Genomic DNA, 111385 nt, shown 5'->3' with positions numbered 1-111385 from the left:
AAAACAGACACAACCAACACCCCCGGGAAAACGGGACATGCCAGCTGCACAAAATTTGAAACCAGCTGTAAAAACCAGACCACACCACGGGGTGGCGGACCTGGTCAATTCAACCAATTCAATACAATAAATTGGTATCAACAAACTTGGCACACTATTGAGTTCTCAAACAACAGACACATTCAAAGTATTCACAGAAACAATTCAAAGTAATTGAATTCTTTTGTTTCAGCTTTTCTTCGCTGCGATATTTCAAGCTTATTTCATTCATATCCACTTTGCAAATCCGGATTTTCATCCAAATTTCATTCAGTGGATCGAATGAACCCACCAAAATGTGAAGCAAATTATTCATTTCTGCACAGGGGCTCCAGGGGAACCGAAAGCGCTAGAAGAATTGCTTCTCATATTTTTGTTGGGGTGGCCGCCACTCATCGGTGGCGACTCAAAAAATAATACACGCTCCCCCCCCAACCTTGCAAGTGGATCGGGGAGGAGCGTGCGGATGTCACAGCAGTCCGGCCGGTGGTCGGACTAGAGCGCGGATACTTCCACGGTTGCCAGGTTCTTCTTGCCCCGGCGCAACAGCAGGTAGCGGCCGAGCAAGAGCTGGGCCGGGTCGATAACAGCATCCGGATCAGCCACCTTGGCGTTGTTGACATAGGCCCCGCCCTCCCCCACTGTGCGGCGGGCGGCTGACTTGCTCTCCGACAGACCGGTCGCCACCAGCAGGTCCACGATGCCCAGGCCGGCGGCGTCGACCGTGGCGGACGGCAATTCCGCGGTGGCCGCCCGAAGCGTGGCCTCGTCCAGGGCACCGAGGTCGCCGTTGCCGAAAACTGCGGCCGACGCTGCGATGACTTTCTCCGTGGCCTCCACGCCGTGGACGAGGGAGGTCACTTCGTAGGCCAGCTTCCGCTGGCCCTCCCGGGCAAAGGGCCGCTCGGCAACGGCTGCTTCCAGGGCCTCGATCTCGGCGCGGCTCAGGAAGGTGAACACCTTCAGGCGTGCCGCAACGTCGCTGTCCGCCGTGTTGAGCCAGAACTGGTAGAACGCGAACGGGCTGCACATCTCCGGATCAAGCCAGATGGCGTTGCCCTCGCTCTTGCCGAACTTGGTGCCGTCGGAGTTGGTGATCAGGGGCGTCCCCAGAGCGTGGACATGCTCGCCCTCGACCTTGCGGATGAGATCGGTGCCGCTGGTGAGATTGCCCCACTGATCCGAACCGCCGGTCTGCAAGACACAGCCGTAATCCCGGAACAGCTGAAGGTAGTCCATACCCTGAAGGATCTGGTAGCTGAACTCCGTGTAGCTGATCCCCTCATCGGAGTTGAGGCGGTTGGCAACAATGTCCTTCTTGATCATGGTGCCGACCCGGAAGTGCTTGCCGATCCCGCGCAGGAAATCGATGGCGCTCAGCGGCGCCGTCCAGTCCAGGTTGTTGACCATCCGGGCAGCGTTCTCCCCCTCGAAGCTGAGGAAACGCTGGACCTGATCCTGCAGTTTACCTACCCATTCGGCGACGGTCTCAGGAGTGTTCAGCACCCGCTCAGCGGTCTGCCGCGGATCACCAATCAGGCCCGTGGAGCCTCCGACGAGGCCGAGGGGCTTGTGCCCCGCCAACTGGATCCGGCGCATGAGCAGCAACTGGACCAGGTTTCCCAGATGCAGGCTCGGTGCCGTCGGATCGAAGCCGCAATAGTACGTCGCGGGATCGCCGGCGAGAAGTTTTTCAAGCTCCGCCTCATCCGTGGAGACGTGGACCAGGCCGCGCCATTTCAACTCCTGCCAGACATTGGCGAAGCTGGGGTCATTCTGCTGGGAACGGAGATCATTTAGCTGGGACACGCAATCAAAGGTAGCAGGATCAAGGCACCCCCAGCGCGTGTGACCGTCAGCCACCCGCCGCCGGACCGCGGGCTGCGGGTCCTACTCTTCGATCCCGGCGGGCACAACGGCGGCGGCGATGAGCCGCAGCCGCTGGGTGGGACGGGTCATGGCCACATACAGGTCGCCGACGCGCCCGTGTTCATGGTTCAGCATCGCGGACGGCTCCAGCACCACGACGCCGTCGAACTCCAGGCCCTTGGCCTCCCGAGGACTGATCACCACGATGTCCTGCACGTAGCTGCCGGCATCCGTCCCGACGCGGCGGCCGTAGACAGCGCGCAGCGCGGCAGTCGCCTGCGGAAGGAGCTCGCCGTCGGCAATGACGGCCAGCAGGCCGCCCTCCAGCGCGTCGAGCTCCTCCGGCAGAACCTCCACGAGCTTGCTGATGATCTGGCCCGGCTCGACCCGGTCGATCAGCGGCGCCCAGCGCCCCTCACGGACCGCCTTCGGCGCGGAGACGACCAGCCCCGCCGCGTTGGCCATCCGGGCTGCAGCTTCGGCGATCTGCGAAGGGGTCCGGTAGTTGACAGTGAGTTCCTCAAGCTGCCACCGGTCGCCGAACATGGGCGCCAGGGCGCCCTGCCAGGAATTGGCGCCTGCCACGGAGCTTGTCTGGGCAATGTCGCCCACGATGGTAAAGGATTTCAGCGGGCAGCGGCGGACCAGCAGCCGCCACTGCATCGGCGACAACTCCTGGGCCTCGTCCACGACGATGTGCCCGAACGCCCAGCTCCGGTCAGTCGTGGCGCGCTCGGCGGCGGTCAGCCTGGACTCGCGTTCCTGGTTCTGGTCCACGAGTTCTTCGGCGGAGATCAGGACGTCCACGCCGGCGGTTTCCATGTTGACCAGCGTCTGCTTGGCGTTGGCAAGATCGCGGGCCCGGTCGTGCTCCTGCTGGGCCAGTCCCCGGCCGGCGGCGGCGTCGAGTTCGCCGAGGAGCTCGGCGGCCTCGTCCAGCAGCGGCACGTCCGCTTCGGTCCACGGAGCATCGGCGGGACGAAGCAGCAGTTCACGTTCGGCCGGCGTGAGCCCCGGGGTGCAGGCTGCAAGGATCGCCGGCTTGCTGAGGAGTTCACCAATGAGCTTCTCCGGCGTCATCGGCATCCAGCACAGGTTGAGGGCGATGCGGACATCGCGGGCGGAGCGGACATCCTCGGCAAGATAGGAGCGGTCGGCGTTGTTGCCGAGGCTGCCGGCTTCGACAAGTTCGGTCATCTGCTCGGTCAGTTCGCGCAGCAGCATCTTCACGAACGAGACCCGGGCCTCGTTGTGCGGCTTGCCGGTGGAACGGGCCCGGTCCCTGGCGCGGCGGACCTGCCGGGGAGTGAGCAGCAGTTTGCGCCCGTCGACTTCGAGGATGCGGTTTTCCGCCGGAATGCGCTGACGGTTGGCCACGGCGTTCGCCACGACCTCGGCCATAGCCAGCCGGCCCTTGATGGCCGCAACGTCGGATTCGGGCTCCGCGACCGCATGGATGCCCGGCATCAGGCGGCCAACGCTCGCCATCACAACGCCGGTTTCGCCGAGCGATGGCAGGACCCGCTCGATGTACTTCATGAACGACGACGACGGTCCCACCAGCAGGACGCCGGCGGTCTTGAGCCGGTCGCGGTGGGTGTAGAGCAGGTAGGCGGCGCGGTGCAGCGCGACGGCGGTTTTGCCGGTGCCCGGACCGCCCTGGACCACGAGGGCACCCGAGATCGAGGAGCGGATGATCCGGTCCTGCTCGGACTGGATGGTCCCGACGATGTCGGACATCCGTCCGGTCCGCTTGGAATTCAGGGCGGCCAGCAGGGCACCCTCGCCTTGGAGGGAGTCGCTGTCGGCGAGCAGGTCGGCGTCGAGCACGTCATCCTCGATGGCCTTGACCTCGCGGCCCTGCAGGATCAGGTGGCGGCGGCGGCGCACACCCTGCCGGTCAAACGCGGTGGCCTGGTAGAAGTGGCCGGCTTCGGGCGCGCGCCAGTCCAGCATGAGTCGCTGGAGGTCGTCAGTGGTCAGGCCGATGCGGCCGATGTACTGGGCTTCCCCGGAGTCGAGGTCGAGGCGGCCGAACACCAGCCGGTCGTCGACGGCGTCGAGCTGCGCCAGGCGGTCCTCGTACAGCGCCGCGAACGCGTCCCGCTCGGAGACGTTCTGCATGGTACCCACCGCACCGGCACGCCGTACCTGAGCCAGCTGGGCGCGCTTTTCCGCCCGCAGCTCATCCAGCCGGGCGTAAAGTCCGGCCACATAATCGCGTTCATGGGCCAAATCAGCGTCGTGCATTGAGCGTTCCCCTATCGAAAAAGACAGACCAACCATTCTACAGCCATTCCCGTCTTCCCATCAGCACATGTCTGTTTTTTGCAGGCATTCTACCGACGGGCGGAGAATCGTCCACAGTGCCCTGTGGCCCCCGCCCGCCTCCCGGCACCCTCTGCGGGCCACAGGCGGGGCTGGAGCCGGGGGCTACAGGCGCAGCAGCGAGCTGACCCGGTGGCCCTGCAGCGCCGAGCGGCCAGCAAGGTCGCCGAGTTCCAGGACCACACCCACCCCGGCCACCGCCACGCCGCAGCGTTCGAACAGCCGCACCGCGGCGCCGAGTGTGCCGCCGGTAGCGAGGACGTCGTCAAGGATCAGGACCCGGCTGCCGGGTGCGAGGTCGGTGGTGTGCAGTTCCAGCGTGGCGTTGCCGTACTCGAGGGCGTAGTCCTCCGAGACGACTTCACGCGGCAGCTTACCGGCCTTGCGGACGGTGATGACGCCGGTGCCGGTGGCGTACGCCGCTGCGGCAGCCAGCAGGAAGCCGCGGGCCTCCACACCGGCGACGGCGTCGAACTGGCCCTGGAACGGCTCCACCAGGGCATGCACAACAGCCTTCAGCGCCGCGCCGTCGGCGAAAACGGGGGTCAGGTCCTGGAAGACGATGCCGGGCTTGGGGTAGTCGGGGATGGTGGCGCACAGGCTGGTGATCAGTTCATCCACCGGCATGGCGGTCTCAGCTATGGTCATCGTGTTCTGGTGCTGCTCGCTTTGATTCACCCGTCAACCTTACTGGCCCCGTCGGGCAGGGCGGGCGGAGACCGCAGGAGGTCGTTCGCGAAACCGTAGCGGACGACGTCGAGCGCCTTGCGCAGCGCCCGCTCCGCCTCGAACCTTTGGACCGCCGCCGCGCTCACGCGGTCGTGGTCCATCGCCCAGGCGGAACGGTGGAACCGGTCGGCGTCGCCGTGCAGGAGCCGTCCGTAGAGAACGTCCTCGAACAGGTCACGTCCGTCATTCGTCGCGGGTCCCGGATCCGGATGCTGCCGGCCCTGCACCATCTCGGCGGTGAACAGGGCAGCCACTTCATCGGCCCAGTCGGCGAGCTTGCGGTCCGCCTTGTAGTTGCAGGCGCGGAGGGCCCGCACCACCAGCTTGAGGGACACGTGTTCGTCCCGGACGATGAACTTGCGCAGCAGCGCGGCCCGGTAGAGCTCCACCCAATGCCGGCGCTCCCGCTCGAGGTAATCCGTCGGCACCGGGCCGTCCTCAGCGGTGAACAGTTCGACCATACGGAAGTAGTCGGCGGCCAGTTTCTCAAAGATCTCGAGCCTTTCGAGCTCGCTGCGTGGTTTCCCGCGCTTGCCCTCACCCATGGCTCGTTTTCCTTCCCCCCGCTGTCCCGCTGTCCCGCTGCCCCGGGAACCACGTCCCCACGTCCCCACGTCCCCACGTCCCCACGATCTTGGCCTGTCAGGACGGGCGCCGCTTCGCTGCTTTGTACCGGGACACTGTCGGGTCGTCGCTGAGCCAGAAGCGCCAGGGGTAGTCGTGGGTGCCTCCGTCGCCGGAAACACCGACGCGGGGTCCCGAGCTGACGTCCCTCGGCGGTCCGGCCGGCAGCTCCAGCCGGAACGGGGTCCCGAGGGCGTCCCGGCCGCTGTCCGCCGTCGTGATCCCGAGCGCTGTCGCCAGCCGTGCCGGGCCGCTTGCCAGGTCCTTGGGGGATTTCGACGTCGGCCGGCGAAGCACCGCCAGCTCCTCCCCGGCCACGATTTCGCCGGCCCGCAGCAGCACAGCCGAGGCGGTGCCTTCCGGGCCGCACACAATGTTGGCGCAGTGGTGCAGCCCGTACGTGAAGTAGACGTACAGATGCCCGGCGGGGCCGAACATCGGGGCATTGCGGGCGGTGGGGCCACGAAAGGTGTGCGAGCCGGGATCCGGGTGCAGCGAGTCGTGCGGACCGAGGTACGCCTCCACCTCGGTGATCCGCACCGAAACCAGGCCGTCGGGCCCAGCATGCGTCAGCACCGCCCCGAGCAGCAGCGGCGCCACCCGCCGCGCGTCGGCGGACAGCAGCTCCCGCAGTCCGCCGGCGGGGAGCCCGCCGGCCGGCCGTTCGGCGGCGGAGTGCCCGGCACCGGGCAGTCCATGGCCGGTCACAGAGACTGGAGGCATCAAACCCATGCTCCGACCTTAACAAAGAACCGCCCCCTCCCCCGCCACGGCCGTGTCCGATTTCCGCTAGCAGCAGCCCCGGGAAGCTGGCAGGATGAACCCATGGACTTCTGGCAGCGCTACCGGGCAATCGACGCCCGGGACACCCGGTTCGACGGGCAGTTCTACACCGCTGTCCGCACCACGGGCATCTACTGCCGGCCCTCCTGCCCGGCCCGGACCCCGAAAGCGGGGAATGTCACCTTCTACGAGACCTCGGCCGCCGCGCACGACGCAGGCTACCGGGCCTGCAAACGCTGCCTGCCGGAAGCCGTCCCCGGCACCCCGGCCTGGAACCTGCGCTCCGACATCGCCGGCCGGGCGATGCGGCTCATCAACGACGGTGTGATCAACCGCGACGGCGTGGAGGGGCTCGCAGCCCGGCTGGGCTACTCCTCGCGTCAGCTGAACCGGATCCTGAGCCACGAGCTCGGCGCGGGACCGCTGTCATTGGCGAGGGCCAGCCGGGCCCAGACGGCCCGCACCCTGCTCGTCTCCACAACCATGAAGGTGGCCGACATTGCCTTCGCCGCCGGCTTCAGCAGCGTGCGCCAGTTCAACGAGACCATCGGCGAAGTCTTCGCGATGACCCCCTCGGCGCTGCGGGCCACCGCCCGGCACCCCCGGTCGCCTGCTTCGACCGCGGTGTCGTCCACGGCGCTGACCCTAAACCTGCCATACCGCGAGCCGTTCGATCCGGGGGTGTTTGGTTTCCTCGCAGTCCGCGCCATCCCGGGCATCGAGGAGGGATCCGCCACCTCCTACGCCCGGACGCTGCGGCTCGCGCACGGCGATGCACGGTTCCGGGTGGACTACGACGCCGGAGCCCCGGGCCGTCCGCTGGTGCTGACCATCGGCGCCGTCGACCTGCGGGACCTGCCCTCCCTGCTGAGCCGGGTCCGCCGGCTGCTGGATCTCGACGCCGACCCGGTCGCCATCGACAGTGCACTGGGTTCCGATCCGCGGCTTTCCGCCAGCATCGCCGCCACACCCGGCATCAGGATGCCGGGGGCGGTGGATCCGCAGGAGCTGCTGATCCGGGCGATGATCGGCCAGCAGATCACCGTCGCCGCGGCCCGGACCGCCCTGGTCCAACTGTCCGCGGCCGGGAGTCCTAGCCTTGTTCCGGCGGACGGGCTGGACCGGCTGTTCCCCACTGCGGCGCAGATCGCGGAGAGCGGTCTCGGACTGCTCCGCGGCCCGCAGCGCCGCATCGACTCGGTCCGGGGTGCTGCCGCCGCAATGGCCTCCGGCAAACTCGATTTCGGCTATGGCGACGACCTGCCGGGACTGGAGTCCAAACTCTTGCCACTCTCCGGCGTCGGGCCATGGACGGTGGGCTACGTCGCGATGCGGGTGATCGGCGCCCCGGATGTGTTCCTGGCCAACGACGCGGCTGTGCGGAACGGCATCCGCTCGCTCGCTCCGTCCAACGGCGCCGCCGCAGGGTTCCCTGAAACGCACCTGAGTCCTGGAACCCGTCCGAGTCCTGACTTCCGGGAACTCAGTCCCTGGCGCTCGTACGCCACCATGCACCTGTGGCGCGCGGCCGCGGCCGCCCAGGCCGCGGCACGCAAACCATCCCCGGCTCCGGCTCCGGCACTGGCCCCAACGCAGACAACACCGCATGCCCCCAAGAAAGCGAATCGATGAAAGCCCAGTTGTTGACCATGTCCACCCCGGACGGTCCGTTCACCATCATTGCCAGCGACGGCGCCGTGCTGTCCTCCGGCTGGACCGCCGTTCCCGGCGAGCTGACCGGGCAGATCCACGCGGACCTGTTGCCGGGCGGTTTCGAGACCGTCAGTGGGCTCGGCGCCATTTCCGACGCCGTGGAGGAGTTCTACGCCGGCCGTCCCGACGCGGCCATGGCGGTGCCGGTGCTGCAGAAATCCGGTCCCTTCCGCGGCCATGCCTGGGACATGCTCCGGACCGTCGCACCGGGACACCCCGTGACCTACACCGAGTACGCGGAGCTCGCCGGGAATGTCAGGGCGGTCCGCGCCGCGGCCAGCGCCTGCGCGTTCAACGCGGCCGCGCTGTTCGTCCCCTGCCACCGGGTGATCCGCACCGACGGCAGCCTGGGCGGTTTCCGCTGGGGGCTGGCCATCAAGGAAAGCCTGCTGGACCGGGAGCGCCAGCTGGCCGGGCCCCGGTGAACGCCGAAGTCTGACCTCGCGCCCATGCTCCGTCAAAACACGGGCGCGAAGTCTGGCCTCGGCGGGCTGTGCCGGGGCTGTGCCGGGGGCGTGGCGGGGCGTGTGGCAGCCTGACTAACCGGTTTGCCGCTGGCCGTAGCGGTGCCGGATGTGCCGACGGTCTTGGCGGGCCTGCCAGAACTCGATCTCCCGCGGCCGGATGGCGTAGAGCTGCCAGTCCGGGTTGTCGCTGCCGTCGGCGCCGGGCCGGGCGTGCCAGTCCGCCGCGGACGCCGCAGCGGAGAGTTCCACCACGCCGCCGGCGACGCGGACCTGCCGGCCCTGCTGCTGCCAGTAGAAGTTCAGGGCAGCCTGCGGATTCGCGGCGAGTTCCCGGCCCTTCCGCGAGGCGCGGGACGTGGCGAAGTGCCAGCCGTCGTCGTCGATGTCCTTCAGGATCAGCATCCGGGACGAGGGCCGCCCGAGCCCGTCCGCCGTGGCCAGGCTGCAGGCGTTGGGCTGCGGCACCCCGGCGTCCAGCGCCTCGTCGAGCCACTGCCGGAACAATTCCGCCGGGTCCGCGGGCGCACCGGCCGGGTCGAAGTCCGGGAGCAGCTCGGGGAAGTCCGGCAGGGCACGCAGCAATTGGCGCAAGGATTCGCTCATCCGCCCACCTTAACGAAGAAAGTCCCGGCCGTCCCGACCACGCGGGTGGGACGGCCTGGACTTCCGCCGGCGCCTACTGCCCGGCGTACCCGCGGACGGCGGCGAGCTCGGCCTCGAGGGCCAGCAGCTGGCGCTCGACGGCGGCCGGTGCCGTGCCGCCTTGGGAGTTCCGGCTGTTCAGCGAGCCTTCGGTGCTGAGGACCGTGCGGACCTCGGGCGTCAGGTGCTCGGAGATGGCGGCGTATTCCTCGTCCGTGAGGTCCCAGAGTTCCACGCCGCGGCTTTCGGCCTGCTTGACCGCCGCACCGGAGAGTTCATGCGCCTCGCGGAACGGAACGCCCTGGCGGACCAGCCATTCGGCGATGTCCGTGGCCAGCGCGAAGCCCTGCGGGGCGAGCGATTCCATCCGTTCGGTGTTGAAGGTCAGGGTCGCGATCATGCCGGAGACTGCCGGGAGCAGGACCTCCAGCGTGTCGGCGGCGTCGAAGACCGGTTCCTTGTCCTCCTGCAGGTCGCGGTTGTACGCGAGCGGCAGGCCCTTCAGGGTGGCCAGCAGCCCGGTCAGGTTGCCGATCAGCCGGCCGGCCTTGCCGCGTGCCAGTTCGGCCACGTCGGGGTTCTTCTTCTGCGGCATGATCGAGGAGCCGGTGGAGTAGGAATCGTGCAGGGTCACGAAGGAGAACTCCTTGGTGGCCCACAGGATGACCTCCTCGGAAACCCGGGACAGGTCCACGCCGATCATGGCCGTGATCCACGCGAACTCGGCGAAGACGTCGCGGGAGGCGGTGCCGTCGATCGAGTTGTGCGTGGCGGAGAAGAAGCCCAGGTCCGCGGCCACGGCCTCCGGGTCCAGTCCCAGCGAGGAGCCGGCGAGGGCGCCGGAGCCGTAGGGCGAGACGCCGGCGCGCTTGTCCCAGTCCTGGAACCGCTGCACATCGCGCAGCAGTGCCCAGGCGTGGGCCAGCAGGTGGTGGCTGAGCAGCACCGGCTGGGCGTGCTGGAGGTGCGTGCGGCCCGGCATGGCCACGCCCTGGTGGGCCTTGGCCTGATCCACCAGCGCATCGATTGTGGCGAGCACGCCGCGGGCGATGATCCGGGCGTGGTCGCGCAGGAACATCCGCCCCAGCGTGGCCACCTGGTCGTTGCGGGAACGGCCGGCGCGGAGCTTGCCGCCGAGCTGGGTGCCGGCGCGCTCGATCAGCCCGCGTTCCAGCGATCCGTGCACGTCCTCATCGGACTCCGCGGGCAGGTACGCGCCGGAGGCAACGTCCTCGTCCAGCCGGGCCAGGGCGGCAAGCATGCCCTCGAGTTCGGCGTCGTCCAGCAGCCCGGCCTTGTGCAGCACGCGGGCGTGCGCCTGGGATCCGGCGATGTCGTAGCGGGCCAGCCGCCAGTCAAAGTGCGTGGACTTGCTCAGCGCGGCGAGGGCGTCGGCGGGGCCGCCGGCGAACCGGCCGCCCCACAGCGCGCCCGTGTTCGTTTTTTGCTCAGCCACCGGGCTACTGTCCTGCGACGCGGATGTCGCGGCCGGAGGCAACCTTGGCGGACATGCCCCACAGCTCGATGAAACCGCGGGCCATCGACTGGTCGAAGGTGTCGCCGGTGTCGTAGGTGGCGAGGTCGAAGTCGTAGAGCGAGGTGTCCGAGCGGCGTCCGTTGACGATCGCCTGGCCGCCGTGCAGCACCATGCGGATGTCGCCGGTGACGTAGCGCTGGGTGTCCTCGATGAAGGCGTCGAGGGAGCGCTTGAGCGGGGAGAACCACTGTCCGTCGTAGACCAGCTCGGACCAGCGCTGGCCGACCGTGGCCTTGAAGCGGGCCTGCTCGCGTTCGACCGTGATGTCCTCGAGGTGCTTGTGCGCGGTGATCAGCGCCATCGCCCCCGGTGCCTCGTAGATTTCGCGGGACTTGATGCCGACGAGGCGGTCCTCGACGACGTCGATCCGGCCGACGCCCTGGGCGCCGGCGCGGCGGTTCAGTTCCTTGATGGCCTGCAGCGGGGTGACCTTGACGCCGTCGATCGCGACCGGGATGCCGGCTTCGAAGGAGATGGTGACCTCATCCGGGGCCGGCGGGAATTCCGGCGTGGCGGTGTAGTCGTAGATGTCCTTGGTGGGGGCATTCCAGATGTCCTCGAGGTAGCCGGTTTCGACGGCGCGGCCCCAGACGTTCTGGTCGATCGAGTAGGGGTTCTTCTTGGTGGTCTCGATCGGCAGTCCCTTTTCCTCGGCGAAGGCGATGGCCTTGTCGCGGGTCAGGGCGAGGTCGCGGACCGGTGCGATGCACTTGAGGTCCGGCCCGAGGGTCTGGATGCCTACTTCGAAGCGGACCTGGTCGTTGCCCTTGCCGGTGCAGCCGTGGGCGACGGTGGTGGCGCCGAATTCGCGGGCGGCCTTGACCAGGTGCTTGACGATCACCGGGCGGGAGATCGCGGAAACCAGCGGGTAGTGGCCCTGGTAGAGGGCGTTCGCCTTCAGGGTGGGCATGCAGTACTCGTTGGCGAACTCGTCGCTCGCGTCGGCCACGTAGGCCTCGACGGCGCCGCAGCCCAGGGCGCGCTGCCGGATCGTCTCCAGCGACTCGCCGCCTTGTCCGACGTCGACCGCCACGGCGATGACCTCGGCGCCGGTGGCTTCACCAATCCAGCCGATGGCTACGGAAGTATCCAGGCCACCGGAGTAGGCCAGCACAATACGCTCAGTCACGGAAATGCTCCTTAGTTGTTAGGGAAATAGCGGGAGTTGTTCGGGAAATAGCGGGGTCAAGCTTGTCTACTGAAAGCCTGTCACATCCCTGTGGCGGGCCCAATTTTCAAAAAATCCTGCGGGTGTCAGCCGGTGCCGGCTTCCTCGGCGAGCTGCAGGAAGCGGGCGGCCACCTCTGCGCCGCCCAGCGGGTCACGGGTGACCAGCAGCACGGTGTCGTCCCCGGCGATGCTGCCCAGGATCGAGGGCATCACCGAGTGGTCGATCGCCAGGGCCAGGAAGTTGGCCGCGCCCGGCGGCGTCCGCAGCACCACAATGTTCGCGGACGCTTCGGCGGTCACCAGCAGTTCCGCGCAGAGCCGGGCCAGCCGGGCGTCGAGGATCTCCTGGGTGACGCCGCTTTTGGCCGCGCGTTCCCCGCCCTCCCCCGGTACCGCATAGACGAGGACGCCTTCCTTGCCGCGGACCCGCACAGCGCCCAGCTCCACCAGGTCCCGGGACAGCGTGGCCTGGGTGACCTGGACGCCGTCGTCCGCGAGCAGCGCCGCGAGTTCGGCCTGCGAGCGGACAGATTCGCCGGTCAGGATTGCGGTGATCCGCGCCTGCCGGGCCCTCTTGGTCGCCGGGCTGGCCCCCGGGGAGGCGGGCGGGACGGACACTATCCGAGAGCCTTCGGTGTCAGCGCCCGGTTCGGCGCCAGCCCTTCGACCACGGCGAGGCCGGAGCGGTGCATCAGCCAGGCCATCAGGGCTTTCTGGGCGTGCAGCCGGTTTTCGGCCTCGTCCCAGACGATGGACTGCGGGCCGTCGATCACGGCCGCGGCGATCTCGTAGCCGCGGTAGGCGGGCAGACAGTGCAGCACGACGGCGTCCGGCGCCGCGAGCTTCATCGCCGCTTCGTTGACGGCGTAGTCGCGGAACAGCTGCAGCCGGGCTTCCTTCTCGTCCTCCTGCCCCATGGACACCCAGGTGTCGGTGGCGACAACGTCGGCTCCGAGCAGCGCTTCGGCCGGGTCGATGGTGACGAGCACCGAGCCGCCGGTCTCCGCCGCGCGGTCCTCGGCCGCCGCGACGATGGCGGCGGACGGCAGGTAGCCGTCGGGGCCGGCGATGCGGACGTGCATGCCTGCGCTGACGCCGGCCAGCAGGTAGGAGTTGGCCATGTTGTTGGCGGAGTCTCCGAGGTAGGCCATAGTGAGGCCCTTGAGGTTGCCCTTGTGCTCCTTGATGGTGAGCAGGTCGGCGAGCAGCTGGCAGGGGTGGTAGTCATCGCACAGTGCGTTGATGACCGGCACGCGGGAGTTTCCGGCCATGGCGACGAGCCCGGAGTGGGCTCCGGTGCGCCACACGATGGTGGAGACCATCCGTTCCAGGACCTTGGCGGTGTCCTCGACGGATTCCTTGTGGCCGATCTGCGCCTCGCCGGGGTTGATGATGAGTGCGTTGCCGCCCATGTCGGCCACGCCGGTGGCGAACGAGACCCGGGTCCGGGTGGAGGTCTTGTCGAAGATCACGGCGACCGTCTTGCGCCCGCTGCCGTCCGCGGCGAAGGGCTGCACGCTGTAGGGGGCGGCCTTCATCCGGACGGCGAGGTCCAGGACCTCGGCCTGCTCGGCCGGGCTGAGGTCCGTGTCCTTGAGGAAGTGGCGGGCCCGGCTGGTCGAAGTCACGGTCGGATTCTTGGTCGCGGTCACTGGGCGTCCTTTGCGGTCTGGAGGAGGGCGGGCAGTGCCGCGAGGAAGCGGTCAGCCTGTTCGGTGCTGAGGATCAGCGGCGGGGCGAGGCGGATCGTGTGCGGGCCGGGGCTGTTGACGATGAAGCCCGCGTCGAGGCCGGCGGTCACGACGGCCGGGGCGATGTCGGCGTCGAGGTCGAAGCCGATCAGGAGGCCCTCGCCGCGGACGTCGGTGACGCCGTCGATGGTGGCGAGGCCGGCCCGCAGCTGCTCCCCCACCGTCCGGACGTGGTCCAGCAGCTGCTGGTTCTCGAGGACGTGCAGGGTGGCCAGTGCTGCGGCGGTGGCGACCGGGTTCCCGCCGAACGTCGTCCCGTGCTGGCCGGCGGTCAGCAGGGCGGACGTTTCCGGGCCGAAAGTGACGAGGGCGCCGATCGGGAAGCCGCCGCCGAGGCCCTTGGCGAGGGTCACGGCGTCGGGCACGATTCCTGCGTCCTCGCTCGCGAGCCACTTGCCGGTGCGGCCGATCCCGGTCTGCACCTCGTCCAGGATCAGCAGCGCGCCGGCGGCGCTGGTGGCCTCCCGGGCGGCCTTGAGGTAGCCGGCGGGCAGCGGGCGGACGCCGGCCTCGCCCTGGATCGGCTCGAGGAAGACGGCGGCAACCGTCTCGTCCACCGCGGCGCGCAGGGCGTCAATGTCGCCAAACGGGATATGTTCGACGCCGCCGGGCAGCGGGGCGAAGGGCGCCCGGTAAGCCTCCTTCGCGGTGAGCGCCAGGGCGCCCATGGTGCGGCCGTGGAAGGCACCCTCAAGCGCGATGATTTTGGTGCGGGGCTTCTCCGGGCTGTCCGGGCTGGCGCTACTGGCCGGGGCTGAGGCGTCCGGGCCGGCGCCCTCCGGGGCGCCGCCGGTGTTGCGCCGCGCCAGCTTGAAGGCGGCCTCGACGGCTTCGGTGCCGGAGTTGGCGAAGAACACCTTGGAACCGGCCGGGGCCCGGGTGATGTCCAGGAGTTTTTCGGCCAGCGCGATCTGGGTGGGGCTGGTGAAGAAGTTGGAGACGTGCCCCAGGGTGGCGAGCTGGCTGGAGATCACCGAGGTGACGAAGGGGTGCGCGTGGCCGAGGGCGTTGACCGCAATTCCGCCCAGCAGGTCCAGGTATTCCTTGCCGTCGGCGTCCCAGACGAGGCAGCCTGAGCCGCGGACCAGGACCCGCTGCGGGGTGCCGAAGACGCCCAGCAGAGAGGAGGAGTAGCGGGACAGCCACTGCGCGCCGGAGGCATGGGAATGGACGAGTTCCGCCACCGGGGAGGGCTCAAGGTCCGTGGGTGTTTCGATCTGGGTCATTTGCTTTCCTCGTCCGGGACAACCTGCGTGCCGATGCCCGCTGTCGTGAAGGTTTCCAGCAGCATCGAGTGCGGCAGCCTGCCGTCCACGATGTGCGCGCGTTCGACGCCGCCCTCGACGGCCTTGAGGCAGGCTTCCATCTTTGGGATCATGCCGGACTCCAGGCGCGGCAGCAGCTCGCGCAGTTCCGACGCGGTGAGCGAGGAGATCAGCGAGGAGCGGTCCGGCCAATTGGCGAAGAGTCCCTCGACGTCGGTGAGGATCACCAGTTTGGAGGCGCCGAGGGCTTCGGCCAGGGCCGCGGCGGCGGTGTCGGCGTTGACGTTGAGCACCTGGCCGGTGGTCTGGGCCTGCCTGGAGCCCGGGTCGCCGCTGCCGTCGTCGAAGATCTCCGGCGCCACGGTGGAGATCACCGGGATCCGCCCGGCGGCGACGATGTCCAGGATTCCCTCCGGGTTCACTCCGATCACTTCACCGACGAGGCCGAGGTCCACCTCCTCGCCGTCGACGACGGTGCCGGTGCGGACCGCGCGGAGCAGCCCGCCGTCCTCGCCGGACATCCCGACGGCGTACGGGCCGTGCGAGTTGATCAGGCCGACGAGCTCGCGGCCGACCTGGCCGGTGAGGACCATCCGGACCACGTCCATGGCCTCGGGCGTGGTGACCCGCAGGCCTCCCTTGAATTCCGATTCGATGCCCAGCCGGCTGAGCATGGCATTGATCTGCGGCCCGCCGCCGTGCACCACAACGGGGTGGATGCCGACGTGGTGCAGGAAGACGACGTCCTCGGCGAAGGCGCGGCGGAGCTCGTCATTGACCATGGCGTTGCCGCCGTACTTGATCACCATCGTGGTGCCGGCGAAGCGCTGGATCCAGGGCAGTGCCTCGATCAGGGTGCCGGCCTTGCTCTGGGCATCGGCCATGGAGGTGGTCTCGCGCGTCTGGGTGTTCATGCTGTTCGTCCCTCCGGGAACTGCCTAGCTGGAGTAGGCGCTGTTTTCGTGGACGTAGTCGGTGGTGAGGTCGTTGGTCAGGATCGTGGCCTCGGCCTCCCCGGCCCGGAGGTCGATCTCGACCAGGACCTCGCGGGGTTCCAGGTCCACAAGGCTGCGGTCATCGCCGATGCTGCCGTTGCGGCAGATCTGCACGCCGTTCATGGACACGTTGAGCTGGTCGGGCTCAAACACCGCGTCGGTGGTGCCGACGGCGGAGAGCACACGGCCCCAGTTTGGGTCCTTGCCGAAGATCGCGGTCTTAAAGAGGTTGGAGCGGGCGACGGCCCGGCTGACCACCTCGGCGTCCTTTTCGCTGGCGGCGCGGAAGGTGCGGATGGCGATGTCGTGGCTGGCGCCTTCGGCGTCGCCGATCAGCTTGCGGGCCAGCTCCGCACAGACCTGCGTCAGGCCGCGGCCGAACTCGACGGCGGAGGGCACCGCGCCGGACGCCGCGGAGGCCAGCAGCACCACGGTGTCGTTGGTGGACATGCAGCCGTCCGAGTCCGCCCGGTCAAAGGTGACCCGGGTGGCGTCGCGGAGCACGACGTCGAGCATCTCCGGCTGGACGTCCGCGTCCGTGGTGAGGACCACCAGCATGGTGGCGAGCCCGGGGGCGAGCATGCCGGCGCCCTTGGCCATGCCGCCGATGGTGAATTCCTTGCCGGCGGCATCGGCACCGGTGAAGACCGCCTGCTTGGACACCGAGTCCGTAGTCATGATCGCGGTGGCGGCATCGGATCCGCCGTCAGCGCTGAGCGCTGCCGTGGCGGCGCCGATTCCGGCGAGGATCTTCTCCATCGGGAGCTGCTCGCCAATCAGGCCGGTGGAGCAGACGACGACGTCGGTGGCGGAGACGCCCAGCGCCGCGGCGGTCTTCTCGGCGGTGCTGTGCGTGTTCTGAAACCCCTGCGGGCCGGTGCAGGCGTTGGCTCCGCCGGAATTGAGGATCACGGCGTCGACGCGGCCGTCCTTGACGACCTCGCGGGACCAGTGCACCGGCGCTGCGGCGACCCGGTTGGAGGTGAACACGGCCGCGGCGGACTTGGCGGGTCCGTCGTTGACGACGAGGGCAAGGTCCGGGTTGCCGGAGGTCTTCAGGCCGGCCGTGACGCCGGCGGCGCGGAATCCCTGGGGGGCGGTGATGCTCATGGTGCGACTCCCTGCAGTTCGAGGCCGGCGGTTTCCGCCAGGCCGAGGGCGATGTTCATGGACTGCACGGCCCCGCCGGCGGTCCCCTTGGTCAGGTTGTCGATGGCACAGGTGACAATCACGCGGCTGGTGTGCGCGTCCAGTGCCAGCTGCATCACGGCGTGGTTGGACCCCTGCACGGACTTGGTGGAGGGCCAGCGGCCTTCCGGCAGCAGGTGGACGAAAGGCTCGTCGTCGTAGGCCTCGGTCCAGGCGTGGCGGAGCTCCTCCTCGGTGACGCCGGGCCGGATTTTCGCCGTGGCCGTGGTGAGGATGCCCCGGCTCATGGGGGCCAGCGTGGGAGTAAAGGACACGGTGACCGGAGCGTTCAGGGCCTTGGAGAGCCCCTGTTCGATCTCCGGGGTATGCCGGTGCCCGCCGCCCACACCGTACGGGCTCATCGATCCCATCACCTCGGCGCCGATCAGGTTGACCTTCGCGGCCTTGCCGGCCCCGGAGGTGCCGGAGGCGGAGACGATGACGACGTCGTCCGCCTGCAGCAGGTGGTTGCTGAAGCCGGGAGTGAGGGCCAGCAGGGCCGACGTCGGGTAGCAGCCCGGGACGGCGATCCGTTTGGCGCCGCGGAGCGCGTCGCGCTGGCCGGGAAGCTCCGGGAGTCCGTAGGGCCAGGTGCCGGCATGCGGCGACCCGTAGAACTTCTCCCAGGCCGCTGGATCCTCCAGGCGGTGGTCGGCCCCGGCGTCGATCACGACGGTGCCCGCCGGCAGCTGCGCCGCGATCGCCGCGGAGGCACCATGCGGCAGGGCCAGGAACACAACGTCGTGCCCGGACAGGTTCTCCACCGTGGTGTCTTCGAGAATGCGGCTGGCCAGACCGTGGAGATGAGGCTGCAATTCGCCTAGTCTGGAACCGGCGTTGCTGTGCGCCGTGATGGCGCCGATGGTGACATCGGGGTGGCCGGCGAGGAGCCGCAGCACCTCGCCGCCGGCATAACCGCTTGCGCCGGAGACGGCAACAGAAATAGTCATAGCTAGGACTATACAGCAAGAGTATGCATAGATGCCGATATTTATGCATCCATTGCCGCGTGCCCGCCCCTGCGGCAACGGCCGCGGTACCGTACGGCCGGGGGGACGTAGTGATGAAGGCATTTTTCGACAGATTGCCACTGTGGGCGCTGATCACGTCGCGGGTCCTGGCGGTGCTGACACTGCCCATTGCGCTGATCGCGGCGGTTGCCGCGGTCAGCGCCTTCGTTTTCAGCTGGGGACTGGACCATGACATCTTCTACATGCGCACCGAAGCCACGCTGATAAGCTTCATCCCGCTAATTTTCGTGGTGATCGTTTCACTTTTCATTCGATGGTTTGGATCCCGAAAAGTTGCGGCCCGCTTGATGGGCTTTTCTTTGGCAGCGCTTGTCCTTTTTGTAGGTACGGCCGCAACCTTCGAGACAATCAATACCAGGCCTATCGTTGCCGCAGCCGGCACCTTCAAAGAACTTCCGGGGCTGACCCGCGAAGTTGGCACCAATGGCGACCGGTTTTCTGCTGCCCCCGGATTCGTGCCATGTGTCGACATCATGGGCGACGGATGCCCGAATATCAGGCGCACGTGGACTGCGCCCGAGGATAAAGAGTTCACTGTTGCCGATTTGCAGAACGTGCTGGATGCCAGCGGCTGGTCGGAGGTAAAAATACAAACAGGCGAATGCGATCTGACCGGCACTAACGGTGGACGGTATCCGTCCTGTGTGGCCGAGGGCCTGGTTGGCGGCTACAAGGCAACTGTCCGAATCCTGAAAATACACAAGTGGGAATTGAGAATGTACCTACGCCCTCCAAGCAACGTCAGATAGTTGCACTCCAGCAGGAACGGCTGATTTTCCATGCTCCGGTAAGGAGCGATTTTCCGCCTTCCGGCAAGGGGCCCGGGCGGCCGGGTGGGGAAGCTGGCGTAATCCCGCGGGGCGTATGCTTGGTTAAGGGTGATCCAGACCGTGCTGTCCGAGTGTCGGATGCAGCGTTGCCCGCAACAGTCTCGAGGCACTCGCTCCATGACCCTGACCACCGCCACCCCGGAGCGACCGAAATCGCGCGTCCGCCAGCCCAACGCCGTCGTCCTGAGCTACTCGGAACTCCTGAAGACCGTCAAGGCCGCGGGCCTGCTCGAACGGCGCGTGGGTTTCTACGTCACCGTGTTTTCCGTTCTGGTCCTGCTGATGACCGCCACCTGGTTCGGTTTCGCGCTGATCGGTGACAGCTGGTTCCAGCTCCTCATCGCGGCGGCTATCGGCATCCTCTGCACCCAGCTGAGCTTCCTGGCCCACGAGGCCGGGCACCGGCAGATCTTTGCCTCCCGCCGCGCCAATGACTGGGCAGCACGGCTCCTGGCCACCTCGGTCGCCGGGATCAGCTACTCCTGGTGGGAGCAGAAGCACGGTGCGCACCACAACCACCCGAACGTCATTTCCAAGGACCCCGACATCGCCACGGGCGCCATCGCGTTCTATCCCGAAGCGGCGGCGACCCGGCAGGGACGCTTTTCCTACCTGACCCGCAAACAGGGCTGGCTTTTCTTCCCGCTGCTGTTCCTTGTGGGCCTGGGCCTGCAGATCGACTCGATCAAGTTCATCTTCCAGCGGGCCAAGGTCACGCACCGCTGGGTTGAAATCCCGATCCTCGTGGCCCGCCTCAGCGTGCTCCCGGTCCTCGCCTTCACCTTCCTGCCCTGGGGCATGGCGCTGGCGTTCATCGCCGTCCAGCTCGCGGTGTTCGGCTTCTACATGGGGGCCTCGTTCGCCCCGAACCACAAGGGCATGCCGGTCCTGCCGGCCGACAGCCGTGTGGACTTCTTCAGCCGCCAGGTCCTGACGTCCCGGAACATCTCCGGCGGCCGCTTTATGGACATCCTGCTCGGCGGCCTCAACCGCCAGGCCGAGCACCACCTGTTCCCGGACATGGCCCGCCCCCAGCTCGACAAGGCCGCAGTGATCGTCCGGGAGTTCTGCGCGAAGCACCAGGTGCCGTACACGGAGACCACGCTGCTGCAGTCCTATGGCATCATCGTCCGCTACCTCAACGACGTCGGCCTCTCCGCCGGACGCCATTTCGAGTGCCCGATGGCCACGGTGACCCGCCGCTACTAAGCGGCAGTTCGATAAAGCGCTGTTTGACCCGGAGTGACGGCCGGATACCGGCCGTCACTTCGTCGTTGCCGCCGGGTGTCCCTAGGATGGGTGCAGGATCAGGGCCGGGACGTTTCAGCCCGGGCAGGTCAGGCCAGGCAATTCAGAAGCCGCAATTCAGACCACGCAAGGAGCCACATGATGCATGCAATCGTCGCCCGCGAGTCCGGGGGCCCGGAAGTCCTCACGCTGGCCGAGGTGGAACGCCCGGTTCCGGGGCCGGGCCAGCTGCTGGTCAAGGTCGCCGCCGTCGGCGTGAACTTCATCGACACCTACAAGCGCAGCGGCAGCTACAAGGTGCATTACCCCTTCACGCCGGGCTCCGAGGCCTCGGGCACCGTGGAGGAACTGGGCGAGGGCGTCACCGGGTTCTCGCCGGGCGACCGGGTGGCCACCGCCGAGGGCATCAACTGCTACGCCGGCTACGCCCTGATCGACGAGGACAAGGCACTGCCGGTCCCCCGCGGCGTGGACATCTTCACGGCCGCGGCCCTGCCGCTGCAGGGCATCACGGCGCACTACCTGATCAATTCCTCGTTCAAGGTGGAGCCCGGCCACACCGTCCTGCTGCACGCCGGAGCCGGCGGCGTGGGCCTGCTGCTGATCCAGCTGCTCAAGGCCAAGGGCGCCCGCGTCATCACCACCGTCTCCACCGATGACAAGAAGCAGCTGGCCCGCGAGGCCGGCGCCGACCATGTGCTGCGCTACGACGGCTTCGCCGCCAAGGTGCGGGAACTGACCGACGGGACCGGCGCGGACGTGGTGTACGACGGCGTCGGGAAGGACACCTTCGACGGCTCGCTCGCTGCCCTGCGCATCCGCGGCACGCTGGTGCTCTTCGGCGCCGCCTCCGGACCGGTGCCGCCGATCGATCCGCAGCGGCTCAACGCCGGCGGCTCGCTATACCTGACCCGCCCGACGATCGCCCACTTCGTGCTGAATGCCCGGGAACGCCGCTGGCGCTCGGACGAGCTCTTCGCCGCGGTGTCCGCTGGTACCCTGACGGTCCGGATTGGCGCCCGCTACGACCTGGCGGAAGCTGCCCAGGCCCACGATGACCTGGAGCAGCGGCGCACCACCGGCAAGGTGATCCTGGTCCCATAACCTCCCCGGCACCCCCGGGAACACAGTGTGCGAACGGTCCGACGGCCGCCAAATGTGAACGCCAGACGACCCCGGACACCCTCCGTTCATCTACGCCCGAGAAGATGCCCCCGTGACTGAGCAACCGCAGCAACCGCAAGAAGCCGACTTTCCGCAGGGAACCGCCACCGTCAAGCCCGTTTTCGGGGCGCAGCTTCCGGGCTCGCTGGCCGCACCGCCGGAGCGGACCCTGGTTGACATCCTGCAGGAAACCGCCGAGCGCTTCCCGGATGCCTCAGCCCTGGACGACGGCCACGAGTCGCTCAGTTACGCCCAGCTCATCACCGCTGTCCGGGCCAGGGCGCTGGAGCTGCACCGGGCCGGTATGGGAGCCGGAGACAAGATCGGGGTGCGGATACCCTCCGGCACCAACCTGCTCTACGTCTCGATCCTGGCCATCCTGATGGTCGGCGCGGCGTACGTCCCGGTCGACGCGGACGACCCGGAAGAGCGGGCCCGACTCGTCTTCGGCGAGGCCCGGGTTGCCGGGATCTTGAGCGGAACCGGGGAAATGGTGACCGAGGGCGAGCGGGCCCGCCCGTTCCCCGACCCCCGGCCGGCCGGCCTCGACGACGACGCCTGGGTCATCTTCACGTCCGGCTCCACCGGGACCCCCAAAGGCGTCGCGGTGCAACACCGTTCCGCGGCGGCCTTCGTCGACGCCGAGGCCCGGATCTTCCTGCAGGGCGATCCGATCGGTCCGCAGGACCGCGTGCTGGCTGGTCTCTCGGTGGCCTTCGACGCGTCCTGCGAGGAAATGTGGCTTGCCTGGCGGCACGGCGCCTGCCTCGTCCCGGCACCCCGGGCCCTGGTCCGGACCGGCATGGACCTCGGCCCGTGGCTGATCAGCCACGGCATCACAGTCGTTTCCACGGTCCCCACCCTTGCGGCACTCTGGCCGGTGGAGTCGCTGGAGAGCGTCCGCCTGCTGATCTTCGGCGGCGAAGCGTGTCCGCCGGAGCTCACCGAGCGGCTCGCGGTCGAAGGCCGCGAGGTCTGGAACACCTATGGGCCCACCGAGGCGACGGTCGTCGCCTGCGCGGCCCCGCTGGGCGGTCCGGGTCCGATTCGGATCGGCCTGCCGCTGGACGGCTGGGACCTCGCCGTCGTGGACGCCAATTCCCTGCCGGTCGGGGAGGGGGAGGTCGGCGAACTGATCATCGGCGGCGTCGGCCTGGCCCGTTACCTGGACCCGGCCAAGGACGCCGAGAAATATGCCCCCATGCCGTCGCTGGGCTGGGCACGCGCCTACCGCTCCGGCGACCTGGTCCGCTACGAAGCCGAGGGACTGATCTTCCAGGGCCGCGCCGACGAACAGGTCAAGCTCGGCGGCCGACGGATCGAGCTGGGCGAGATCGACGCCGCCCTGCAGGCGCTTCCGGATGTCGCCGGCGCGGCCGCGACGGTACAGACGACGGCGGCCGGCAACCAGATCCTGGTCGGCTATCTCGCCCCTGCCGGCGGCCGGGAGATCGACCTGGCGGCCGCACGGGAGCTGCTGGGCGCCAGCCTCCCGGCCCCGCTGATCCCGCTGCTGACCCTGGTCGAGTCGCTGCCCACCAAGACCAGCGGCAAGGTGGACCGGCACGCGCTGCCCTGGCCACTGGCCGGGGCCGGGGCGGCCGACACCGAAGCGGCCCCGCTGAACCTCCCGGACGACGCAGCCTGGATCGTCGAGCAGTGGAGTGCGGTGCTCGGAAGTGCAGTGTCCGGCCTCGACGCCGATTTCTTCGCCTACGGGGGCGGCTCGCTCGCCGCCGCGCAGCTCGTCTCAGCACTGCGGGTGCGCTACCCCACCATCACGGTGGCTGACATTTACGCCACGCCCCGGATCGGGGCGCTCATCGACACCGCCCGCCAGTCGCTGCCCGAGGGCGGCGCCGGGCCGGCCCCGGAGCGCACGGTCCGGCGCACCGCACGCAAATCCCAGGTCTTCCAGACCCTGATGGGCGTTCCGCTGCACATCCTGGTCGGCATGCGCTGGCTGACCTACCTGATGGCGGCGAACAATCTGCTCGCCTCCTTCGCCGGCTTCACCGCAGCGCCCACCGTGTCCTGGTGGTGGGTCGGTGTCTCCTGGCTTGTTTTCGTCAGTCCGGCGGGCCGGATGCTGATCTCCATTGCCGCGGCCAGGATCCTGCTCCGCAAGGTCGTGCCGGGCACGTACCCGCGGTCCGGCCGGGTGCACCTGCGCCTGTGGCTGGCGGAGCAGATCCAGGACCTCGCCGGCGCCGTCAGCCTGGCCAGTGCCCCCTGGGTGCCCTATTACGCGCGGGCCCTCGGGGTCAAGATCGGCAGCAACGTCCAGCTCCACTCGCTGCCGCCCGTCACCGGCCTGCTCTCGCTTGGCACCGGCTGCAACGTCGAGCCCGAGGTCGATTTGTCCGGCTGGTGGATCGACGGCGACATCGTCCATATCGGTGCCATCCGGATCGGGCCCGGCGCAACGGTCGGTGCCCGCAGCACGCTGATGCCCGGCGCCACGATCGGCGCCGGAGCCCGGGTGGAACCGGGCTCGGCCGTGCTGGGCAAGGTCAAGTCCGGGCAACTTGTCGCCGGGTCCCCCGCCGAGCGGCGGGGCAAGGCCAAACACTCCTGGCCGGACACTCCCCCGGAGCATCCGCTGATCGGCCGGCTCTGGTTTGCCGGCTTCGCCGCCGCCTCGGCCGTCCTGGCCCTGATTCCCTATTTCTCCGCCTTTGCCGCGGCCCTCGTCGTCTTTGGCTTCATCCGGGGCAACTCATCGCTGGGCGCCGCGCTGCCGCAGCTGGTGCTGTCCCTTCCGCTGGCCGCCCTGGTCTGGCTCCTCACCAACCTCGTGCTGATCCTGCTGACCACCCGTCTCCTCGGCGTGGGGCTGGCCGAAGGGTATTACCGGGTGCGCAGCAGGATCGGCTGGCAGGTCTGGGCCACCGAACGGGTCCTGGACCTGGCCCGTGACCTGCTGTTCCCGATTTACGCCAGCCTCTTCACACCGGTCTGGCTGCGCCTGCTGGGGGCCAGGATCGGCAGGAACGTGGAGGCCTCGACGGTTCTGCTGATCCCCAAGATGACCACGGTGGGCGAAGGCGCGTTCCTCGCCGATGACACGATGGTGGCGTCCTACGAGCTCGACGGCGGCTGGTTGCGGATCGCCCCCGCCAAGATCGGCAAACGCTCCTTCCTGGGGAACTCCGGGATGACGGCGGCGGGCCGGAATGTGCCCAAGAACTCCCTCGTGGCAGTGCTTTCGGCCACTCCGGCGAAGGCGAAGGCCGGGACGTCCTGGCTGGGCAGCCCGCCGGTCCGGCTCCGGCGCACCGCCATCGCCTCCGATGACACGAGGACGTACGAGCCACCGCTGAAGCTCAGGATCGCCCGGGCCCTGTGGGAGCTGTGCCGCTTTGTCCCCGTCGTGGCAACGGTCGCCATCGCCGCCGGCGTCTTCCTCGCCTTCGACTGGCTCGCCGCTGTCTTCAATTACGGCATCGCGGCCGTCCTCGGCGGAGTGGTGATCCTGCTGGCCGGGGCCGTGGCAGCGGGCAGCGCTGTCGTGGCGAAATGGCTGCTGGTGGGGCGCATCCGCCCGGGCGAGCATCCGCTCTGGAGCTCGTTCATCTGGCGGAACGAGGTCGTGGATACCTTCATCGAAATGGTCAGCGCCCCCTGGTTCGCACGGGCGGCCACCGGCACCCCTGCCCTGGTTTGGTGGCTCCGGGCCCTGGGCGCCAGGATCGGGGCCGGCACCTGGTGCGAAAGCTACTGGCTGCCCGAAGCGGACCTCGTGACGCTGGGCCGGAACTCCACGGTCAACCGTGGCTGCGTGGTGCAGACCCATCTCTTCCACGACCGGGTCATGAGCATCGACACTGTTACGCTCGATGACGGGGCAACGATGGGACCGCACGGAGTCATCCTCCCGCAGGCCCGGATCGGCACGGGCGGCACGGTGGGCCCGGCATCCCTGGTGATGCGCGGTGAAACGGTGCCGGCCGCGACCTACTGGATGGGCAATCCGGTGAGCCCCTGGGACGGGCCTGCGGTGCCTGCCGCCAAACTGAAGTAGCCCCTGCCCGACCGCACCTGCAATCCCGAAGGTCCCCGTTGATGAGTTCCACCCCTCTCACGTCCACTGCCGCGTCCGGCACCGGAAGCGGCCTGCCCGCGGACGACGCGGCCGGCTCCCCTGATCCGTACCTGCCCGGTCACGGCACCGATGCCTACCGTGTCACCCGCTATGAACTTGAGCTCGATTACAAGCTCAGCAGCAACCGGCTGACCGGGCGGGCCGTGGTGCACGCCGTCACGCAACGGCCGACGTCGGCCCTGGTCCTGGACCTGGCCGGACTCCGCGCCACCAAAATCCAGCTCAGCGGGAGGCGGGTGCGCAGGTTCAGCCAGCGGGCCGACCAGCTCGTTATCGTTCCTGATGCCGCGCTGCTGCCGGGGGAGGAATTCACCCTGGACATCCGCTACGAGGGCAACCCCTCCCCCCGCCGCGGGCTGTGGGGCGAAGTGGGCTGGGAGGAACTCACCGACGGCGTGCTCGTCGCGGGCCAGCCAAACGGCGCACCGTCCTGGTTCCCCTGCAATGACCACTCGCAGGACAAGGCAAGCTACCGGATCTCCGTGACCACGGATGCCAATTACCGGGCCGTGTGCAACGGAATCCTGATCGGGCGCACCAGCCGGTCCAGCCGGGAAACCTGGGTCTACGAGCAGTCAGAGCCGATGGCACCGTACCTGGCCACCGTTCAGATCGGCCGCTACGAGCTCCTGGCCCTCAATCCGGTGCGCCCGGCGGCGCAGGTACCGCAGCACGCGGCCGTTCCGGCCGCCCTGGCGGACAAGGCCCGTGAGGGACTGGCGAGGCAGCCCGAGATGATGCGCACCTTCATCGATTGCTTCGGCCCGTATCCTTTCGCCGAGTACACCGTCGTGGTGGCGGAGGACGAACTGGAGATCCCGTTGGAGGCGCAAAGCCTGTCGATCTTCGGCCCCAACCACTTGGAGCAGGACTGGGAGTCCCAGCGCCTGATCGCCCATGAGTTGTCGCACCAGTGGTTCGGGAACTCGCTCACGGCGGCCTCCTGGAAAGACATCTGGCTGCATGAAGGTTTTGCCTGCTATGCCGAGTGGATCTGGTCCGAAGAGGCCGGCGTCATGCCGGTGGCCCGACGGGCCGCCGCCGCCTGGCGGAAGCTCAGCACCGGCAGGCAGGACCTGCTGATCGGCGACCCGGGGCCGGAACTGATGTTCGATGACCGGGTCTACAAGCGCGGGGCGTTGGCACTTCATGCCCTGCGCCTGCGCTGCGGCGACCTGGCGTTCTTCTCACTTCTGCACGAATGGGCGGGCCAGAACCGCCATGGCTCCGTCTCCACACCGCAGTTCATTCTCGCCGCGGACCATGCGACCGGCCTCGACACCGAGGCTCTCCTGCACCCGTGGCTGTACGAGGAGGCCCTGCCGCCGCTGCCGTCCGGCAGCTAGGCAGGTCATCCGAACGGTCTTCTCAAGGTCCTGAGGAGCCGGCACCGCCCACGGCTGCAACTCCCGGGCTATCGTGGTGCCATGCCGAGCAAATTAGCTGTCATTGCCATCGACGCGATCCGGCCACGGGTGGTCGCCGACTTCTGGTGCGCCGCCCTCGGCTGGCAAGTCGTCGAAGCGGACAGCGGTGTCATCAGCATCGCGCCGCACGATAAGACCTTGCCGTCCATCGATGTGATCGCGGTGCCCGAGGGCAAAACCGTCAAGAACCGGCTGCACTTTGACCTCCGGGCCGACGGCGTGTCCACTTCAGAGGAGCTCCAGCGCCTGCTCGCCCTCGGCGCGCGGCGAACAAACGTGGGGCAGGGGCCGGACGTCAGCTGGGTGGTACTGGCTGATCCTGAGGGCAACGAGTTCTGCCTGCTGTCCCGCTCCGTCCGGGAAGTCGAAGATCAGGAACGAGAAGGTCAGCTCGGCGCGGCTCCAGCGTTCACCTCGGGAGATTCCCTGCAGCCGACTTCGGAAAAGTGACTGGGAGCTCCTGGCAGCGAACGCTCCCAGCCTGATTGCGTCTGCTACTTCCCGTCCAGGACGGCCAGTGCCGCGGCGAAGCCTTCGGGCAGGCCGAGGGCAGCGGTGTCCAGCTCAACAAGGACGGTGCCATCGGCGGGCTCTGGGAAGCCCTCGATCGAACCCGGGTCCACCCGCAGTCCGGTGCCTCGGGCCTTGAGTAGGGCTTCCTTGCGCGCCCACACGGCTGTCCGCCAGCGGTCCGCCCGGTCCGGTGGCAGCGCTAAGAGAAGCTGCCGTTCCGCCGGGGTGAGGACGACGTCGTCGAAGCCGGGAAACCCGACGCCGGACCTGTGCTCCAGGTCGATGCCAACAGTCTCCCCCGATCCACGGGCGCCGGCGGCCAGCAGGGCCCAGCCGCGGCTGCGGGAAAGGCTCAGGCTGAGGCGGCCGGCGCTGGGACCGCGGCCGCGGGAAGGGCTCAAGCTGAGGCTGTGGCCGGCGCCCGGGCCCCCAGGATCTTTGCGCGGCCGGTATCCGGGCCGGCCGTGGTCCAGTCCTGGACCCGTGCCGCAGTCCGGGCAGGAATAGTCGGCAGTCAGCTCACCGGGGCGCACACCCAGGAGCTCCGCGGCGAAACCCCGCAGCGCGATCCGCCCGGCCACAAACTCCCGCCGGGTTTTCGGATCCCTAATGCCGGCGGCACGCGCCCGCTCGGCGGGACCGAGGAACGCCTCAGCGTCCGGTCCGACGTCGGCAAGACGAACGGACCGGACGGTGATTCCGGAAACGGCGAGGGTGACTCTGTTCCCCATCTGCTTTAGCGTTGGACTGCTCCGAAGCGCTCGTGGGCGACGGCCACGGCGGCCTCGCGGGCCGCGGATGCTTCGTCAGCGGTGAGCGTGCGGTCGGCGGCACGGAAACGCAGGCTGAAGGCCAGCGACTTCTTGCCCTCCTCGATGCCCTTGCCCGCGTAGACGTCGAAGAGCGTGACGTCCTCAAGCAGCTCGCCGGCTCCTTCGCGCAGGGCGGCAAGCACGTCTTCCGCCGGGACCTCCTGCGGAACCACCAGGGCAACGTCCTGGCTGGCCACCGGATAGGTGGAGATGTGCCGGGCGACAATGACGTCCGCCGCGGCCTCGAAGAGGGCGTCCGCGTTGAACTCGAGTGCCACGGACCGGGCCGGCATGTCGTGCGCGTCCAGCAGCTTCGGGTGCAGCTCGCCGGCGTAGCCGACGACTTCGCCGGTGCGGAGCGACAACTGCGCGGTCCGCCCGGGGTGGAAGGCCTGGTGCCGACCCTGGCTGATCACGATCTCGACGCCGAGGACGTCACCAGCGATCCTGGTGATGTCCAGGGCGTCGGCCCAGTCCCACGCCCGGGGCGTGTGGCCGGCGGCCGCCGGTGAGTCATGCCCGGTCAGCACGGCGGCGACGTACAGCGGCTGGTCCGGGACGCCGTCGTACAGGCCGTCGAGAACCTCATCGCTGGGCTTGGCGCCGAGCGGCGGGATCGAAGCAGTGCCGAGGGTGTCGCCCGGCAGGAACACGAGACCTGCCTCGAACAGGGCCAGGTCGCGGAAGCCGCGGGAGTGGTTGCGCTTGGCGACCTCGATCAGGCCCGGCAGGATCGAGGTGCGCAGGTAGCCGTGTTCCTCGCTGATCGGGTTGGCCAGCTTGAGGGCCTTGCGCGCGGAGCCCTCCGCGGGCACACCGAAGGTGTCGTTGGCGGCCTTGGAGACGAACGGATACGCCAGGACCTCGGTAAGGCCGGAGGCCGCCAGCGCCTGGACGAGGCGCCGGCGCTGCTGCTGGACGCGGGTCAGCCCGCGGCCCGGGGGCGCCACCGGCAGGGTCGCCGGAATCTGGTCATAGCCGACCAGCCGCGCGATCTCCTCGGTGAGGTCCTCCTTGGTTTCCAGGTCGTTCCGCCAGCTCGGAGGGGTCACGGTGTACCCGCCGTCGTGCTTCACCACGACGGCGCCCAGGTCCTCGAGCGAGGTGAGGATCTGCTCCTCGGTGAACTCGATGCCGATCCGTTCCGCGGCAAACGTCGCGGGCAGCTCGACGGTGACAGCGTCCGGCGCGGTCCCGACGTCGGTCCCCGCCGCATCGGCGGTGCCCCCGGCGAGTTGGACCAGGAGGTCAACGACGCGCTGGGCGGCGACGCCGGCCACCTGCCAGTCAACGCCGCGTTCAAAGCGTTTGGAGGCTTCGGAGGGCAGCTTGTGGCGGCGGCGGGAGCGCCCGATGGACACCTCGTCGAAGTGCGCCGCCTCCACGAGGACGTTTGTGGTGGAACGGGAGACCTCGGTGGCGGCGCCGCCCATCACGCCGGCGATGCCGATCGCGCCGGAACCGTCGGTGATGAGGAGGTCCTCGACGTCGAGTGCGCGTTCCTTGGCGTCCAGGGTGGTGATCTTTTCCCCGGCCACCGCACGGCGGACCACGATGTCGCCGGACAGCGTGTCCAGGTCGTAGCTGTGGGTGGGCTGGCCGAGTTCGAGCATGACGTAGTTCGAAATGTCCACCGGCAGCGAGATCGAGCGGATGCCGGCGAGCCGCAGCCGGGCGGTCATCCACTGCGGTGTCGGCTTCGTGGCGTCGACCCCGCGGACGGTGCGGGCCACGAAGCGGTCGCAGCCGGGCTTGCCGTAGATCGGGGCGTCGTCGTTGAGTTTGATGCCGTAGCCGCCGGACAGTGCCGCGGGTGTCTGAACCCTGGAGGCCGGGTCGGTGAAGGATGTGCCGGTGGCGTGGGCGTACTCACGGGCCACACCGCGGATCGAGAAGGCATAGCCGCGGTCCGGGGTGACGTTGATTTCGGCGGCCTGGTCGTAGAGACCCAGCAGTTCCATGGCGTCGGTGCCGATTTCCGGGTCGAGCCCGATCCGGGACAGCACCAGGATGCCGTCGTGGTCCTCACCGATGCCGAGCTCACGCACGGACGCGATCATCCCGGCGGACAGGTGGCCGTAGGTCTTCCGCGCGGAGATGTGGAAGTCACCGGGCAGCACGGCGCCCGGAAGCGTGACCACCACCTTGTCGCCTTCCACGAAGTTGTGGGCGCCGCAGATGATGCCCTGCACACCGGAGGGGTCGATGCCCTCGCCGGTGAGGCTCTGCTGCTGTCCTTCGGGGACAACCCGGACCTGGCACCAGTTGATGGTTTTGCCGTTGGTCTGGGGTTCCTTGACGATGCTCAGGACCTGGCCCACCACGATGGGGCCCTGCAGGGTGTCGGTCGGCCGGTGCACGGCTTCTTCTTCAAAACCGACCTTGACCAGGTCGGCCATCACGTCTTCGGCCGTCGCTCCGGCCGGTACCTGCGCGAATTCACGCAGCCAGGAAAGTGGGATACGCATGGTTAGATCTCCATCCCGAAGTGCTCGCTGAAACGTACATCGCCTTCGATCATGTCGCGCATGTCGCCGACCTCGTTGCGGAACATGAGCGCACGCTCGATGCCCATGCCGAAGGCAAAACCTGAATAGATGTCCGGATCGATGCCCGCGGCGCGGAGCACGTTGGGATTGATCATTCCGCAGCCGCCCCATTCGATCCAGCGCGGGCCGCCCTTGGCGCCCGGGTGCCAGATGTCCAGCTCCGCGGAGGGCTCGGTGAACGGGAAATAGTTCGGACGCAGCCGGACGGACGCCTCGTCGCCGAACATCTGCCGGGTGAAGTGCTCCAGGGTGCCCAGGAGGTCCGCCATGCTGAGCTTCCTGTCGATGGCCAGGCCCTCGAACTGGTGGAACACCGGGGTGTGCGTGGCGTCGAGCTCATCGGTGCGGAACACCTTGCCCGGGCACAGCACGTAGATGGGCAGTTCGCGTTCCAGCATGGACCGGACCTGCACCGGCGAGGTGTGGGTGCGCATCACGAGGTGGGCCTCGGGCGGCTCCACGAAGAAGGTGTCCTGCATTTCGCGGGCCGGGTGGTCCGGCTTGAAGTTCAAAGCGTCGAAATTGAACCACTCGGACTCGACCTCGGGGCCTTCGGCGATCTCCCAGCCCATGCCGACGAAGATGTCCGCAACGCGGTCCTGCAGCGTGGAGAGCGGGTGGCGTGCACCGGCACGACGGCGGCGCGGGGCCGCCGTGACGTCGACGGTCTCCTCGACCAGGATGCGGGCGTCGTTCTCGGCTTCGAGCTCGGCCGTGCGGTCCGCGAGCGCCTTGTTGACGCGTCCGCGGGAGGAGCCCATGAGCTTTCCGGCGGCGGCCTTCTGGTCCTTCGGCAGCCCGCCGATCCCACGGTTGGCGAGGCTCAGCGCGGACTTCTCGCCGGTGTGCGCGAGGCGTGCGGCTTTGAGTTCATCGAGCGTGGAGGCAGCGGCAATGGCGGCAACGGCCTGGTCTACGGCGGCGGTGATGGCGGCTTCATCCAGGGGATTCGGGACGCCGGCGCCCGGCAAAGTTTCAGTCATCTACTGTTCTTAGCTACGAGTCGGTTTATGCCAACGGGCACGGGACCAACAGGTGCAGGGACCCGCGCGTTGACAAAGGGCAGGGCTCGCCAAAAAAAGCTGCGGCGGGCACTCCCCTTCAGTCTAGTTGACCCCGCTCAGGTGCCCGAACGTGACGGTGCTCCCCGGGCCCTGCTACGTATCCCGCAGCCGGGTCCCCGGCTAGCATGGCGTTATGACGCCGGGACAAAGGCTGCGGCAGTTCGCCAATGTACTGAATGCGACCACTCCACTGGGGTTGTTGCTGGCCGGTTGCGCCCGCACGCCTGTCCGCCGCGGGCCCCGGGGCCTGCTGATCGCCACCGGGTACCGCTGGCGGCTGCCTTTCGCCGGCGCCTTTACGGTCGGCAATGTGGTGCTGTTCCGCGCCGCTCCCGAGGAAGCCCTGGCCAACCCGGGGCTGCTGCGGCACGAGGAGCGCCACAGCACCCAGTACGCCTGGTGCCTGGGCCTGCCCTTCCTGCCGCTGTACTTCCTCGCGGCAGGCTTGTCCCTGGCCCGGACCGGCAACCCCGGCTCGCGCAATGTCTTCGAACGGCAGGCCGGCCTGCGCGCGGGCGGCTATCCGGAGCCGAAGCGGGCACCCAAGCCCCGGATTCCAACGGCGGATGTCCCTGCCGGATCCAGAAAACCCGGATCCAGACACCGGACGGCCCCGACGACCCCAGAACGGAACGAGGCGTAAGAATGACCGACAGCCCCAGGAGCATTTCAGTCACCGGATCCGGCAGCGCGGAAGCTGTACCTGATCTGCTGACCCTCTCGATCGGCGTCGAGTGCCGCCAGGAGGACGTCGGTGCTGCCTACGGCGAGGCGGGTCGCGTCTCCGCGGCCATCACGTCGGAACTCCGCCATTACGGCGTGGCGAATCCGGATATCACGACGACGGGACTCAATGTCCGCGCCGAGGTGAACTGGCAGGAGGGCCGCGGCCAGGTCGTCTCGGGCTACCTGGCCTCGAGCGTGCTGAGCGTCCGGCTCAGGGAACTGGGCAAATCCTCGGAGGTCATCGCCGCCGCGGTCGCAGCCGGCGGCAACGCTGTCCGGCTGAACGGGCTGGAACTTGGTTTCGCCGATCCCGCCGCCGTTACGGCGCGTGCCCGCGAGGCCGCCTGGCAGGACGCCCTCACTACGGCCGGGCACTTCGCGTCCCTCGCCGGAGCCGCACTGGGCAAGGTTGTTTCCCTCACGCAGCAGACCGGGTACCCGGCACCGATCCCGGTGGCGAAAATGCAGCGGGCCGCCGCGGTGGAGTCGCTCACCGTGGAGGCGGGCGAATCCAGCGTCAGCGCCACGGTGAATGTGGTGTGGGAACTGCTCGGCTGAGGCGCCCCAGCCACCAGAAATAGGCGCCGGCAGGCTCGGGGGCGGCAGCACCCGGGGCCGGCAGGCTCGGGGGCGGCAGCACCCTGGGCCGGCAGGCTCGGGCCGGCAGCACCCGGGACCGCTAGTGCGTGGCTCCGGCGGCGAACTTCAGGTCCGCCGTCGTCGCCAGGGCGCTCCGGACGACGACGGCGAGCGCCTGCGCCAGCTGTTCCAGCGGCAGCGCCGGATCCGTGCTCCCCGGCGGCAGCTGTGCCGGCACGTACGGAACGTGGACAAACCCTCCCCGCGTTCCGGGCCTAAGCCGCAGAGCGTGCATCAGACCGTAAAAGACGTGGTTGCAGACGTACGTGCCTGCGGTCTGGGATACCTCGGCGGGGATCCCCGCCGCCAGGAGCGCCGCGAGCGCCGCCTTCACCGGAAGAGTGCTGAAGTACGCGGCCGGTCCCCCGGCGACCACCGCCTGGTCCACGGGCACGCTGCCCGCATTATCCGGGATCCGCGCATCATCGCAGTTGATCGCGATCCGTTCCAGCGAAACCCGGGAACGTCCGCCGGCCTGGCCGGCACAGACCACTAGCTCCGGGCGGTGCTCCTCCAGCGCCGCTTCCAGCACGCGAATCGCTCCCCCAAAGACGCAGGGCAGCTCCACGGCCCGAGCGTCGATTCCCTCGGTCCGGAGCCGGGCCGCCGCTTCCCGCGCTGCCGACCACGACGGGTTGATGCTTTCGCCGCCGAAGGGCTCGAAACCTGTCAGGAGAATCATCGCCCCAGCCTACAAGGCGGTCCGCCGTGGGGTCGGCCGGCGGTGCCTGAGAATGCAAGACGGCGGCCAAATCCACCCTTTCGAAAAGACTCCTGGAGATACTGACGTCAGCGCGTCAATAGGGCGCAGACCCCAAGTTCCTAAGGAGTCCCGGCATGAGCTATCTCTTCAATTCGAGCGCCGGTTTTCCGAATGCCCTGATGCTTTTGGAAACCGAAGACAATCCGGAGGTCCCGGACATCGACGGGGTGGCCAATGTTTGGCAGTCCAGCAGCATGCTGGCCCTTGCCGTTCAACACGACGCCGAAGGTGACGTTGAAATCAAGATCACCTTCGACACCCCAAGTCCCGACTTTGTGCTGCTCTTCGAGGGCACGCTCGCCACTGAGCGACGTCTTGTGGAGATCCGTACCGTGTATCTGGACCGCATCACCGGCATCAGAACTCTCACCAGGGAACTACCAGTCCGAATCTGGCGTGATGATCCACGGCAGCCCGAACACGTCCTGATCCAGTGCCTGGACATCGTGGAAATGGCGTGCGATTAGGCAAGGCCCCTCCGTCAGAGACTGTGGGCTCCGGCTGGACGTCCTTATGCTGTGGCCCCTACTCACTCCCTTAGGTTCGTTCGTCAGTAACCACAACACCAGGCAGCGCAAGGGACAGCTGAGGGCGGCAACGGGACGACGCGAGCAGAGTCGGGCCACCTGAGCAGGCGTGCTGCCGGGACCTCATGGTTTTCCTCTGGGGCACCGTCCTTTCTGTGAGGCACGTCCAGCGACTTGCCCCCAAGGGTCCTTGACTTAAACTAGAACATATATTCGAATAGGTCCATGAGATGGGACGCACAAGCACTGAAACCGGTGCCCGGAGGCACTGCCCTCGTGGACAAGGCCAGCGGGCGCAACGCCTCGGGTGGCACACCAGTTGCTACTGGTACCGGTGGGGCGGGGAGCGCATCCCCGGCGGTCCCTTCTACCGATCCCCTGCTCCCTTTGATCGGGCTGGTGCGTTCCGTGACCACGCCCGAGTTCGCCGGGGTCACCTTCCATGAGGTCACCGCCAAATCGGTGCTCAACAAAGTGGTCGCCGGTTCACGGATGCCTTTTGAATGGACCATCAACCCCTACCGCGGCTGCAGCCACGCCTGCGTCTACTGTTTCGCCCGGAAAAGCCACACCTACCTCGATTTCGACGCCGGGCTGGATTTTGACAGCCAGGTGGTCGTCAAGATCAACGCCGCCGAGGTCCTGCGCCGGGAAGTGGCCAAGCCCTCCTGGGGGCGGCAGCACGTGGCCCTGGGCACCAACACGGATCCCTACCAGCGGGCCGAGGGCCGCTACCAGCTCATGCCGGGCATCATTGGGGCCCTGGCGGATTCGGGCACTCCCCTGTCGATCCTGACCAAGGGCACGCTGCTGGCCCGGGACATCCCGCTCCTGAAGCATGCCGCGGCCCAGGTGCCCGTGGGCGTCGGCATCTCGCTGGCGATGACGGACGAGCACCTCTCCGAGGCCGTCGAGCCGGGGACACCCGGTCCCCGGGCGCGCCTGGAGTTGATCAGCCGGCTTCGGGAGGCGGGGCTGCCGTGCGGGGTGATGGCCATGCCCATCCTGCCCTGGCTCTCGGACAGCGACGAGGCCCTGGATTCCCTGTTCGGCTCCCTGGCCGCGGCGGGCGCCACCGGCGTCACCGCCGGAGCCCTCTACCTCAAGCCCGGAACCCGCGAATGGTTCATGCAGTGGATCGCCCGGGAGCATCCCCAGCTCGCCGGAAAGTACCGGCGGCTGTACGGCACCGGCTCCTACGCCTCCAAGGAGTACCGGACCTGGCTCTCCGGACGCATCCGGTACTTCAAAGCCCGGCACGGCTTCTCCGGCTCGCAGGGATTCAGCCACCGCGACCTCAACGACGATCCGGGCAGCACTGATCCGCGGGAGGAGGAAGCGCAGTACCCGGCCGGAAGCATCCCCGACACGGCGGCACTCCCGTCCGGCACGCGGGCGGCAACAGAGGCGGCGCAGCCCACCCTCTTCTAGCGGGACCGCTGGAGGGTTTCTTGGCAGGACCTTTCCAAGGCCTTCTTGAGACGCCGATTAGAACGCTTTGCGGGCCGCGGGCCGACTGTTAGAGCGCCTTCACGGCGCCCAGGACGCGGGTGAGGGAGTCCTTCGCGTCACCAAACAGGAGCGTGGTCTTCGGATCAAACAGCAGCTCGTTCTCGATCCCGGCGAAACCGGGCCGCATCGAGCGTTTCAGGAACACCACCTGCCCGGCCTGGGCCACCTCCAGGATCGGCATCCCGTAGATCGGCGCCCCGGGGGTGGACTTGGCTGCGGGATTCACGACGTCATTGGCGCCCACGATGAGCGCCACGTCGGTGTTGGGGAACTCCGGGTTGGCTTCCTCCAGCTCCTTCAACGCCTCATACGGAACGTTGGCTTCCGCGAGGAGCACGTTCATGTGGCCTGGCATCCGTCCGGCCACCGGGTGGATGGCAAAGACCACCTCGACGCCGCGGGCCGCCAGCGCAATGGCGAGCTCCGCGATGGTGTGCTGGCCCTGGGCCACGGCAAGCCCGTAGCCGGGGACGATCACCACCCGCTGGGCATAGCCGAGTTGGACGGCGACGTCCTCCGGCGAGGAGGAGCGTACGGGCCGGTCGCTCTGCACGGTGGATCCCGCCGTCGAGCCGCCCCGGAAAGCGCCGAACATAATTCCTGTCACGCCGCGGCCCATAGCGGACGCCATCACCTTGGTCAGGATGGTACCGCTGGCCCCAACCAGCGTGCCGGCAACCAGCAGGAGCACATTGCCCAGCACAATGCCTGACGCGGCGACCGCGAGCCCCGTGAAAGCGTTGAGCAGGGAAATCACAATCGGCACGTCGGCCCCGCCGACGGGAAGGACCAGCAGAAGTCCTGCCACCAGGCCCAACACCAGCAGCGCCACCGCCCAGCCGACCGAACCGGTGATGACAACGAGGCCTCCGGCGGCGACGGCCCCCAGCACCACAACACCCATTACCACCGGCATTCCGGGGAACAGCAGGGGGCGGGTGCTGATCAGCTCCTGCAGCTTGCCCACCGTCACGGCCGAGCCGGCGAAGGAGACCGCGCCGACCAGCATCGTGAACACGACGGCCAGCCGCACCCAGGGGTCCCCGCTGTGGCCCAGTTCCAGCACCGCGACCAGCGCTGCGGCGCCGCCGCCGACCCCGTTGAACAGGGCCACCAGTTGCGGCATCTGGGTCATCTGCACGCGCCGGGCCACCGGGACGGCAACTGCGGAACCGACCGCGATCGCGGCGATGATCAGCGGGATGTTCTCCAGTTTCGCGGAGAGGAACACCGTGACGACGGCCACGAGGGCGCCGGCCGCCCCGATGGCGTTGCCCCGCCGGGCGGTCCGTGGCGAGCTCAGGCCTTTCAGCGCGAGGATGAAGCAGACAGCAGCCGCCAGGTAGAACAGCGCGGTCCATCCGGGCCCGAGGACGCTCATGTGACATCCTCCCCGGCACCTGCACGGGGCCGCGAGGGCTTCCGGCTGCCGAACATCTCCAGCATCCGGTCCGTGACGACGAATCCACCGACAAGGTTGGCGGTCGCCAGCACGACGGCGATCAGGGCCACCATCAGCAGCCACGGGTCACTCGCCTGCCCGGCCACGATAATGGCGCCGACCAGGATGATCCCGTGGATGGCGTTGGCGCCGGACATCAGCGGAGTGTGCAGCTTGCTGGTCACCTTGGAGACGACCTCGAATCCCACGAAAACGGCGAGCACCACCACGGTCAACAGCGTGATCGGATCCATCATTTGAGAGCCTCCAGTGCTTCGGCGGTAGCGGCATGCCGCACCGTGCCACCGTAGGTGAGGCAGGCGCCGGCGACGACCTCGTCGTCGAAGTCCGGGACAACTTTGCCGTCGGAGGTCATCAGGGCCAGCAGGTTAGCGACGTTCTTGGCGAACAGCCGGGAAGCATCGGAGGGCATCGCCGAGGCGGCGTCCTGCAGCCCCACCAGGGTCACGGAACCGCCGTCCACCGGGATCTGGAGGTCCCGGCCTGCGACAACTCCTTCGACGTTTCCGCCGGATTCCGCAGCCAGATCGACGACGACCGAACCGGCCCGCATGCCGGCCACCATCTGCGTCGTCACCAGCAGGGGGGCCGCACGGCCGGGGATGGCCGCCGTCGTGATCAGGACATCCGCCACTGCCACGTGCGGGGCGAGCAGGGCCCGCTGGCGTGTGGCCCGGTCCTCGCCAAGCTCACGGGCGTAACCGCCGCTGCCCTCCGCGGCAGCGTCGAGGTCAAGGTGGATGAAAGTGCCGCCCATCGAGGCGACCTCGTCGGCGGAGGCCGCGCGGATGTCGTTGGCGGAGACCCGCGCCCCGAGACGTTTCGCGGTGCCGATCGCCTGCAGTCCGGCGACGCCGGCCCCCAGGACGAGCACCCGGGCGGGCGGGATGGTTCCGGCGGCCGTCATGTAGAGCGGGAAGAACCTGGGATAGCGCAGGGCCGCCTCCAGCACGGCGCGGTAGCCGGCGACGAGCGCCTGGGAACTGAGTGCGTCCATCGACTGGGCCCGGGAGATGCGCGGCACGAGCTCCAGCGCAAAGGAGGTGACCCCTGCGGCGGCGAGGGCGTGCACACCGGGCAGTTCGGACCCCGGGGAGGCGAAACCGATCGTGATGGTGCCTGGGCGGAGCCGCGCGGCGGCCTCCGGTTCGAGCGGCCGGACGTGCAGCAGGACATCCAGGGAGTCGGCGGTCAGCTCGGGAACGATGGACGCTCCGGCCGCAGCGAACGCGGCGTCCGCATACCCGGCCTCGGCGCCCGCATCGATCTCCACAGCCACGTCCAGGCCGAGGGCCCTGAGTTGTTGCACCGTCTCCGGGGTGGCAGCAACCCTGCGCTCCCCTGCCCGTTGCTCCCGTCTGACACCGACCTGCACGGGTTGCTCCTCTCGATTCGCTTCAGCGTAGTCACATGCTTGACGCTTTGGCGAGAGGTGGGGCCGCAGCGGCCGACGAGCTTTGCTCAGTTCGCGGAAACGGCCGACGGATCCGAAACCCGCAGCCTGTCCAGCAGCGCCTCGACGATGGGCAGGTCAGCCGGGATCCACGGCAGACCCAGCACTTCGTCGCGGTCCCTGAGGTCGATCCAGCGCAGCTCATCGTGGTCCTGGAGGGGGTGGGGCACGCCGTCGACCAGTTCCGCGAACCACACCCGCATCGCAGCGCGCTCGTTGAGCGGCCAGCCGTCGGCGGATCCGCCGCCCAGCTCGGCGCCGAGCCGGATGGTCACGCCAAGTTCCTCGAGCAGCTCACGGTGCAGGGCCTGCTCGGCTGACTCGCCGGACTCGACCTTGCCGCCGGGAAACTCCCACATGCCGGCGAACCGCGGGGGCGCCGTCCGCCGCGCCACGAGCAGCCGCCCGGGTGCGGCCAGGGAGTCCAGTACCGCGCCGCCTACGACGCTGATCAATTCAGTCACGCCCCAAGTCTAGGTGCGCTGCCGGCTTAGGGGAGAATGAAATGGTCCGCCTTCGGCGAGTACCCGGAATACCGAGCGTGCCCGCCCCGTTACATACATCAACCCACACAACAGATTTAATTGCCGTTTTCTCCTGCCTCGCGCCGGGGACGTCACCGAAAAGCAGACGAATGACTACCACCACCCAAGCCCCGGCGACGCCCAAGTCCGGCACCCGCCATGTTGCCCTCGCCATCGTTTCCCTTGCCATGGGCGGATTCGGCATCGGCACGACGGAGTTCACCATGATGGGCCTGCTCAAGGAGGTGGAGCAAGGGCTCGGCATCAGCACCCCGGAGGCGGGCCACCTGATTTCTGCCTATGCCCTCGGCGTGGTGATCGGAGCCCCGTTGCTGGCCGCCGTCGGCGCCAAGATGCCGCGGAAGTACCTGGCCTTGGGACTTATGCTGTTTTTCAGCATCGCAAACCTGACCTCCTTCATCGCACCCGACTACGGCACGATGCTCGTGTCACGCTTCGCCGCCGGCCTGCCGCACGGGGCCTTCTTCGGGGTGGCGGCCGTGATCGCGGCGTCGCTGGTCGCACCGACCAAGCGCGGCTGGGCCATTTCAATGGTCATGGCCGGCCTGACCGTCTCCAATGTCATCGGCGTTCCCTTTGGCACCTGGCTGGGCCAGACCTATGGCTGGCGGCTGCTGTTCCTGCTGGTGGGCGTCATCGGCATCCTCACGCTGGCGATGCTCTGGAAGTTCCTGCCGTTCCAGAAGCCGCACGCTGATGCGAGCTTCCGCCGCGAACTCGGTGCCCTCAAGCGGCTCCAGGTCTGGCTGGCGATCCTGATCGGCATCGTCGGTTTCGGCGGTTTCTTCGCCACCTACACGTACATCGCCCACACCATGACCTCCGTGGCGGGCATTCCCGCGGCCTGGCTGCCGCTGGTGGTCGCGCTGTACGGGCTGGGCATGGTGGTCGGCAACATCGTCGGCGGCCGGATTGCTGACAGGTCCGTGATGGGGACGATCTACTGGGTGCTGCCGGGCATTGCCGTGGCGCTCGTGGTTTACGCCGTCGCGGTGCACTGGCCGTGGTCCGCCTATGTGATGGTCTTTGTGGTCGGCGCCGCGGGCGCATTGCTGGTCCCTGCCCTGCAGACCCGGCTGCTGGATGCGTCTCCGGATGCGCCCTCGCTGGCCTCGTCGCTAAACCACGCGGCCCTCAATGTCGCCAACGCCCTGGGCGCCTTCCTCGGCGGCCTCGTAATCGCCTGGGGCTGGGGCTATGTCGCACCCGCCCTCGTCGGGGCCGGACTGGCCGTTCTGGGCCTCGGCGTCGCCCTGATCAGCGGGCTGGTGGAACGCAAGAGGCCGCTGGTCCGGTAGCCCGCGCTGCGGCTATCGGACCAGCGGCCCCGGACTCTGCAGGATCTCCGGCCAGCGCCCGCTACGGCGTGCTGACCCGCTGAATGTCCGGTTCGAGGTAGATGACCCGGGCGATCGGCACGGCGTCGCGGATCCGGGTTTCGGCGCCGTCGATCGCCTTGGCGATTTCCTGGCCCGTATCGGAGTGGCCGATGCTGATCTTGGCGGCCACCAGCAGTTCCTCCGGGCCCAGGTGCAGGGTCTTGAGATGGATGATCGAGGTGCCATCGGACTCGATGGCCGCCCTGATCGTGGCAACGTCGTCTTTGGTGGCCGATTCGCCGAGCAGCAGCGACTTGGTCTCGATGGCCAGCACAGCGGCAATGGCCACGAGCAGGAACCCGATCATCGCGGTGCCCAGGGCATCCCAGATGCCGTTGCCGGTGAGAAGGGTCAGGCTCACGCCGAAGAGGGCGAAGACCAGGCCCACAAGGGCGCCGAGGTCTTCGAGCAGGATGACGGGCAGCTCCGGCTGCTTGGCGCTGCGGACGAATTTGACCCAGCTCTGCTTGCCGCGGACGTGGTTGGATTCGATGATCGCGGTCCGGAAGGAGAAGGATTCGGCGATGATGGCGCCGATAAGCACAGCGAGCGGAACCCACCAGAACGCGCCCTCGATGGCATGCGGGTGTTGGATCTTCCCCCACGCTTCGTACAGGGCAAAGAGGCCACCCACGCTGAACAGCACGATCGAGACAATGAACGCGTAAATGTAACGTTCGCGCCCGTAGCCGAACGGATGCTCCGGGCTCGCGGCCCGTTTGGCCTTTTTGCCACCCACCAGCAGCAGGATCTGGTTGCCGGAGTCAGCGAGCGAGTGGATCGCTTCGGCCAGCATCGATGAGGAAAACGTCAGGAAATACGCGACGAATTTGAGGACGGCGATGGTCAGGTTCGCAGCAAGCGCCGCAACAATCGCCTTGGTACCGCCATTTGCAGCCAAGAGAGCTTCTCCTTAGGGGTTCGACCAGGTCGTGGACTCGGGCCGATGCCTGCACCCACAAGGAATACCGTACCCGTTATCACCGGATCGCAGCGCCGCCCGGATCAGCGGCGCACCCGTGGACGCGGAGCCCTGGCGACCGGGAACGGCGCAGGTCACGGGGCAGATAACGATTGGGTGTGATCCTGCTGACAAGCAAACGGGCCTATGTTAGCTTGAAGCCATAATCGGGATTCACCCTTTGAATGCCGACGAATATGTAGGAGGAGTAATGGGCTTTCTAGGCTGGATCATTCTCGGACTCATAGTTGGTGCAATCGTCAAGGCAATCATGCCTGGCAAGGTCGGCGGCGGCTGGGTAACCAGTCTCGTGCTCGGCGTAGTCGGTGCCGTGGTCGGCGGCTGGATCGGCGACCTGCTGTTCGGCGGTGGCCGGATGGAATTCTGGAACCTCGGCTCCTGGATCCTGGCGATTGTCGGCGGCTTGGTGGTTGCCGGCATTTACGGCGCTGTCACAGGCCGCAACAAGACCACGTAAAGGCACTCGCCACCGCCCGGCACCCACGGTGCGGGACGGTGAGCAACGACGGCGGGAGCCCACCATCCGGTGGACCCCCGCCGATTTTTTGCCCTGTTCCGATGCCCTCTTGCCGGGCCCTCTTTTGGGGCCCTCTTTTGGGGCTCTCTTGCCGGGCCCTACCCCGCCGAACGGGACCGTTTATCCGCGCGGGGCTGCGCCGTCCTGCTGCGAGCGGGCACTGGCGTAGAGGCAGACGGTGGCCGCGGTGCCGAGATTGAGGCTCTCTGCGGCACCGTAGACCGGAACCGCCACACGGTGGTCCGCGAGGGCAAGTTCTTCCTCGGACAGGCCCTGCGCTTCGTTGCCGAAGAGCCACGCCGTGGGGCCTTCCAGCGCATACTCGGAGTCCAGGCTGGGTGCGCCGAGCCGCCGGGCCGCGTTCTGGTCCTGCAGCCGGTCCAGGTCCAGCTGGCCGCGGCCGTCCGCCGCGAGGACCCCAATGCCGCGTTCCTTGCAGCGGGCCACGAGTTCCTCGACCTCGGCGCCGAGCACAACAGGCAGGTGGAAGAGGGATCCCGCCGTCGAGCGCACGGCCTTGGGGTTGTAGATGTCCACGCTGGACGCAGTCAGCACGACGGCGTCCGCGCCGGCCGCGTCGGCGGCACGCAGCACGGTGCCGGCGTTGCCGGGGTCGCGGACCTCGCACAGCACGGCAAGCAGCCGCGGGCCGGCGTCGAGTACCTGCTCAAGGCTGACGTCCAGGAATCCGCAGACGGCGAGGATGCCCTGCGGGGTGACGGTGTCCGCCATCGCGGCGAGCACTTCGTCGGTGGCCAGGTAGGCGGTGGTTCCCTCCGCGAGTGTCTCCAGGTCCGGGTGCCGGTCCAGGCAGGACTCGCTCGCGTAAACCTCATAGACGATGCCGGGCTCCCCCGCAGCAATCCTCTTCTGGTGCAGGGCCAGGGCTTCCCGGACCGCCTGCGGTCCCTCCGCCAGGAACTCGCGGCGCTTTAAACGGGCCGGGCGCCCGGCGAGTTGTGCCACTTTCCTCACCCGATCAGCTCGGGGATTGGAAAGGTGTACATCTTGCGGGCGCCCGGTTTCGTTCATATAAGAACCTTAGTGGCTTTTCCAGCCGGTTCTTGAACGAGGCAGTTCGTGCGAACTACGGGAGTACTACTCAGCAGCCTCAGCAGCGGCAGGCTTCTTGGCAGCCGGCTTCTTGGCGGGAGCCTTCTTGACAGCAGGCTTCTTTGCGGCCGGTGCAGCATCAGCCTGGACGGCCGGAGCCGACGTGTCGGCGGGCAGCGAATCCTTGGCGATCTTGACCAGCGCGGCGAAGGCATTGGCGTCGGAAACGGCAAGCTCGGCCAGCATCCGGCGGTCAACCTCGACCTCAGCGGCCTTGAGGCCCTGGATCAGACGGTTGTAGGTCAGGCCGTTGGCGCGGGATGCAGCATTGATGCGCTGGATCCACAGGCGGCGGAAGTCGCCCTTCTTCTTTTTGCGGTCACCGTAGCTGTACACAAACGAGTGCAGCAGCTGCTCTTTGGCCTTGCGGTACAGGCGTGAACGCTGTCCACGGTAGCCCTTGGCGCGCTCAAGAATAACCCGGCGCTTCTTGTGGGCGTTGACCGCCCTCTTCACACGTGCCACGTGCGTACTCCTTAGAAAATCTGATCCCAAGCATCTACTGCCGGAACAACCGGCTGGCCTGAGAAGCCTTTTTGGTAGTTGACTGGTGCCAGGTGGCAACAGTCAGAGAACTTGGAACTTAGATGCCGAGCATCTTCCGGATGACCTTGGCGTCGCCCTTGAAGACGATCTTGTCGCCGGCAAGGCGGCGGGTCAGCCTGGAGGACTTGTGCTCGAGGTAGTGGCGGCGGTTGGCCTGCTGGCGGCGCAGCTTGCCGCTGCCGGTCAGCTTGAAGCGCTTCTTAGCACCACTGTGGGTCTTCATCTTCGGCATGGGAACCGATCTCCTTACGTATCCGCAGACAGGGTCTGCAGTCTTTCGTGCAGCCGTCCCTGCGGGCGGCGTGCTGGTTGCTTGCCGCCGGACATTGCTGTCCGGCAGCCTGAACTAGTTGGTCTTCTTGCTCGCCGGCTTGGCGGCGGCCTTCGGGGCCGCCGGCCGTGCAGCAGGCTTCGGCGCCGACGGCCGCGGAATCGGCTTCGGTGCCGCAACCGGCTTCGGCGCAGCCGCCGGAGCGGACTTTTCAGCCTCGGGAACCTGTGCGGCTTCCGGAGCCTTAGCGGCAGCCTTGGGCGCTGCGGGCGCCTTGGCTACAGCCGGCCGGGCTGAGGCCTTAGGAGCCTCAGTCTTCGGGGCTTCACGCTTCGGGGCAGCCTTAGGAGCCCTGGGGGCCTCCTGCTTCGGCGTTTCCGTGGCCGGAACCTTGGAAGCCGGGGCTTCCTCGGCCTGGGCCGGAACCACGGCTTCTTCGGTCTTCTCGGCCGGGGCCTCGTCGACGGCGGGAGCAGCCTCCACGGCGGGGGCCTCCGTTGCCGGAGTCTCCGTTGCGGTTACTTCAGCTTCGGTTACCTCAGCCTCGGGTTCGGTACGGACCTGGTAGCCCTCCGGGAGAAGATCGGCGAGCGACTGGGTCAGGGGTGCATCCGCCGCGCCGGACGTGTCGACACGGCCCGTGCCCGAAGCCTTGGCTTCGTTCTCGGCCTTGGCTTCCGCACGCTGCGATGCGCGGCGGGCCTCTGCCTTGGCTTCCGCCTTGTTCTTCAGGGGACCGACCACCATGACCATGTTCCGGCCATCGATCCGCGGGCTGGACTCAACGACGCCGACTTCAGCGACGTCGTCGGCGAAGCGCTGGAGCAGGCGGATGCCCATCTCGGGGCGCTGCTGCTCACGGCCGCGGAACTGGATCATGGCCTTGACCTTGTCACCGGCGCCGAGGAAGCGGAGCGCGTGGCCGCGCTTCGTCTCGTAGTCGTGGGTGTCGATCTTGAGGCGGAAGCGGATTTCCTTCAGAACCGTGTTGGTCTGGTTCTTCCGGGCTTCGCGTGCCTTGACGGCGGCTTCGTACTTGTACTTGCCGAAGTCCATCAGTTTGCACACCGGAGGCTTGGCCTGCGGTGCAACCTCAACGAGATCAAGATCGGACTCGGCAGCCAAACGCAGGGCATCCTCAATACGGACAACGCCTACTTGCTCGCCTGCAGGGCCGACCAGCCGCACCTCGGGGACGCGGATACGCTCATTGATTCTTGGCTCGCTAATGTTAAGGCTCCTGTGTTCGTGAGGGGTATTCCACCGGCAAAAAGAGAAGGCCCCCAATTGCCGGAGCAATCGAAGGCCTCGAAGATCGGTGCTGCCTGCCTCGTGTGAGGCGGCATGCATCCCGCCAGGCTGACGCCCGGGAGGAATGCCCGACCAGGTACCCGGCAACCTTGCTTCTTGCGAAGCTTCCCGAAGGAGAGCGGCTGACGCGGGTGGGAGAGAACTCCGCTTGCTGACTGAAAGTCGATTCTACAGAAGAAATCCCGTCCGGCACACCTCCATGACAGGCATGTTGGTTGCCGACGGGCTCCGGCCGTTACACCGCTGCAGTATAACCGCAGGTACATAACAACTGTGAATACTTGACTACTGTGAAATAACGACATTCAGTCGGTCTGTGACAAGCTTACCAGCATGAGCACTTCAGAAAGTAATTCACACGTTTACGAGCCCGCCAGCGCCCAGGGCGACGTCTCACAGCAGATCCGCGACATTTCCGAGGTGCCCGCCATCGAGGTCATCACCACCGCAGCCGTGCACCTCATGAGTGCCGCCGCCGTGAAGCTTGGCCTCGCCGCCGAGGACAACGCCGAAGAACTCAAGGACCTCGACGAGGCCCGCAAGCTGATCACGGCCCTCGCCGGACTGGTCACTGCCGCAGCGCCCGAAATCGGTTCCCAGCACGCCGGCCCGTTGCGCGACGGCCTGCGGTCCCTGCAGCTGGCCTTCCGCGAGGAATCCATTATTCCGGACGCGCCGGGCAAGGGCCCGGGCGAGAAGTACACCGGAGCGGTCAACTAAAGCACCCGGAGTAATTCAGCGACTACGCTGCGGCGGGCGGACCACATCGGTCCGCCCGCCGCCGTCATTTAAGGGCCGTCGTGAAAGCCGTTGCCGGTGTTGTTGCCGCCCCTGCGGCAGTCCACGCGCGCCATCCGGGAACCGCTGCCCCGGCGGTGCCCGTCAGGCAGCAGCAAGGCGCCGCCGGCGGCGGCGCTGCAGCACGAGTCCCACCAGGCACAGCAGCACCCCGCCCACTCCCACGGCCACAAATCCGGACGAGGCACCGATGCCGTCGATAAAGACCCCGGCAAGCGGTGCGCCGAAGGCGACGCCGCCGGTGAGCGCGGAACCATACCAACCCATCGCCTCACCGCGGCGGCGCTCGTCCACAAGTTCGGCGACCTTCTCGGAGGCTGCCGAAAGCACCGGTGCACACAACAGGCCCGGCAGCAGCGAGAGCAGGCTAAGGGTCCACGTGTCCCGCGCGAAAGCCATCGGAATGGTCAGGGCCGACATGCCCAGGAGCAGCAGGATCGGCGAAATCGGCCGATGCATGGCGCCGTAGATCAGTCCGCCAACCACCGAGGCCCCGCACCAGAAGATGAACACCAGTCCGATCTCGGCCTGGTGGCCGCCGGTTTCGAGCGACGCAACGATCCCGACGTCACTGCCGCTGAGGATCATGCCGGCCCCGGCAGCGACGGCGAAGACGGCAGCCACGGCCGGAGTGAACCAGCTGAAATTGTGGATCACCCGGCGCCGCAGCCCGGCCGCCACACGGCGGCGTTCACCCGCCGCAGCGAGCGGGGCGAACTCGGCGGCGGCTTCCTGCAGGTGCGCCGGCGCAGCGGCGACGACGGCGACCTCGGCGGCTTCCTGCTGGCTTGCCTCAAACACGGCATCGGACTCTGGATCGGACGTGGCGTCGCATTCGGCGCTGCGGGTCGGCGGGTTGAACCACATCAGGAAGAGCCCGGACACCGAGGTGGCGATGCCGACGACGGTCAGCCCCAGGACCGAGAATCCGGCGGTTGCGACCAGGGCGCCGGCGGCGGGGCCCATCATAAAGACCAGCTCCGTGGAGATGGCGTCGAGGGCAAAGGCTGTCCGGCGCTGCTCCCCAGTGGCGAGGACGCCGAGGGACTGGCGCACCACACTGAAGATCGGCAGCGTCAGCAGCCCGCCGACGAACACCAGCGGCAGCAGCAGTTCGTAGGACACATGCGGCACAACCGACCAAATGACTGTCTCTGAGATGACCGACGGGATGAGGGCGCGCCGCAGGCCGACGGTATCGACCCGCCGGCCGCGCCAGGGCGCACCGACGGCAATGCCAATGGTCATCACGGCGGCAGCGGCGCCCGCGGCCGCGTAGCCCTGGCCGAGCGTCAGCACAATGTGCAGGGTCAGCAGGACCCCCGCCGCGGAGTGCGGTATGCGGGCAACCATGCCAATCAGCAGGAGCCGCCTGATCGGCCGAACGGCCAGCAGTTCCCGGTACAGCGCGAAGTTCACGGACTACATCCCTCTGGTACTTACCGGCGGCAGCACCTGGATCTCCCCCGCGGGCCGTCAGCTACTGTGCTGCGCGCTGCAATTTGACCTCGATCGAGTCAACCCGCTCAGCAAGTACTTCATTCCTTGCCCAGGCATCGTTGAGGCCGGACACGATGGACTGGACACCGGCGGCGTCGAGCCCGTCTTCAAGATAGAGCACTACCCGGACTTCCGGGCCGGCACCTCCGCCCGGCAGCCGCGTTCCATCGGCTGTCAGCGAGGCGACTCCACCGCCTGGATGAATTTCAACACGGCGGACCGCGGGAAAGCCAGCGGCGGCCCCGCCGAGGCTCCCGGCGAGCTCGGGATCAGCATACGACGGCGTCCAGTCCCGCTGCTGCGCCAGGGCCCACACCGCCGGGCGTCGCACAACAAAGGTCACCGGGGAGCCCGGGTCGAGCACGAGCAGTTCCGCGCCCTCGGCGACGGCGGAGAGTGCCGCGCGGGCAGCGTAAACAGCCACCGGGCGGGCCGCCGGGTGCCAGGCCTCGAGCGAGGCGGCTGAAGTGAACACGGGCATCGCTGTCCGGCCGTCCGGTGCCTTGAGCGTCACCAGGGCCATGTCAGCCTGTTTGTCGGCCCGCAGCCCGCCGGCGCCTTCGGCTTCCTCGGCGAGCGTGGCGAGGATCGGCACAAAAACCCGGGCCGTGGCCAGCGCGGCCACCACCTCAGCCTCGTCGCCGTCGCCGGACGCGAGGGCAGCCAGTGCGGCGAGGTAGCCGGCGTCGGCAGCGCCGTCGTCGTCCTCGAAGTTGTGGATCGTGGCGTCGTCGCCGGTGAGGCTGCGCCCGGCCCAGGGCTGTCCCGCCGAGTCGGTTGCTCCCCCGGCGCCGGCGAGGGCAGCGGCGATATGGCCGGGCAGCGGGCGCGGCGGGGCGGAGGTGTCGGCGGCGCTGTTGCCGGCTGGCTGGGGTTCCATGCTGTGGACCGGCTAGCGGCGGCCGGCGACGTCGAGGGCCTCGGGCAGGGTGAAGTTGCCGTTGTAGAGGGCCTTGCCGACGATGGCGCCCTCGACGCCGAGCGGCACGAGGGAGCGCAGGACCTTGAGGTCGTCGAGGCTGGAGATCCCGCCGGAGGCGACGACTGGCTTGCCGGTCTTCTCCACCATCTGGCGCAGCAGTTCCACGTTGGGTCCCTGGAGCGTGCCGTCCTTGGTGACGTCCGTGACGACGTAGCGGGAGCAGCCGGCCTCTTCGAGGCGTGCGAGAACGTCCCAAAGGTCCCCGCCTTCCTTGGTCCAGCCGCGGCCGGCGAGGGTCGTGCCGCGGACGTCCAGGCCGACGGCGATTTTGTCGCCGAACCGCTCGATCACACGGGCGGTCCATTCCGGGTTCTCCAGGGCTGCCGTGCCCAGGTTCACGCGGGCAACGCCCAGGTCGAGGGCCTTCTCGAGCGACTCGTCGTCACGCAGGCCGCCGGAGAGCTCCACCTTGATATCGAGCCGGCCGACGACTTCGCGGAGCAGGTCGGCGTTGGAGCCCCGGCCGAAGGCGGCGTCGAGGTCCACGAGGTGGACCCATTCGGCCCCCTGCTGCTGCCAGTTGAGCGCGGCTTCCAGGGGAGTGCCGTAGCTCGTCTCACTGCCGGCCTCGCCCTGGACGAGGCGGACAGCCTGGCCGTTGACGACGTCGACGGCGGGCAGCAGCTCCAGCACGGGCAGCGGGGTTTCGGTGGTCATCGTGGATCCTCAGCTCTTAGGGACGGCTCTTCGGGGATGGCAGGGGCGGCGGCGGTGCAGTGCGGCGGTGCAGTGCGTCAGGCGGCGGGCAGCGTCAGGAGGTACGCAGCGAGCAGCGCCATGCCGGCCAGGACGTAGAACACAACCTGGATCCAGCGCGGGCTTTTCTGCTGGCGGAAGGACAGCCCGCCGCCGACCAGCAGGCCGGCCAGGCCCATCAGCACTATGGACCACATTTAGGCGGTCCCGGTTCGGCTGCGCAGGCCCTCGACCCAGTTGCGCAGCAGCCGCGCACCGGCGTCGCCGGACTTCTCGGGGTGGAACTGTGTGGCGCACAACGGGCCGTTTTCCACGGCCGCGATGAACGGGGCGCCGTGATCCGACCAGGTGACAAGCGGCGCCGTCATCCGCGGCTGGATCACGTCGAAGTCCCACTTTTGGACACCGTAGGAGTGGACGAAGTAGAAGCGCTCGTCCTCGACACCGGCGAAGAGGCTGGAGCCCTCCGGAACGGACACCGTGTTCCAGCCCATGTGCGGTACGACGTCGGCCGGGAGGAGTTCCACCTTGCCGGGCCACTCCCCCATCCCTTCGGATTCAGTGCCGTGCTCGACGCCGGCTTCGAACAGAACCTGCAGTCCGACGCAAATGGCCAGGACGGGACGGCCGCCGGCAACGCGGCGGCCGATCATACGGATCGCGTCGACGGCTTTGAGTTCACGCATCACGGTCTCGAAGGCACCGACCCCGGGGACTACGAGGCCATCGGCGTTAAGCACATCCTCCGGCTTGGAGCTAAGGATCACCTCGGCGCCGGCGCGTTCGAGGGCGCGGACGGCGGACCGGATGTTGCCGGAGCCGTAGTCCAGGACTGTGACGGTGGGCTTGCCCTCGGGCGACGCCGGCTTCCGGCCGGCGTCGGGGTCGATGATCGCGCCGTCCTTCAGGACCTTGCCGGTCACAGCGCACCCTTGGTCGACGGAATGCCCTTGACGCGGGGGTCCGGTTCGACCGCGGCCCGCAGGGCGCGCGCGAACGCCTTGAACTGGGCCTCGACGATGTGGTGCGGATCCCGGCCGGCGGTCACGTTCATGTGCAGGCAGATCCCGGCGTGCAGCGTGATCGCCTCGAAGACGTGGCGGGTCAGCGAACCGGTGAAGTGTCCGCCGATCAGGTGGTACTCCTGGCCGGCAGGCTCGCCGCCGTGCACAAGGTACGGGCGGCCGGAGACGTCGACGACGGCGTGCGCGAGGGCCTCGTCCAGCGGAACCGTGGCTTCGCCGAACCGCCGGATACCGGCCTTGTTCCCGAGCGCGGTCCGCAGGACCTCGCCCAAGGTGATGGCAACGTCCTCAACCGTGTGGTGGACGTCAATGTGCGTATCGCCGGTGGCCTTGACCGTCATGTCGATCAGGGAGTGCTTGCTCAGCGCGGTCAGCATGTGGTCATAGAAGGGCACCGAGGTGCTGATGTCCGAGACCCCGGTGCCGTCCAGGTTGATCTCAACCAGCACCGATGATTCGCTGGTGGTCCGTTCCATGCGTGCGGTCCGGCCCTCGGCAGCGGTTGATCCGGTGTTGCTCATGTGCGTGTCCTTTGGATGACGGCGGTGCCCGCCGTGCAGGCAGGGTGGATGTCCTGGGGTTAAGTCTAGGCGGGCTGTACGGCGCGGCCGGCCAGGATCCGCTCGAGGGCTTCGAGGAAGGCTGTGGTTTCCGTCTCAGTCCCGGCGGTGACGCGCAGGTGCCCCGGAATGCCGACATCCCGGATCAGCACGCCGGCGTCGAGCAGGCCCTGCCAGACCTCGTGCGGATTGTCCAGACCGCCGAAGAAGACGTAGTTGGAGTCGGAAGCCGCCGGCTTGAGGCCCATCCGCTGGAGTTCGGCGACGATCCTGTCGCGCTGGCGTTTGATGTCCTCGACGTCGGCCATCAGCGCGACCCGGTGGTGCAGGGCGGCCAGGGCTGTCGCCTGGGTGATGGCGGAGAGGTGGTACGGGAGCCGGACCAGGCGCAGGGCGTCGGTCACTTCGGGCGCTGCGGCCATGTAGCCCACCCGGGCGCCGGCGAGGGCGAAGGCCTTGCTCATGGTGCGCGAGACGATAAGGCGTTCCCGGCCGGGCAGGAGGGAAAGGGCGCTGGGCGTGCCGTCGTGGGCGAACTCGTGGTAGGCCTCGTCGACGATCACGATCGTCTGGCTGGCTTCGCCGGCCTCGTAGACAGCCTCCACGACGTCCAGGCCAAGCCCGGTGCCGGTGGGGTTGTTCGGGGAGCAAAGGAAAACGATGTTCGGCCCGGCCTCGCGGACCTGGCGGGCGGCAGACGCGGCGCTCAGCCCGTAGTCCGCGGTGCGGGTCCCGGCGAGGTACCCGGTGTCCGTGCCCGCCGCGAGCAGCGGGTACATCGAGTATGTGGGTGGGAAGCCCATGACGGTGCGGCCCGGTCCGCCGAATGCCTGGAGGATCTGCTGGAGAACTTCATTGGAGCCGTTCGCGGCCCAGATGTTGTCCGCGCCCAGTCCGTGCCCGAGGTATTCGGCCAGGGCCGTGCGGAGTTCCGTGAACTCCCGGTCGGGATAGCGGTTCAGGCCGACTGCGGCAATCGTGACTGCTTCGGTAATGGCGGCACGGACGTCGGCCGGAACACCATGGGTGTTCTCATTCACGTTGAGCAAAATGGGGACGTCCAGCTGCGGGGCGCCATACGGCGTCAAGCCCCGCAGATTCGTCCGGAGGGGAAGTCGGTTCAGGCGCTCTAACTGGTCAGTCACTTCACTAGTTTAAGTGAGATCGCTGCAGGCGCTGAAACTGTGACGGATTCCCGGGGCTAGTTGGACGGAATGAAGAGCGCCTGGCCCGGCACGACCCGGGCAGCGTCCAGGTTGTTCAGCTGGACGATATCCGCGACGACATCGCGCGGATCCCGCTCCGGCGCGACGGCCTCTGCGATGGCCCAAAGTGACTCGCCGGGCTGAACCGTCACGGACACGGTTGGCGTCAGGGAGAGATCGGCGGCTGACTCCGCGGCCTTGGCCGGGGCGTTGAGGAAGCCGCTGAGGGACAGGATGAGCGCGGCCAGCAGGATCAGCGGCACTCCAATGAAGACAATGCGTCCCCGCCGGGTCAGACGCAGCGGCGCCTGCTTGGCCCGCGCGCCGCGGCCGGCCAAGCTGGGCCGGCCGTCGGAGCCCTGAGCGCCGGCGAAGGGGCGCTGGGCCAGGGAACGCTGCTGGTGATCCGATACACCGCCGTCGGGTCGGCCGTAGTTGCCGAACGCGTCGCGGCCGAAAGTGTCGTGAAATGCGCTTGATGCTGACATGAACTGAGCCCTCCTGGACCATACTGTGCCGCCCGGCGTACTCCACATACGCGCCGCCAACCGGCCTAACCTTCGAACAAAGAACCGAACGTTGTGCTGAGTCCGACTGGTGTTCAAATAGAACACATATTCGAACATCACCTGCTCTGTTTTAGCACTTATTGACGAACATTGTCGAGACTCGCTAGAACAAATGTTTGAAAAAGCCGTGTGGCTGGCCTACGTTTGAGTCAAAGAACAACCACTTCTGCAGTTGATCAGCAGGGTCTGACATTTCATCTCAGGCCGGAAGTTCCCGGCAACCGCAGCCACGGCGGCCGGGCGGAACGGAAAGGCGTTGGCGAACATGGCAGCACAAGCCACAGGCGGCAGGGCCACCCAGCGGAGCCCGCAGGCAGCCCGGCCACCCAAGAGCCTCACCGTCCGGCAGAAGAAGATCCTGGAGACCATCCAGCGCTCGGTAACGGACAATGGCTACCCGCCGTCCATGCGCGAGATCGGCGACACGGTCGGTCTCGCCAGCCTTTCCAGCGTCACCCACCAGCTCTCGCAGCTGGAGAAGCTCGGTTACCTGCGCCGGGACCCGAAGCGTCCCCGCGCCATGGAAGTGCTGATGCCGCTGACCCTCGATGAGGGCACGTCCAAGGTTTCCGGGATCGAGAAGTCCAGCGGGCTGCGCACTGTCGGCGGCTTGTCGGTTTCCGAGCTGGCCAGTGCCACCGACACGGCCATGGTGCCGCTGGTGGGCCGCATCGCCGCCGGCGGTCCGATCCTGGCCGACCAGGTGGTCGAGGACGTTATGCCGCTGCCGCGCCAGCTCGTGGGCCACGGCGAGCTCTTTATGCTCAAGGTCGCGGGTGATTCGATGATCGATGCCGCCATCTGTGACGGCGACTGGGTGGTGGTCCGCCGGCAGGGCGACGCCCTCAACGGTGACATTGTGGCTGCCCTGCTGGACGACGAGGCAACCGTCAAGACGTTCCGCCAGCGCGACGGCCACACCTGGCTGCTGCCGCAGAACACCCAGTACGAGCCCATCCTCGGCGATCACGCCGTCATCATGGGCAAGGTCGTCTCGGTACTGCGCTCCCTCTAGCCAGCACGGACCTGCGCGTCCGTAGCCGGAACTGGGCCCCGCCGGCATCGGACGGGGCCCTTCGCGTTGGTCCCGGCCGTGGCTAGGCGGCCGGCTGCCCTGATTCCTTGGCAAGCCGCTCCAGCGCCGCGACCGCAACTGCCGGGTCGGTGGTCGGCCAGAACGGCGGCAGTGCGGCGCGGAGGAAACCCCCGTAGCGTTCGGTGGAAAGCCGCGAGTCCAGCACCGCCACCACTCCCCGGTCCGTCGTCGTGCGGATCAGGCGGCCGGCGCCCTGCGCCAGGCGGATGGCGGCGTGGGTCGCGGAAACGCTCATAAAGCCGTTGCCGCCGGCCTGGGCCACCGCGCGGGACCGCGCGGTCATGAGGGGATCGTCGGGCCGCGGGAAGGGAATCCGGTCGATCACCACGAGGCGGCAGGAGTCCCCGGGCACGTCGACACCCTGCCACAGGGACATGGTGCCGAACAGGCAGGTGTCCGGTTCGTCGGCGAACTGCTTCACGAGCGCCGTCATGGTCGAATCCCCCTGGCAGAGGATGCTCATGTCCAGCCGGGGCCGCATGGCCTCGGCGGCTTCCTCGGCCGCGCGCCGGGAGGAGAACAGGCACAGGGCTCCCCCGCCGGAGGCCCGGATCAGCTTCTCAAGCTCGTCGAGGGCTTCCGGGGACGCACCGCGGCCGGGCTTGGGCAGGTGCTTGGCAACATACAGGATGCCCTGTTTCGGGTATTCGAAGGGCGAGCCGACGTCGACGCCCGTCCAGCTGGGTGCACCCGGCCCGACCAGGCCAAGGCCGCCCGCGGCCGGTTCGAAAGCGGACCCGATCGCCAGGGTTGCCGAGGTCAGGATGACGGTGTGGTCCGCGAACAGTCCCTCGCGGAGCCGGCCGGCGACGCTGAGCGGGGCGATGTTGATCAGGGCCGGCGCCGTCTCGTCGGGCTGGGCGTAGCCCTGCTGCGGGTCAAACGTGCTCGTGCGGGAAAACCAGACCACCTCGCGGTTCTCGCGGGCGGCGAGCAGCCGTTCGCAGAGTTCCAGGATCACCATGAGGCGGGAGCGGGCGAGCTGGCGGCCGCCGTCGGCAGTATTGGCGCTGTCCCCCTTGGAGTCCGAGAGCGCGGCGCGGCAGGCGTCCCGCAACTGGTCCACGCAGTCCAGTTGTTCGGTGTTGAGGCCGTTGGGCATGAGTCCGCTGGGGACCCCCTCAACGGCAAGTTCGAGGTGGGACGCGGCGTTGTTCAGGGCGTCCACGGTGATGCCGGTGTTTTTCCGGGCCCCGGACGCGGCGGCGTGCACCATCGCCACGGAGAGCTGGCCCGACACGGCACCGGTCACCCGGTCCTGCAGTTCATGGGCCTCATCGACCACCACAACGTCGTAGTCCGGCAGCACCGCGAGGCCCTCGAAGGCGCTGACGGCCAGCATCGCGTGGTTGGTGACAACGACGTCGGCGTCAGCGGCGTTCGCCCGGGCCAGTTCGCTGAAGCATTCGGCCGCCAGCGGGCACTTCTGCGCGCCCAGGCACTCCATCGAGGTGACCGAGACCTGCCGCCAGGCACGGTCCGTGACCCCGGGCAGGAGCTCGTCCCGGTCACCCGTCCGGGTGTCCTCGGCCCATTCGCGCAGCCGGACGACTTCCTTGCCGAGCTGCGAGGACGGGCCGCCCATGGCCGCGGCGAAATGCGGCACGGAGGTGTCCTCGCCGAGTGAGAAGAGCTGGCCTTCGGAGGGTTCTTCGGAGGGGAAGCCCCCGTCGAGCTTGTGGCGGCACACGTAGTTGGAGCGGCCCTTGACGAGGGCGACCTTGACCGGCCGGTCCAGCGCCGGGGTGATGGTCTTCAGCAGCCGGGGCAGGTCCCGGCCGACGATCTGGGTCTGCAGGGCCAGGGTGGCGGTGGAGACCAGGGTGGGCTTGTCGCTGACGAGTGAATGGGCGATCAGCGGGATCAGGTAGGCGAGGGACTTGCCGGTTCCGGTGCCGGCCTGGACCAGCAGGTGGTCGCCGCTGTCGATCGCGTGCGCCACCTGCCGGGCCATTTCGTGCTGGCCGTCGCGGCTCTGGCCGCCCATGCCGGACACGGCGCGGTCGAGCAGTTCAATAACGAACTCCTCGCCGGCCGGACGGCCTTTCTTCGCTGACCGTCTGGGGGCGGGCTCTGTCCCCGCGTCATCAGATCCCGCGGCGCCGGTCCCTGCGCCTTCGGCCGCTGCCGGGTCGGAGCCTGCGGGTGCAGCGGCTGCCGTGTCCTCCCCTGTCGTGTCCTCCCCTGTCGTGTCCTGCCCTGCCGGGCCGCCGGTGTGCGCCCCGGTCCCCGCTGCGTCAGTCATTGCTGATGAACGAGTCCAGTTCAGCGGCGAATCCTTCGCGCACCATCACGACGGCACGGGTGCCCGCTTCCTCGTGGTCGAGGCTAAGGATCTCGGCGTCGGTTTCGTGCAACTTGCTGAGCAGGTCCCCGCGGTTGTAGGGGATCAACAGTTCCAGTTTCACACTCGGCCGCGGGATGCCCTCGCTGATCGCCTTGAGCAGTTCCGGAATGCCTTCGCCGGTGCGGGCCGAGACCACCACGTGGCGCGGTTCACGCTGCTTGAGGCGTTCGATCACGAAGGGGTCCGCGGCGTCGGCCTTGTTCAGAACGATGATTTCCGGCACCTTGCGTGCGTCGACCTCGCTGAACACCTGGCGTACGGCGGCGATCTGGCCCTCCGGATCCGGGTGCGAGACGTCCACGACGTGCAGGATCAGGTCCGCGTCGGCTACCTCTTCCAGGGTGGAGCGGAAAGCCTCCACGAGCTGGGTGGGCAGCGAACGGACAAAACCCACCGTGTCGGCGAGGGTGTAGCCCAGCCCGTCCGCGGTTTCGGCTTTGCGGACGGTCGGGTCCAGGGTGGCGAACAGGGCGTTCTCGACCAGGACACCGGCGTCGGTCAGCCGGTTCAGCAGCGAGGACTTGCCGGCGTTGGTGTACCCGGCGATGGCGACGGAGGGCACGGCATTACGACGGCGGTTGGCCCGTTTTGTCTCCCGGGCCGGCTTCATCGCGGCGATTTCGCGGCGCAGCTTTGCCATCCGGGTGCGGATCCGGCGGCGGTCCAGCTCGATCTTGGTTTCACCGGGACCACGCGAGCCCATGCCGGCACCGGCACCGCCGACCTGGCCGCCGGCCTGCCGGGACATCGAGTCACCCCAGCCGCGCAGGCGCGGGAGCAGGTATTCGAGCTGGGCCAGCTCCACCTGGGCCTTGCCTTCACGGCTCTTGGCGTGCTGGGCAAAGATGTCCAGGATCAGGGCCGTACGGTCGATCACCTTGACCTTGACGATGTCCTCGAGGCTGCGGCGCTGGGAGGGGGCCAGTTCGGCGTCGACGACGACGGTGTCCGCACCGGTGGACATCACGATGTCCTTGAGCTCCTGGGCCTTGCCGGAGCCGAGGAACGTGCCCGGATCGGGCTTCTGGCGGCGCTGGACGATCCCGTCGAGGACCTCCGAGCCGGCGGTCTCGGCGAGGGCGGCGAGTTCGCGGAGCGAGTTCTCGGCGTCGGCGAGGGTACCTTCGGTCCAGAGGCCGGCCAGCACAACACGCTCGAGGCGCAACTGCCGGTACTCGACTTCGGTGACGTCTTCGAGCTCGGTGGACAGCCCGGCGGTACGCCGGAGGGCGTGCCGTTCCTCGAGGTCCTGCTGGTCGCCGTCGTAGCTGCTGTGTTCCTCGTCCAGCCGGGAGATCGCCTGCGCCTTGCCGAGCACGGACGTGGCCTCACCGGCAGCCGGGGCTGCTTTCCGGGCCGGGGTGTCCTTGGAGAGGATCCGGTCGATGACAGCCTGGATTTCCGCAGGACTCATGTCCTGGGCTGCTGAATCGGGTCCGGGGTTGGGCTGACTGGTCATGGTCTCCTTTAGAGGTTTGGCAGTTTCAGAATAGTGCGGATCGGTGCTGGGTGGGGCGGTATTCGCGCTGGGCTGACGACTATTGGTCATTCGGGCCTCCAGGAATGCCTGCGGCAACGGTGCCGGGGGCGGGCGGGCTCCGCAAGGAGCGGTGAGATGAGGGAGGGACTGGCGTGGTGGAACCAGGAAGAGGAAGAAACTGTCCGCTCGGCCAGACTCCAGCGAGCACTGCCAAACTCCAAGGTGATCGGGCGCCTACGGGGTCCCGTGCCGGGGTCACTCGTGGTGTGGCGCACTGAGCGGAAGGTAACTACCTGCGTCGCTGCGGGGACGGGAGTTAACCCGCTGCCGGCTACTTGAAGTTCAAGAACATGCTTTTAAGCCTAGCAGACGGCGCGGTTGCCTCCGGCCGGGGCCACGGCCGCGCGGCTCGGCAGGGAAAGCCGGGAGGCGGGGCAGACGCCCCGGTTTCCCATACCTACCAACGGACAACTAATCTGGCCAGTTATGGAGTCCGCACACTATTTCAGCCCCCAGCCGGCCGGGCCGTTCACCCGCAAGCCCCTGACTGTGGAGCTTGCCGGTGAGACCCGGCGCCTGCAGACGTCCTCGGGCATCTTCAGCCCCGACGGGATCGACAAGGGCACGGCTGTCCTGCTTGCGGAGGCTCCCGCCCCGGCACCGCAGGGGACGCTGCTGGATATCGGCTGCGGCTGGGGTCCGATCGCGCTGACCATGGCCCTGCGGGCACCGCACTCGCAGGTCTACGCCGTGGACGTCAACGAACGCTGTGTGACCCTCACCAACGAAAACGCGGCGCTGCTGGGATTGGGCAATGTCACGGCCAGCACGCCCGACGCCGTCGACCCCGGGCTTCGCTTCGACACCATCTGGTCCAACCCGCCCATCCGGGTCGGCAAGGACGAGCTCCACGCCCTGCTGCTGCTGTGGCTGCCGCGGCTGGCTCCGGGCGGCTCGGCCTGGCTCGTGGTCCAAAAGAACCTGGGGTCTGATTCCCTTCAGCGCTGGCTCGCGGACCAGCTCGACAGCAGCTTCACGGTGACCCGGGAGAGCACCGCAAAGTCGTTCCGCATCCTTCGGATCAGGAAAGCGTCCCGCTAGCCACAATCACCGCGGGACCGCTGAGCTCGACGTGCTCGTGGCCCTCCGCGCCGAGGAAGAACTTAACCCCGACGACCCCGCCCGGAACGTGGACATTCCAGACGTCCGGCGCACCCTGGCCGGCCCAGTGGCGGATCGCGACGGCCGCGGCACAGGCGCCGGTGCCGCAGGACTGGGTTTCCCCGACACCCCGCTCATGGACACGCATCGTGATGGTACCCACGCCGTCATGGACCAACGGCTCGGAGGGCACCACAAATTCGACGTTGGTGCCGTGCGGCGGGGCCGGATCCACGTGGGGTGCGGCATGAAGCTGCGTGGCGTTCAGCTCAGCCAGTTCGGCCAGCGCCACCACAGTATGCGGATTACCCATGCTCACTGACAGGGCGGGCCTGGCGACCTCCAGTCCCGCCGCGCTGACCAGCGAATCCATGGCCCGCGCGGTGGCCTCGCCCGGAAAGATGAACTCCCAGGGTCCCATGTCGACGGCGTAGCCGGCGGCCGTGCGGACGATCGTTTTCGCGCCGGCCCGGGTGCCGATGGTCAATGATTCACCGGCAGGCAAGTCGACCAGGCCTTCGGTGATCAGGAAGTGCACAAAGACGCGGACGCCGTTGCCGCACATCTCGGACAGCGAGCCGTCGCCGTTGCGGTAGTCCATGAACCACTCGGCGTCCGGGTTCCGGGTGAGCAGTTCCTGGCCCTCGGCGAGCAGCCGCGACGGGACGGCGCGGATCAGTCCGTCGCCCCCGATTCCGCGGTGCCGGTCACAGAGCGCTGCAACCTGCTCCGGGGACACCGCCAGAGTGCCGTTGGGGTCGGCGAGGAGCACAAAGTCGTTGCCGGTGCCGTGGCCCTTGGAAAAGTTGAGTCCGCTCAGGGCTGCCGTGTCACCGGTGGGGTTGCGGTCAGCGGCCACGGCCAGGGTTTCATCCATGCTTCAAGGTTACCGTTCCGGTGCCCCGGGCCTATCCCGCGGCCGGGCCGGGGAGGCCCGCGCCGCACAGCGCAGCGGCCTTGGCCACCAGGTCCGGGTCCTGCCAGCCGAGCCAGTGGATGCGGGGGTCGGCCCGGAACCAGGTGAGCTGGCGGCGGGCGAACTGCCGGGTCGCGACGATGGTTTCCTCCGTCGCCTGCGCGGCGTCGGAGTCGCCGTCGAGGACCCGGAGGAACTGGGCGTAGCCGAGGGCACGCGGGGCGGTCCGCCCCAGCCGGAGTCCGGCGGCGTCGAGCTTCCGGACCTCGTCGAGCAGGCCTCGCTCGACCATGGTGTGGACCCGGCGGGCCAGCCGTTCCCGGAGCTGTTCGCGGTCCACTTCCAGCCCGATCTGCACGGCGGGCCGGACGTACTCACGGGTGGGCATAAACGAACTGAAGGGCCGCCCGGTGAGTTCGAACACTTCGAGGGCCCGGACGATCCGGCGCGCGTCCCCGAGACGGCCTGCGGAGACCGGGTCCACGCGTTCCAGCCGTGCCCGCAGTGGCGCCGGTCCGGCGGTTTCCAGTTCAGCCTCGAGCCTGCGCCGGATGGCAGGATCCGTGCCCGGGAATTCCAGCACGTCCAGGGCGGCACGGACATAGAGCCCGGAGCCGCCGGCCAGGATGGCGCGTTTGCCGCGGCCGTGGATGTCGGCGATGAGCGCGCGGGCCTGCTGCTGGAAGTCCGAGACGCTCGCTTCCTCGGTCACCTCCAGGATGTCCAGGAGGTGGTGTGGCACTCCCCTGCGTTCGTCCTCGGTGATTTTGGCGGTGCCGATGTCCATGCCGCGGTAGAACTGCATGGAATCGGCGTTGATGACTTCGCCGTCGAGCTCCAGCGCCAGTGAAACAGCGAGATCGGACTTTCCGGAGCCGGTGGGCCCGACGACGGCGATCACCGGCCGGGCGGCACCGGCATCCTCCGGTAGGGTTCCGGCCGGGGCGTCGCGCGGGCTGCCGCCCGCGGCCTGCGGACCTGCCACGGGCTAGCGTCCGCGGACGGGAAGGGCGGGCATGCCCAGGGACACGCCGGTCCCGCCGGCGGCGGATCCGGGCGAGGGTGCGCCGCAGGAGTCGGCCTGGGACCTGTCCCAGGCGTCGCCGGCCCGGGACCGGCGGAGGATGTAGTCCTCCGGTGTCGCCGGGTCGGCGACGAGGTGGAACGCCGCAGCCCCGGTGATGGTCACGGTGACGAGGTCGCCGGGGCGGGGCGTTCCGGCGCCGGCGGGCACGGAGAAGTGCACCAGGCGCTGGTCCCGGGCCCGCCCGGACAGCCGGTGGGTTTCCTCGGACTTGCGCCCGGACTGGGCCGTGACCATGACTTCCACGCGCCGGCCGAGCTGGCGGGCGTTCTCCTCGGCGGCGATCCGGTCCTGCAGGGCGGTGAGCCGTTCGAAGCGTTCCTGCACCACGGCTTTGGGGAGCTGGTCCGGGAGCTCGGCGGCGGGCGTGCCGGGCCGCTTGGAGTACTGGAAGGTGAAGGCGGTGGCGAAGCGGGACTTTTCCACGACGTCGAGGGTGGCCTGGAAGTCCTCCTCGGTCTCACCGGGGAACCCCACGATGATGTCGGTGGAGATCGCGGCCTGCGGGATTTTTTCGCGGACCTTGTCCAGGATGCCCAGGAATTTGGTCGAGCGGTAGGACCGTTTCATGTCCCGGAGGACCTTGTCCGAGCCGGACTGCAGCGGCATGTGCAGCTGCGGCATCACGTTGGGGGTCTCTGCCATGGCGTCGATAACGTCGTCGGTGAAGGCTGCGGGGTGGGGGCTGGTGAAGCGGACACGCTCGAGCCCGGGGATGTCGCCGCAGGCGCGCAGCAGCTTGGAGAAGGCCTGGCGGTCGCCGAACTCCACGCCGTAGGAATTTACGTTTTGGCCCAGCAGGGTTACTTCGATTGCGCCGTCGTCGACAAGGGCCTGGATCTCGGCCAGGATGTCGCCGGGACGGCGGTCCTTTTCCTTGCCGCGCAGGGCCGGGACGATGCAGAACGTGCAGGTGTTGTTGCAGCCGACGGAGATCGACACCCAGCCGGCGTAGACCGAGTCCCGCTTGGTGGGCAGGGTGGAGGGGAAAACGTCGAGTGATTCGAGGATTTCGAGCTGTGCCTCGTTATTGTGGCGGGCCCGTTCCAGCAGGGCGGGAAGGGCACCGACGTTGTGCGTGCCGAAGACGGCGTCCACCCACGGGGCCTTCTTCAGGATGGTGTCGCGGTCCTTCTGCGCCAGGCAGCCCCCGACGGCGATCTGCATTCCCGGGTTGGCGGCCTTGACCGGCGCCAGCATGCCGAGGTTCCCGTACAGCTTGTTGTCGGCGTTTTCCCTTACCGCGCAGGTGTTAAAGACCACGACGTCGGCCTGCTCCCCGGCAGCGGGGACGTAGCCGGCGGCTTCGAGCATCCCGGACATCCGCTCGGAGTCGTGCACGTTCATCTGGCAGCCGAAGGTCCGCACCTGGTAGGTGCGGGGCTGCGCCGCGGCGGCCTGTGGCCCGCCAGGGGCCGGCGAGACGCCAGTGGAAGGGGTGGTGCCGGCTGCTGGGGAAGGAATGGTCAAACTCACCTGTTAAGGGTACCGGCTCGGGTGGGGCGCGAGGTTACGCAAAATCCGGTTCGTTACCGGCTTCGGCACCGGCCGCCGCGGCGTCGAGGACTTCGCCCACGATCCGGAAGGCCTGCGAGGGCTGGTACCCCTTGCGGGCGAGCATGGAGGCCAGTCGGCGCGTGGTCTTGTCCCGCTCGGCGCGGTCTCCGAAACCGTTGGCGCCCCTGAGTTTGCGCCGGACGAGTTCGCGCGCCGCGGATTCCTCGTCCGCGTCGCTGAGCTGTTCCAGGGCTCCGGCAGCAGTTTCGGCATCGATGCCCTTCTCGGCGAGTTCCCTTCGGAGCGCACCCTTGGCGAGTTTGCGGCTCTGGGCGCGGGACCGCACCCACATGTCGGCGAAGTCCGCGTCGTCAACGAGCTTGACTTCCTCGAAGCGGTCCAGCACGGCTTCCGCGACGTCGTCCGGGACGTTGCGCTCGGCCAGTTTGCGGGCGAGCTGCAGCCGGCTTTTGGGCGAGTTTGTCAGCTGCCGCAGAACAATGGCACGCGCGACCGCCGCCGGGTCGGCGTCCGGGTCAATCTCGGCGGGAGCACCCGCCCGGCGGGACCGGGCGCCGGGCCGGTCCGGGGACCAATTTCCCGGCCGGTCCCCATCGTCAGTGCCGGGGGCAGGATTCCCGGCCGGAAACCCTGCCCCTTGGCGCCGTCGGCCATTAGAACCCGTCAACGGCCTTCAGCTTCGGTTCCGCTTCGGTCTCGGCCGGGGCCTTCACGCCGACGCCGAGCTTTTCCTTGATAAGGCGCTCCAGCTCGGCTGCCAGTTCCGGGTTGTCGCGCAGGAAGCGGCGGGAGTTCTCCATGCCCTGGCCCAGCTGGTCACCGTCGTAGGTAAACCAGGAGCCGGACTTCTTGATGATGCCGTGCTCGACACCCATGTCGATGATGCCGCCCTCGCGGGAGATGCCCTGGCCGTAAATGATGTCGAACTCGGCGATCTTGAAGGGCGGTGCCATCTTGTTCTTGACGATTTTGGCCTTGGTGCGGTTGCCGACGGAGTCCGCGCCCTCCTTGAGGGTCTGGATCCGGCGGACGTCGATGCGGATCGAGGCGTAGAACTTCAGGGCCTTACCACCGGTGGTGGTTTCCGGGGAGCCGAAGAAGACACCGATCTTCTCGCGCAGCTGGTTGATGAAGATTGCCGTGGTCTTCGTCTGGCTCAGGCGGCCGGTGATCTTACGGAGGGCCTGGCTCATCAGGCGGGCCTGCAGGCCGACGTGGCTGTCGCCCATGTCGCCCTCGATTTCCGCGCGGGGAACCAGGGCGGCAACGGAGTCGATAACGATGACGTCGAGGGAGCCGGAGCCAATCAGCATGTCCATGATTTCCAGGGCCTGCTCGCCGGTGTCGGGCTGGGAGACCAGGAGGGCATCCGTGTCGACGCCGAGCCTGGCGGCGTATTCCGGGTCGAGGGCGTGCTCGGCGTCGATGAAGGCAGCGATGCCGCCCAGGCGCTGGGCACTGGCGACCGCGTGCAGGGCCACCGTGGTCTTACCGGAGGATTCCGGACCGTAGATTTCCACAACCCGGCCGCGGGGCAGGCCGCCAATTCCCAAGGCAATGTCCAGGGCGATGGAACCGGTCGGAATAACCTCGATGGGCGCCCGGACTTCGTCGCCAAGGCGCATGACGGAGCCCTTGCCGAACTGCTTGTCAATCTGGGCAAGCGCTGCGTCGAGCGCTTTCTGGCGATCCGGGGCTGCGGCCATGGTTCACACCTCTGTAACTTTCGCTGTGGAAGGGCCGTTCCGGCCCTGTGTTTAGTGTTCGTGATCAGGTTGGTGATCAGTTCATTACTGAAGCTACTGGCACCCACCGACAGAGTTGCCTGCCGGCCCCGCATATGTGGAAAACACTCTGAAAAAAGCATAGTCCTACCCGAACAGATATTCGAACAATCGCTGCGGCGTGTCAGCCGCGCCGCGGAGTTCGGCCCGGGTCAGCGCGGTTTGACGTCGCGGCCCAGCCGCCGCTCCGGCGGGACGTCCTGGACCTCGCACATCGCCAGCCACACCTGCCGGGGCGGTACACCGGCGCCCAGGGCCTGGTCGGCGGTCCGCCCGCCGACTCCGGCCAGGACCAGGGTGCTGCTGAGGACCCTGGAGTAGCCGGCCCCGAATTCGTCGTCCATTAGGCGCCAAAAGTCACTGATTCGCACCCGTCGAGTCTCTCACGGCACGGGAGGACTCTAGAATGGTTGCCATGAGCAACTCCGCCGTTGGCCCTGGCATCCCCGGCGGCACTGACGATTCTTCCGACGCCGCGCTGGCCGCCGTCGAACACCAATTGAGCCTGCTCTGGCGCCGCGCCCGCTCCATCTCCCACCGACTCTCCCGTCAGGTCCACCCGGACATGGAACCGGCCGCCTACGGCCTGCTTTCGGTGATCCGCAAGCAGGGCTCCATGCGGCTGACCGAGCTTGCCTCCAGCGTCGGGGTCGGGAAACCCTCGGTGAGCCGGCAGATCGCCTTCCTGGAACGCCTCGGCCTGGTGTCCAAGGAGGCCGATCCGCTCGACGGACGCGCGCAGATGATCCGCCTGACCCCCACGGGCGAGGCGAAAATGCACGAGGTGCAGGACGCCCGGCGCCAGGTGTTCCGCGAACGGCTGGGCGAGTGGCCGCCGGAGGACCTGCAGACCCTGTCCCGCTACATCGCCAAACTCAACGCCACCTACGAGCGGGACGGCTTTCCCCGCGACGAACCGGAGTAGCGCGGACGTTTCCCCGGGACGGCGGTTCGTCCGGGCACGCAAAGGACCCCGGCACACCGCCGGGGTCCTTTGTCGAGTAGTGGGTGTCGGGGCTAGCGCGCCCCGGAAAGAAGGCCCTTGGCCAACTCGTCGTTAAGGTCGGAGTTGAGCTCACGGTCCAGGTCACGGCCGTAGCGCTGCGCAAACTCCTGCGGGACGGTGTCCGGAACAGCAACACCCTCGGCGACGGCGACGCGGTCGCTCACCTCGCGGAGCATGATGGAGAGCGGAACATCGAGGGCCGAGCAGATCGAGGAGAGCAGCTCCGAGGAGGCTTCCTTCTGGCCGCGTTCCACTTCACTCAGGTAGCCCAGGGAAACGCGGGCACTGTGCGAGACTTCGCGGAGGGTACGGCCCTGGCGTTGGCGAACATCGCGCAGCACATCACCGATTTCGTGACGAAGTACAACCATCTTGCGCTCCTTCTGTTCGCTCTTGGCCTGATCGGCGAGGCCCACATCCTTCCAGCGGACAACGCCGTTAACGGATACGGGCTGCTTTACCATCTGTATCGCCTTGCTCCCTCTTTAGGTCGAGCCCGCCGGTGACGGCGGACACTGATGATGCTTTCATCCTAGGCGCCTCCCTTATTCGGAAGCGACACAATGTAACAACTATTAGGAATCAAGTTTTGTTCCCGGCAACTTTACGCCCGGTAGCCTGACGGCGCCAGAGCTTCCAGCAGGCGCTCCAGCGCCGCGGCGCAGGCCTGGCCCCGGATTTCCGGCCGGTTGCCCTCGAAGCTGTACGCGTACGACGCCGACCCCTCCGCGGTGGCGACGCCGATGTAGACGGAGCCTACGTCCTTTCCGGCGTGCGGCTCGGGCCCGGCCACGCCCGTGGTGGAGACGCCGATGTCGGCGCCGCAGAGCCTGCGGGCGCCCTCTGCCATAGCCTCGGCGACGCGCCCGTCGACGGCTCCGACGCTGTCCAGCAGTTCCCGGGGCACGCCCAGCACATCAGCCTTGACGGTGTTCTGGTAGGAGACCACACCGCCCTGCAGCATCCCGGACGCGCCGGGGGAATCGGCCAGCACGGCGGCGACCATGCCGGCGGTGAGGGATTCGGCCGTGGCGACGGTCAGGCCGCGGCCGATCGCCCCGGTGACGGCTTCTTCGGCCAGGTGATGCAGGTTGATCGGGTGGTGGGAATTGGTCATGGCTTGCCCTCCTGGTTCTGCTGTTCCCGTGCCCGGATGCCGCTGGCGCGCAGCTTGAGGGCCTCGATGACGTATTCGCCGCCGGTCCAGACCGTGATCGCAAGGGCCACCATCATCACGGCGAAGGCGACGATGCCGAGCCACGGCGCGATCGCGGCCAGCGGCAGGAGGTACAGAAAGATGGCCACCGTCTGGGTGACGGTCTTGAGTTTCCCGCCGCGGGAGGCCGGGATCACGCCGTAGCGGATGACGAAGAAGCGCAGGGCGGTGACGCCCCATTCGCGGAGCAGGATCAGGACGGTGACCCACCAGGGCAGCTCCTGCAGCAGCGAGAGCATCACGAGGGCGGAGCCGATCAGCAGCTTGTCCGCGATCGGGTCCGCGATCTTGCCGAAGTCGGTGATCAGGCCGCGGCTGCGGGCGATGTCGCCGTCGAGCTTGTCCGTGTAGATGGCGACCGCGAAGGTCGCTGCGGCGATCCACCGCCAGAGCCCGTTTTCGGCGGTCAGGCCGGGTGCGTCGAGCAGGAGGAACCAGACGAAGAACGGCACCATCACTATCCGCACCATCGTCAGGATGTTGGGCAGGTTCCAGATCCGGGGAGCGGATCCGGCCTTATTTGCTTCGGCGCTAGTCACCTTCCTAGGCTACCGTCCGGTGAGCGACCAGGCGTCCTCGGAGCCCTCGTCGTCCTCGCCCCGGCCGCCGCCGGAGCCGCCGTCGGCGTCAGCGCCATCGTAATACTCGGTGTTCTGCGCCCGCCGGTCCAGATCGGAGGCGACGAGATCCTCCGCGTAACCGCCCTGGGCGATGTTGGCGTTGGCGTTATCGCTCAGCGCTGCGGTCTGGGAATCAGCGATGGCGGGCACCTCCATACCCTTCATGGCGGCGAGGACGGTTGCGAGGTCATCCGGTTTGACCAGCACGTCGCGGGCCTTGGAGCCCTCGGAGGGGCCCACCACGCCGCGGGATTCGAGCAGGTCCATCAGCCGTCCGGCCTTCGCGAAGCCGACGCGCAGCTTGCGCTGCAGCATCGAGGTGGAACCGAACTGGGTCGTGACCACAAGCTCGGTGGCCTGCAGCAGCACCTCGAGGTCGTCGCCGATGTCGTCGTCGATCTGCTTCTTCGGCGCCTCGGGGGCGACGTCGTCGCGGTACACAGCCTTGAGCTGGCCCTTGACGTGCTCGACCACCCGGTGGATTTCGGATTCGGTGACCCAGGCACCCTGCACACGCATGGCCTTGGAGGCGCCCATCGGCAGGAACAGTGCATCGCCCTGGCCGATCAGCTTCTCGGCACCGGGCTGGTCCAGGACGACGCGGGAGTCGGTGACCGAGGAGGTGGCGAACGCCATCCTCGAGGGCACGTTGGCCTTGATCAAGCCGGTGACGACGTCGACGGAGGGCCGCTGGGTGGCGAGCACGAGGTGGATACCGGCCGCACGGGCGAGCTGGGTGATCCGCACGATCGAGTCTTCGACGTCGCGCGGGGCGACCATCATCAGGTCCGCGAGTTCATCGACGATCACCAGCAGGTACGGGTAGGGCCGGATGACCCGCTTGGAACCCTCGGGCGGGATGACCTTGCCCGCGCGGACGGCCTTGTTGAAATCGTCGATGTGCTTGAAGCCGTAGTTGGCGAGGTCGTCGTAGCGGGCGTCCATTTCGCGGACCACCCACTGCAGGGCCTCGGCCGCCTTCTTGGGGTTGGTGATGATCGGCGTGATGAGGTGCGGGACGCCTTCATAAGCGGTGAGTTCCACCCGCTTTGGGTCCACCATGACCATCCGGACCTCGTCGGGCGTGGCGCGCATCAGGATGGACGTGATCATGGCGTTCACGAAGGCCGACTTGCCGGCACCGGTGGCGCCCGCCACGAGAAGGTGCGGCATTTTGGCGAGGTTCGCGACGACGTAGCCGCCCTCGACGTCCTTGCCGACGCCGATCACCATGGGGTGCTCCGTCCGCCGGGCGTTCTGGCTGCGCAGCACATCGCCCAGCGACACGGTCTCGCGGTCCGTGTTGGGGATCTCGATGCCAATCGCGGACCGGCCGGGGATCGGGCTGAGGATGCGCACGTCCGAGCTGGCGACGGCGTAGGAGATGTTCTTGGACAGCGCGGTGACGCGTTCCACCTTGGTGCCCGGGGAGAGTTCGATCTCGTAGCGGGTCACGGTGGGGCCGCGGCTGAAGCCGGTGACCTGTGCCTCGACGTTGAACTGGTTCAGGGTCTCGGTCAGCGAGGCGACAATCGCGTCGTTGGCTTCGGTGCGTTCCTTGGGGATGGATCCCGGGGTCAGGACGTCCGACGGCGGCAGCGTGTACGTCACGTCGCCGGCCAGGGACAGCTGTTCGGTGCGCTGCGGAATCGGGGTGGGCAGCGGTGCCGCGGCCACGGGATTGGAGGGGACCTTCGCGGCGGCGGCCACGGCTGCGGCGCCGGGTGCCGGCGGGGCCGCGTTCAGCGAGCCTGCGGCGATCATGCCCGGGGTGACGAGCGGGATCGCCTCGGTGGCGTTCTCCCCCGCCGACGCGCCGGCACTGCCCGCAGTGCTGCCCAGGCCCTGGGCTGCCTTGATCTTTTCGACGGCCAGCTCGGCCTGGGTGGGACGGCGCACGCCGGGCGCGACGGACTTGGCGCCGGTTTTGGCGCCCCCGGCGGCCCGGGCGGCTTCTGCTTCCTCGTCGGCGATCAGGGCCCGTTCGAAGGCCTCGTCACCGACGTAGCCGTCGAGTCCGGCGTCCTCGTTGGAGTCCTTGCCGAAGAGGCGGCGGCGCTTTTTCTTCTCCGGGGCCGGGGCGCTGCGTTCGTCGAGGTAGCTGCGGTCGTGGCCGTCGCCGTCGTCGTCCTGCAGGTCGATGCCCATCAGGTGCTCGTAGGCGCCGCGCAGCCGGCCCGGGATGGCGCCGAACGGGGTGGCGGTCACGATCAGCAGCGAGGTGAAGGCGAGCAGGCTGTACACCACGACCGGGACGGCGCTGTGGAGGGCGGCCAGCGGGGCCGCGGCCAGGTAGCCGAGCATGCCGCCGGCGTGGCGCAGGCCGTCAAATCCATCGGCGACGGTCGGTTCCCCGCCAATGACGTGGGCCAGGCCGGAGCCGGCGAAGGTCATGATCATGAAGCCGATCCCGATCCGGTTGTTGCCGCGGCCGTCGTCGGGCTGGCGGAACAGCCGGAACGCGCAGACAAACAGCATCAGCGGCAGCAGCAGCGACATCCAGCCGAAGGTGCCGTTGACGATTCCGTAGACCGCGTCCGGGAACCAGCCCTGGAAGCCCCACCAGGCGAAGGTGGCGACGAAGACTCCGAGCGCGAGGTTGAACAGGGCTGCGCCGTCGCGGCGGTCCTCGGGGGCGAGGTCGCTGACGTCGGAGCCGATCCGGCGGATTCCCGCCCCGACGACGTGGGCGACGCCCAGCCAGGCGCCGGCGACAACCCGGACCAGCCAGGGCTGTTTGGGTTCGACGGCGGCCAGCTGGCGGGTGCGCGCGGTGCCGGTTGTTCCGGAGGGCCTGCTGGTTTTGGACGCAGCCGGGCCGGAGCCCCGGGCCGAAGGGCTGCCTGATTTACCGCTGGGGTTTCCTCTAGGCGCGGAGGAAGTACGTGTCGCCATACCGGCAACGGTACCCGACGCCGGGCCGAAAACCGCGGATTTCCGGGCCTCCACGGGGATCATGTTGCCCGCCGGGGGACGCAAAAACGGCCCTCCCGGTCCGCCGCACGCGAGAGCCTGCGGCAGGCCGGGAAGGCCGTCGTGGTGGGGAAAGGCGCGCTTAGGCCTCCAGGACCACCGGGATGATCAGGGGCTTGCGGCGCAGCTTGCGGTTGACCCAGGTGCCGACGACACGGCGGACAACCTGCTGGAGCTGGTGCGTGGTGTGGTCCGAGCGGTTGAGCACGGCTTCCTCCAGCGCGGCATTGATCTTGGGGATGATCTCGTCGAAGACGGAGTCGTCCTCGGCCACGCCGCGGGCGTGGATCTCCGGGCCGGAGACGACCTTGCCGGTGGCGCGGTGGATCACGGTGATGATGGAGATGAAGCCTTCATCGCCGAGCGTCTGGCGGTCCTTCAGGTCGGCTTCGGTGACTTCGCCAACGCTGGAGCCGTCGACGTAGACGAAGCCGACTTCGACCTGGCCGACGATGTCGGCCTGGTGGTCGCGGAGGTCGATGACGGTGCCGTTGTCGGCGAGCAGGATGCTTTCCTCGGGGACCCCGGAGTCCAGGGCGATTTTGCCGTTGGCGATCAGGTGGCGGGTTTCACCGTGCACCGGCATCGCGTTGAGCGGCTCGAGGATGTTGTAGCAGTACAGCAGCTCGCCGGCGGCGGCGTGGCCGGAGACGTGCACCTTGGCGTTGCCCTTGTGGATGACGTCGGCGCCGAGCTTGAGCAGGCCGTTGATGATGCGGAACACGGCGTTCTCGTTGCCCGGGATCAGGCTGGAGGCGAGGATAACGGTGTCACCCTGGCCGACGACGACGCGGTGGTCGCCGTTGGCCATCCGGGACAGGGCCGCCATCGGCTCGCCCTGGGAACCGGTGGACATCAGCACCACGCGGTTGTCCGGGAGGTTGTCGATGTTCTTGATGTCGACCAGGATGCCCGGGGGCACGTCGAGGTAGCCGAGCTTCTCGGCGATGGCCATGTTGCGGACCATCGAGCGGCCGACGAAGGCAACCTTGCGGTTGTGGTTGGCGGCGGCGTCGAGGACCTGCTGGACGCGGTGCACGTGCGAGGAGAAGGACGCGACGATCAGGCGCTTGGAGGCCTGGCCGAAGAGCCGGTCCAGGGTGGGGCCGATTTCCTTCTCCGCGGTGGTGAAGCCCGGCACGTCGGCGTTCGTGGAGTCCGACATGAACAGGTCCACACCTTCTTCGCCCAGCTTGGCGAAGTGGCGGAGGTCGGTGATCCTGCCGTCCAGGGGCAGCTGGTCCATCTTGAAGTCGCCGGTGTGCAGCACGGAGCCGCCGGCGGTGCGGAGGAACACGGCGAGGGCGTCGGGGATGGAGTGGTTGACGGCCACGAATTCGCACTCGAACGGGCCGAACTTCTGCACCTGTCCCTCGGTGACGGTCTGGGTGACCGGCTTGATCCGGTGTTCCAGCAGCTTCGCCTCGATGAGGGCCAGCGTCAGCCGGGAGCCGATCAGGGGGATGTCGGCGCGCAGCCGCAGCAGGTACGGAACGGCGCCGATGTGATCCTCGTGGCCGTGGGTCAATACGACGGCGACGATGTCATCGAGGCGGTTCTGGATGTAGGAGAAATCGGGCAGGATCAGGTCCACGCCGGGCTGGGTTTCCTCGGGGAAGAGGACGCCGCAGTCGACGATGAGCAGCTTGCCGTCGATTTCGAAAACGGTCATGTTGCGGCCGATCTCCCCCAGTCCACCAAGCGGAACGATCCGCAGGGTGTCCTTGAGCAGTTTCGGCGGCGTGACAAGGCCGGGAAGGGCGGTCTGGGTCATAATGCACTACTTTCCAGGCAGGTACCGGCCTGGTCTTTTCTCATCAGAAAGAACGCCTGATCAGGAAAAGACCATTCCGGCTTCCGCCAAGTCCTCGCGGATGGTTTCGATCTCGGCCTGGTCCGGCTCCACGAGGGGCAAACGGACAACCGAGTTGGGCAGGACTCCCTGCCACTTAAGAACTTGCTTCGCAGCAACAGCACCCTGAATGTGGGTCATCACTGCACGGACCACGGGGTCCAGTTCGAAATGTATGGAGCGGGCGGTGGCGAAGTCGCCCGCAAGTGCGGCATCAATCAGCGCGCGGAATCGTGGTGTCGCGACGTGGGCGGCGACGCTGACCAGCCCGACGGCGCCGGCTGACATCCACGGCAGGGTCAGGCCGTCGTCGCCCGAGTAGACGTCGAGGTCGGTGTTGGCGAGGACGCGGGTGACGGCGGCGAAGTCGGCCTTGGCGTCCTTGAGCGCAACGATGTTCGGGTGGTCCGCCAGCCGGATCATGGTTTCGGGCAGGATCGGCACACAGGACCGGCCCGGAATGTCGTAGACCATAACGGGCAGATCCGCGGCGTCGGCGACGGCCTCAATGTGGGCCTGGATGCCGGCCTGGCTGGGCTTGTTGTAGTACGGGGTGACGATCAGCTGGCCGTGCGCGCCGGCTTTGGCGGCACGCTTGGCCATTTCGATCGAGTGCGAGGTGTGGTTGGTTCCAGTCCCGGCGATGACCTTGGCGCGGTCCCCCACGGCCTCCACGATCACCCGGAAGAGCTTTTCCTTCTCGTCGTCTTCCAGCGTGGAGGTCTCCCCCGTGGTACCGGAAATCACGAGGGCATCGTTGCCGTCGTCGACGAGCTTGTTGGCCAGTTCGGCGTTCTGCTGGTAGTCGACCTCACCGTCGGATGTGAAAGGCGTGACCATGGCGGTCACAAGGGTTCCGAACGTATAAGAGCGAGTAACAGAGTCAGCCATATGAAAAACGTTACCCTGTCCCCGGCATGATCGAACAATGACGGCGACGTGATGAAGATCAAACCCGCCCCCGGGATCTCAGCCGGGGCCGGCCGGAGGGACACCGCGTCCGGGTGATTCCGGGGCCGCGCGTTCCTGGTCGCGGCGGTCCAAAACGCCGCATTGCAGGGTCACAGTGAGCACCTCGGTGCCCGTTCCGGCGGCCTGCCGGAGCACCAGCCCGTCCGGGCCCCAGACACCGCTGCCACCCGCCGAGGGCCCAAGGTCCGTGGTCCCACCGAGGTTGGCCAGCAGGCTGAACATCCGGTTGTCCCTGGCCAGTGCGCCGAGGTGCGCGGCCGGGTGCACGGCGGGGTGCATGCCCGGGTGGGCGGCCGGCCAGTGGTCCGCGACGGCCGTGCAGAGCGCCGGGACAGCATAGATGTCAGCGCCAGCGTCTGCCGCCCTGCGGGCCCGGGCCGGGCTGTCGGTGGCCAGGCGGACTGCGGCCGGGCCGCCCTTGTCCGGGCCAGCTGCGCTCCGGAAGCCGATGCCCGTGCAACTGATGTCCGGGCAACCGCCCACGGCGATCCTCCAGCCGTCGAGGTCGAGCATGACCGGCCGGCCACCGGCGCTGAGGAACTGCGGCTCCTGGCCGTGGTGCCACGCCCTGAATCCGGTATCGAGCCCGCCGTTGGGGTGGAGGGCGAGCGTGGCCAGGCGCGGTGAGCCGTCCACTTCCCTGACCGGGGCACCGACGACCGCGGTGATTCCGGTCCGCCGGCAGATTTCGCGCAGGCCGTCCAGACGGACGTCGGCGGCGGTCACCCAGCTCGCCGGATCCGCCAGCCTCCCCCGCCCATAACCGGTGAGGGACAGCTCGGGGAAGATGACCAGCCGGGCTCCGTGGCTCTCCGCGTCTTCGATCAGGCGGATGTGTTCCGGGACATTGGCGGTGGGGCCGCCGTCAAGGGCCGTGTACTGGATGGCGGACAGCGTCAGTGCGGTGGTCACCCTGCCATCCTAGGCACGGCTCACCCAAGCGGGGCAGACCTACTGGAACTCATCCGGGCGGGGCAGCCCTCCTGGCAGGTGTGGCGCAGTAGCGGCCGACGGCCGCCTCCCGGATCCCCTCGGCCCACGCCGCAAGCCGCTGGGCTGCCCGCACGTAGTGGAACAGCTCGCCGGGCGTGAGTGCCTCCAGGTCGGTCTCGGCGAGCCGGCGGGCAAGTTCGGCGCCGGGAGGCTGTGTCGAAAGGGCGGCACCCTCCTGCTGCCACTGGACGTCCTCCGCCGGTTCGCCGGCAACGAGCTGCCGGAACAGGAAGTCCACAACGCCGGGACTCATGGCCTTCAGCACGCCGGGCACTGCGTCCTGGCGAAGGATCTCCGGCCGCGCCGTGTCCCGCCGGGCGGCGTCCAACCGAATACTGGGATCTGATGGATTGTTCATCCCGCCATGGTATTCGAACATATATTCGAACACAAGGCCTGTGCAGCTGCTGTGAACATGCCCGAAACGGCCGTTGGCCCGGATTCACCAGTGCCGGTCATGAGACGATCGAAAGATGACGCCGCGCGGAACCGCCTCCCCCTCCCGGACCGCCGGTGGCAAGGCGGCCGGGGCACGACTGTCCGGCATCGATGCCGCCCGCGGCCTGGCGCTCCTGGGCATGATGGCGACCCATATCTTCCCCACCTTCGAGTCCGATGCCCAGCTCACCCCCACCTGGGTGGGGCTGGTGTTTTCCGGACGCGCCTCGGCCCTGTTCGCTGTGCTTGCCGGGATCGGGCTCGCACTCTCAACCGGCAAACAGCAGCCACTCCAGGGACCACAGCTATGGGCGGCCCGGCGGGGAATCGCCCTCCGGGCCCTGGTGGTGGGCGCCGTCGGGCTCTCCATCGGCGGGCTGGAAGTGAACATCGCCATCATCCTGGTCCACTACGCCGTGCTGTTCCTGTGCGTGGTGCCGTTCCTCGGTCTGGACATCAAACGGCTGCTGGTCCTGGCCATCGGCTGGGTGCTGGTAACCCCGGCACTGGCATTCCTGCTGCGGCCCTGGCTGCTCGCCGCCGAACCCACCCTGCAGCTGGGCCACAATCCGAAGTGGGAGGACCTGTCGACCCCCGGCGTGCTGCTCGGGGATCTGTTCCTGACCGGTTACTACCCCGTTTTTCAGTGGATCGCATACCTGCTGATCGGGCTCGCGATCGGCCGGCTGGCCCTCACGAAGGCGGGCGTCCCGGTCCTGCTGCTGGCCGTGGGCACCGTGGTCGCGGTGCTGGCCAAATGGCTCAGCGTGGTGCTGATGGAGGACCTGGGCGGCCGGGCGGCGCTGCAGGCGTCCCTGCTCAATCCGTCGTATCCCCTGGAGAGCCTCCTGCAGGTCAATCTGGCCGGCATCGACCAGACCGGCTCCGCCTGGTGGCTCGCCACCAGCGCCCCGCATTCGGGCAGCACGCTGGATCTGCTGCACACCTCGGGGGTGGCGGCCGCCGTCGTCGGTGGCTGCCTGCTGCTGGGCCGGCTGGTCCAGCGGACCGGGCGGGACCTGCTGCTGCCGCTGCGCGGCGCCGGTGCCATGACGCTCAGCTTCTACACGGTCCACTTGTGCGTGATGGCTTCGCTGTACGGCCAGCCGTTGCCGTCCGGGTGGACGGTGGAGGGCGTCTACTGGGTGCAGGCCGTGACGATCCTGGTCTTGGGAGCCATGGTCGCGGCGCTGGCTTGGCGGGGGCCGCTGGAGTTGCTGGGGCACGCCGCTAACCAACTCGGCCGCTACCGGCCTGCCCGCATCAGCCGAGGGCACCTCAGCTGAGCACGAGTCTGCTGAGGTCGCCTCAGGAGTCGCGCGATCCCGTCCGGTAGAGCCGGACGGCGTCGCGCATCGAGCCGCGCGCCCGCTTTCGGTCGCCCGCGGCGTCGTAGGCACAGCTGAGGCGGAACCAGGAGCGCCAGTCCTCCGGTGCGGCTTCCGTCTCGGCACGGTACTTCTCGAATTCACGGTCCGCAGCCTCGCGGATGATGCGGCCGGCGGGGGTGCGCGGCAGATTGTCTTCCGGCAGGCCGCCTTCGGCTTCGAGGATTCGCGCCAGCCGCTCGGTCCGGGCGCCGAACAGCAGCTCGCGGACGAGGGCCCAGGCGCCGACCGCGGGCAGCAGCAAATACGCGACGCCGATGGCTTTGGCCACGGGATTGGCGTCCATCATCAGCAGCACCGAGCGCTGGAACGACACCACCAGATAGAAGACCAGCAGCAGCGTGACGGCGCCGACCCAGATCTTGGTGCGGTTGGCTTTGAAGGCAGTCAGGACGTTAGCCACGGCGCTCAGAGCCCCAGGTCCAGGTAGCCGTCCAGGCCCACGGTGAGGCCCGGGCGGGACGCGATGTTGCGCACGCCCAGCAGCACCCCGGGCATAAACGAGCCCCGGTCGAAGGAGTCGTGCCGGATGGTCAGCTGCTCCCCCGGTCCGCCCAGCAGGACTTCCTGGTGCGCCACCAGGCCGCGGAGCCTGACGCTGTGGACGCGGACGCCGCCGACGTCACAGCCGCGTGCGCCTGGAAGCTCACTCGTGGTGGCGTCGGGGCTGGCGGGCAGGCCCGCGGCTTTGCGCTCGGCGGAGACCAACTGCGCGGTGCGCACGGCGGTTCCGGACGGGGCATCCACCTTTTCCGGGTGGTGAAGTTCGACGATTTCGACCGATTCGAAGTAGCGCGCGGCCTTGGCGGCGAAAGCGGAGGCGAGGACGGATCCGAGCGCGAAATTCGGCGCGATCAGGACCCCGACGCCGGACCGGCCGGCGAGGAGCTCCTGCAGCCGGCCCAGCCGTTCCGCGTCCCAGCCGGTCGTGCCGACGACGGCGTGCATGCCGTGCTCGACGGCGAAGCGGACGTTCGCTTCGGTGCTCTCGGGGACCGTCAGATCAACCACGATCCGGGCTCCGGCGCCAACGAGGGCGTCCAGGGAATCGTTCCGGCCCAGCGCGGCGACAAGTTTCAGGTCTGCGGCGGCCTCAACGGCCTTTACCGCCTCGGCGCCCATGCGCCCGTTCGCGCCCAGCACGGCGACTGCGAGTTGTTCGGTCATGCCATCAACCCTACCGTCGGGGCAGCCGCGCGCCTGAACCAGTGGCCCCGCATGACAGGGCCCTCACCGGCTATCCCCCGGAGCTGCCCGGCGGGACAATGCCTCCACGCGTCGGGAGCTTCCCGGTGTCATTTTCCGAAGTCGTCTGCACGGAATGTCCAAAGTCGCCTGCACGGCCACTGTATGTCCGTAAGGGGAACCTTGATTGGCTGAGCTGCATGGAACACAAGTTTGTGCGCTATGAGGCAAGCAGGACCAACGGCCGCGGACTCCACCCAGGCATCTTCGCTCTCGCCAACGGCTCGGCCAAGGACGGGAGACTCAGCGCCGAGGACTGGGCATCCTGGCGCAGCGCGAACGATCACTCCGACGCCGCATACGCGGACCCCTCGACAGTGGACAGATCAGTCTACGACCGCGCAATCAACCCGTCAGCCCAGTCCTGGTTCAGGCGCACTGCCACGCATCTGCTGACTGGAGTGGAGTTCTACACGGATCTTCAACACCGATATGGCGTCGGCTGGCGGGTGCCTTATTCGAACGATCCAAGAAGGGTTCTCTGCGAAGACGTCGTCCAGATCGTTGTCGCACCTCATCAGGGTTGTTGCCCACTGGACTGCTGGCAGCGCGACAGATTGGCACCATTCAGGGGTCACGGTGAGGGAACCCTAAGCGGGACGAATTTCTCGACCGGGATGGCTGAGGGAGGCTCAATCGCGGTAGAAGCTAGCCATGGCCTCCATCGCGCGACGTGCCATCGTCGACGGACGCAGTCCATCGTGAGGAAGTCTCTCGGTCGTGGCTGCCCAAACGACACCCCAGAACGTCTCGTCGTCCAGGTCGCAATTGGATGGGCGACGGATGTACCAATCGAATCCGCGGGGTCTTGGCGGGATGTCCGCCTCGGCCAGGTAGACATCAATGTCGTCGTAGATGGATGACAGGTCGGCTTCAGTCAGCAGGAACGGCTGTCTTTGTTCTCCGCCCCCTGGTAGTCGACGGACGATCGAACCGAAACGGTCGCGCGCTGCTGGGCGTACCCGCGCAAAGTTGCCAGGACCGGCAGCCCAGAGGACCAGGGCGCCCCAGCCGTTCTCGGTGGCAAGTATCCAATCCTGAGGAGCTTCCGACAATTCAGTGCACGCCCACGGGTCATGTGTCATGCTCATCATCTTTCACTAATCGAAGCTGGGAAGCCCTGGGTTCCGATGGTGGAACCCTCTACGGGGCGTTTTACAGGGCAGCCTCTCGCAAAGCCTTGCTGTAGGTGGCAGGCTCATTCCGGGTGGCAGCCGAAATTGCGAAGTACGACGGGTAATGCGTTTCGCAAAGTACCCGGCGTACGGCAGCACGGTTACCGTGTCCAAGCCGCTCTCCCACGCAAGCAGTTCCTGGCCCGGCCGGAGCACTTCCCGCATGATCTCCTGCGTCGGGTGCTTTGTCCTGTCCTCATCCTGAAGTTTGTACCAGTCCCAGGCCCGGTCCCAGGCGATGTGCCAGCAGTTGTTCCACTCGGCCAGACTTCCTGCGTCGGGCGCCTTGGAGGCACCCGGATGTGGGGCAGGAGTGAGTTCCGGGACACCCCCCGGCGCCGAGGGACACCACGCGAACCTCGGTAATTTCTGTGATGCAGACGGGCCGCCCAGACGAATCAACAACCACACCGCGTTCACCGACGACGGGCAACGCCTCGTCGTCCAGCTTGTATTGGACGACCAGAGAGGTCGTGCCCGTCTTCCGTCCGTCAAGGATCCCGCCCACGAGTGCATCTCGCAGGGGGCCCGGAAACCCGTACTCCTCGACCGGTAGACCAGCAATTTCGTCTGGAGACAGCATGCTGAAAATCCTAGACTGTCCGACCTACTTATCCGTGACGGTCAAATTTTGGAGTGGGTACTTCTCAGCGGCCGGCGGAGGTTGGTAGGTGGCGGCTCCGGCATGGGTCACGGTTTGTTACCCAAAGCGAAGGTTGGCGCGGCCATCCATGGCGAGTCGTACAGGTACGTTCTAGTGCCCGGTGAAGGATCGGCCAGCGAACCGGCCATGCGGAACACTTGACAGGCCGCCCACTCTTCAGAACACTTAGGCATGTGCCAAACTATCGAGCAGAAGTCGATCTGGTCCTTCGCTCGCTCGCCGATCCGACGCGGCGCGCGGTCGTCGAAATTCTCGCGAAGGGCCCGACCCCCGTGTCGACTCTCGCTGGTCGCTTCTCGATCACTCTCCCGTCGATGCTCCAGCATCTCGGCGTGCTCGAGGAGGCGGGCGTCGTCACGTCGGAGAAGAACGGCCGCGTGCGCACCGTCAGTCTTCGCCCAGGCGCTCTCGATGTGCTTCACCTCTGGCTCGGCGAGCAGCGCACGCCGGCCGAAAACCGAGCCGACAGGCTCGGCATCCACCTCACCCGTCACACTCAGGAGACCCAGCTATGACACGCGTCCGCGTCGACCTCAACATCTCGCTCGACGGCTTCGCCACGACGACCGACCAGACCCCTGAAAACCCGTTTGGCGACGACTGGGGGCGCCTCACCGCCGCGTACGCTGCGACGCGCACCATCCGTGAACGGGTGCTGCACGACGCAAGCGGGGAGGGAACCACAGGCGTCGATGACCGCTATGCCGCACGCTACTTCGAAGATATCGGCGCGGAGATCATGGGCGCGGGGATGTTCGGACTGCACGCGAACCCCGACGACCCCGACTGGCGTGGATGGTGGGGCGACGAGCCGCCCTTCCACGTGCCCGTCTTCGTACTCACGCACTCGCCCCGCCCGTCGATGGAGATGGCAGGGGGCACCACCTTCCACTTCCTCACGGAGTCGCCGGAGGTAGCACTTCGAACCGCCGCCGCGGCAGCGGACGGCGGCGACGTGCGCGTGGGTGGGGGCGCGTCCACCGTTCGGGACTTCCTCCGCGCCGGCCTCGTCGACGATCTCCACGTCGGCATCGCCCCCATCCTCCTCGGGCGCGGCGTACGACTGTGGGACGACCTGCGCGGTCTGGAGTCGGGTTATAGCGTCACTTCAGAGGCAGCACCGAGTGGTGTGACGCATGTGACCTTCCGGCGCGAGGTTCGTTCATGACGGCCGTCGCGCATGCCGGATTCACGCTGGTTCGCGCCTATCCGGCGGCGATCGCCGATCTCTGGGCCGCGTTCGCCGTCGAGGAGCGCAAACGCGACTGGTTTGGCGGCGGTGAGGAGTGGACGCCGCGTGAGTGGCGCTTCGATTTCCGAGTCGGCGGACTCGACGTCGACGAGGCGCGCTTCCACAACGGCGTGCTTTCGCGCTACGAGGCGCGCTACACCGACATCGTCGAGCACACGCGAATCGTGACCAGTTACGACATGTGGATCGACGGCGCGCACATTTCCACGTCGGTAGCGTCCTTCGAGTTTGAGGGTCTCGACGAAGGGTCTCGACTGACGCATACCGAGCACGGCGTTCATCTCGACGGTCTCGATGACGGAGCGAGCCGGGAGTACGGCAGTCGGCTGCTGCTCGATGCCCTCGGCCGCACGCTCGCTTCACCCAACGATGATGGCGGACCATCCGACTCGGGGACCCTGGGGACAGGGCCATAAACGGTCGTTCGTGAGGCCGCCCTGATGTCGTTTTCCGAAGTCGTCTGCACGAAATCTCCAAAGTCGTTTGCACGGCCCACTACATGCCCGTCTGAGGAACCTGCTGCGGGACGCCTCACCATCCCGAAAGCCGACCCTGCCGCGGCACTCCGGCTGAGCAGAAACGAACACCAACAGCCAAGATGCGGTCAAGGTCGCGTTGTCGCGTAGAGCAGCATGTCGCGCCGGGCGTCACCAATCTCCTGATGGCTGCGGAGCAGGCCCTCCCGCTCGGAACCAGACGCCTCGGCAACGCGACTTGAGTTGCTGTTCCACGGCTCGATGTACAGCTCAATCCGGTGCAGAGTGGGGATGGTCCAAGCGAACGCGGTCATTGCCTTCAACGCGCTGCTGGCGATCCCGCGGCCCCGGTGCGCGGAGGCAACCGAGTAGCCGATCGTCGCGCGTCCGGCCGACATGTTCTGAAGCCACAGTCCGATGGCACCGACGGCGTCGTCAGACTCGGCATCGGCGATGGCGAAGGACAGCCCTTTTCCTTCGGCTAACCGGCCGCACTGCCGGTAGATCCACTCCAGAGCCTGCTGTGCCGTGGGGAGGGCGGGAAGACTGCCAATGAGAGGGATGTATCGTCCCCCAGCTCGAAGGCGAGATGTACGTCGTCATCGGTGAACTCGCGTAAAACGGCTGAACCATAGGTCGGTGGTGTGGTCGGCAGGACGGTAAGTGCTCAGTCATACGTCGATTATCGCCGTGGTCATCGTCCCGTGCTGCTCAAGATGCACCCGATCATGCCGGACAGAGTGGATTTTCCACCGTCAGCCCGTTTCCGGTGAAGGATCCTTCACCGGGCAGCTCAGTTGAAACGCGGACCGAAGGCTATGGCATCCAGATCATGGGCAGTTACGGTGGCTCCATGAGGGACAGGATGCTGCCGATCATATGCGGGACGACAGAATTCAATGACGCCCTCGACCACTACGAGACGGAAGGCTGGCGCCGTGCGGAAACTGATCTACGGCATGAATCTGACCCTGGACGGCTACATCGCCGCGGCAGGCGACGACATCGGCTGGGGCGGGCCGAGCGACGAACTGTTCCAGTGGTGGCTCGACCAGGAGCGGGCTAGCAGCCTGTCGCTGTACGGCCGCAAGCTCTGGGAGACCATGAGCTCCTACTGGCCGTCCGGCGACCAGCAGCCCAACGCCACCCGGGCGGAGATCGAGTTCGCGCGGAACTGGCGGGACACGCCGAAGGTGGTGTTCTCCTCGACGATCGACAAGGTCGACTGGAACACCCGCCTGGTCACCGGCGACGCGATCGCCGAGATCACCCGGCTCAAGGCCGGGGACGGCGGCCCGATGAGCGTCGGCGGCGCAACGCTCGCCGGGGCGGCCATGCGGGCCGGTCTGATCGACGAATACGCGCTAGCCACCCATCCGGTCCTGGTGGGCGGCGGCACTCCGTTCTTCACCTCGCTGGACAGCTGGGTGAACCTGAACCTGGTGGAGACGCGGACGTTTCCCGGCGGCGTGGTCCTGACCAGGTACGAGGCCAGGCGGTGAGCGCGATTCCTCCGCGCGGTCGGGGAGGTACTCCACCACCAGCGGCCCCACTGAGGTGTACTACTGATATGAGACACAGTTTGAAAGGATTGTGTACATGTCTTCCCGTCCCAGTTATTCCGATGAGTTCAAGGCCGATGCCGTAAATCTCGTCATTTCCTCTGGCCGTTCGCCCGCCTCGGTCGCCCCCGAGCTGGGGATCTCCGTGACTGCGCTGAAGCGGTGGGTCCAGCTGCATCGGGAAGGAGAGGCCGGGGCCGGCGGCAAGCCTGATGATCCGGTGGATCCCGCGAAATACAAGGCGTTAGAGGCGCGGCTGCGGGAGCTGGAAAGGGAGAATGATTTCCTGAAAAAAGTATCGGCGTTCTTCGCCAAAGAACAACGGTAGAGGACCTCTACCGGCTTGTTCAGCAGAAGAACGCCGAATTCCCTGTCACCTGGATGTGCGCCCGGCTCGGCATTCCGCGGGCCTCGTATTACCGCTGGCTGGACCACGAAGAATCACCGACGGCTGCCCGCCACCGGGAGCTGACCGGATTGGTCAAGACGATGTTCGATTCCTCCGACGGGATCTTCGGCCATCGCATGGTCCACACCAAACTCGCCGCCACGGGTGTGGAGATTTCCGTGGGGACGGTCGCTGCCATCATGGCGGAGAACGGCTGGGCGGCCAAGCGGATGCGCGCCTTCAAACGCACGACCATCCCCCGGACCCGGACAAAGTCTTCGCGGACCGCAGACGTGATGACGGAGACCACCGCGCAAGACACACCGGCGCTTGAGGACGGCGGGGCACTGGAGCTCGTCCGGGTTCCGGCGTGGGAGGCGAAGTTCAAGCGGGGCGAGAACCCCGATGAGCTGGCTCATTTGGTCTGCTGTCGTGACCTGGAGTGGCGGAAGGCGCTCTGCGGATTCGAGGAGACGGACCCGGTGATCCTGGAGGAAGCTACGACTGTCTGCACGATGTGTGTGGAGTCCGCTGGCGGCCCCGACGGCGGGATCGCCACGGGTCACTGCCCGATCGATAACCAACTGTGCCCGGACACTGACGAGCTGTCCCGGATCATCGCCGAGCGGACCTCCAGCCCCTGACGTCGCAGCCTCCTGGGGCGCCTGCCCGTATCAGCAGTTCCTGAAGGCAGTGTTCACACAGCATGTGGTCCGGGTGCAGAGGACTTCCAACATTCCGTGCAGACGACTTCTGAAATTCACACCCGCCCGAACTATGCCCCCGCGCCGACCCACTCGACGGTGCCGTCGGTGAAGAACTGTTCTTTCCAGATCGGAACCTGGGCCTTGATCCGGTCGACGAGTTCCGAGCAGACCTCGAAGGCCTGGCCCCGGTGCGCGGCGGAGACGGCGCAGACCAGCGCTGGGTCGCCGATCTCCAGCATCCCGATCCGGTGCGCCACCCAGATGCGCACCGGCTGGCCCGGTGCGCCGGATTCCGCAGGGGCTTCGCCCGCTGCCACGCCGGCTGTTCCACTGACGGTCCCGCGTGCTGCATCCGCCTCGGCCTGTTCGGCGACGAGCTGCGCAACCACGTCGGCCATCACCTGGTGCGCCGACGGGTGCGCGCTGTAGCTGAGCCGTTGCACGGCTTTGCCGCCGTCGTGGTTCCGGACCACGCCGCTGAAGCTGACCACCGCGCCCGCGGTGTCCGATTCGACCGCGGCGATGGCCTGCTCCACGGAGATGGACTCGGCGCTCAGCACCGCGGTCACCACGTCAAAGGCTGAGTCAGTGGCCATGGCTGCCTTCCAGCTGGTCGCAGAGATGTCCCAGGATGGGGTCCAGCACGCTGAGCCCGTCCATCACACCCTTCGGGGACCCGGGGAGATTAACGATGAAGGTCTGGCCGGCGGCACCGGCATGGCCCCGGCTGAGCATCGCCGTGGGGGTCTTGGCGATGCCGGCGCCGCGGATGCCCTCCATGATGCCGGGGATCTCGCGGTCCAGCAGCGGACGGGTCTGTTCCGGCGTGACGTCGGTGGGGCTGAGACCGGTGCCGCCACTGGTGATGATGACGGCCGGCGCCTGGGTCAGGAGCGCCCGCAGGGCAGCGCCCACGGCGTCACCGTCCGGGACCACGAGGGCCGGATAGGGCTCGAAACCGTGTTCGGTGAGCCAGTCGATGATGACGGGTCCGGTCAGGTCCTCGTAGACTCCGGACGCGGCCCGGGTGGAGGCAATCACGACGCCGGCCTTCCGCCCCGTGGCTTCACCGTGCCGGTGTGGTTCGGGCATGCTCATAGTGTCCAGTCCCCGCTCTTGCCGCCGCTTTTGGCCAGCACTTTGATGTCGGTCAGCACCGCGTGTTTGTCCACGGCCTTGATCATGTCGTACACGCTGAGCGCAGTCACCGTGGCTGCTGTCAGCGCTTCCATTTCGACGCCGGTGACGCCGCGCGTCTTGACCGTGGCGAACACGGTGACCGAGTCGGTGTCGAGTTCAAAGTCGACGGTGACCTTGGCGATCGGCAGCGGGTGGCAGAGCGGGATCAGGTCTGCGGTCTTCTTCGCGGCCATAATGCCGGCGACGCGGGCGACGGCGAGGGCGTCGCCCTTGGGCAGGTCTCCGGCGCCGAGCAGGGCCAGGACCTCGGCCGTGCTGCGGACGGTGGCGGTGGCGGTGGCCTCGCGGGTGCTCTCGGCCTTGTTGGACACGTCCACCATCTGGGCCGTGCCGTCCTGCCGGAGGTGGGTCAGGCGGTGGTTTCCCGTTGTGGGGTTTTCTTCATTCACAGCATCCATACTTCCACCTCCGCGCCCCCGGCGAGCGCGGAAATTCCTTCCGGCACCTGGACCAGGGCGTTGGAGTGCGCCAGTGCGCTGACGAGGTGCGAGCCTGGACCGCCTTCCAGCCGGACGGTGCCGTCCGGGAGGACCGTGCCGCGCCGGACCTGGTGCTTGCCGGCCGGGGAAGTCAGCGCCCCGGCCAGCCGTGCCCGGGCCACCGGCCGCGGGGCGGGCGAGCCGAAGAGGTCGCCGAGCGCGGGCCGGAGAAACATTTCGAAGGAGACGAGGCAGCTCACCGGGTTGCCCGGGAAGCCGAGGACCGGGACGCTGTCGAACGTTCCGATGCCCTGCGGGCCGCCGGGCTGCATGGCGACGCCGAAGAAGTCGACGTCGTGGCCCTCCATCGTCTGCCGGACCACCTCGTAGGCGCCCTGGCTGACACCGCCGGTGGTGACGATCAGGTCCACGTTTGCGGTGTGCCGGCGCAGCAGGCCGGCGAGTTCCTCCGGGCGGTCCGTGGAGATCCCGGTCCGGGTCACGTCGAGGCCGGCCTGGCGCATCGAGGACCCGAGCAGGGTGGCGTTGGAGTCGTAGATTTTGCCGGGGGCCAGGCTGGCGCCGGGCTCCACGACTTCGTCGCCGGTGGTGACCAGCAGGATCCGCAGTGCCCGGTAGACGGGGACCTCGCTGAATCCCAGCGCGGCCAGCAGCCCCAGCTGGCCGGGGCCGAGGCAGGTTCCGGCCGCGAGGGCCAGCTCGCCGGTGCGGATGTCGCTGCCCGCGTCGCGGACGAAGGTTCCGGCCGGGGCGGCGGGCAGCCGTACCGTGGCCGGCACGCCGGGCGCGGGGAAGACCGCGGGTACGGCCTGTTCGATCGGAACAACGGCGTCGGCTCCCGGCGGCATCATGGCGCCGGTCATGATCGGGGCGGCTGTTCCGGGGGCCAGCCCGGCCGGCGCGGCGCCGGCCGGGACCGGGGCGGCCACGCGAAGGTCGGCGCCGCCGTCGGGCACGTCGGCGCTGCGGATGGCGAAGCCGTCCATCTGTGAATTAGCGAACGGGGGCAGATCCAGCGGGGCCAGAATGTCCGCGGCGAGTCCGCGGCCCAGCGCGGCGAGGAGCGGGAGCCGTTCAATCCGGTCGGGGGTGCGGAGCGGGGCCAGCAGCTGGCGGACCGACTCGCGGTGCGCTTCGACGGTGACGTGCCGTGCCTGGCTGCGGTGCATGCGTTAGTGACCCCTCGTCGTGAGCCATGGGCTGGATTCGCCGGTCCGGCTCCCTGGCCCGGCTGACCGGCCCGGCATGGTAGCCGGGCCCGTTAGGACTTCACGTCAACTCTAACCGTGTGGAACCCGGTGGCCCCGCTGGGCGCCGCCGGCGCGCGGTCCTCCACCTGCGCGACGCCGTTGAGGTCCGTGGCGCGGACCTGGACCTCATAGCTGCCGGGGGTCAGCGGCAGTTCCAGTTTCCACTGGTACCAGGTGTCCTTCGAGATCCCGGCGGCCAGTTCGGCCTGCTGCCACGCCCCGCGGTTGACCCTGAGTTCCACCCGCCCGATCCCGGTGTGCTGGGCCCAGGCGACGCCGCCGAAGGCTACCGTCCCGGCCTCCACGGAGCGGCCGTCCCGGGGCACATCGATGCGGGAGGAGGTCTTGATCGGTCCCCGCTCGCTCCAGCCGCGGGGCGTCCAGTATCCGACGTCGTCCGCGAAGCGCGTCACCTTGAGCCCGGTGACCCACTTGGTCGCCGAAACGTAGCCGTAGAGTCCGGGGACGACCAGCCGCACCGGGAAGCCGTGCTCCAGCGGCAACGGTTCACCGTTCATCCCGACGGCCAGCAGCGCGTCCCGGCTGTCGGTCAGCACCTCCATCGGGGTGCCCGCGGTCCAGCCGTCGGTGCTGCGGGACAGGACCATGTCCGCCCCGTCCTTCGGGCCGGCCAGGGCCAGCAGGTCCCGGACCGGCCAGCCGAGCCAGCGTGCGTTGCCGATCAGGTCCCCGCCCACGTCGTTGGAGACGCAGGCGATCGTGATGTGCCGTTCGATCAGGGGTTTGGCGAGCAACGCGGCGAAGTCCAGGGAGATCTCGCGCTCCACCAGGCCGGTGACCTTCAGGGTCCATTGCTCCGGGTCCACGACCGGGACGCGCAGCGCGGTGTCGATCCGGTAGAAGTCCTTGTTGGGTGTCACCAGCGGGCCCACGCCGTCCAGCCGGACCTCGGCTCCGGCCGGGATCGGCGGAGCCGGTGACTCCGGCGCCGGGAGCGCCAGCCTGCTGCGCAGCTCACTCACGACGGCGGCGGCGCCGCGGATCGTCGCGGCGAGGACGCCGGCCACCACGGCGGCGGCGGCTGTTCCGCCCAGCGCCTGGACGAAGCCGCGCCGGGATGGGGGCTGCTGCGGGGCGGCACTTTCCGGAGCCCCGGCATCCCGGCCGGAAGCTGCGCGTGGCGCTCCGGCGCCGGTCTGCCACTCCTGGAGCCGTCGGATCAGCCAGCGCAGCAGGATCATGCCGACCACGGCGGCAAGGAGCGGAGCCGGTACCGCGTTCGCGGTCAGTTCGGTCCGGCCCAGCACGGCCACCAGCCCCACCACGCCGAAGACGGCAATGATGGCGGCTCCGGCAAAGCTGCGCCGCAGCTCCACGATTCCGGACAGGGCCGCCAGAGCGGCGATCAGGAGCCCCATGCCACCCAGCAGGGCAATCTTGTCCGCCGTGCCGAAAAGCGCGACCGCCCAGTCCTTGACTCCCGGCGGGACCACATCGATCACGGCGCCCCCGACTGCGCTCACCGGGGAAAGCGAGGGACTCACGATGCCCGCCGCGAGCTCCCCCAGGGCAAGCCCTGTTCCGACGGCCACTACCCCGGCCACAGCCGCCCAGCCGGTGGCCTGCCGCTCCGGACCCCGCGGACTGGTGGCCCGCGGGCTGGTGCTCCGTGGGCTGGTGCTCCGTGGGCCGGGGTTGGGCAGCGTGCCCGGCTGCCTGTTCGGCTGCCTGTTTGGCTGCCCCTGCGGGGAGGTGTTCACTCCTCCAGCATAGGTTTGCGCCCGCCCCGGCGGCATATCCAAGCGGGCCTGGTCCCCGATGTGCTTCCGGCATCGTAAATCCGGGCCTGGACGGCTGTGATCCCGGGGCTGGGGTGGCGTAGCCTGACGGTATGAGTGTTCAGCTTGGTATGCCCCAGCCCCGCGCGGAGGACGGCCCCGGCGCGGGCATTTCCGGCGCGCAGCTGCCCGGACGCCCGGCCGGAATGCCCGCCGGGCTGATCGACCGCTACGGCCGCCGCGCCACGGACATGCGGCTCTCGCTGACGGACAAATGCAATCTGCGCTGTACCTACTGCATGCCGGCCGAGGGCCTGGAATGGCTGTCCAAACAGGCCGTGATGTCCGCGGAGGAAATTATCCGGATCGTGCGGATCGGCGTCGACATGCTGGGCGTGCGCGAACTGCGGCTCACCGGCGGCGAACCGCTGGTCCGGGCCGACCTGCTGGACATCATTGCCGCACTCCGCCACGCCCACCCCGACCTGCCGATCTCCATGACCACCAACGCCGTCGGACTGGACAAGAAAGCCGCGGGACTCAAGGCCGCCGGGCTGTCCCGGATCAACGTCTCACTGGACTCGCTCCACGAGGAAACGTTCACCCAACTGACCCGCCGCCCCTTCCTGAACAAGGTGCTGGCCGGTGTGGACGCCGCCTGGGCCGCCGGGCTGGGCCCGGTAAAGCTCAACGCCGTGCTGATGCGCGGCATCAACGACGTCGAGTCCCCCGCGCTGCTGGCCTGGGCGCTGGACCGCGGCTACGAACTGCGCTTCATCGAGCAGATGCCGCTCGACGCCGACCACGGCTGGACCCGCCGGAACATGATTACCGCCGCGGAAATCCGTGAGCTGCTCTCCGTCGACTACGTGCTCAGCGCTGATCCGCGGGACCGCGACGGCGCCCCGGCGGAACGCTTTGAGGTCCGGGCCCGGGTGCCCGGCACCGGCGAGGCCACCGGAGACGTGCTGGGAACCGTGGGCATCATCGCCTCGGTCACCGAGCCGTTCTGCTCGGACTGCCGCCGAACCCGGATCACGGCCGAGGGCAAGATCATGAGCTGCCTGTTCTCCCGGGAGGAAGTCGACCTGCTCGGGCTGCTCCGTGAGGGCGCCAGCGACGAACAACTCGCCGAGCGCTGGCAGGACGCCATGTGGATCAAGCCCAAGGCCCACGGTATGGACCACGTCGGACTTGATGCCCCGGACTTCGTCCAGCCGGACCGCAGCATGAGCGCCATCGGAGGCTGAACACCCTGTGAACGTACGTTATTTCGCTGCCGCGCGCGCTGCCGCCGGCGTCGACGAGGAACGCTATGACCTCCCCGCGGACGCCACCGTCGCCTCGCTGCTGGCGGCGATCCTCGCCGTCGAACGCCCGGAGCCACCGGCCGGAACGCCGCCGCTGGCGCGCCTGCTGTCGCGGAGCAGCTTCCTGCTCAACGAGGTGGCGGTACGGAACCGGGCCGCCGCGCTGAAGCCGGACGACGTCGTGGACGTGCTGCCGCCGTTTGCCGGCGGCTAGACAACGTTTGGACTAGACAAAACGGTTTCCGGGCACCTCCGGGCCGGTCCGACGCCGGGCCGATCCCTGGCCGGCCCCAGCCGTACCCGTCGCGGTGCCAAGCGCCAACCCCAGCAGAGCACTCCGGCTTCGGACACCGCAGGCAGCGAAGACAGCCTTGAACTGGTCCTGCACCGTGTAGGGGCTGATCCGCAGCGCCGCGGCCAGCTCCGCCGTGTTGAGTCCGCCGGCGGTGAGTCCCAGCAGCCGGTGCTGCTGCGGGGTCAGGGCGAAACAGCGGGCGAAGACCTCAAGCCGGTCCACCGCCGGACATTCCTGGATGGTCACGGCGAGCGGCGGCGTTGCCCCCGCCCGAGCAGCGTCCATCCGGGCGGAGCGCAGGAGCGCCCAGGCGCCGAGGCCGACCGGAACGCGGGATATGGCCGGGTGCGGGTCCACGCCGGCTTCGCGGGCCAGCAGCTGGGCGGCGACATTCAGGACCTCCGCCGGGATCCCCTCATACGGCCGGGGCCCGCGCTGCAGCAGCCCCAGCCAGTCACCGGCCGACGCCGTCTGTCCCACCACGGCGAGCCGCTCATCCAGGGTCAGCACCGCCTGCGGCGGCAGCGGTTTCCGGACGGACGGCCACGCGGCGCCGATTCCTTCCGCGTCCCGCCGGCACTGGGACGCCCGGCTGCGCCGCAGGCCGGCCGCCACCAGCGGCGCGGCTGTGGCGAGGTAGTCGGTCTCCGGCTCGGAGAACGTGCCTTCATCCCCGGCACGCCACAGGTCCAGCCAGCCCCAGCAGCCATGTTTGTCGGCAAAAACGGTCGACAGCACATCTGTCACCCGATAGCGGACCAGCAGCCCGTTCCACAGCTGACTGCGCGCAGGACGTCCGCCGGTCTCGATCAGCAGGGTCGTCGCCGGCCGGCGCAAGCCGATGAGGGCGGTCCAGCGGCAGTCGGGCGTCAGGTATTTGAGCCGGATCAGCTCCGGCAGTTCATCCGGGCAGGGGATCCTGGCCATCGGCGCGATGCCGGTCGCGGATTCAGGATCCGAGAGCGGCCAGGCAAACGCACTGAACGGCACCATCCGGCCCAGCTCAGCAAGCACTCCCCGGCGCAGCTCCTTGTCGTCAAGCACGGCCCGGCAGAGTTCCCCGATGCGTTCCAGGCTCCGGCTCAGCGCCCAGCTGGTGGTCATGAATCCAGTATGCCCCCGAGTCCGCACCGGCTGAATCCACCCGTGGAACACGCTGCTGCAGCCGACCGTAAGCCGCGTGCGGAGCAGGCGGCTGAGCCGGCCGCGTTGTCCCGCTGCGCCGGCTGCCGCCACCAGATTTCTGGGATACCGCACGCCGGCCGGCCGCGCCTAGCGTGGAACTTCCCCCACAGCATGGGGAACAGATCAGGAAGGAATGAGTGCAATGTATACGCTGCAGATCGAGCACGGGATCAAGGATTTTAGCCTGTGGAAGGCCGCGTTCGACCGTGATCCGGTCAACCGCGCGGCGTCGGGGGTGACCGCGCACCGGATCAGCCGGCCGGTGGAGGATCCGCACTGTGTGGTGGTCGAACTCGACTTCGAGCAGCGCGCCCAGGCCGAGGCGCTGCTGGCGAAGCTCCAGGCCGACGTCTGGACTTCCCCGGCCGCGGCTCCCGCGCTCCAGGGCGCCCCGAAAACCAGGATCCTGGAGTCCGCCGCGTGACCCTAGGCGACCGCCAGCGCCTCCCGTACGGTGTCCGCGACGGCGGCGGCCCCCGCCCCGCCCATGACGATCGTGTAGTGGTTGACGTCCGGGATCTCGCGCACGGTCAGGGCGGGCAGCTTCTCCGCCCAGGTATCGAGATAGCCGGGAGCGTAAAGGCCGCCGGGTTCGTTGAACAGCCCGCGCGGCGCCCGCAGCACCGGCGTCTGCACGGCGAGTTCGTCCAGGGCTTTCAGCAGGGAGGCGCCGCGGTGCAGCTCGGCGGTGTCGTCCGCCATCGCCTGGTATCGGGTCGCCGGCCGGAGCACCGGCTCGTCGCCGGTGAGGTCGTAATCCACGTACTCCTCCACGAGCGGACTCCAGTCCGCACTGAAGGCCGGATGCTGCTTCCAGAAGCTGCGGTACGCCTCCCGGCTGGCGAAAGTGGCGTTCAGCCGCTCGGCCGCGGGGCCGAGCACGGCGGCGACGACCTGCTCGTCGCTGAGCCCCGCCGGCACCTGCAGCGGCAGTCCGCCGTCGACCAGCACGAGGGACCGCACCCGCTCCGGAAACAGGTTGGCGAGTACCACCGCGGCGAAGGCGCCCATGGAATGGCCGACGACGACAACGGGGCCAGTGCTGAGCGCGGCCAGGACCGCCGCGAGGTCCTCAGCGTGGGAGGGCATGCCGTACGGCGCCGGGAGCGCGTTGCTGCGCCCCCGGCCGCGCAGGTCCGGAGCGATGACCCTGACCTCCGGCAGGGCCTCCGCCAGGGCCGGCCAGGCCTTGTGGGACGCGGTGACGCCGTGCACCGCGAGGATGGTCGGGGCGGCCGGGTCCTCGGGCCCCCAGAGCGCGGTGTACAGGGTGCCGCCGCGGACCTCGACCTCGGTGGTCCGGTAACGGGGGTTGCTGGCTGCCTGGGTCATGGGGCTGTCCCTTCCTGGGTCGGAATAGATTGGGCGGCGGGGCCGGGGGCGGGGGCAGCGGCCGGGCCGGGTGCGAGCGCCCTCTCGATGAACTGCATCATTTCCTCGAAGACCTCCTCCGGGACATCGGGGCGGGCGCCCTGGGCGGGTTCGGCGCCTTCCTCGTCCCACAGCACCCAGCGCATGCCGATCAGCTCGCCGATGCCCATCAGCGCCCAGGCCGCCACGGTGGGGTCCATCGCCCGGACTTCGCCGGTAAGCTGAGCGGCTTTGAGCCCTTCGATGTAGCCATTGACGATCCGGGTGTAGTGCAGCCGCAGCGCCCCGGGTGAGACGAACTCGGCCTGCCGGATGATCCGGTACAGCGCGGGGTGTTCGGCCGTGAACTGGAAGAAGGCCCGGAACCCGGCGCGTTCGGCCGCGAGCCGGGTGCCGGCGGAACGGGCGGCATCGGTCATGGCATGCCGGACCCGCCGGTTCAGGTCTTCGACGACCTCGTCGAAAATGGCCTGTTTGCCCTCGAAGTACAGGTAGAAGGTGCCGAGGCCGACGCCGGCCTCCTCCGTGATCTTCACGATCGAGGCCTCGTGGTAACCGACCGAGGCGAACACCGTCTCGGCGGCCTGAAGCAGCTTCGCCCGGGTGCGGGTGCCCCGGGCGGTACGCGGCGCGGCGCTCACCGCCGGCTCCCGCGTGCAGCCAGGTTGGCGGGGGCCAGGTCGGCTGCAGGCATCACGGCTACGGGCAGGTCGGGTGGGCGCAGGTCGTCTGCAGCGCCTGCGTGCCGTCCGTCCGGTTGCCGACCTTCCAGCTGCTGCCGGAGCCGGGCGCGGAGCACCTTGTTAAGCGCCGTGCGGGGCAGCGCACCGACGGTCTCAATCCGGGCGGGAACCTTGAAATGCGCGAGCTGGGCGGCGCAGTGCTCAAGAAGCTCCTGCTCATCGGTGGCCATGCCGGGCCGGATCACAACGAAGCCGACGCCGGTTTCGCCCCAGCGTTCGTCTTCCACCCCGACGACGGCGGCCTGCGCCACCGCCGGATGGGCCAGCAGCGCCGCCTCGACCTCCGCGGGGGCCACATTTTCGCCGCCGGAAATGTAGATGTCCTTGAGCCGGTCCACCACTTTGATGTAGCCCTCGGCGTCGCGCTCCACCAGGTCTCCGGTCCGCAGCCAGCCCCCGACGAGGACGGCGGCAGTGGCCGCGGGGTCGCGGAAGTAACCGGCGAAGACCCCCGGCCCACCCACCAGCAGTTCTCCGGTGGCGGCTCCGTCCAGGATGTCCCCGGTCACCGGATCGGCCACCGCGACGGCGACGTGGGGGTACGGTTTGCCCGAGTAGCCCACCATCCGGGCGGCGTCCTCGTTGGCCAGGCAAAGTACGTTCGGTGACGCCTCGGTCAGTCCGTAGCCCTGGCTCAGCGCCACTCCCCTGCGGTGCCAGATCCGCAGCAGCGGCGCCGGCATCGGCGCGCCGCCCACCACAGCGTGCCGGAGGCTGCCGAGCTGTGCGGCGGCGAAGTCGGGGTGTTCGGCGAGCATCAGGTACTGGGTGGGGACGCCCATCAGCATGGTCACACCCCGCTCCGCGATCAGTTGCAGGACCCGGCCGGGTTCGAAGCCTCGTTCCAGCACCACGGTGGCGCCCGTCCACCAGGCCAGCAAAGGCTGGATGTTCCAGCCGCCGACGTGGAACTGCGGCAGCACCGCCAGCACGACGTCGGTGCTGCCCAGATCCAGCGTCCGGGACAGCGAAAGGTTGGTCCAGAAGCAGTTGGCATGGGTCAGCACCGCGGCTTTGCTGGCCCCCTCGGTGCCGGAGGTGAAGACCATCAGGAGCGGGTCGTCGTCGCGCACCTCCCTGCCTGACGCAGGCACGGTGTCCGGCATGCGCCGCGATGGCGGGGGGACGGACTTTTCAATGCCGCCGGGGCCCAGCGCGGACGTCCGGGGCCGGTGCGCGAGCAGCGTGCACGCCCCCGCGGCGAGGGAATCCAGTTCGTCCTCGACCAGGAGCAGTTGCGGGTCGGCGAGCTCGAGCTGCGCGGCGAGTTCGCGGGGCGAGAGCCGCCAGGACAGCGGGACCAGGACCAGCCCGGCCTTGGCGCAGGCAAAGAACAGCACCACGTGGTCTGAACTGTTGCCGGTCAGCGTCGCGATCCGGTCCCCGGTGGCGTAGCCGGCGGCCCTGAGGCCGGCGGCGAGGCCCGCTGCCCGGCGTTCCAGCTCGCCGTAGCTCAGGGTGCAGCCGCGGTCGTCGATGGCGATCCGCTGCGGCGTGGCGAGGCTGCGGTCGGTGGTCCAGCGGCCCAGGGTGTGCAGCCCGTCCGTCCGGCCGGTTCCTGTGACGCTGCTCATGCCGATTCCTCAAGGATCTCGCGGGACGTTTGGGTGCGTTGGCCGCTGGCAGTACCGCCGCCGCCGGCCTGCCCGCCGCGCCTGGCGCGGCGCTGGGTCAGCCGCTGGGCGGTGCCGGTAATGCCGCCGGGCAGGAAGAGCACGACGAGGATGAACAGCGTGCCCAGGATGAACAGGGGTTCGGACAGCGGCACCCGCAGGATGTCCGGCAGCGCGTCGATCGCGTCGGAGTTCGCCAGCGTGGTGAGGCGCTGGTCCAGGATGGTGTAAAAAACGCCGCCGATCACTGCGCCCCAGCGCGAGCCGACGCCGCCCAGGACCACCATCACGAGCAGGGTGATGGTCAGGTCCGCGGACATGGCGCGCGGGACGGCACCGCTCTGCAGCAGCAGGAACACCATGCCGATGATGCTGACGAGGACGGCGGATACCACGAAGATCAGCAGCTTCACAAGGTACGGCTGCAGGCCCAGGACCCGGACGCGGAGCTCGTTTTCGCGGACCGCCGCGGCGACGTGGCCGGCGCGGGAGGACTGCACCCAGGTCACAACGATGAACACGGCCACGAGCACCGCGAGGGCCAGCCAGTACAGGTTGCGGGTGTTGACAACGCCCACGAGGAAGTCGGGCAGGTTGTCGGTGCGCAGCGTCAGGCCTTCGTCTCCGCCGGTGCTGCCTTCCGGGTTGCGGCCCACAATCACCGAGCCGGCCTGCGCGAACGCGAGCGTGACCATGGCGAAGGGGATGCCGCTGACCCGCAGGCTGATGCTGCCCACGACATGGGCCAGCACGATCACGATCAGCAGGGTCAGTCCCATCGCGGGAAGCAGCGGGATGTCCAGGTTCTGCAGGATGATCGCCAGCCCGTAGACGCCGGCGCCGAAGTACAGCGCATGGCCAAAGGACAGCAGCCCGGCGACGCCGAGCAGCAGGTGGTAGGTCAGCGCCGCGGCGGCCATCAGCATGCACATCGCGAGCAGCTGCAGGGATCCCGGCGTGTACGTCGGGCCGGGCAGCACCCCGGGCAGGGACAGATTAAGCAGCGGCAGCAGGACCAGGAGCACGATGCCGGCGAGCCCGGCGGCGGCGCCGGCAATCGTCCGGCGGGTCAGCCGCGGCCGGGCGGGACCGCCCGGCCGGTCGGCGCCGGCGGTCCGGCGTGTCCCAGCGGGGCCATCCGCCGTGAGGTCCGTTTCCGGGTTGGTGGCGTCGGTATCGGTGGTCATGAGGTTCTCCCGAGCAGGCCGGAGGGACGGAACAGCAGGACAAGCGCCAGGGCCAGCACCACGACGAAGTCGCCGGTGCCGCCGAGATAGAAGTTCGCGAACTGCTGCAGGACGGCGACGGCGACGGCGGCGATGGCCGCGCCGGTCAGCGAGCCCAGTCCGCCGATCACGGTGACGATGAAGGCGAAGATCAGCAGCGAACCGCCCAGCATCGGCGAGACGTAGCCGAAGTAGTGCGAGGCCAGGACCCCGCCCAGGCCCGCTGCGGCGCCGCCGATCGTAAAGACGAGGGTGAAGGCCTTCCGGACGTCGATGCCCAGGGCCGTCACCATGGAGCGGTTTTCGACGCCGGCCCGGATGATCATGCCGTAGCGGGTGTTTTTCAGGAAGAACACCAGGGCCAGCAGGACCAGGACGGCGGCGATGATGCAGACAAACCGGTCGTTGGGGACGCGGGCGCCCAGGATTTCGGTGGTCTCCTTGAACCAGGCCGGCCCCTGGATGAACACCGGGTCGGTGCCCCAGATGCCGTCGAAGAGGGCAACCGCGGCGAGCGAGAGGCCCACCGTGATGAGGACCTGCTCGATGTGGCGCTGGTACAGGCGGCGGATCAGCACGAACTCGGTGAAGGCGGCAAAGAGCGCTCCGGCGGCGGCTCCGACCAGCAGAGAGAGCAGGAATGTGCCCCAGTTGTCCGAGCCGGTCCGTCTGGCGATTTCCCAGCCGGTGAAGGCGCCGAGGGTGAGGAAGGCACCGTGCGCGAAGTTGAGCACGCCCATCAGCCCGTAGATCAGGGACAGGCCGGCGGCAACGAGGAAATACAGGGCGCCCAGGCCGAGGCCGGTGAAGAGGAGGAGGACGACGGTGCTCACTGGGCGGCGCCTTTCCCGGCCGGGTTCCCTGTTGGTGCCCCGGCGGGTGTCCCGGCTGTTGTCCCGGTGTGTGTCTCGGCGGAGACGCCCAGGAGGCGCTGGGTCAGCTCGGCGTCGTCGAGGAATTCCAGGGCGCTGCCGGTGTGGACCACCCGGCCCCCGGAGAGGACGACGGCTCCCCCGGCGAGCTGGCGCACCACGTGCAGGTTCTGCTCGACCAGCAGGATGGGGACGGTCCTGGCTGCTTCGGCGAGGGTCTCGGCGACTTCGGCAACGATTTTCGGGGCCAGTCCCTTGGTCGGTTCATCGACGAGCAGGATCTTGTTGGTGTTCAGCAGCGCGCGGGCCAGCGAGACCATCTGCTGCTGGCCGCCGGACAGGGTCCCGGCCATCTGGGCGGACCGGGCCAGCAGGTCCGGGAAGAGCTCCTCGACGAGCTGGCGCCGCGGCGCGGCGTCGCGTTCGGCGAGCCGGAGGTTTTCGGCGACGGTGAGCTTGGAGAAGACCTCGCGGTCCTCGGGCACGTAGCCCACCCCGCTGCGGATGATCTTGAACGTCGGCTCCTTCTCGATCCGCACGCCGTCGAGCTCCACGGCTCCGGTGCGGTCGATCAGGCCGATGATGGCCTTGATGGTGCTGGTCTTGCCGACGCCGTTGCGGCCCAGCAGCGCGGTGATGCCGGTGGCCGGGACGGTGAAGGAGACGTCCTCCACGACCTGCTGTCCGGCAATGTGCGCGTTGAGACCCCGGACGGTGAGGATGGGTCGGGCTTCCGCTGCGGCGGTCATACGGGTTCTCCCAGGTAGGCACTCTGTACGGTCGGGTCCGACATCACGGCCTCCGGGCTGTCGAGGGCGAGCAGGCGGCCGTGGTGCATCACGGCGACCCGGTCCACGAGGCCCAGGACCACGTCCATGTGGTGCTCCACCATCATCACGGTGCAGCCGCGGTCCCGGTGCAGGCCACGGATGATCGCGCTGAGGGACGGGACGTCCCCCGACGCCACGCCGGCCATCGGCTCGTCCAGGAGCACGACGGCGGGATCGGTCGCCAGCAGCACGGCGATTTCCACCTTGCGTTTCTCGCCGTGCGAGAGGTCCCCCGCCGCCGTCGAGAGCTGGCCGGAGAGGCCGACTTCGGCGATGGTGCCGCGGGCGATCCGGGTGGCTTCGTCGGAGGCGGAGGGAAAGCGCAGGATGCTGAAGCTGCCGCCGAGTTTCGCCTGGGCGGCGAGCCGGACGTTTTCCAGCACGCTGAGCCGGGGAAACAGGTTGGAGGTCTGGAAGGTCCGGCCCAGCCCTGCCCTGGCCCTGCGGTGGACCGGCGCGGACGTGATCTCCCTGCCGTTCAGCGTGACGCTGCCGGTCGTCGGCCGCATCACGCCGGAAATCAGGTTGAACAAGGTGGTCTTGCCGGCACCGTTGGGGCCGATGACGCCGACCATTTCGCCGGTGCCGACGGCGAAGCTCACATCCTGGAGGATGCGGGCACCGCCGATCTGCAGGCCGAGGCCGTCGACCGCAAGGGCGGGCAGGGCTGGGGATTTCATTCGGATCCTTCGTGGCTCGCTGGAGTCGTGGCTGTCCCGCCGGCGCGCGGCGCTGTGCACTTTGGCACAGCGCCGCGCCGGCCTACTTCTTTTCCGGCGGGGCGACGGTGTCGGCCGGAACCACCTTGATGAGCTCGGGAGCCCAGGCGCTGCCGGTCTGGACGAGCTTGACCTGGTACATGTCCTGGACCAGGGCGTGGTCCGAGGCGCGGACGGTTTCCTTGCCCTTGGGGCCGTCGAAGCTGTAGCCCTCGAGTGCCTTGACCATGGCGTCGGCGTCGGAGCCGCCTTCCTTGATGGCCTGGACAATCATCTGGCCGGCGACGAAGCCGTCGGGAGTAAAGAGATCGGCCTTTTTGCCGGCCTTCTCGACCGCGGCGATCATCTTCTTTTCCACGTCGGTGCCCGAGGCGCCCGGGAAGTAGTGGTTCAGGAAGCTGATCTTGGAGGTGGCCTCGCCGTAGGCGCCGAAGGTGGCGGCGTCGCCGAGACCGGTGACGACCGGTGCGGCGTCGAAGGCGCCCTGCTGGCTCAGGGTCTGCCACATGGTGCCGGACGTTGCCCCGGCCCAGGCCACGAAGACCATGTCCGGCTTCGCGTCGATGAGCTGGCGGGCGAACGGCGTGAGCTCCTGGCCGTCCGGAACGAGGACTGCCTCCACGGTGGCGCCCTTGGCTCCCAGGACGGCCTTGACGGCGGCGACGTTGCCCTGGCCGAAGGCGTTGTCCTGGGCGAAGACGACGACCTTCTTGCCGTTGGTGTCGATGAACGAGCCGGCGGTGGCGACGTCCTGCAGGCTCTGGCGGCCCGAACGGAAGGTGTACTTGTTGATGCCCTGGATCGCGTCGGTCGCGGCGGGACCGGAGATGTAGAGGACCTTGTTCTGGGCGGCCTGTTCGGCCAGCTTGAGGGCGATGCCGGAGACGACCGTGCCGCCGATGATCTTGTAGCCCTTGCCGATCAGGTCCTTTGCGGCCGTCACGGCCTTGTCCGGGTCGCCGCCGTCGTCGGCGTAGGTGATGTTGATCTTGGCGCCGTTGACTTCGCCGGTCCCGCCGGTGGCGTGCTCGATGCCCGCCTGCAGGCCCTCGTAGTAGGTGGCGCCGTAGGCTGCGAGCGGGCCGGTTTTGGAGTAGATGATGCCGACGTCGACCGGCTCGGCTGCCTTGGTGCTGCCCGACGCGGCCGGCGCTGTGCTGCCGGCAGTGGGCGCACAGGCGCTGAGGGCGAGCCCGGTGGCCATAACGGCGGCCATCAGGAACTTCTTTGTATCCTTCACGGGATGCCTTTCGTTGAGAATCCGCGGAATCTGGCTGGAAATGACTGGATTATGCGCTGAACCTGAAAGGTGATTCAGATTACGGCAAATCTAAGATGCAGCTCAGAGCGTGTCAACGGATTTCAAGGGCGGCTTTGCAACGTTACGGCAACGGTTTGGGGAGTCCTGCGTCGGGCCTGGCCCGACGGCGGTGCGGCGGCCGGGCCCGGATGACCTGGGAACGGAGACATCCGTCGCGGGGATGCCGTGGCGGCGGGCTGCAATTGTCCCGGGTGGCGGCGCTGCGGCTACGCCGGATGCGTCAGGCGGTGGGGGCGGTAGCCTCAGCCACGCGCCGGCAGACGGAGGTCATGAAGGGCGTGAATTCGCTCGCGGCGCCGAGCCGGAGCCCGGCACTGTGCGTCAGCACGCCGTCGTCCACCCGGAAGGTATGCCTGGACGTGCCGCGTTCGCTGCGCCGTTCCATCGTGAGGACCCCGTCCTGCCAGCTGGCGCGGGCCGGTGCTTCCGGCGGAAGGCCCATGCTGTTGACGTGGTACCAGAGGGTGTCCGGACGGTCCGGGTCCATGGTGAAGACACCGTGGCCCTCGGAGCGGCTGCCGTCGGCTTCTGTGTGCCGGTAGCTGTGGGTGACGGCCCGGCCGGCGGCTGCAAGGGCGAACGTCAGTTCGATGGCGGCGGAACGCGCCGGGCCCCAGGGCGTGGCCTCCCACCGCGTGGTGCCGGTCCAATGCCCCAGGAACATCCCAAGCGCCGCGTGTGCACTGCCTGGCAGCGGCCGGTCCATGGTTCCTCCCAAGTGGAGATCCTCCCTCGTGAGCCCGTCCCCATCATCACGCGGCGCCGCCCGCCCTGTCTAGGTAACCTCAGAGGCCGAAGGTCTCGGTTTCCTCGAAGGGGCCGACCACGGTCACGGTCCGCGGGGCGGCTGCGAGTTCGCGGGCCAGTCCCTGGACTTCGGCGGCGGTGACGGCCTTGATCTGGCGCAGGGTCTCGTCAATGTCCTGGTACTCGCCGGAGACCAGCTCCGCGCGGCCCAGCCGGGACATCCGGGAGCCGGTGTCCTCCAGTGCCAGCACGATCCCGCCGCACAGCTGCCCGACCGCCTTGCGGAGTTCCTCCTCGGAGATTCCGCCCCCGGCCAGTTTGTCGAGTTCGGCGCCGAGCAGGTCAACAACCTGCCGGACCTTCGACGGGGTGCACCCGGCGTACATGCCGAAGTAGCCGGCGTCGGCGTAGGAGGAGGCGAAGGAGTAGGTGGAGTACACCAGCCCGCGCTTCTCGCGGACTTCCTGGAACAGCCGGGAGGACATGCCTCCGCCCAGCACCGCGTTCAGGACGCTCATCACAAACCGGCGCTCGTCGGTGGCCACGATGGTGGGGCAGCCCATGATGATGTTGGCCTGCTCCACGGGGCGCTTGATCACGTGCAGTCCGGCCGTGCCGGTAATGGCCGCGCGGTCGGTGGAGCGGCGCTGCACCGGCGCGGCGTCGGGCTCAAGGCTCCAGCCGGCGGAGTGCAGGGCGTCCACCACCAGTCCGCAGACGACGTCGTGGTCCAGTCCCCCGGCGGCCGTGATGACGAGCTCGTCCGGGCGGTAGTACCGGCGGTAGTGGTCCCAGACCGAGTCGCGGGCGACGGCGCGGATGGCGTCCGGGGTGCCGCCGATCGGGCGGCCCAGCGGGTGCGTGCCCAGCACCGCGGCGACGAAGTGCTCGTGGGCGACGTCGGTGGGGTCGTCGCTGTCCATCGCGATTTCCTCGAGGATGACGTCGCGTTCCTGCTCCATCTCCTGCGGGTCCAGCACGGCGCCGGTGATCATGTCCGCGATGACGTCGATCGCCATCGGCAGGTCGGTGTCCAGCACGCGGGCGAAGTAGCAGGTGCTCTCCTTTGCCGTCGCCGCGTTGGATTCCCCGCCCACCTCGTCGAAGGCCGAGGCGATCTCCAGGGCGGTGCGCCGCTTGGTGCCCTTGAACAGCAGGTGCTCCAGGAAGTGGGTGGAGCCGTGCTGGCCCGGTGCTTCATCGCGGGAGCCGACGCCGACCCAGAAACCGATGGTGGCCGAGCGCTGGCCCGGCATCGCCTCGGTCAGCACCCGGACGCCGCCGGGCAGGACCGAACGGCGCACCTCGGAACCGCCGTCGGCGCCGTGGATCAGGGTGTCAGCGTGCTGGTTCTGCTCAAGCGGCAGGGGGACGACAGTCATCAAGGCCTTTCAGTAAACACGTGCCAAATCTGCCTGCCATCGTACCAGCGGCACACCGCCCCGGCAGTCCGGTCGCGGCGCCGGCAACGGCGGCACCATCCGACGCCCGCCTTAACGGCGGCGGGGCCGGTGGATGATCCACCGGCCCCGCCACTTGGTTCAGGAAAGACTACTCTGCGGTCTCCAGGGAAACCTCAGCATCGTCAGCGTTCTCTGAGCCCGCCTCGTCAGCCACAACGGGCGACAGGGAAAGCTTGCCGCGGTCATCGATCTTGGTGATTTCCACCTGGATCTTCTGGCCGACGGAGACGACGTCATCGACGTTGTCCACGCGCTTGCCGCCGGCGATCTTGCGCAGCTCGGAGATGTGCAGCAGACCGTCCTTGCCCGGGGTCAGGGAAACGAACGCGCCGAAGGTCGTGGTCTTGACGACCGTGCCCAGGTAGCGCTCGCCGATTTCCGGAATCTGCGGGTTGGCGATGGCGTTGATCGCGGACCGTGCTGCGTCGGCAGACGGGCCGTTCGTGGCGCCAATGTAGACAGTTCCGTCGTCCTCGATCGAGATGTCGGCTCCGGTGTCTTCCTGGATCTGGTTGATCATCTTGCCCTTCGGGCCGATGACCTCGCCGATCTTGTCTACCGGGATCTTGACCGCGATGACGCGCGGCGCGAACTCGGAGAGCTCGTCCGGGGTGTCGATCGCGGAGTTCAGGACGTCCAGGATGTGCAGGCGGGCTTCGCGGGCCTGCTTCAGGGCGGCTGCCAGGACGGAGGCCGGGATACCGTCGAGCTTCGTGTCCAGCTGGATGGCCGTCACGAACTCGGCGGTGCCGGCGACCTTGAAGTCCATGTCACCGAAGGCATCTTCGGCGCCGAGGATATCGGTCAGGGCGGCGTAGCGGGTCTGGCCGTCAACCTGGTCGGAGACCAGGCCCATGGCGATACCGGCAACAGCGGCCTTCAGCGGCACACCTGCATTGAGCAGGGACAGCGTGGAGGCGCAGACGGAACCCATCGACGTCGAACCGTTGGAGCTGAGAGCCTCAGACACCTGGCGGATGGCGTAGGGGAATTCCTCGCGGGACGGCAGCACCGGCATGATGGCGCGCTCTGCGAGAGCACCGTGACCGATTTCGCGGCGCTTCGGGGAACCGACGCGGCCGGTCTCGCCGGTGGAGTACGGCGGGAAGTTGTAGTTGTGCATGTAGCGCTTGCGCGTCACCGGAGACAGCGAGTCGATCTGCTGTTCCATCTTGAGCATGTTCAGCGTGGTGACACCCATGATCTGGGTCTCGCCGCGTTCGAAGATGGCCGAGCCGTGAACGCGGGGCAGGACCTCAACCTCGGCGGTGAGCTGGCGGATGTCCGTCAGGCCGCGGCCGTCGATTCGGATCTGGTCCTTGAGGATGCGCTGGCGCACAACCTGCTTGGTGACGGAGCGGAAGGCTGCGGACAGCTCCTTCTCGCGGCCTTCGAACTGGCCGGCCAGGGAAGAGGTGACCTCGTCCTTGAGCTCGTCGGAGGCGGTGTCGCGCTCCTGCTTGTCGGCGATCTGGAAGACAGCGGCCAGCTTCTCAGCGGCAGCGGACTCAACGGCGGAGTAGACGTCGTCCTGGTAGTCGAGGAAGACCGGGAACTCGACGGTCGGCTTGGCGGCGCGTGCTGCCAGGTCGGACTGGGCGTCGCAGAGGGCCTTGATGAACGGCTTGGCGGCCTCGAGGCCCTCGGAGACAACCTCTTCGGTCGGGGCGGTGGCGCCCTGTTCCTTGATGAGGTTCCAGGAGTTGTCGGTGGCTTCGGCTTCAACCATCATGATGGCGACGTCGTCGTTCTTGACGCGGCCGGCAACGACCATGTTGAAGACGGCGTTCTCGAGCTGTGAGTGCTTCGGGAACGCGACCCACTGCGAGCCGTGCTCGTCGGCGATCAGGGCAACGCGGACGCCGCCGATCGGGCCGGAGAACGGCAGGCCCGAGAGCTGGGTGGACATCGAGGATGCGTTGATCGCGACCACGTCGTAGAGCTCGTCCGGGTTGATGGACAGCACGGTGACGACGATCTGGACCTCGTTGCGCAGGCCCTTGACGAAGGCGGGGCGCAGCGGGCGGTCCATCAGGCGGCAGGCCAGGATGGCTTCCGTGGACGGGCGGCCTTCGCGGCGGAAGAACGAACCCGGGATGCGGCCGGCGGCGTACATACGCTCTTCGACGTCGACGGTCAGCGGGAAGAAGTCAAAACCTTCACGCGGGTGCTTGCCGGCGGTGGTGGCGGACAGCAGCGCGGTCTCGTCGTCGAGGTAGACCATCGCTGCGCCGGCGGCCTGCTTGGCAAGGCGGCCGGTTTCGAAGCGGATTGCACGCTTGCCGAAGCGGCCATTATCAATGATTGCTTCTGAGAACTGGATTTCGGGACCCTCCATAGAGAGTCACCTCCGTTTCATGGTTGACGGAGTCCAGCCGCATCAACCCAGTCCAGCTTCTGTCTGCTGGCCTGCACTGCACCCGGTCGTCGATCGAGACCCACGGGCTAAGGCTTCACTCCTTGAAGCCGTTCCCGGAAGTCACTACCGAAGACCGCGAATGCGTGATGCGGTTGATCCTCCTGTTGAGTTTTAGTTTGAAGAAGGCGGCCCTTTCCGGTCCGGAAGGGGCCGCCCCTTAAAGCTGACTAGCGGCGCAGGCCGAGACGCTCGATGAGCTTACGGTAGCGGGTGATGTCAGTGTTCTTGAGGTAGGTCAGCATGCGCTTGCGACGACCAACCATGGCCAGCAGACCGCGCTGGGTGTGGTAGTCGTGCTTGTGCACCTTCATGTGCTCAGTGAGATCCTTGATCCGCTGAGTCAGGACTGCAACCTGGACCTCCGGCGAACCGGTGTCGCCTTCGGACGTTGCGAAATCCTGGATGAGGGACGTCTTTACAGCGGCTTCAAGTGCCACAATAACTCCTAGAGATGTGCCGTGAGGCCCGAATCAGTAACTCACTGCCGGGGGTGCTGCGCCGGCTTTTTCCTCCGAAGAGGGAGTTTCCCGTACACAGCAAGAGCCAGCCGCCACGGACTGCAGCCGGATCCAACGTTTAGTTTACCGGCACGCCGCTGATCTTGTCGAAACGGTCCTGCTACTGCCCCGAAGGACCCGCCGCGAGCCGGTCGCGGATGGCGGCCATCCCCCGGTACAGCTCGGTGAAGGACGTGCTCAGCGGTGACAGCCCGATCCGGAGGCCCTGCGGCGCGCGAAAATCGGGGATGACATCCTGTTCCCAGAGCGCCGCCGTCATTTCCCGGAACGCCGGGTGGTCCACGGTGATGTGGCCGCCGCGCTGCTCCGGGTCCCGCGGCGTCGAGAGTTCAACGCCCGCCGGGGCGAGCCAGGCGTCGTGAAGTTCGACGGCGAACGCGGTCAGCCGGCAGGACTTCTCCCGGACCGCGGCGATGCCCGCTTCCTCGATAAGGTCCAGGGTGCCGCGCATCGCGAGCATCCCGAAGACAGCCGGGGTGCCGCTGAGGAACCCGCGGATTCCGGCGGCCGGCTCATAGCCCGGGCCCATCTCGAAGGCGTCCTTGCGGCCCATCCAGCCCCAGATCGGCTGCTGGAGACCGGCCAGGTGCCGGGCGTTGACATAGGCGAACGCGGGCGAGCCCGGTCCCCCGTTGAGGTATTTGTACGTGCAGCCGGCGGCGAAGTCGACGCCGGCGGCGTCCAGTGGGATGTCCACCGACCCGGCGGAATGGCACAGGTCCCACACGACCAGCGCGCCGGCGTCGTGCACGGCGGTGGTGATCCCCGGCAGGTCCGCGAGGTACCCGGACCGGTAGGCGATTTGGCTCAGGAGGACGACGGCGGTGGCCGGGCCGGTGGCGGCCCGCACCTGCTCGACGGTAACGCCGGAGGCGGGGTCGGCGTCGATCCAGCGCAGTGTGAGTCCCTCTTCGCGGGCGATGCCCTCGACGAGGTAGCGGTCGGTGGGGAAGTTCTCCGTGTCCAGCACGATTTCGGTGCGGGCGGGGTCCGTGACGGCGGCCAGCGCGGCCCGGATCAGCTTGTACAGCACCACCGTGGTGGAGTCGGCGATGATGGTCTGCCCGGGAGCGGCGCCGAGGACGGCGCGGCCGAGCTGGTCGCCGATGGCCTGCGGGAGCTGCAGCCATTCCTCGTCCCAGCCGCGGATCAGCCGGCCTCCCCAGCTGTCCTGGATGAAACCGCTGATGTCCGTGACCGTGCGCTTGAGCGGGCGGCCCAGGGAGTTGCCGTCGAGGTAGGACAGGTCGGTGTCCGCGCCGATGAAGTGGTTCCGGTACTCGGCCAGCGGATCGGCGGCGTCAAGTTCCCGGGCGCGCTCCAGCAGGTCATCGGTGCTCTCTGCCGGGGTTCCGGCCTGGGGCCGTGCCGCGGGCTCCGCGCCGGGCCCCGCCGTTTCCGGGTGAACAGCGCTCACCGGCCGATCTCCGTCCGGACGGCGAAAAGCTCCGGGAAGAAGGTCAGTTCCAGCGCCTTCTGCAGGAAGGCAGCGCCGCTGGAGCCGCCGGTGCCGGACTTCATGCCGATGGTCCGCTGTACCGTGCGCAGATGCCGGAAACGCCAGAGCTGGAAATTGTCCTCCAGGTCCACCAGTTCCTCACAGGCCTCGTAGGCGCCCCAGTTGTCCGCGGCATTCTCGTAAATGTGCTTGAACACCGGAACGAGCTCGGGGCAGAATTCATGCGCCTTGGTGACGTCCCGTTCCAGCAGCGAGGAAGGAACGTCGAAGCCCTGCCGCTTCAGGTAGGCGAGGAAGTCGTCGTAGATGCTCGGGGATTCGAGGAGTTCCAGCAGCATGGCGTGGGCCTCGGGATCGGATTCGAACACCGGCAGCATCTTGCGGTTCTTGTTGCCCAGCAGGAATTCGACCGCGCGGTACTGGCTGGACTGGAAGCCGGAGGAATTGCCCAGGAAGCCCCGGAACTGGGAGTACTCCGTGGGGGTGAGGGTGGCCAGGACAGACCACTGCTCGGTGAGGGTCTTCTGGATGTGTTTGACCCTGGCAATCGCTTTCAAGGCCGAGCCCAGATCGTCGGAGCGGAGCCTGGCGGCGGCGCTCCGGAGCTCATGCAGGACCAGCTTGAGCCACAGTTCCGTGGTCTGGTGCTGGATGATGAACAGCATCTCGTCGTGGTGCTCCGGCGTGCTGACCGGCTGCTGGGCGCTCAGCAGCGTCGGGAGCTGCAGGTAGGACGCGTAGCTCATCCGGGAACTGAAGTCGCGGACAATGTCCTTGTCCAGTTCCCTGGTGTTTTTCTCAAGGGTCACGTTTCTTGCCTTCCTTGCCCCCGGCGGTTCAGCGTCCGAACAGGATGTTGTGGGCCTGGACCACGTCCAGGCGCATCTGGTCCACCAACGCCTCAGGGCCACGGTACGCCACCATTCCGCGCAGCCGGGCGACGAATTCCACTACTACTGTCTGGCCGTACAGATTGAAGTCCTCGACAGCCTCGTCCGGCCGGTCGATCACGTGCGCCTCCACCTGCCGGCTGACGCCGTCGAAAGTGGGGTTGGAGCCGACGGAGATGGCTGCTGGCCAGCGCGTTCCGGCCTGGTCCACCAGCCAGCCGGCGTAGATGCCGTCCGCCGGGATGTAGCCGCTGGCGTCGGAGGCGAGGTTGGCAGTCGGGAAGCCCAGGTCGCGGCCGCGCGCTGCGCCGTGCACCACTTCGCCGCGCATCCGGTGTGACCGTCCCAGGACGGCGGCCGCGGTGGCGACGTCGCCCTCCCGCAGTGCCTCCCGCACCCAGGTGGAGGAACAGCGGCGGTCCTTGCCGCCGTCGTCGTGCGTTGCACCGTGTCCCTCGTCGTACACGTCGCCGTGCACCGGAAAGCCTTCGTAGCCGAACTCGCTGATAACCAGTACCTCGAAGCCGAGCTTGCGGCCCAGTTCCTGCATGGTCTTCAGGTCCCCGGAGTTTCCCCGGCCGAACCGGGCATCATGGCCGATCACCACGTGGCTGGCCTTGAGGCTGCCGACCAGGATGTTCGCGACAAATTCTTCCGGGGTGAGGCTGGCCAGCTCGAGGGAGTACTTCATCACCAGCACGGCGTCGAGGCCCACCTCGCCGAGTGCCACCAGCTTGTCTTCCAGGCCCATAATCAGCTCAGGGGCGGATTCCGGGCGGTGGACCTGCGCCGGATGCGGGTCGAAGGTGATGGCGACGGCGCGGGCGTGGTTCAGGCGGGCGACGCGGATGAGTTGCGACAGCACCTGCTGGTGGCCCCGGTGAACGCCGTCGAAGTTGCCGAAGGTAACGACGGAAGGACCAAAGTCCGCCGGGACTTCGGACGGATCGTTCCAGATGTGGACCATCAACCTCGCCTTTTGCTTCCTGCCATGTGCTCCTCCGGAGAGCCTGCCGGCTCCGGAACTCTCCTAGATTACCTGCAATCGCCGCGCGCACCCGACGGCAGTCCGCGCCCGGGCAGCGACCTATCGCGTCGACGGAGCCCGGACTACGATGCAAGGGCAACAGTCCGACGGCGCCTGCGCGGGTGCCGCTCCCAGCGAGGCCCGCAGTGACATGCGGCTGAAGGAGTACACCATGGCAGAGCTCCACGACATCCTGAGGCAGATCCCGGTAGACCAGATTGCCGGCCTTCTCGGCACCGACCAGCAGACCGCGCAGGCAGCGGTGGAGGCCGCAGTGCCCACGCTGCTGGCGGGCATGCAGAACAACGCGCAGGCCTCCGGCGGCGCCGCCTCGCTGGAATCGGCGCTCAGCCAGCACCAGGACGGGCTGCTGGAGGGCGGGGTCGATGTTTCGCAGGTGGATACCGCGGACGGTGAAAAGATCGTGAGCCATGTCTTTGGCGGACAACAGGACCAGGTCGCCAGCCAGCTGGCCGGGACCTCCCAGCTTGGCGGCGTCGGTGGTGACCTGATCAAGAAGCTGCTGCCGATCCTGGCCCCGATCGTGATGTCCTATCTGGCGAACAAGGTCCTCGGCGGTCGCGGACAGTCCGGGGCAGACGCGTCCGGCGGGGCAGGCGGGTCCGGCCAGGCCGGCGGCATTGACCTCGGCGGAATTCTCGGCGGTATCCTTGGCGGCGCCGGTGGCGCTGCAGCCGGCGGCGCTGGCGGGATGGGCGGGCTTGGCGATCTGCTGGGCGGGCTGTTGGGAGGGGGCCAGCAGTCGTCGCCGGCGGCCGTTCCGGACGCCCGGCAGGACTCCTCGCTCGAGCCGCAGGCTCACCCGCAGGGCAAACACACGGGCGGGGCCCCGCGCCCCGGTGAGGTGATCGACGTCGACCTCCCGGAGAGCCAGCCGGAAGAGCAGAAAAAGGACGACGGCGGCCTGGGCGGGATCCTGGGCGGACTGTTCGGCAAGAAGTAGGCTCGGCGAGAAGTAGGCGGCGCGCCTGCCCGGGTCCTCCGGGCAGGGCTCGGTTGGCAGGCTCGATTCCCCCGCACTGTTTATCGCTTTCATCGTCGGCGGGTCGCGGCATCGTCGGCGGGTCGCGGCGGCCGGCTGGTCCACCGGCCTTGAACCGGCGCTGGCAGGGTCATCCCAGCTGCTCCGGAGACCGCCGGATGGGCACAATTTTGGGGGACATCATCATGAACTTCGTTGCCACGGCGCCGCTTGCCTCTGTTTGTCTGATCGTCGCTGCGGGAGTGTCGCTAAGCGCCTGCGGCGGCGCGGCGGAAGCTGCGGGGAGTGCCGGTACACCGGCGGCGTCCACAGCGGCGGGTGCCGCGGCGCCGTCGGGACCGGCGGTCGGCGGGTATGAGGGCTGGTGGAACGCCACACCGGCCAACGGCAGCGCGGCCGGGCTCCCCCAGGAAACGGTTGCCATCAACACCAGGACGAACACCGTGGTCGATGCCTTCAGCCGGAAGATCAACGACGCCGGCCGGCCCGGGCTGTGCCGGGCACCTTCACGGGACTGAATCTCACGGTGTCGCCGTTGGCGCCGCGGAAGTTCCGCCAGTGCAGCAGCACGGCGGCCAGAATCAGGGGAATGTGGATGCCCGGGAGGTTCCTGGCGAACCAGTGCGGCAGATAGATGTCGGTGACAGAACCCGTCTGGTCGCCCAGGTCCCTGGCCACAGCGCTGAGCGGGCAGTGAAAGCCGTTGGCGGCGAAGACCAGCGTCTCGGCGGTCACGACGCCGGCGGCCACGCCCACCCTCCGGTCGGTACGGCCACGGAGACCGGCATACAGGACATAGACCATGCAGGCCTCGATTGTGAACCAGGCAAAGGTGTGGAATGCCTTGACGGCCCTCAGCAGGGAAACACGTTCAGCGTTGCGGATCTCCTGCAGGGCACTAAATCCAGCCATTCCCCCAGCGTAGCCGTGAGTCGCCGTCCGTTCAGAGGCTTTCGGCCCGCCCGGATGGGACGGGCAGCTGCGCGAGCCAGGCTTCGAGTGACCTTCGGATACTCACGGATTCGATCATGTCCCGTCCCCCGGGGGTTTTGGCGCCGAGGGCTTATCCCTTGTCGCGCATCGGAATACGCTAGCATCCGGCGGGGCGGCGCGACATGCCTGTGACACAGTGCCAGGGCCGGAATCCACGGGCATCCCCGATCCGGTTCTCCGTAGACCCGATGTCCCTCTGCGGATAGGTTCTGAATATGCCAAAACTAGTGCAAGCGGCGCTCGCGGGGTTCTTGGCGTGCGGCTTGGCGAGTGGCTGCTCGTTGCTGCCCACCGGCGGGTCGCAAATCTGCGTCGACTGGGTCCATTTCGAGACGCCCCAGGCCCAGTACGACCACGCTGCACTCGTCGTCATCGGCAAGCCGATAGGCGTTGACGGGCAGACCCTGATCTACGGCTATAAGGCAACCGTCCACCTGGTGGAAATCGAGGCTGTCCTTAAGGGTGACCCCGGTCCAGCGCCACTCCGGATCGCCTCGACGCCGCCGACCTGTTCAGCCGGAGTCACCTACCCAGACGGTGATCCGCTCGAGCGGAGCCAGCGGATGATCATTTACGCAAACAATCAGGAAGATATTTGGTCCACTCAGACTCCCGCGCAGGGCGCTGAACCGTTCGAAGTCGGCAAGCCACTACCCTTCAGTACCGTTAGTCCGATTCAGAACCGTTGATCCGGGGGCTTAGAACCGTTGATTGAGAGTCTGATTGAGACCCGAACAACCTCTCATGGGGTGGCGGCCTGGGGTTCATTCGAGCTGGAAGTAGCGGTTTCGGCGTGGCACCTGGTGTGGGTCCAGGTGCGGCGGGGGGATGAACCAGGGGATGCCGGCGCGGACCTGGATGGTCCATTGTTCCTTGTGGATCACGTGGTGGTGGTGTGAACAAAGTANCGCGCGGTGAGGGCCTTGCGGATGTGCGGCGGGAAGACCCGTGAGGCCCGGCCGATGTCCAGGACCCGGCCGTTGCCGCCGAGCACGAGCGGAATGATGTCCGCGTCGCAGGCGATTTTGCGTACGGTCGAGGCCGTGACCGGGCCGGTGAACATCAGGGTCCCCGTAGTCGATCCCGGTCCGCGTGTCTGCGGGCCGGGGCCGCCGAGCTGATCGAGGAGGTCACGGTAGTCGATGGTGACCATCACCTGCGGGCGCAGGCCTCCGGCAGCGGGCAGATCTCCGGCCGCCAGGGCCACCTTGCACGCACCGACCAGACCATCGAGCAGCCGCTGCGGCCGGGTGCGCTGATCCAGCCGCCCGGCGGCCGCCTCCGCCGCAGCCGCAGCGTCCACAACACCCCCGGCGTCTGCGGCGGCACTGGCTGCGGTGGCGTTGGCGTTGGCGTGGGCGCCAGGATCAGCTTCGCTCGTGGCGTTAGGACCGGCGTTTTCGGCCGTGCCGGCGTCGGGGTCGGCGGCAGCGCCGGTGCGCGGGTTGGTGGCGGTGTTCATGACCGTGAGCAGGTGTTCGAACTGGTCGGCCGTGGCGAAGATTTCCAGATGCT

110 protein-coding genes are annotated in these 111385 nt (G+C 68.0%); 30 read left to right on the top strand and 80 right to left on the bottom strand.

The window, feature by feature from the left end; translation table 11 throughout:
- Window positions 1-534: 534 nt before the first annotated feature.
- From tyrS to AC50X9_RS15105, 5 genes are all read right to left on the bottom strand, one after another.
- Window positions 535-1848 (bottom strand): tyrosine--tRNA ligase, encoded by a 1314-nt coding sequence (gene tyrS, locus AC50X9_RS15125; protein WP_494894569.1) that lies wholly within the window; start codon window positions 1846-1848, stop codon window positions 535-537.
- An 81-nt stretch (window positions 1849-1929) separates the two neighbouring features.
- Window positions 1930-4158: a HelD family protein gene (locus tag AC50X9_RS15120; RefSeq protein ID WP_494894567.1), complete on the bottom strand. Its 2229-nt coding sequence runs from the start codon at window positions 4156-4158 to the stop codon at window positions 1930-1932.
- A 183-nt stretch (window positions 4159-4341) separates the two neighbouring features.
- A complete protein-coding gene (locus AC50X9_RS15115; RefSeq protein ID WP_494894589.1) occupies window positions 4342-4863 on the bottom strand; it encodes an adenine phosphoribosyltransferase in 522 nt (173 codons plus the stop codon).
- A 47-nt stretch (window positions 4864-4910) separates the two neighbouring features.
- Window positions 4911-5510, bottom strand: coding sequence for a hypothetical protein (locus AC50X9_RS15110; protein WP_494894565.1), 600 nt, complete (start codon window positions 5508-5510; stop codon window positions 4911-4913).
- 97 nt (window positions 5511-5607) lie between these two features.
- The gene (locus AC50X9_RS15105; protein WP_494894563.1) at window positions 5608-6312 is read right to left on the bottom strand and encodes a DNA-3-methyladenine glycosylase; all 705 of its coding nucleotides are present in this window, start codon (window positions 6310-6312) and stop codon (window positions 5608-5610) included.
- Window positions 6313-6414: 102 nt separating this feature from the next.
- Between AC50X9_RS15105 and AC50X9_RS15100 the strand changes: the two genes are divergently transcribed.
- Together AC50X9_RS15100 and AC50X9_RS15095 are read left to right on the top strand one after the other, a co-directional pair.
- Complete coding sequence (locus AC50X9_RS15100; RefSeq protein WP_494894562.1) at window positions 6415-8004, top strand: DNA-3-methyladenine glycosylase 2 family protein; 1590 nt, start codon at window positions 6415-6417, stop codon at window positions 8002-8004.
- Entirely contained in the window at window positions 8001-8510 is a 510-nt protein-coding gene (locus AC50X9_RS15095) for a methylated-DNA--[protein]-cysteine S-methyltransferase (RefSeq protein WP_494894561.1), read from the top strand. Before AC50X9_RS15100 ends, AC50X9_RS15095 begins: the two co-directional genes overlap by 4 nt.
- A 114-nt stretch (window positions 8511-8624) precedes the next feature.
- On the opposite strand, the gene AC50X9_RS15090 is transcribed toward AC50X9_RS15095, so the two are convergent.
- The 9 genes from AC50X9_RS15090 to argC all read right to left on the bottom strand — a co-directional run bounded on the left by AC50X9_RS15090 (window position 8625) and on the right by argC (window position 18050).
- Window positions 8625-9155, bottom strand: a complete 531-nt coding sequence (locus tag AC50X9_RS15090; protein WP_494894560.1) for a pyridoxine/pyridoxamine 5'-phosphate oxidase — start codon at window positions 9153-9155, stop codon at window positions 8625-8627.
- A gap of 73 nt (window positions 9156-9228) precedes the next feature.
- A complete protein-coding gene (gene argH, locus AC50X9_RS15085) occupies window positions 9229-10650 on the bottom strand; it encodes an argininosuccinate lyase (RefSeq protein ID WP_494894559.1) in 1422 nt (473 codons plus the stop codon).
- Window positions 10651-10654: 4 nt separating this feature from the next.
- Complete coding sequence (locus AC50X9_RS15080; protein WP_494894558.1) at window positions 10655-11860, bottom strand: argininosuccinate synthase; 1206 nt, start codon at window positions 11858-11860, stop codon at window positions 10655-10657.
- Window positions 11861-11985: 125 nt separating this feature from the next.
- Complete coding sequence (locus AC50X9_RS15075; RefSeq protein WP_494894557.1) at window positions 11986-12519, bottom strand: arginine repressor; 534 nt, start codon at window positions 12517-12519, stop codon at window positions 11986-11988.
- Window positions 12519-13529, bottom strand: coding sequence for an ornithine carbamoyltransferase (argF, locus tag AC50X9_RS15070; RefSeq protein WP_494894556.1), 1011 nt, complete (start codon window positions 13527-13529; stop codon window positions 12519-12521). The genes AC50X9_RS15075 and argF overlap by 1 nt, the downstream gene beginning before the upstream one ends.
- A 20-nt stretch (window positions 13530-13549) precedes the next feature.
- Window positions 13550-14878 carry an acetylornithine transaminase gene (locus AC50X9_RS15065; RefSeq protein ID WP_494894555.1) on the bottom strand — a complete coding sequence of 443 codons (1329 nt, stop codon included), beginning with the start codon at window positions 14876-14878 and terminating at the stop codon, window positions 13550-13552.
- Window positions 14875-15831, bottom strand: coding sequence for an acetylglutamate kinase (gene argB, locus AC50X9_RS15060; RefSeq protein ID WP_494894554.1), 957 nt, complete (start codon window positions 15829-15831; stop codon window positions 14875-14877). The genes AC50X9_RS15065 and argB overlap by 4 nt, the downstream gene beginning before the upstream one ends.
- 24 nt (window positions 15832-15855) lie before the next feature.
- Window positions 15856-17022: a bifunctional glutamate N-acetyltransferase/amino-acid acetyltransferase ArgJ gene (argJ, locus tag AC50X9_RS15055; RefSeq protein WP_494894553.1), complete on the bottom strand. Its 1167-nt coding sequence runs from the start codon at window positions 17020-17022 to the stop codon at window positions 15856-15858.
- Window positions 17019-18050 (bottom strand): N-acetyl-gamma-glutamyl-phosphate reductase, encoded by a 1032-nt coding sequence (argC, locus tag AC50X9_RS15050; protein ID WP_494894552.1) that lies wholly within the window; start codon window positions 18048-18050, stop codon window positions 17019-17021. Before argC ends, argJ begins: the two co-directional genes overlap by 4 nt.
- A 113-nt stretch (window positions 18051-18163) precedes the next feature.
- Here argC and AC50X9_RS15045 point away from each other — a divergent pair, with 113 nt between their 5' ends.
- From AC50X9_RS15045 to AC50X9_RS15020, 6 genes are all read left to right on the top strand, one after another.
- Entirely contained in the window at window positions 18164-18880 is a 717-nt protein-coding gene (locus AC50X9_RS15045) for a hypothetical protein (RefSeq protein WP_494894551.1), read from the top strand.
- Window positions 18881-19078: 198 nt separating this feature from the next.
- Window positions 19079-20170 carry a fatty acid desaturase family protein gene (locus AC50X9_RS15040; RefSeq protein WP_494894550.1) on the top strand — a complete coding sequence of 364 codons (1092 nt, stop codon included), beginning with the start codon at window positions 19079-19081 and terminating at the stop codon, window positions 20168-20170.
- A 177-nt stretch (window positions 20171-20347) separates the two neighbouring features.
- On the top strand, window positions 20348-21313 hold the full coding sequence (locus AC50X9_RS15035; RefSeq protein ID WP_494894549.1) for a quinone oxidoreductase family protein: 966 nt from the start codon (window positions 20348-20350) through the stop codon (window positions 21311-21313).
- 205 nt (window positions 21314-21518) lie between these two features.
- On the top strand, window positions 21519-25397 hold the full coding sequence (locus tag AC50X9_RS15030; RefSeq protein WP_494894585.1) for a Pls/PosA family non-ribosomal peptide synthetase: 3879 nt from the start codon (window positions 21519-21521) through the stop codon (window positions 25395-25397).
- A 41-nt stretch (window positions 25398-25438) separates the two neighbouring features.
- Complete coding sequence (locus AC50X9_RS15025) at window positions 25439-26824, top strand: M1 family metallopeptidase (protein ID WP_494894548.1); 1386 nt, start codon at window positions 25439-25441, stop codon at window positions 26822-26824.
- A gap of 81 nt (window positions 26825-26905) precedes the next feature.
- Window positions 26906-27355: a VOC family protein gene (locus AC50X9_RS15020; RefSeq protein WP_494894547.1), complete on the top strand. Its 450-nt coding sequence runs from the start codon at window positions 26906-26908 to the stop codon at window positions 27353-27355.
- A gap of 44 nt (window positions 27356-27399) precedes the next feature.
- Here AC50X9_RS15020 and AC50X9_RS15015 read toward each other — a convergent pair whose 3' ends face one another.
- Genes AC50X9_RS15015 through pheS form a run of 3 tightly spaced genes read right to left on the bottom strand, consistent with a single transcriptional unit; the run spans window position 27400 to window position 31762 of the window.
- Complete coding sequence (locus tag AC50X9_RS15015) at window positions 27400-28149, bottom strand: 4'-phosphopantetheinyl transferase family protein (protein ID WP_494894546.1); 750 nt, start codon at window positions 28147-28149, stop codon at window positions 27400-27402.
- Window positions 28150-28154: 5 nt separating this feature from the next.
- On the bottom strand, window positions 28155-30698 hold the full coding sequence (gene pheT, locus AC50X9_RS15010; RefSeq protein WP_494894545.1) for a phenylalanine--tRNA ligase subunit beta: 2544 nt from the start codon (window positions 30696-30698) through the stop codon (window positions 28155-28157).
- Window positions 30699-30700: 2 nt separating this feature from the next.
- Window positions 30701-31762, bottom strand: a complete 1062-nt coding sequence (pheS, locus tag AC50X9_RS15005; protein ID WP_494894544.1) for a phenylalanine--tRNA ligase subunit alpha — start codon at window positions 31760-31762, stop codon at window positions 30701-30703.
- 214 nt (window positions 31763-31976) lie between these two features.
- Here pheS and AC50X9_RS15000 point away from each other — a divergent pair, with 214 nt between their 5' ends.
- Both AC50X9_RS15000 and AC50X9_RS14995 read left to right on the top strand, forming a co-directional pair.
- The gene (locus AC50X9_RS15000; RefSeq protein ID WP_494894543.1) at window positions 31977-32486 is read left to right on the top strand and encodes a hypothetical protein; all 510 of its coding nucleotides are present in this window, start codon (window positions 31977-31979) and stop codon (window positions 32484-32486) included.
- A gap of 2 nt (window positions 32487-32488) precedes the next feature.
- A complete protein-coding gene (locus AC50X9_RS14995) occupies window positions 32489-33127 on the top strand; it encodes an SIMPL domain-containing protein (protein ID WP_494894542.1) in 639 nt (212 codons plus the stop codon).
- Between the two features lie 121 nt (window positions 33128-33248).
- Here the strand turns inward: AC50X9_RS14995 and pcp are convergent, their stop codons facing one another.
- Entirely contained in the window at window positions 33249-33890 is a 642-nt protein-coding gene (pcp, locus tag AC50X9_RS14990; RefSeq protein WP_494894541.1) for a pyroglutamyl-peptidase I, read from the bottom strand.
- A gap of 155 nt (window positions 33891-34045) precedes the next feature.
- Between pcp and AC50X9_RS14985 the strand changes: the two genes are divergently transcribed.
- Both AC50X9_RS14985 and AC50X9_RS14980 read left to right on the top strand, forming a co-directional pair.
- Window positions 34046-34438, top strand: coding sequence for a hypothetical protein (locus AC50X9_RS14985; protein WP_494894540.1), 393 nt, complete (start codon window positions 34046-34048; stop codon window positions 34436-34438).
- Window positions 34439-34723: 285 nt separating this feature from the next.
- Entirely contained in the window at window positions 34724-35929 is a 1206-nt protein-coding gene (locus tag AC50X9_RS14980) for an Rv2578c family radical SAM protein (protein ID WP_494894539.1), read from the top strand.
- Between the two features lie 88 nt (window positions 35930-36017).
- On the opposite strand, the gene AC50X9_RS14975 is transcribed toward AC50X9_RS14980, so the two are convergent.
- The 4 genes from AC50X9_RS14975 to AC50X9_RS14960 all read right to left on the bottom strand — a co-directional run bounded on the left by AC50X9_RS14975 (window position 36018) and on the right by AC50X9_RS14960 (window position 39389).
- Entirely contained in the window at window positions 36018-37391 is a 1374-nt protein-coding gene (locus AC50X9_RS14975) for an NAD(P)(+) transhydrogenase (Re/Si-specific) subunit beta (RefSeq protein WP_494894538.1), read from the bottom strand.
- The gene (locus AC50X9_RS14970; RefSeq protein WP_494894583.1) at window positions 37388-37705 is read right to left on the bottom strand and encodes an NAD(P) transhydrogenase subunit alpha part 2; all 318 of its coding nucleotides are present in this window, start codon (window positions 37703-37705) and stop codon (window positions 37388-37390) included. The genes AC50X9_RS14975 and AC50X9_RS14970 overlap by 4 nt, the downstream gene beginning before the upstream one ends.
- Window positions 37705-38847 (bottom strand): Re/Si-specific NAD(P)(+) transhydrogenase subunit alpha, encoded by a 1143-nt coding sequence (locus tag AC50X9_RS14965; RefSeq protein ID WP_494894537.1) that lies wholly within the window; start codon window positions 38845-38847, stop codon window positions 37705-37707. Before AC50X9_RS14965 ends, AC50X9_RS14970 begins: the two co-directional genes overlap by 1 nt.
- Window positions 38848-38933: 86 nt before the next feature.
- Window positions 38934-39389: a (deoxy)nucleoside triphosphate pyrophosphohydrolase gene (locus tag AC50X9_RS14960; protein WP_494894536.1), complete on the bottom strand. Its 456-nt coding sequence runs from the start codon at window positions 39387-39389 to the stop codon at window positions 38934-38936.
- Window positions 39390-39559: 170 nt separating this feature from the next.
- Here AC50X9_RS14960 and AC50X9_RS14955 point away from each other — a divergent pair, with 170 nt between their 5' ends.
- On the top strand, window positions 39560-40768 hold the full coding sequence (locus tag AC50X9_RS14955; protein ID WP_494894535.1) for an MFS transporter: 1209 nt from the start codon (window positions 39560-39562) through the stop codon (window positions 40766-40768).
- Between the two features lie 61 nt (window positions 40769-40829).
- On the opposite strand, the gene AC50X9_RS14950 is transcribed toward AC50X9_RS14955, so the two are convergent.
- Window positions 40830-41750: a cation diffusion facilitator family transporter gene (locus AC50X9_RS14950; RefSeq protein ID WP_494894534.1), complete on the bottom strand. Its 921-nt coding sequence runs from the start codon at window positions 41748-41750 to the stop codon at window positions 40830-40832.
- Between the two features lie 271 nt (window positions 41751-42021).
- Here AC50X9_RS14950 and AC50X9_RS14945 point away from each other — a divergent pair, with 271 nt between their 5' ends.
- Window positions 42022-42288, top strand: coding sequence for a GlsB/YeaQ/YmgE family stress response membrane protein (locus AC50X9_RS14945; protein WP_494894533.1), 267 nt, complete (start codon window positions 42022-42024; stop codon window positions 42286-42288).
- A 180-nt stretch (window positions 42289-42468) separates the two neighbouring features.
- Here AC50X9_RS14945 and AC50X9_RS14940 read toward each other — a convergent pair whose 3' ends face one another.
- From AC50X9_RS14940 to infC, 4 genes are all read right to left on the bottom strand, one after another.
- Complete coding sequence (locus tag AC50X9_RS14940) at window positions 42469-43380, bottom strand: TrmH family RNA methyltransferase (RefSeq protein ID WP_494894532.1); 912 nt, start codon at window positions 43378-43380, stop codon at window positions 42469-42471.
- 66 nt (window positions 43381-43446) lie between these two features.
- Complete coding sequence (rplT, locus tag AC50X9_RS14935; RefSeq protein ID WP_494894531.1) at window positions 43447-43926, bottom strand: 50S ribosomal protein L20; 480 nt, start codon at window positions 43924-43926, stop codon at window positions 43447-43449.
- Window positions 43927-44044: 118 nt separating this feature from the next.
- On the bottom strand, window positions 44045-44239 hold the full coding sequence (gene rpmI, locus AC50X9_RS14930) for a 50S ribosomal protein L35 (protein ID WP_009358635.1): 195 nt from the start codon (window positions 44237-44239) through the stop codon (window positions 44045-44047).
- A 114-nt stretch (window positions 44240-44353) separates the two neighbouring features.
- Complete coding sequence (infC, locus tag AC50X9_RS14925) at window positions 44354-45466, bottom strand: translation initiation factor IF-3 (RefSeq protein ID WP_494894530.1); 1113 nt, start codon at window positions 45464-45466, stop codon at window positions 44354-44356.
- A gap of 456 nt (window positions 45467-45922) precedes the next feature.
- Between infC and AC50X9_RS14920 the strand changes: the two genes are divergently transcribed.
- Window positions 45923-46309, top strand: coding sequence for a DUF1844 domain-containing protein (locus tag AC50X9_RS14920; RefSeq protein ID WP_494894529.1), 387 nt, complete (start codon window positions 45923-45925; stop codon window positions 46307-46309).
- A 162-nt stretch (window positions 46310-46471) separates the two neighbouring features.
- Here AC50X9_RS14920 and AC50X9_RS14915 read toward each other — a convergent pair whose 3' ends face one another.
- From AC50X9_RS14915 to AC50X9_RS14880, 8 genes are all read right to left on the bottom strand, one after another.
- Complete coding sequence (locus AC50X9_RS14915; RefSeq protein WP_494894528.1) at window positions 46472-47806, bottom strand: MFS transporter; 1335 nt, start codon at window positions 47804-47806, stop codon at window positions 46472-46474.
- 61 nt (window positions 47807-47867) lie between these two features.
- Window positions 47868-48767, bottom strand: a complete 900-nt coding sequence (locus AC50X9_RS14910) for an SseB family protein (protein ID WP_494894527.1) — start codon at window positions 48765-48767, stop codon at window positions 47868-47870.
- Window positions 48768-48779: 12 nt separating this feature from the next.
- The gene (gene priA, locus AC50X9_RS14905; protein WP_494894526.1) at window positions 48780-49526 is read right to left on the bottom strand and encodes a bifunctional 1-(5-phosphoribosyl)-5-((5-phosphoribosylamino)methylideneamino)imidazole-4-carboxamide isomerase/phosphoribosylanthranilate isomerase PriA; all 747 of its coding nucleotides are present in this window, start codon (window positions 49524-49526) and stop codon (window positions 48780-48782) included.
- A 77-nt stretch (window positions 49527-49603) separates the two neighbouring features.
- Window positions 49604-49762, bottom strand: a complete 159-nt coding sequence (locus AC50X9_RS14900) for a hypothetical protein (protein ID WP_494894525.1) — start codon at window positions 49760-49762, stop codon at window positions 49604-49606.
- Window positions 49763-50488, bottom strand: a complete 726-nt coding sequence (hisH, locus tag AC50X9_RS14895; protein WP_494894524.1) for an imidazole glycerol phosphate synthase subunit HisH — start codon at window positions 50486-50488, stop codon at window positions 49763-49765.
- The gene (gene hisB / locus AC50X9_RS14890) at window positions 50485-51111 is read right to left on the bottom strand and encodes an imidazoleglycerol-phosphate dehydratase HisB (protein WP_494894523.1); all 627 of its coding nucleotides are present in this window, start codon (window positions 51109-51111) and stop codon (window positions 50485-50487) included. The genes hisH and hisB overlap by 4 nt, the downstream gene beginning before the upstream one ends.
- A gap of 65 nt (window positions 51112-51176) precedes the next feature.
- A complete protein-coding gene (locus AC50X9_RS14885; protein ID WP_494894522.1) occupies window positions 51177-52295 on the bottom strand; it encodes a histidinol-phosphate transaminase in 1119 nt (372 codons plus the stop codon).
- A 56-nt stretch (window positions 52296-52351) separates the two neighbouring features.
- Window positions 52352-52693, bottom strand: coding sequence for a LysM peptidoglycan-binding domain-containing protein (locus AC50X9_RS14880; protein ID WP_494894581.1), 342 nt, complete (start codon window positions 52691-52693; stop codon window positions 52352-52354).
- A gap of 496 nt (window positions 52694-53189) precedes the next feature.
- Here AC50X9_RS14880 and lexA point away from each other — a divergent pair, with 496 nt between their 5' ends.
- Window positions 53190-53939 carry a transcriptional repressor LexA gene (gene lexA, locus AC50X9_RS14875; RefSeq protein WP_494894521.1) on the top strand — a complete coding sequence of 250 codons (750 nt, stop codon included), beginning with the start codon at window positions 53190-53192 and terminating at the stop codon, window positions 53937-53939.
- Window positions 53940-54021: 82 nt separating this feature from the next.
- Here the strand turns inward: lexA and AC50X9_RS14870 are convergent, their stop codons facing one another.
- Complete coding sequence (locus AC50X9_RS14870) at window positions 54022-56265, bottom strand: ATP-dependent DNA helicase (protein WP_494894520.1); 2244 nt, start codon at window positions 56263-56265, stop codon at window positions 54022-54024.
- Window positions 56258-57826, bottom strand: a complete 1569-nt coding sequence (gene hflX, locus AC50X9_RS14865) for a GTPase HflX (protein ID WP_494894519.1) — start codon at window positions 57824-57826, stop codon at window positions 56258-56260. Before hflX ends, AC50X9_RS14870 begins: the two co-directional genes overlap by 8 nt.
- Before the next feature lie 507 nt (window positions 57827-58333).
- Here hflX and AC50X9_RS14860 point away from each other — a divergent pair.
- Window positions 58334-58948, top strand: a complete 615-nt coding sequence (locus tag AC50X9_RS14860; RefSeq protein ID WP_494894518.1) for a class I SAM-dependent methyltransferase — start codon at window positions 58334-58336, stop codon at window positions 58946-58948.
- Here AC50X9_RS14860 and dapF read toward each other — a convergent pair.
- The 6 genes from dapF to AC50X9_RS14830 form a co-directional block, all read right to left on the bottom strand.
- On the bottom strand, window positions 58929-59885 hold the full coding sequence (gene dapF, locus AC50X9_RS14855) for a diaminopimelate epimerase (protein WP_494894517.1): 957 nt from the start codon (window positions 59883-59885) through the stop codon (window positions 58929-58931). The two genes, AC50X9_RS14860 and dapF, sit on opposite strands and share 20 nt — an antisense overlap.
- 31 nt (window positions 59886-59916) lie before the next feature.
- The gene (miaA, locus tag AC50X9_RS14850) at window positions 59917-60825 is read right to left on the bottom strand and encodes a tRNA (adenosine(37)-N6)-dimethylallyltransferase MiaA (RefSeq protein WP_494894579.1); all 909 of its coding nucleotides are present in this window, start codon (window positions 60823-60825) and stop codon (window positions 59917-59919) included.
- An 87-nt stretch (window positions 60826-60912) separates the two neighbouring features.
- Complete coding sequence (gene miaB / locus AC50X9_RS14845) at window positions 60913-62484, bottom strand: tRNA (N6-isopentenyl adenosine(37)-C2)-methylthiotransferase MiaB (protein ID WP_494894516.1); 1572 nt, start codon at window positions 62482-62484, stop codon at window positions 60913-60915.
- Between the two features lie 34 nt (window positions 62485-62518).
- The gene (locus AC50X9_RS14840) at window positions 62519-63046 is read right to left on the bottom strand and encodes a regulatory protein RecX (protein WP_494894577.1); all 528 of its coding nucleotides are present in this window, start codon (window positions 63044-63046) and stop codon (window positions 62519-62521) included.
- A 133-nt stretch (window positions 63047-63179) separates the two neighbouring features.
- The gene (gene recA, locus AC50X9_RS14835; protein ID WP_307458471.1) at window positions 63180-64232 is read right to left on the bottom strand and encodes a recombinase RecA; all 1053 of its coding nucleotides are present in this window, start codon (window positions 64230-64232) and stop codon (window positions 63180-63182) included.
- Window positions 64233-64462: 230 nt separating this feature from the next.
- On the bottom strand, window positions 64463-64681 hold the full coding sequence (locus AC50X9_RS14830) for a DUF3046 domain-containing protein (RefSeq protein WP_494894515.1): 219 nt from the start codon (window positions 64679-64681) through the stop codon (window positions 64463-64465).
- A 44-nt stretch (window positions 64682-64725) separates the two neighbouring features.
- On the opposite strand from AC50X9_RS14830, the gene AC50X9_RS14825 reads away from it, so the two are divergent.
- A complete protein-coding gene (locus tag AC50X9_RS14825; RefSeq protein ID WP_494894514.1) occupies window positions 64726-65235 on the top strand; it encodes a MarR family winged helix-turn-helix transcriptional regulator in 510 nt (169 codons plus the stop codon).
- Window positions 65236-65327: 92 nt separating this feature from the next.
- Here the strand turns inward: AC50X9_RS14825 and AC50X9_RS14820 are convergent, their stop codons facing one another.
- The 8 genes from AC50X9_RS14820 to AC50X9_RS14785 form a co-directional block, all read right to left on the bottom strand.
- Entirely contained in the window at window positions 65328-65780 is a 453-nt protein-coding gene (locus AC50X9_RS14820; protein ID WP_024366758.1) for a helix-turn-helix domain-containing protein, read from the bottom strand.
- Window positions 65781-65920: 140 nt separating this feature from the next.
- Window positions 65921-66433, bottom strand: a complete 513-nt coding sequence (locus AC50X9_RS14815) for a CinA family protein (RefSeq protein WP_494894513.1) — start codon at window positions 66431-66433, stop codon at window positions 65921-65923.
- Entirely contained in the window at window positions 66430-67071 is a 642-nt protein-coding gene (gene pgsA, locus AC50X9_RS14810) for a CDP-diacylglycerol--glycerol-3-phosphate 3-phosphatidyltransferase (RefSeq protein WP_494894512.1), read from the bottom strand. Before pgsA ends, AC50X9_RS14815 begins: the two co-directional genes overlap by 4 nt.
- A gap of 9 nt (window positions 67072-67080) precedes the next feature.
- A complete protein-coding gene (locus tag AC50X9_RS14805) occupies window positions 67081-70047 on the bottom strand; it encodes an FtsK/SpoIIIE family DNA translocase (RefSeq protein WP_494894511.1) in 2967 nt (988 codons plus the stop codon).
- A gap of 160 nt (window positions 70048-70207) precedes the next feature.
- Window positions 70208-71899 (bottom strand): ribonuclease J, encoded by a 1692-nt coding sequence (locus tag AC50X9_RS14800; RefSeq protein WP_494894510.1) that lies wholly within the window; start codon window positions 71897-71899, stop codon window positions 70208-70210.
- 60 nt (window positions 71900-71959) lie between these two features.
- Window positions 71960-72868, bottom strand: a complete 909-nt coding sequence (gene dapA, locus AC50X9_RS14795; protein ID WP_494894509.1) for a 4-hydroxy-tetrahydrodipicolinate synthase — start codon at window positions 72866-72868, stop codon at window positions 71960-71962.
- 78 nt (window positions 72869-72946) lie between these two features.
- Window positions 72947-73861, bottom strand: coding sequence for a carbon-nitrogen hydrolase family protein (locus tag AC50X9_RS14790; RefSeq protein ID WP_494894508.1), 915 nt, complete (start codon window positions 73859-73861; stop codon window positions 72947-72949).
- Window positions 73862-73910: 49 nt separating this feature from the next.
- Window positions 73911-74300 carry a hypothetical protein gene (locus AC50X9_RS14785; RefSeq protein ID WP_494894507.1) on the bottom strand — a complete coding sequence of 130 codons (390 nt, stop codon included), beginning with the start codon at window positions 74298-74300 and terminating at the stop codon, window positions 73911-73913.
- A gap of 115 nt (window positions 74301-74415) precedes the next feature.
- Between AC50X9_RS14785 and AC50X9_RS14780 the strand changes: the two genes are divergently transcribed.
- Entirely contained in the window at window positions 74416-75666 is a 1251-nt protein-coding gene (locus tag AC50X9_RS14780; protein ID WP_494894506.1) for a heparan-alpha-glucosaminide N-acetyltransferase domain-containing protein, read from the top strand.
- 22 nt (window positions 75667-75688) lie between these two features.
- On the opposite strand, the gene AC50X9_RS14775 is transcribed toward AC50X9_RS14780, so the two are convergent.
- The 4 genes from AC50X9_RS14775 to AC50X9_RS14760 form a co-directional block, all read right to left on the bottom strand.
- Window positions 75689-76171, bottom strand: a complete 483-nt coding sequence (locus AC50X9_RS14775) for a hypothetical protein (RefSeq protein WP_494894505.1) — start codon at window positions 76169-76171, stop codon at window positions 75689-75691.
- A gap of 5 nt (window positions 76172-76176) precedes the next feature.
- Window positions 76177-76935: a 4-hydroxy-tetrahydrodipicolinate reductase gene (gene dapB, locus AC50X9_RS14770; RefSeq protein WP_494894504.1), complete on the bottom strand. Its 759-nt coding sequence runs from the start codon at window positions 76933-76935 to the stop codon at window positions 76177-76179.
- A 710-nt stretch (window positions 76936-77645) separates the two neighbouring features.
- Window positions 77646-78098 carry a DUF5956 family protein gene (locus AC50X9_RS14765; RefSeq protein WP_494894503.1) on the bottom strand — a complete coding sequence of 151 codons (453 nt, stop codon included), beginning with the start codon at window positions 78096-78098 and terminating at the stop codon, window positions 77646-77648.
- 286 nt (window positions 78099-78384) lie between these two features.
- Entirely contained in the window at window positions 78385-78771 is a 387-nt protein-coding gene (locus tag AC50X9_RS14760; RefSeq protein ID WP_494894502.1) for an ASCH domain-containing protein, read from the bottom strand.
- Window positions 78772-79025: 254 nt separating this feature from the next.
- On the opposite strand from AC50X9_RS14760, the gene AC50X9_RS14755 reads away from it, so the two are divergent.
- Genes AC50X9_RS14755 through AC50X9_RS14745 form a run of 3 tightly spaced genes read left to right on the top strand, consistent with a single transcriptional unit; the run spans window position 79026 to window position 80520 of the window.
- Complete coding sequence (locus AC50X9_RS14755) at window positions 79026-79367, top strand: ArsR/SmtB family transcription factor (RefSeq protein WP_494894501.1); 342 nt, start codon at window positions 79026-79028, stop codon at window positions 79365-79367.
- Window positions 79364-80020, top strand: a complete 657-nt coding sequence (locus tag AC50X9_RS14750) for a dihydrofolate reductase family protein (RefSeq protein ID WP_494894500.1) — start codon at window positions 79364-79366, stop codon at window positions 80018-80020. The genes AC50X9_RS14755 and AC50X9_RS14750 overlap by 4 nt, the downstream gene beginning before the upstream one ends.
- Window positions 80017-80520, top strand: a complete 504-nt coding sequence (locus AC50X9_RS14745; protein WP_494894499.1) for an SRPBCC domain-containing protein — start codon at window positions 80017-80019, stop codon at window positions 80518-80520. The genes AC50X9_RS14750 and AC50X9_RS14745 overlap by 4 nt, the downstream gene beginning before the upstream one ends.
- Before the next feature lie 188 nt (window positions 80521-80708).
- Here the strand turns inward: AC50X9_RS14745 and AC50X9_RS14740 are convergent, their stop codons facing one another.
- Entirely contained in the window at window positions 80709-81086 is a 378-nt protein-coding gene (locus tag AC50X9_RS14740; RefSeq protein ID WP_494894575.1) for a GNAT family N-acetyltransferase, read from the bottom strand.
- 432 nt (window positions 81087-81518) lie between these two features.
- Between AC50X9_RS14740 and AC50X9_RS14735 the strand changes: the two genes are divergently transcribed.
- The 3 genes from AC50X9_RS14735 to AC50X9_RS14725 all read left to right on the top strand — a co-directional run bounded on the left by AC50X9_RS14735 (window position 81519) and on the right by AC50X9_RS14725 (window position 83174).
- Window positions 81519-82082 (top strand): dihydrofolate reductase family protein, encoded by a 564-nt coding sequence (locus AC50X9_RS14735; RefSeq protein ID WP_494894498.1) that lies wholly within the window; start codon window positions 81519-81521, stop codon window positions 82080-82082.
- 97 nt (window positions 82083-82179) lie between these two features.
- A complete protein-coding gene (locus AC50X9_RS14730; protein WP_494894497.1) occupies window positions 82180-82470 on the top strand; it encodes a transposase in 291 nt (96 codons plus the stop codon).
- 53 nt (window positions 82471-82523) lie between these two features.
- On the top strand, window positions 82524-83174 hold the full coding sequence (locus tag AC50X9_RS14725) for an IS3 family transposase (RefSeq protein WP_494894496.1): 651 nt from the start codon (window positions 82524-82526) through the stop codon (window positions 83172-83174).
- 131 nt (window positions 83175-83305) lie between these two features.
- Here the strand turns inward: AC50X9_RS14725 and AC50X9_RS14720 are convergent, their stop codons facing one another.
- The 5 genes from AC50X9_RS14720 to AC50X9_RS14700 all read right to left on the bottom strand — a co-directional run bounded on the left by AC50X9_RS14720 (window position 83306) and on the right by AC50X9_RS14700 (window position 87680).
- Window positions 83306-83833 (bottom strand): molybdenum cofactor biosynthesis protein MoaE, encoded by a 528-nt coding sequence (locus AC50X9_RS14720; RefSeq protein ID WP_494894495.1) that lies wholly within the window; start codon window positions 83831-83833, stop codon window positions 83306-83308.
- Window positions 83823-84335, bottom strand: a complete 513-nt coding sequence (locus tag AC50X9_RS14715) for a MogA/MoaB family molybdenum cofactor biosynthesis protein (RefSeq protein ID WP_494894494.1) — start codon at window positions 84333-84335, stop codon at window positions 83823-83825. Before AC50X9_RS14715 ends, AC50X9_RS14720 begins: the two co-directional genes overlap by 11 nt.
- On the bottom strand, window positions 84332-84835 hold the full coding sequence (gene moaC, locus AC50X9_RS14710) for a cyclic pyranopterin monophosphate synthase MoaC (RefSeq protein WP_494894493.1): 504 nt from the start codon (window positions 84833-84835) through the stop codon (window positions 84332-84334). The genes AC50X9_RS14715 and moaC overlap by 4 nt, the downstream gene beginning before the upstream one ends.
- Window positions 84823-86046 carry a molybdopterin molybdotransferase MoeA gene (locus AC50X9_RS14705; protein WP_494894492.1) on the bottom strand — a complete coding sequence of 408 codons (1224 nt, stop codon included), beginning with the start codon at window positions 86044-86046 and terminating at the stop codon, window positions 84823-84825. Before AC50X9_RS14705 ends, moaC begins: the two co-directional genes overlap by 13 nt.
- Window positions 86047-86138: 92 nt before the next feature.
- Entirely contained in the window at window positions 86139-87680 is a 1542-nt protein-coding gene (locus AC50X9_RS14700; RefSeq protein WP_494894491.1) for a molybdopterin-dependent oxidoreductase, read from the bottom strand.
- A 299-nt stretch (window positions 87681-87979) separates the two neighbouring features.
- On the opposite strand from AC50X9_RS14700, the gene moaA reads away from it, so the two are divergent.
- Entirely contained in the window at window positions 87980-89116 is a 1137-nt protein-coding gene (gene moaA / locus AC50X9_RS14695; protein WP_494894490.1) for a GTP 3',8-cyclase MoaA, read from the top strand.
- A gap of 7 nt (window positions 89117-89123) precedes the next feature.
- The gene (locus AC50X9_RS14690) at window positions 89124-89390 is read left to right on the top strand and encodes a MoaD/ThiS family protein (protein WP_494894489.1); all 267 of its coding nucleotides are present in this window, start codon (window positions 89124-89126) and stop codon (window positions 89388-89390) included.
- 12 nt (window positions 89391-89402) lie between these two features.
- On the opposite strand, the gene AC50X9_RS14685 is transcribed toward AC50X9_RS14690, so the two are convergent.
- On the bottom strand, window positions 89403-90575 hold the full coding sequence (locus tag AC50X9_RS14685; protein ID WP_494894488.1) for a helix-turn-helix transcriptional regulator: 1173 nt from the start codon (window positions 90573-90575) through the stop codon (window positions 89403-89405).
- Between the two features lie 223 nt (window positions 90576-90798).
- Here AC50X9_RS14685 and AC50X9_RS14680 point away from each other — a divergent pair, with 223 nt between their 5' ends.
- A complete protein-coding gene (locus AC50X9_RS14680; protein WP_494894487.1) occupies window positions 90799-91080 on the top strand; it encodes a hypothetical protein in 282 nt (93 codons plus the stop codon).
- 2 nt (window positions 91081-91082) lie between these two features.
- Here AC50X9_RS14680 and AC50X9_RS14675 read toward each other — a convergent pair whose 3' ends face one another.
- The 15 genes from AC50X9_RS14675 to AC50X9_RS14605 all read right to left on the bottom strand — a co-directional run bounded on the left by AC50X9_RS14675 (window position 91083) and on the right by AC50X9_RS14605 (window position 107814).
- Window positions 91083-91988, bottom strand: a complete 906-nt coding sequence (locus AC50X9_RS14675) for an alpha/beta hydrolase (RefSeq protein WP_494894486.1) — start codon at window positions 91986-91988, stop codon at window positions 91083-91085.
- Complete coding sequence (locus AC50X9_RS14670; protein WP_494894485.1) at window positions 91985-92668, bottom strand: TetR/AcrR family transcriptional regulator; 684 nt, start codon at window positions 92666-92668, stop codon at window positions 91985-91987. The genes AC50X9_RS14675 and AC50X9_RS14670 overlap by 4 nt, the downstream gene beginning before the upstream one ends.
- Complete coding sequence (locus AC50X9_RS14665) at window positions 92665-94344, bottom strand: class I adenylate-forming enzyme family protein (protein ID WP_494894484.1); 1680 nt, start codon at window positions 94342-94344, stop codon at window positions 92665-92667. The genes AC50X9_RS14670 and AC50X9_RS14665 overlap by 4 nt, the downstream gene beginning before the upstream one ends.
- A complete protein-coding gene (locus AC50X9_RS14660) occupies window positions 94341-95570 on the bottom strand; it encodes a branched-chain amino acid ABC transporter permease (protein ID WP_494894483.1) in 1230 nt (409 codons plus the stop codon). Before AC50X9_RS14660 ends, AC50X9_RS14665 begins: the two co-directional genes overlap by 4 nt.
- Window positions 95567-96442, bottom strand: a complete 876-nt coding sequence (locus AC50X9_RS14655; protein WP_494894482.1) for a branched-chain amino acid ABC transporter permease — start codon at window positions 96440-96442, stop codon at window positions 95567-95569. Before AC50X9_RS14655 ends, AC50X9_RS14660 begins: the two co-directional genes overlap by 4 nt.
- Complete coding sequence (locus AC50X9_RS14650) at window positions 96439-97230, bottom strand: ABC transporter ATP-binding protein (protein WP_494894481.1); 792 nt, start codon at window positions 97228-97230, stop codon at window positions 96439-96441. Before AC50X9_RS14650 ends, AC50X9_RS14655 begins: the two co-directional genes overlap by 4 nt.
- Window positions 97227-97991 (bottom strand): ABC transporter ATP-binding protein, encoded by a 765-nt coding sequence (locus AC50X9_RS14645; RefSeq protein ID WP_494894480.1) that lies wholly within the window; start codon window positions 97989-97991, stop codon window positions 97227-97229. Before AC50X9_RS14645 ends, AC50X9_RS14650 begins: the two co-directional genes overlap by 4 nt.
- Before the next feature lie 82 nt (window positions 97992-98073).
- On the bottom strand, window positions 98074-99270 hold the full coding sequence (locus tag AC50X9_RS14640; protein ID WP_494894479.1) for a substrate-binding domain-containing protein: 1197 nt from the start codon (window positions 99268-99270) through the stop codon (window positions 98074-98076).
- A gap of 301 nt (window positions 99271-99571) precedes the next feature.
- A complete protein-coding gene (locus AC50X9_RS14635; RefSeq protein ID WP_494894478.1) occupies window positions 99572-100057 on the bottom strand; it encodes a DUF1579 domain-containing protein in 486 nt (161 codons plus the stop codon).
- A 79-nt stretch (window positions 100058-100136) separates the two neighbouring features.
- Entirely contained in the window at window positions 100137-101480 is a 1344-nt protein-coding gene (locus AC50X9_RS14630) for a M16 family metallopeptidase (RefSeq protein ID WP_494894477.1), read from the bottom strand.
- A gap of 169 nt (window positions 101481-101649) precedes the next feature.
- Window positions 101650-103899, bottom strand: coding sequence for a polyribonucleotide nucleotidyltransferase (locus AC50X9_RS14625; protein WP_494894476.1), 2250 nt, complete (start codon window positions 103897-103899; stop codon window positions 101650-101652).
- Between the two features lie 248 nt (window positions 103900-104147).
- The gene (rpsO, locus tag AC50X9_RS14620) at window positions 104148-104417 is read right to left on the bottom strand and encodes a 30S ribosomal protein S15 (RefSeq protein WP_494894475.1); all 270 of its coding nucleotides are present in this window, start codon (window positions 104415-104417) and stop codon (window positions 104148-104150) included.
- A gap of 181 nt (window positions 104418-104598) precedes the next feature.
- Window positions 104599-105825 carry a kynureninase gene (locus tag AC50X9_RS14615; RefSeq protein ID WP_494894573.1) on the bottom strand — a complete coding sequence of 409 codons (1227 nt, stop codon included), beginning with the start codon at window positions 105823-105825 and terminating at the stop codon, window positions 104599-104601.
- Between the two features lie 86 nt (window positions 105826-105911).
- Complete coding sequence (gene kynA / locus AC50X9_RS14610; RefSeq protein ID WP_494894474.1) at window positions 105912-106766, bottom strand: tryptophan 2,3-dioxygenase; 855 nt, start codon at window positions 106764-106766, stop codon at window positions 105912-105914.
- 28 nt (window positions 106767-106794) lie between these two features.
- The gene (locus AC50X9_RS14605) at window positions 106795-107814 is read right to left on the bottom strand and encodes a bifunctional riboflavin kinase/FAD synthetase (RefSeq protein ID WP_494894473.1); all 1020 of its coding nucleotides are present in this window, start codon (window positions 107812-107814) and stop codon (window positions 106795-106797) included.
- 232 nt (window positions 107815-108046) lie between these two features.
- Here AC50X9_RS14605 and AC50X9_RS14600 point away from each other — a divergent pair, with 232 nt between their 5' ends.
- The gene (locus AC50X9_RS14600; protein WP_494894472.1) at window positions 108047-108838 is read left to right on the top strand and encodes a DUF937 domain-containing protein; all 792 of its coding nucleotides are present in this window, start codon (window positions 108047-108049) and stop codon (window positions 108836-108838) included.
- A gap of 169 nt (window positions 108839-109007) precedes the next feature.
- Here the strand turns inward: AC50X9_RS14600 and AC50X9_RS14595 are convergent, their stop codons facing one another.
- Both AC50X9_RS14595 and AC50X9_RS14590 read right to left on the bottom strand, forming a co-directional pair.
- Window positions 109008-109301 (bottom strand): hypothetical protein, encoded by a 294-nt coding sequence (locus tag AC50X9_RS14595; RefSeq protein WP_494894471.1) that lies wholly within the window; start codon window positions 109299-109301, stop codon window positions 109008-109010.
- A gap of 44 nt (window positions 109302-109345) precedes the next feature.
- Window positions 109346-109789 (bottom strand): hypothetical protein, encoded by a 444-nt coding sequence (locus tag AC50X9_RS14590; RefSeq protein ID WP_494894470.1) that lies wholly within the window; start codon window positions 109787-109789, stop codon window positions 109346-109348.
- A gap of 296 nt (window positions 109790-110085) precedes the next feature.
- Here AC50X9_RS14590 and AC50X9_RS14585 point away from each other — a divergent pair, with 296 nt between their 5' ends.
- On the top strand, window positions 110086-110559 hold the full coding sequence (locus AC50X9_RS14585) for a hypothetical protein (protein WP_494894469.1): 474 nt from the start codon (window positions 110086-110088) through the stop codon (window positions 110557-110559).
- 191 nt (window positions 110560-110750) lie between these two features.
- Here AC50X9_RS14585 and AC50X9_RS14580 read toward each other — a convergent pair whose 3' ends face one another.
- Window positions 110751-111332 (bottom strand): DUF222 domain-containing protein, encoded by a 582-nt coding sequence (locus AC50X9_RS14580; RefSeq protein ID WP_494894571.1) that lies wholly within the window; start codon window positions 111330-111332, stop codon window positions 110751-110753.
- Between the last annotated feature and the right edge of the window lie 53 nt (window positions 111333-111385).

Source organism: Pseudarthrobacter sp. HLT1-3, assembly GCF_059383535.1.
This window is presented reverse-complemented; position numbering and strand designations above follow the sequence as displayed.

Bases quoted from the DNA above. Each gene is read 5' to 3' on its own strand.
- AC50X9_RS15120 (WP_494894567.1), bottom strand. From the start codon at position 4,158: ATGCACGACGCTGATTTGGCCCATGAACGCGATTATGTGGCCGGACTT.
- AC50X9_RS15115 (WP_494894589.1), bottom strand. From the start codon at position 4,863: ATGCCGGTGGATGAACTGATCACCAGCCTGTGCGCCACCATCCCCGAC.
- AC50X9_RS15110 (WP_494894565.1), bottom strand. From the start codon at position 5,510: ATGGGTGAGGGCAAGCGCGGGAAACCACGCAGCGAGCTCGAAAGGCTC.
- AC50X9_RS15105 (WP_494894563.1), bottom strand. From the start codon at position 6,312: ATGCCTCCAGTCTCTGTGACCGGCCATGGACTGCCCGGTGCCGGGCAC.
- AC50X9_RS15100 (WP_494894562.1), top strand. From the start codon at position 6,415: ATGGACTTCTGGCAGCGCTACCGGGCAATCGACGCCCGGGACACCCGG.
- AC50X9_RS15095 (WP_494894561.1), top strand. From the start codon at position 8,001: ATGAAAGCCCAGTTGTTGACCATGTCCACCCCGGACGGTCCGTTCACC.
- AC50X9_RS15090 (WP_494894560.1), bottom strand. From the start codon at position 9,155: ATGAGCGAATCCTTGCGCCAATTGCTGCGTGCCCTGCCGGACTTCCCC.
- AC50X9_RS15065 (WP_494894555.1), bottom strand. From the start codon at position 14,878: ATGACCCAGATCGAAACACCCACGGACCTTGAGCCCTCCCCGGTGGCG.
- argB (WP_494894554.1), bottom strand. From the start codon at position 15,831: ATGAACACCCAGACGCGCGAGACCACCTCCATGGCCGATGCCCAGAGC.
- argJ (WP_494894553.1), bottom strand. From the start codon at position 17,022: ATGAGCATCACCGCCCCCCAGGGATTCCGCGCCGCCGGCGTCACGGCC.
- argC (WP_494894552.1), bottom strand. From the start codon at position 18,050: ATGACTATTTCTGTTGCCGTCTCCGGCGCAAGCGGTTATGCCGGCGGC.
- AC50X9_RS15045 (WP_494894551.1), top strand. From the start codon at position 18,164: ATGAAGGCATTTTTCGACAGATTGCCACTGTGGGCGCTGATCACGTCG.
- AC50X9_RS15040 (WP_494894550.1), top strand. From the start codon at position 19,079: ATGACCCTGACCACCGCCACCCCGGAGCGACCGAAATCGCGCGTCCGC.
- AC50X9_RS15035 (WP_494894549.1), top strand. From the start codon at position 20,348: ATGATGCATGCAATCGTCGCCCGCGAGTCCGGGGGCCCGGAAGTCCTC.
- AC50X9_RS15025 (WP_494894548.1), top strand. From the start codon at position 25,439: ATGAGTTCCACCCCTCTCACGTCCACTGCCGCGTCCGGCACCGGAAGC.
- AC50X9_RS15020 (WP_494894547.1), top strand. From the start codon at position 26,906: ATGCCGAGCAAATTAGCTGTCATTGCCATCGACGCGATCCGGCCACGG.
- AC50X9_RS15015 (WP_494894546.1), bottom strand. From the start codon at position 28,149: ATGGGGAACAGAGTCACCCTCGCCGTTTCCGGAATCACCGTCCGGTCC.
- pheT (WP_494894545.1), bottom strand. From the start codon at position 30,698: ATGCGTATCCCACTTTCCTGGCTGCGTGAATTCGCGCAGGTACCGGCC.
- pheS (WP_494894544.1), bottom strand. From the start codon at position 31,762: ATGACTGAAACTTTGCCGGGCGCCGGCGTCCCGAATCCCCTGGATGAA.
- AC50X9_RS15000 (WP_494894543.1), top strand. From the start codon at position 31,977: ATGACGCCGGGACAAAGGCTGCGGCAGTTCGCCAATGTACTGAATGCG.
- AC50X9_RS14995 (WP_494894542.1), top strand. From the start codon at position 32,489: ATGACCGACAGCCCCAGGAGCATTTCAGTCACCGGATCCGGCAGCGCG.
- pcp (WP_494894541.1), bottom strand. From the start codon at position 33,890: ATGATTCTCCTGACAGGTTTCGAGCCCTTCGGCGGCGAAAGCATCAAC.
- AC50X9_RS14985 (WP_494894540.1), top strand. From the start codon at position 34,046: ATGAGCTATCTCTTCAATTCGAGCGCCGGTTTTCCGAATGCCCTGATG.
- AC50X9_RS14980 (WP_494894539.1), top strand. From the start codon at position 34,724: ATGAGATGGGACGCACAAGCACTGAAACCGGTGCCCGGAGGCACTGCC.
- AC50X9_RS14975 (WP_494894538.1), bottom strand. From the start codon at position 37,391: ATGAGCGTCCTCGGGCCCGGATGGACCGCGCTGTTCTACCTGGCGGCT.
- AC50X9_RS14970 (WP_494894583.1), bottom strand. From the start codon at position 37,705: ATGGATCCGATCACGCTGTTGACCGTGGTGGTGCTCGCCGTTTTCGTG.
- AC50X9_RS14955 (WP_494894535.1), top strand. From the start codon at position 39,560: ATGACTACCACCACCCAAGCCCCGGCGACGCCCAAGTCCGGCACCCGC.
- AC50X9_RS14945 (WP_494894533.1), top strand. From the start codon at position 42,022: ATGGGCTTTCTAGGCTGGATCATTCTCGGACTCATAGTTGGTGCAATC.
- AC50X9_RS14940 (WP_494894532.1), bottom strand. From the start codon at position 43,380: ATGAACGAAACCGGGCGCCCGCAAGATGTACACCTTTCCAATCCCCGA.
- rpmI (WP_009358635.1), bottom strand. From the start codon at position 44,239: ATGCCGAAGATGAAGACCCACAGTGGTGCTAAGAAGCGCTTCAAGCTG.
- AC50X9_RS14920 (WP_494894529.1), top strand. From the start codon at position 45,923: ATGAGCACTTCAGAAAGTAATTCACACGTTTACGAGCCCGCCAGCGCC.
- AC50X9_RS14910 (WP_494894527.1), bottom strand. From the start codon at position 48,767: ATGGAACCCCAGCCAGCCGGCAACAGCGCCGCCGACACCTCCGCCCCG.
- priA (WP_494894526.1), bottom strand. From the start codon at position 49,526: ATGACCACCGAAACCCCGCTGCCCGTGCTGGAGCTGCTGCCCGCCGTC.
- AC50X9_RS14900 (WP_494894525.1), bottom strand. From the start codon at position 49,762: ATGTGGTCCATAGTGCTGATGGGCCTGGCCGGCCTGCTGGTCGGCGGC.
- hisB (WP_494894523.1), bottom strand. From the start codon at position 51,111: ATGAGCAACACCGGATCAACCGCTGCCGAGGGCCGGACCGCACGCATG.
- lexA (WP_494894521.1), top strand. From the start codon at position 53,190: ATGGCAGCACAAGCCACAGGCGGCAGGGCCACCCAGCGGAGCCCGCAG.
- AC50X9_RS14870 (WP_494894520.1), bottom strand. From the start codon at position 56,265: ATGACTGACGCAGCGGGGACCGGGGCGCACACCGGCGGCCCGGCAGGG.
- hflX (WP_494894519.1), bottom strand. From the start codon at position 57,826: ATGACCAGTCAGCCCAACCCCGGACCCGATTCAGCAGCCCAGGACATG.
- AC50X9_RS14860 (WP_494894518.1), top strand. From the start codon at position 58,334: ATGGAGTCCGCACACTATTTCAGCCCCCAGCCGGCCGGGCCGTTCACC.
- dapF (WP_494894517.1), bottom strand. From the start codon at position 59,885: ATGGATGAAACCCTGGCCGTGGCCGCTGACCGCAACCCCACCGGTGAC.
- recA (WP_307458471.1), bottom strand. From the start codon at position 64,232: ATGGCCGCAGCCCCGGATCGCCAGAAAGCGCTCGACGCAGCGCTTGCC.
- AC50X9_RS14825 (WP_494894514.1), top strand. From the start codon at position 64,726: ATGAGCAACTCCGCCGTTGGCCCTGGCATCCCCGGCGGCACTGACGAT.
- AC50X9_RS14820 (WP_024366758.1), bottom strand. From the start codon at position 65,780: ATGGTAAAGCAGCCCGTATCCGTTAACGGCGTTGTCCGCTGGAAGGAT.
- AC50X9_RS14815 (WP_494894513.1), bottom strand. From the start codon at position 66,433: ATGACCAATTCCCACCACCCGATCAACCTGCATCACCTGGCCGAAGAA.
- AC50X9_RS14805 (WP_494894511.1), bottom strand. From the start codon at position 70,047: ATGGCGACACGTACTTCCTCCGCGCCTAGAGGAAACCCCAGCGGTAAA.
- AC50X9_RS14800 (WP_494894510.1), bottom strand. From the start codon at position 71,899: ATGACCCAGACCGCCCTTCCCGGCCTTGTCACGCCGCCGAAACTGCTC.
- dapA (WP_494894509.1), bottom strand. From the start codon at position 72,868: ATGGCTGACTCTGTTACTCGCTCTTATACGTTCGGAACCCTTGTGACC.
- AC50X9_RS14785 (WP_494894507.1), bottom strand. From the start codon at position 74,300: ATGAACAATCCATCAGATCCCAGTATTCGGTTGGACGCCGCCCGGCGG.
- AC50X9_RS14780 (WP_494894506.1), top strand. From the start codon at position 74,416: ATGACGCCGCGCGGAACCGCCTCCCCCTCCCGGACCGCCGGTGGCAAG.
- dapB (WP_494894504.1), bottom strand. From the start codon at position 76,935: ATGACCGAACAACTCGCAGTCGCCGTGCTGGGCGCGAACGGGCGCATG.
- AC50X9_RS14765 (WP_494894503.1), bottom strand. From the start codon at position 78,098: ATGACACATGACCCGTGGGCGTGCACTGAATTGTCGGAAGCTCCTCAG.
- AC50X9_RS14760 (WP_494894502.1), bottom strand. From the start codon at position 78,771: ATGCTGTCTCCAGACGAAATTGCTGGTCTACCGGTCGAGGAGTACGGG.
- AC50X9_RS14750 (WP_494894500.1), top strand. From the start codon at position 79,364: ATGACACGCGTCCGCGTCGACCTCAACATCTCGCTCGACGGCTTCGCC.
- AC50X9_RS14745 (WP_494894499.1), top strand. From the start codon at position 80,017: ATGACGGCCGTCGCGCATGCCGGATTCACGCTGGTTCGCGCCTATCCG.
- AC50X9_RS14730 (WP_494894497.1), top strand. From the start codon at position 82,180: ATGTCTTCCCGTCCCAGTTATTCCGATGAGTTCAAGGCCGATGCCGTA.
- AC50X9_RS14725 (WP_494894496.1), top strand. From the start codon at position 82,524: ATGTGCGCCCGGCTCGGCATTCCGCGGGCCTCGTATTACCGCTGGCTG.
- AC50X9_RS14720 (WP_494894495.1), bottom strand. From the start codon at position 83,833: ATGGCCACTGACTCAGCCTTTGACGTGGTGACCGCGGTGCTGAGCGCC.
- AC50X9_RS14715 (WP_494894494.1), bottom strand. From the start codon at position 84,335: ATGAGCATGCCCGAACCACACCGGCACGGTGAAGCCACGGGGCGGAAG.
- moaC (WP_494894493.1), bottom strand. From the start codon at position 84,835: ATGGATGCTGTGAATGAAGAAAACCCCACAACGGGAAACCACCGCCTG.
- AC50X9_RS14705 (WP_494894492.1), bottom strand. From the start codon at position 86,046: ATGCACCGCAGCCAGGCACGGCACGTCACCGTCGAAGCGCACCGCGAG.
- moaA (WP_494894490.1), top strand. From the start codon at position 87,980: ATGAGTGTTCAGCTTGGTATGCCCCAGCCCCGCGCGGAGGACGGCCCC.
- AC50X9_RS14685 (WP_494894488.1), bottom strand. From the start codon at position 90,575: ATGACCACCAGCTGGGCGCTGAGCCGGAGCCTGGAACGCATCGGGGAA.
- AC50X9_RS14680 (WP_494894487.1), top strand. From the start codon at position 90,799: ATGTATACGCTGCAGATCGAGCACGGGATCAAGGATTTTAGCCTGTGG.
- AC50X9_RS14675 (WP_494894486.1), bottom strand. From the start codon at position 91,988: ATGACCCAGGCAGCCAGCAACCCCCGTTACCGGACCACCGAGGTCGAG.
- AC50X9_RS14665 (WP_494894484.1), bottom strand. From the start codon at position 94,344: ATGAGCAGCGTCACAGGAACCGGCCGGACGGACGGGCTGCACACCCTG.
- AC50X9_RS14660 (WP_494894483.1), bottom strand. From the start codon at position 95,570: ATGACCACCGATACCGACGCCACCAACCCGGAAACGGACCTCACGGCG.
- AC50X9_RS14650 (WP_494894481.1), bottom strand. From the start codon at position 97,230: ATGACCGCCGCAGCGGAAGCCCGACCCATCCTCACCGTCCGGGGTCTC.
- AC50X9_RS14645 (WP_494894480.1), bottom strand. From the start codon at position 97,991: ATGAAATCCCCAGCCCTGCCCGCCCTTGCGGTCGACGGCCTCGGCCTG.
- AC50X9_RS14635 (WP_494894478.1), bottom strand. From the start codon at position 100,057: ATGGACCGGCCGCTGCCAGGCAGTGCACACGCGGCGCTTGGGATGTTC.
- AC50X9_RS14630 (WP_494894477.1), bottom strand. From the start codon at position 101,480: ATGACTGTCGTCCCCCTGCCGCTTGAGCAGAACCAGCACGCTGACACC.
- AC50X9_RS14625 (WP_494894476.1), bottom strand. From the start codon at position 103,899: ATGGAGGGTCCCGAAATCCAGTTCTCAGAAGCAATCATTGATAATGGC.
- AC50X9_RS14605 (WP_494894473.1), bottom strand. From the start codon at position 107,814: ATGGTCCACATCTGGAACGATCCGTCCGAAGTCCCGGCGGACTTTGGT.
- AC50X9_RS14600 (WP_494894472.1), top strand. From the start codon at position 108,047: ATGGCAGAGCTCCACGACATCCTGAGGCAGATCCCGGTAGACCAGATT.
- AC50X9_RS14595 (WP_494894471.1), bottom strand. From the start codon at position 109,301: ATGGCAACCGTTTCCTGGGGGAGCCCGGCCGCGCTGCCGTTGGCCGGT.
- AC50X9_RS14590 (WP_494894470.1), bottom strand. From the start codon at position 109,789: ATGGCTGGATTTAGTGCCCTGCAGGAGATCCGCAACGCTGAACGTGTT.
- AC50X9_RS14585 (WP_494894469.1), top strand. From the start codon at position 110,086: ATGCCAAAACTAGTGCAAGCGGCGCTCGCGGGGTTCTTGGCGTGCGGC.